We start from the raw sequence: 111,374 nt of genomic DNA, 5'->3' as shown, positions 1-111,374 counted from the left end.
ATGATAATTTTATTGGGCAGTTGTACGGGATATTGGGGATATAAGCCCTTAGCTGAATTTACGAAAAATCATCGCTCAACTCTGATAAAACTCTTTAACCTCCCACCAGATATTCGTTTTCCATGCGACTCAACTTTTAGAAACATCATTATCTCATTAGATTTTGAGGTAATTGCCGTCCTTTTTAATATATGGGCAGGGCAGACATTACCGAGCACGCCAGGAGAATTGATGGTAATTGATGGTAAAAGTATCAAAAGTACAAGTTTTGGGGGTAATAGTTCTTACCAAAATTTTGTGAGCCTGGTTTCTGTGTACAGTCACAATCGCGGCTGGGTAGTCCGACATAAAGTCATGGAAAATCAGCAGCAAAGTGAAATCGAAGTTGTCGAAGAACTCGTGCAAGAACTTGCGGGTTCTCAAGTAGTAATTACTGCCGATGCACTGCACACTCAAAAAAAAACTATTCAGTTAATTATTGATGGAGGTAATGACTACATAATTACCATCAAAAAAAATCAATCTAGTTTGTTTAAAGTGGCTCAAAAATTAGTCGCATCTGTGGGCGCGATCGATTCAGCTCAAACCTCAGAACGCTTGCATGGCCGCACCACAACTCGCTCTACGACAATTTATCCCGTATCTACTCAGTTATTACCAGCGTGGGCGGGTGTCAAACATATAATTGCTATCAAAAGAACTGGCAGTAGGTGGTCAGGCAAAAAAAGTCGTCGTCGGTTAGTTGATTTCCATGAAACGCATTATTATTTAAGTAGTAAGGATTGGTCGGCAAGCCAATTTGCGTCGGCAATTCGAGGACATTGGTTAATAGAGAATCGGCTGCATTGGGTTAAAGATGTGACGTTAAATGAGGATAACTGCATCCATCGAGGTGACAATGCACCTGCGAACTGGGCAATGGTCAGACAATTTTTACTATCTCTAGCTTGGATGCTCGGTACAAATACACTTCCTGAAGCTTTAAGATTTATGGCCAATCAACTTGAATATGTTAGCGAATTACTTTTCGGTTTATCTCATCAAGACAAACCAATTAAATCTGGCGCGTGCTCGTCAGCAAATAGCCTAACCCCACTGGTTTACTCTTTTGACAATTAATCCACCCTGCTAAATCCCCCTGATTGTTGGGGAGTAGGGGTTGACTTTGAGAAGATTCTTGTCCCCCCCTTAAGAAGGGGGGCTAGGGGGGATCGAGCCCTAATCGTCAGACAGTTTACCCGTACTACGTTTGACGTTAAGTTGACACCAAGAAGGGCACGGGGCGGTGTCCCTAATTACGCAAAGCCTATGTGTCATGCTGAGTGAAACGAAGCATCAAGCCAGATGCTTCGCCCAAATGCCTAAGTCCTATTTTTCATAACGAACTAGAAGATGCCAGAGAAAGATATCCGGGTCGTCATGAGCTATCATCTCTTTAAACATGGAAACAAAAGGCTCATAGTCCAAAAACTGCATCTCCAAACTGAGTTGTTTTAATCCCGCTTCTTTAAAGATGCGATTTAACCGCAAGGGAGTGTAATAAATCTGAGCCTCTTGCCACTCAGCATCCCAAACTTTATTGCCGTAGACATCGATAAATCCCTCTGTAACACAGTGAGCGTGTTTGCGACTAAAATAGGCAATTTCTAAGAAGCATAAGGTGGTTGGAAAATATCCGTATATCTTGCCACCGGGCTTGAGAACTTTCCCAAATTCCCGAATCATCTCGCGGTTGGTTTTATCCTCACTGGAAACCACGGAATTTGCGAGTAGGACGTAATCAAATTTCTCGTTCCACTCCGGTTTTTGTTCGGTGATTCGCGTGGAGTCAACTTCCTCAAACACGATTTGCCGATCGTTGAGTCGGGAATCTCCATCTGCTGTTTTCCAGTTTCCTTGTGCTTTTTCAATCGCTGTTTTGGAAAAATCGGTACAGTAGATTTGTCCAATTTGGGGGCAAAATTCTAGTAAAGTTTTCTGAAGATAAATTTCCGAGCCGCAACCGGGAATTAGGACTTTGATGTCAGGCGAGTTGGAAATATCATAGCCGGGAGAACGCTCTGGACGGATTAAGTTTTTGCAGATTTTGGGGTCTTGGGTGATGCTGAAAGAGGTGTTGGTATAATCTTCGTGACTTTTATCCCATAAAGCTTTCTCTTCTTCAAGAGATTTCGAGCCTAGGTTAGCAGAAGAGGGAATTAGCCATTTGTAATCATTTGTGCCGGTCATAATTTTTAACTCCAAAATGTTCAGTACAGGTCAAATCTGTGTGTCATACCAATTTAATGTGAAGTTGCATATATCTCGATCCCCCTAAATCCCCCTTAAGAAGGGGAGTAGGGGTTGACTTTGAGTGAGCGGAATCTTGTCCCCCCCTTATTAAGGGGGGCTAGGGGGGATCGGATTCTATGCAGCCTCATAAAAAATTGGTGTCAACCGCTAACAACCAAGCTGCCGTTTTCCAGCACGTACATGACATCCGCACGCAAGGCATGGGCCATGCGGTGGGTGATGAAAATCACTGTGCGTTCTTTGGTGATGCGCTCGATAGTGGCGAGGATTTCGGCTTCTGTGGCGGGGTCAAGGGCGGATGTGGCTTCATCCAGAATCAGAATTGCTGGATTTCTTACCAAGGCTCTAGCTAAGGCAATTCTTTGCCGTTGTCCCCCTGATAACTGTCCGCCCCTGTCACCAACTGGTGTGTCGTAGCCTTGGGGTAAGGACAAAATAAATTGGTGAATCTCGGCGGCTTTGGCTGCGGCTTCGACTTGTTCGTCAGAGGCTTGTAGATAGCCCATGCGGATGTTTTCCCGCACCGAGCAATTAAAGAGAATTACATCCTGAGAAACCAGTCCAATTTGAGAACGAAGGGAGCGTATTGTTGCATGACGCAAATCAATTCCATCAAACAGAATGCGTCCTTTATCAGGGTCATAAAATCGCGTCAGCAAGTTGACAATTGTACTTTTGCCGGCTCCACTTTCACCGACAAATACCGCGAAGTCTCCTTGGCGAATTTTCAGGGATAGATTTTTAACTCCTCCTCTATCTTGGGAGTAGCTAAAGGTAACATTGTCAAAGTTAATATCACTGAAAAAGTGAGGTAAATCAATCGCACCCGGTGCATCCTGAATCGCCGGAGTTTCTGATAAAATATCGCTGATGCGTTGCAGCCCTGCTACTCCATCGATAAATGCAGGCAGTGACGAAGTTAAACCGAGAATATTGAGATTCAATCCTAGCATTAAAACTTGAAAGGAGGTAAGAGTTCCTACAGAAATTGTGTTCCTGTAGGTCATCACTGCACCAATACTTAAAACGATAAGCTGCGTCATGACAAAACCAATCATGGGAGCTTTCTGCACTAAGTAGGAGAGAAAGGTTGCGCGGACATAAACCTGTTTTAAGTCATTCAAATCCCTGGAAAAATCCTCAGTCATTTGGTTCTCCAGCCCGAATATCTTGACAACGGTTTGCGAGAGGATATTCTCTTCGACGACGCTGGCAATCTGTCCTTCTTTTTGCAGCAACTTATAGCCGACTTCGGTGGCAAGGCTGGCTATTTTTGCTGGGGCAATGGTGCAGAGGGTTAAACCGATTAAACTGAGCAGGGCTAATTGCCAGTTGAGGAAGAAGAGGAAAACCAGAGAAAATAGGAAGTTAGACAGTTCTAACACAACAACTGTCAGCCCCATTGTAATTACACCGTTTTCCACCTTTTGGACATCGGCAATCAGACAATTGACAATATCCCCGGCTGAACGTCGCCCAAAAAACTCCATTGAAAGGCTTTGGAGATGCTCGAATAGAGAGTGTCGGATATTGTTGGTGATTAAAATGCCCAAACGCGCTCCGAGGAAAATTCCTAGCAAACCGATGCAGGCATATAGAATTGCTCCGACGACTAGCAATGACAGGATTAGAACCAGAAGACTATAGTTTTGGGGAACGATGGCGGCATCGATGATAAATTTTAAGCTGGCTCGGAAGACTGAATCGAATGCTGCGTCGAATATCAGGCAGATAAAGAGTAAAATGAATTGCCATTTGTAGGAGGCAATGTATTTGTTGAGGGTTTTAAAGAACCAAATAAGTTCCATGAGTTAGGGGAGTTTGTCTACAGGCACGATTTATACTTTTACTTTGGCAGTTTTAATTTGGATAGCATTCTTATTAAGCAGGGGCTGTTTTAAAGAGCAGAGGTTCGGCAAGTAGGGGAAGGTGGTTAAGGGAGCATCTCATATTTGTAAAAACACTTCTTCTGGCTCCTTCCTTCTGCCTCTTGCCTCCTGCCTCCTGCCTCACAACTTAGATTTCTAGCTGGGCTGCCAAAGTGAGATGCTGCCGGTGGTTAAAGCAGCAATGCTAATCCAACTTGATAAACTGTTGAATTGCCTCTACAACTGGAACCTTTTGGTTCTTATAGTAAACTTCTCCACAATCGAGATAGCATTCAGCGGCATCTTTCAGTTCTTCACAATTGTCAGGATTGTCGATCTCTTCGCTGATTTCTTTAGACTGATTCTTCTGTGTTTTAATGTATTCGTTGTAGGGCTTTTCTCGCTTGGTCAGCGTGCGTCGCAGACGACCGGGCTGTTGTTCTCCTTGGAAGCGCTGGTTTAGATCGAAATCCAAACGCAGATAATCCCCCCCTGTACTTTCCATGATTTGGTAACAGATAGCTTCAGAATTTTGAGCAGCAGGATTCATGAACATATCCGGTAGGCGCCGAGCCCAGCCCAACTGTCCCCACTCATTGATCTCTTCATAGCTGTAGGGACAAGTTGTATTGCCAGTGCCAATGGAGAGGACAGCAATATCGCTCAATTGTAATTTGTTTTGTTTTTCAATCAACAAAGCGTGGGCGATCGCCACTAACGCCGGGTTATTGGCTGAGACACCGCCATCGATATGGGGAAGACTTTGCTCCTCGTTATAGGGGAGGTTGTAAGGGGGGAAAAACGTGGGTGCTGATGCTGAGGCAGTGCAGATTTTCCAGAGTTCAATGTTGTCGTACCACGTTTTTGCATCGGCCGGGTTATTCGTAAACCACGTTGTGTTTCGGGAATAAACGTCATAAGCAGGTATCAGAATATAGGGTCGATCGATCTCGCTCATTTTCGGAGAGCCCAACTCCGGGTGAATCAATTTTTTCTGCAATATTTTAGCTAAACCCTGCTCTCCCTGTTCGTGGGGGTATAACAAATTACTGCCGAGAGCTTGACTTACTTTTCTCCATTTTCGAGCCTCACGAACCGACGGTAGGAATATATTTTTTCCCTCTTCTAAGTAGAAATCAATCATTTGCTGAACATTCATCTGACAGGTAATCGCCGCCGCCAGAATTGAGCCAGTGGATGTGCCAGAAATCAAGTCAAAATATTCATGCAATTTCTGACCAGTCTTTTCTTGTATGGTTGTCTCTACCTGCTTGAGAATTGTAGCAGATAATACTCCCCGGATGCCGCCGCCATCTAAGCTGAGAATTTTGAATGTCATGGTATCCTCCCCGATCGGTTAATTTTTAAGTGAACAGTGCCTAACCTTTAGTTAGGATTGGAATTGAGAACGAAATCTTAGCTGTCATTTTTCATTGTTACATTTTTAGACGATCGCCCTGGTGAATATCTGAATTTTTAGAGCTCCGAGAATGGGTTGAGATTACACAGGTGTGTAATATTGCCAGAACCAATATCCTAACCCCAAAAAAGTCAGCCCAACTAACAGAGCGATCGCTATCTTGGTAAAATCAATAGATTTTTCGGGCAAAGTATCTGTTACTTCGATCAAACTTCCTGGCTGGTTGAATTTATCGAGTAACTCGTTAACATCGGCTTGGTTTGTCATGACCAGATCGAACCCTCGCCAAATATATTGGCTATTATAAATATTTGGCTGTTTCTTGACTCCACCTAACTTGGCAAATAACGCATCATCAAAATACGTGGTGTCGGTTACGGCCTGGTTGTGAAAGGCAATTAAGGGAGGATTCGACTCCTTATTAGACAGCGAAAAGTAAATTTTCTTCGTGTGACTAGCGATGCAATCAAAATTAGATGTTTTTTGCCCAAATGCGCGGTCAATCCAAAAACCAGGCTTCACAATTTTGTCATCTGCTCCATGCAAAATTCCAATGGGTAGAATTAACCTACTGCCGATTTGACGGATGTTTATTGGTTTGGCAGTAAACGGAGAATTGAAGATTTTTAAAATCCAGATGGCTATCTGAGGAATGCCCATGTCCGTACTTGGGGCTGGAGCGGCAGTAAGAATCTGTTTGGGTAAAAACTTTTGTTGATTTTCCTCGATATAGAGAGGCCAACTCATGGCTAATAATCCTCCCAAAGAATGACCGAACACATAAAAATCAAACTCCGATTGAGCAAGACTGGGATTATCTTGACCTAATTTTTTCCAAGCTGCATCAGTTAGACCGATAGCTTGTTGAATCCATTCCACTGGGCTGTGCAAAAGACTGAGGTCAACAGTGTAAATAAGCTGCTTCAGATTCTTTCCATAGCGGTTTTTGAACAATTTGATTACTAAAAATAGTACGACCAAGGCTAAGGAAAGGCGAAGGTACTTGAACAGGGTAGGTTTGAGGAGCTTGCGGACAACCGGGCCAATCTTCTTTCGCCGATATTGCAGTAAAGTATCCTCTATCTTGAATTTATCCCATTTTGAAACTACTTTACTCAAAATGTTCAACCAAAAAGATAAGGGTTCTTTTTCTTCACTGGCTTTGTTTGTTGTTATATCGTCGGGATAGCGGCTGTTTTGAAAATCAGGAAAAACTACATAATAGCCTTGCTTAGCCAATTCTTCTAAATGAGATTCATAGAATTTTGGCAGACACAAAGCAAAGCCGTGCAAGTAAGTAATTAACCTCAGTTTTCCTTCCCCATCCCGGTAAGGAGCATCAGGAGCGAAAACTTGGATAAAATTTCCTTTAATGTGACTCCCTGACTGATATATTTTGTAGCCATCTTTGGGGATAATATGCTCCCAGTCAAACGCGGCTTCTGGATTTTTATTGACCATAAATATATTCTCTTGTTGTTGTTGGTTTCTAGCTAGTTTTTTGCCGATTATCTGTACTTTATCCTCTGTTAACAGCAAACTTAGAGCCATTACTAATTCAGATGCGCTACCAGGGAGTGTACCTACTGTAGATGAAGGCATAGCATTACCAAGTAGGGCAATAAATGTTCCTACAAATAACCACGACCATTTCAGCCTGACCCAGATACCGATACCAATCAGTAGCATGAACAAATTAACTACAATGGTAATAATTGGTGGGCCAGTTAAGTTAGCAGGGCTATAACGCAAAATTTCCGCAAAAAACCTTGGCTCCAACTCCAATCCTATGTAGTTGGTGGTAATATCTATCCCCGCGAGTCCGAATGCAACTACCCAAGATAAAACTCGCACTATTGTAGTCGCCCAAGCTGCTCCAGCACGGTGAGCAAGTTCAACACCAATTACAATGAACAGCGGCACAATTAAGTCGTGCAAGAGAAAGCGAACCCTACTGAGAATTTCTAAAAGCTCTCCTTCACCAATTAAATTTCCTACGGACAGAATGAAATTGTCATAGCTAAGGCTGGCTAGCAATAAAGGTAAAACAATCATCGCTAAGCTGGGTGATAGCCGCCACAGCAGAATCCCCCAACCTAGTAATACCCATTCAATCAGAGCTATACCGAGATGTCCAAGGGGATAAATCATGAACAAAATGTTGTTAATCGGCAAGGAATCAGCTATTGATATAACCATATTTGCTAATTTTCTATTGCTAATTTTTCTTGATTTGCGTGACTGAATTCAGCAATGCCTTTGCTGTAAACTAACCAAGTGAAGATAGCAACTCCTGCTTCTGTTCCACCTAAGTCATGAAGAATATGAAATAAAGCATTTAAAGCGACTTGGGGGTTGGTATAGGGATCGCCTCCATATTTGTCTAGAAGAAATACAAAAGTTAAGTTGACTCCTACTGAAAAAATTGGGACTAGAATAATCTTCCAATCTTTGAGAAGCTGATAACCTCGGTAGGTCAAGACTCCAAAAACTATAGTAAGTGCAATATAAATTGGCACTTTAAAGGTAGGGTTGTCAGCTTTATAACCTAAAGGGTATAAAATTGATATAACCAACAAACTGATGGCGAACAAAATGTTAACTAATCTCGTGAGGGCAGTTGTCTTGATAACCAGGCCATCTGACCACAATACAAATGCTGAAATCAAGAAAAAGTAGAACATAAAATTCAGCATGGTGAAATCGTTTTGATAATACCAGCATTGGGTAACGTGCCAGCCAATTTCAGCGGCGATCGCTACCATAATAAAAGCTAGACCTAGTTGGGAAGCAAAAATCACTTTGAACCCCAATCCCAAATTTTTTAAACCGTCGTAAAAAATTCTCATTGCTAGCGGAATCAGCGCAAAAGTGAGAATGTGCGTGACAATTAAGCCAAATTTCCAACCGCCAGTAATACAGATTCTATTTGGATTGACTAACTGAGATTGTGCGATTTCTGGCAATATTGTCAGAGTATAACCCAATCCAAATAAAGCTATGAAGAAACAGAATGCGATAAAAGCTAAGTCAGAATTGAATATTTTGCCCCTAGGGCTTTTTTGAATGTTTATCATGGATTAAATGAGTTATTTTCAGTAGTTATATTGCGGCTTTTATGGTTAACTTTATTAGCTGATACCAATTTAATAGGTCGTTGCATATATTTCGATCCCCCTCGCATCCCCCGCGGGAGGGGGACTTTGAGCACCCTCTTGTCCCCCCCTTATTAAGGGGGGTTAGGGGGGATCGGATTCTATGCAGCCTCATAAAAAATTGGTATGAGCAAAAATCGCATAAAATTTAAACACAAATAGTTATATATTGAATAATATTTAGCTATGTGTGTTTGAAAGGACAGCTAGATAAACTCTTTTATCCCAACTAATGAGTGTTATCTTTTTGATTACCCTTAGTTAGATTTGAAGTTAATGCTTAAGATCGCGGGTTCTGTTCCAAAACCACTTCCTTGTGCCTGATATCTGACATCTCCAGCTTCTAAAATCGCTGGTCCACCGCATAATTCAATTAGGTTAGTACCTTGCTGCACTTTGCTAGGCATACAACCAAACTCACGTTTTCCCCCAGGACCAGTAATTTCAATCTTGTCAATTATTCCAGTTGCAGTAGAAGGCTCTAAGGAAACTACAGCAGTGTCAATTCTTTTTGATTCTTTCAGGCATCTTATATTTGTATCAACATTGAAACTTCCGTTATCAATTTTAATCTGTCTCAATGGCTGCGGAATTACAGGATTTTCAGGAGAAGAGCAAGTATCTGCCATTGCTGCTGTAGGAAAACAGAAGATCAAAACTGACAGAGCAAATGCCAAAATCTTGGCCAATCGCATAGTTTTTTTCATTGAATTCATGATGGTGTTACTTGTCGATTTTCTGATTTGAGGCGAGACGAAGTTGTATTTTTGTCTCTACATCTATAAGACGAATCCAGAGGTCACTTTCTGAATTTTTCGAGTTAGGGGCTGTTTTTTCCTAGATCAACGTACCCTCAGCACAAGAATTTTAATTTCCACCCATTGCACCAGGTTTTGTCCTTAACTTAAGGTCAGCAACAAAATATCTAGGGTAGGCGCTGACGGCAGTGCCTACCCTACTACATCAATTTTTAATCACAGATGTTCAATTACTGATAAATATTCCACTATCAGAATTGATTTTTGATGTTAGAATCTCCAGCGTCGCATTATTTTTCTCCTTTTTGCTAGTTTTAGTTGTTGTTTCTGATTGAGGTTTTATCCTCAATTTTGTTCGAGATTAGTCGAGACGAAATTTGATTTTTGTCTCTACACCTATAAGACGAATCCAGAGGTCAATTTCTGAATTTTTCGAGTTAGAGGCTGTTTTTTCCTAACTCAATGCACTCTGAGAGGTTCAGCTCCCCGACTTCTCTAAGAAGTCAAGGATCTACGCTTTAGCCCGATCGCCCTTTCGCCTCTTACCTTTCAGCCGTTTCACAGCCTCCTCAACCTCCCCGCGAAAAGGGTAGAGCAACCGCCGACTCAGCGCACTTCGATAAGCCTCCACAGCCTCCGTCACATCCCCCAACCCCAACAACGCTCTTCCTTGCCAGTAACCAGCCATAGCCGGGTCAAACTCCATCAATTCCCGGAACTGACAAGCCTTTTCCAACCATTTCCGACTCGCCACCTCATCCCCCAACACTCCATAACTCTCCCCCAGCCACACCGCAGCAGACACAGATTGCAGATAACCCCCCTCTTCTGGTAGCAACTGCCATCCTTGCGCCAAAGCATCCACCGCTTCCCGGTGTTTCCCCGCCAGTGCCAACACCCGCCCGTGACCAAACCAAGCATCAGGTAACTGCGGCTCAAGTTGCGTCCCCTTCGCAGAGACACCACACCCTCGCTCAATCTCCTGAAAACTTTCCACCAACACCCGCCCCGCCGTCGTCCAAACACTCCAGCGTTGGGGAAAACGATCGAGCATCTCTTCTACTATTGATGCAAGGGTTACTTCAGGGTTCGATCCCCCTAAATCCCCCTTAAAAAGGGGGACTTCCAGAGGAGTTCCCCCCGTGCAGTTAGAAGGCTTTGCCTCCTCTAGCTCCCCCCGTGAAGGAGAAGACTTTGCCTCCTCTGGCTCCCCCCTTTTTAAGGGGGATTTAGGGGGATCGAGAGGAGCTGGGGGAGAGGTTAAAGGCAAAATCTCGCACAACGCCCGATAAATTTCACAATCCTGGGGATACAGACGATAAGCTTTCAGCATCGCCTCAGCCGCCCTCTGATATTCCCCGGTATGGAACAAGCACCGCCCATAGGAATACCAACCCCTCGGATGATTCGGGTGTTCCTCAGTAAACCGTTCCAACACCGCAACCCCGTTAGCCGACTCCCCTCGGAAAAGGTGATAATATGCCACCAACTCGCGGGCATCCGCCGCATCAGGAGCCTGTTGCAGCAAAGAACTAATTATTTTTTTAGTCTGTTTGCCTTCCTCACCCGATACCAATCTCATCCGGCAACGAGTATCCGCCAGTCGTTTGAGCGCTCGGAAATCACCCGGAGCCACCTCTAGCACTTTGCTCAACCGCCGCTGCGCTTGGCGCACATTCCCCACCGCATGACTCGCGTCATAGCTGTCAATCAGCGCTACAACATCATCTGGCTGAAGGGACAAAACCGTATCAAAGGCTCGCAAAGCTGCAACCGCATCCCCTCTCCCCCTTTGCACCTGCCCCAAGGCCAGCCAGTGAGCCGCATTATCTGGTTCAAGGGTTGCCGCCGACTCAAAAGCGAGTATCGCGGCTTGAGTGTCATTTCTACAGAGTGCGATCGATCCGCTGATATGCTGCCGAGTCGCCTCATTGCGTGCATTGGCCGAGGCACTTTCATAAACCGCTACTGCCTCAACCTCTCGTCCCATAAGCTGCAAGAGTTTCCCCAATTGCAACCGCACGCCAATCAATGGTTGCTGCCGATCGATTACTTGGCGATACTCCTCAACCGCCTGCTCAATACGACCCATTGCATACAGCAGATTCGCCAATTCCAACCGTTTCTTCCATCCCGAAGGATACTGCTGCACGTACTCACTTAATGTTTTCAGCTTCTGGTCAATTCGGGCTGGCTTTTCGTCTAAAACTAGGTAAGCATTCAACTCCACCCCAGAGGACTGAGTGAGGGATACCACCCGGAGTGCAGTGTTTCTAGACATATTGCTGTTACCTGATAATTAATTGTCTCGCCAATGTTCTGAGGGATGGGGGCGATCGAGTCGGATGCGATCGTTTCATCGGATTGTAGGGGCAATTCCCCTGCGTCAAGCGAAGCTATCCCGTAGGGAATCGCCCCACCATCTTGACGCGGTAGGCACGGGGGCACTACCCCTACAGCAAAATCATCCCCGATCGAGGCAACGTCCCCCTTTTGAGACGACTCGGAGGAATCTAACAAACCATCATCCAACCCTGACAAATACCTGCTCAAACGCTTTTGCAGAATTTCTCGTGCCTGTTGAATGCGCTTGTAAACGTTATTGAGCGAGAGAGCAAGTTTTTGGGCAATATCTTGATAGGCAATCTGGTGGCAGTAACGCAGAATAAACGGATTGCGTAATCGAGAAGGAAGAGTATCAATAGCGCGGCGAATGTACTGTCCCAACTCATGATGTAGAAGTGCTTCTTCAGGAGAGTTCAAACCAGAAATAAATGCTGAGCTTCCTGTAGCAGCTACTTCTTCAATATCCTCCATTTGCATTGCTTTCCGGCGACGTTCTCGGTGTATATCTATACAGAGATTATGGGTTAAGCAAAGTAGCCAAGCTCGGAGGTTGGTGATTTTTTCGGCATAGTCTGGTAACTTATCCCAAGCTTTGAGCATGGCGCGACTGAGCACCTCTTCGGCATCAGTAGGATTCCCTCCCATCCACTTGACACAGCAACGGTAAAGATAATCTCGATTCTGCTGCCATAGCTGCCAAAATGCTTTCTCTATATCTTCAGGACAATACCGAATGTCTGTTGCAATAAGTGATTGAGAATTTGACATGATTTTAAAGGTGGTGAAAGATAGATGTGAAGGAACATTTTTCTGTTACTTTTTTCGTTGCACCCCAATCCCGCAAACATCTAGCTGAGTCTAGTCTGAGTATTTATCCGGCTAAAGATTGGATTCAGTGTCCTTAGCCAATATTCAAGGTTTATTGTTGTCAGGGTGATTCATGAATCACCCCGATTCAAGCCAATCAAGCAAAAGGAACCGAGAACAAGACACCGCCCTCGGTATAAGGCGCTTGCAAAGGGCTAACAGGAATACCCGGGAAGTTGCGAGCGGTCATTTCGCTATAGTTCCCCACTGCGGAAATCGCATTCAAAGCAAAATTATTCGACAAACCCAGACTTTCACCCACATTTCCTTCCACTCCCAAAAAGCGGCGAACAACTGGATCTGAGCTATTGATTTCCTGGCGCACATTTTCTGAAGTTAAACCCAGTTCTAACGCTTCATAAAGAGAATAAGTAACGCCAGAAACCACATCCTTCCACTGGGATTGATTCTCGTCCACCACCATTGCTAAAGGCTCCTCTCCCAAGACTTCTGGAAAGGGCTGATGCTGGTCTCGCTGCTCTGGGGGTAAGGTGAGAAGACGAGAGATAATCAGACCTCCATCGCCGGTGAGCGCATCCAATTCGCCCTTGATATAACTATCAAATAGGGTCTGGAAGCTATCTAAGGCTACGATTTCCGCATTAATACCCGAAGCACTCAGTTTTTCTCGCAGAGTTGCCTCAGAAGTGGTATTTGCACTCACGCCAATTCGGCGACCTGCAAGCTGTTCAAAAGAGGTAATTCCGCTGGCGGTTGGTGTTACTACAAATTGAGCATCGTAAGTATTAATGGGGGCAAAATCTACCCCCAGCAAAGCATCCCGCTTGAGGTTGTGGGTGGCATTGCGGCTAGTTACATCAACGATGCCATTGGCGACATCGCTGAAGCGCTGAGCCCCCGTTTTCTGAATTACGAATTCCACTGCGTTGGGGTCGCCAAATAGGGAAGCTGCTAGTCCCCGACCCAAATCCACATCAAATCCGGTTAAATTGCCGTTGGGGTCAGCAAAACCCAGTCCAGGTGCATCATTTCTCACCCCAACGCGCACGAAACCCCGGTCTAAAACTTCCTCTAAAACGTTGCGGTTGTCGTTATTTACTAAGGGTACACTTAATTCGTCAGTCCCCGAAAAGGGTGGATAATAGAGCAGTCCCCCAGGCTCGACAAACATTAGTTCATTGAGCTGGCGCGGCAGCACTTCGGGATTGAAATTGCGATTGTAAATCTCTTCGTAATTACCAATTTGTTGGATAACTTTCAAGGCAAAATCATTTTTGAGTCCCAAAGATTCTCCTAAATTCCCTTCCACGCCTAAAAAGCGCTTACTGGCGGAATTTCCATCAAGAAATTCATTCACATTCTGGGAGTTAATGCCAAAGAATTCGGCTTGGATGGGAGCGTTGACCGCCCACCGCACCACATCAGCCCATTCAGACTGATTTTCCGGCACGATGAGTGCTAAAGGCTCTTTGGAAATGGCTTCATCCAGGATGACTTGATTTCCCGGATTGGATAAGGTGGGAATGCGATTGCTCAGCACCCCGCGATTAATCGAAACTGCACCGATTTGTCCCGCATCGTAAGCGCCAAACAGAGCATCTTGTGAGGGGAAAGTTTGGATGTTGAGGGCGATTCCGGCACGTTGAGCGGCATCTATTAAATTTTGCCCAGAGCGCGTTCCTGCTAATACGCCGATGGTTGTTCCTGATAACTGGTTAACAGAACTAATTCCACTATTACCACGCACCAATACCGCTTGAGTGTCGAAGAAAACGGTAGGCGAATAATCTACTCCTAAACTGGCATCGCGGAGCACAGATTGAGTGGGCAAAGTGGCGGCGATATCCACTGCGCCACTGGCAACACTATTAAAGTCTTCACCGGCTTTGACGACTGCGAATTCTACTGCATTCGGGTTCCCAAACAAAGCAGTGGCAATGGCGCGACTAAAATCAATGCCAATCCCACTAAAAGAACCGTCGGCTTCCCGGTTGCTAAATCCGATCGCATCCTCGTTAACTGCAACCCGCACAAACCCGCGCTTTAAGATTTCTTGAAGTTGAGATCCTGTGGGTGTGGTACTGGCAACGGGCGATCGACCTTCAGCCGCTCCAAACCGCGCATAATGTTCAAATCCGCTTGAGAAACTACCGTTGGCCACTGCTGCTGCTACCTGGGGGTTAGCATCTAGATAAAATTGCTCGTTGAAGGAAATTTGTGGGTTTCTTTTTTCAATAAAACCAAACTTTACCCAATGCTCGAAGCCGTTGGGAATAATGCCTGAAGCTACGGCTTGTGCCACGTCGGGATTTTCTTGCAGGTAGGTAGTTTCGTTGTAGTTAAGGATGGTCATAATCCTGGTAATTAGATAATTTGTGTGTTCAATTAACAGGGGTTCCGATCAATTCTTATTTCTGCTCCAACCGCAGCCTATTTCGGCACGTTGCTATTGTTGGATGGTTTTGTTAAGCAATAGGTGAATTATGCTATTGCTGTTGTGTTAACCGAGCGATCGCTTTGACTTGGAAAACAGCTAAGTGCACCCACTTTCTTCCATATCTTTCAGCATTTTTCAAAAAGAGCGTTGCATATTTGCGGGATGGTTTTGAATTTTATCAAAGCTGAAAACCCTTATTTTTCCGGCGGGATCTTCGATCGACCCTACAAAATTCATCCCAAAATGATGCAATGCTTTTTCTTGAGGCTGTATCCTTTCCATATCTCTATCATCGCTCCCCTCCCCTGCCCCTGTCAGTCGGAAAAGTCGGATCGTAAAGTCGGAAAAGTCGGACGCCCTGGTTTTACTATCTATCTTTAGATGGAGCAGATCGACAGCATGACTGGCACTGTTATCTGTCTTTTGGTAGATGCTATTAATAGTATGTTGGGAATATAGGCATAAAGCAAGTCGGAAAAGTCGGATCATAAAGTCGGAAAAGTCGGATCTTTGCCTAATGGGCATATTTCTGAGTGAGGTTTACACTATCACGCGCTAAAATACATCAGTGATAATACTGAAAATTAATGGAATTGTCGGCGCTAATCGGCGGATGTTTTTATCTGACCATATAAAAACTAATCAAGGCTTGTCTTTTGGATAAATACAAGCCTTGGTAGTGAGTTATACGGTTCTCCGCTAGGTAGCGAACTCAGATTTATGAAAAATGAACCCGTTTTTCAGATTTGTTAACAGCTTTATATATTTCAAAGAGTCGATGTCGTAGGCGTCGAGGGGGTGGCAAGCAACTTAAAAGCCTTGTAGTGACAAGGGTTTAAGCCGATCGCCATCACAAAGAATTAGGGGGGCGCGATCGCTACTTTTGCTTCGACAAGGTAAAATGAGGATCGGGGGCGATCGTCCAGGAGCGTAAGTGTCAATAAGTCTGTCATAATCACTATTAGGAATTTCTCCACCGACTTACTACGGTGTATAACTCAAAGCTAGGGTGCAAAACTGAAAAACCTTACCCGATGAGATTGATTTGTATATGACTTTTGAAGAAGCCCTAGAATTTCTAGAATCAGCCTTAGAGTCCAAAACCAGTAAACCGTTAAATTTTCTTGAGCAGGAAATCTTAAAAGCTGCTTGGAAAAACGCAACTTATAGTGCTGTTGCTGACAGCTTGTACCTCAGCATAGGACATATCAAAGATTTAGCAGCCATCCTGTGGCACCGGCTTTCAGACGTAATGGGAGAAAAAGTTACGAAGAATAACTTTCGCTCTCTGCTAGAGAAGCAAAACACCACAAGTGAGTTCGCCGATGCCAAAGGCGAAGGCAAACTTATGGCGATGGCTGCGGCTGAAACAAGTGACATCAATCAATTAGAAACTCCCAAAGGTAACATCTTAATTGTTGATGACCTCCCAGAAAATCTGCGTTTTCTAACAGAAATTCTCACTAAAAATGGGTATAAAGTTCGCTGCGTAACCAATGGTGCGATGGCCTTGAGAACAGTTCGCAATCATCCCCCCGATGCTATATTGCTGGATATTAAAATGCCAGATATAGACGGCTATCAAGTCTGCGAAGCCCTCAAATCCGATGAAAAAACCTCAGAAATTCCGATTATTTTCTTAAGCGCACTTGACCAAGTATTTGATAAAGTCAAAGCTTTTAAGGTAGGAGGAGTTGACTATATCTCTAAACCTTTTGAGCCGGAAGAAGTGCTAGTTCGCCTCGATACTCAGGTCACTATCCAGCAGCAAAAACGCCAGCTTAAAGAAGCAATCGAGCGACACCAGCAAACCGCAGAAATTGCCTACCAATCTCGCAGCCTGCTGGCAAATTTGCTAAATTCATCTCTGGATGGAATAGCCGCAGTGCAGGCGGTGAGGGGAGATATCGCTGGAGAAATTGAAGATTTTCGCTGCTTGGTAGTTAACCCTGTCTTTGCCAGACTCTTAGGGAAAAAACGAACAGAACTCGCGGGGGAACCCGTGCTCAAAAAACTGTTTAATCAATTAAGTCCCGGAGTCTTTGATTTATTAGTAGAAGTTGTTGAGACTGGAGAATCGCTTGAAGGAGAGGTTCATCTAGAAAGTGATTACCTGGGCAAATGCTATTATTTCACTGCTGTTAAATTGGGAGACGGTTGCTCAATTACCATCCGCGACCTTACAGACTTAAAACTGTCGGCATTAAAGTCAATGATGGAACAGAACCAACCCCGTGCTATCAAATAGCATAAACGGGGCTTACGCAATCTTACCCAGAAACCGGGTTTTTTAGCGAATCAACGGGCTGCAACGCATCTTTTCGTCAGGATTTACGCACTCCGACGCCTAGAAACCGGGTTTTTTAGCGAATCTAGGGACTTTAACCAAGTATTATCGTAAAAAAACCCGGTTTCTGACCACCCGTGTGTAATTCCTAAAAATATCATCATTCACCAACCAAGGATTCAGTTAAATCGAGAATCTTCTCAAACTGAAACCTCGTCACCCAATTTCTGAGAGTTTGAAGCTCGAAAGCGTGAGATTCAGGAATCTCCTCAAGGAGTTGACAAACTAATTCCGCATCAGCGTCCATAGCTGCTTCATATAATTTTACTATCCATTCTTTTGACATCGCTGCTAATAAATCCGTGAAATTTAACGATTCTCCAGTCACATTAGAAGGGGGAGATGGTAGCTCTTGCTCCTGATAAATATAAAGGACGCCCAAATGTTTAGTCATGATGTCAAAGATGGCCTCTGTGTGGAACGGTTTTCGCACAAAATCATCACAACCAGCCGATAAAATAACTGCCTTTTCTTCTTCCCACACGCTAGCAGTAATAGCAATAACAGCAGTAGCTTGACCTTTAATGGTGCCTTTAATACGTTTCGTGGCTTCATAACCATCCATAACGGGCATTCTCATGTCCATCCAGATCAGATGAGGTGAGTAGGAATCCCAAATTGCAAGCGCTTCAATACCGTTACTCGCTTCTTGCACTTCAAAACCAACAGGTTTGAGGAGTTTAACTAACAGTTGCCGATTGTAATCTCGATCGTCCACCACGAGGATGCGATATTGGGGTTGGTTAGGCGCTAGCGCAACGACGCGACGACTTTGGGGTTGATTTTGAATTGTGCTGGCATCAGCGATGCCCACAGGAATGTCAAATTTAAATGTTGTACCCGTTGTGTCTTTAAAAAATTCCTTGAGAGGAATTCCAGGGGTAAAAACTTTACCGTGACTAATGACTGTTATTTCACCTCCCATCAAGCGGACAAATTGACGGCTAATCGTCAGTCCTAATCCGGTTCCTTGCTGCACTTTTTGACCGGATGCTGTTTGCACGAAGGGTTTGAATAGATTCTCCATTTCCTCTACTGCAATGCCAATTCCCGTATCTTTTACTTCAAAGGTAATGGTTGTTGATTGTGGGTTGTTGGTTGTTTTAGTTTCGGCTTCTATTGGGGTTTTTACCTGTTTGTTTTTTACTTTTAAATACACGCTTCCCGAAGCGGTAAACTTAACGGCATTACTGATTAAATTAATCAGCACTTGCCGCAACTTAATTTCATCAGCGTAGATATATTTAGGAACATCGGCAGCACATTCAAATCGTAAGTCTAAGCTTTGAGCGATGGCTTTTAAGGCAAACATATCCTCAATTTCAGCTAAAAAATGATGAAGGTTCAAATTATTTTTAGATACCGTCATGCGTCCAGCTTCAACTTTAGAAAGGTCAAGCACCTGATTAATTAGAGATAATAAATGCTCTCCACTGCGCTGAATGATGTTAAGGTTCTCTTTTTGTTCAGTTAACAGATTGGTATCCTGATTCATCAGTTGCGAAAAACCCAGAATGGCATTCATGGGAGTTCGCAATTCGTGGCTCATGTTGGCAAGGAAAATGCTTTTGGCGAGGTTGGCGGCAACGGCTGCTTCTTTGGCTCGTTCGAGTTCTGCTTCAACTTTTTTGCGCTCACTAATTTCCTGTTCTAAGCGGACATTTTCGATCAGCGTTTTTTGTGCCTGCTTGCGATCGCTAATATCTTGAAAAGCTGCGATCGCGTACTCTACATTACCCGTCTCATTGAAAATTGGCGTACTCGTTGCTTCTACAAAAATGCTCCCGTCGCTGTGGTGGAGTTCCAAGTCATCCGCCTGAGCTTTTTCACCGCCAAGCGATCGCACCAGGGGCAACTGTTCGACTGGATATATCTCCCCTGTCCCTGCCCGATAAATGTGATAGGTTTTTGAGAGTTGCTCGATTTCGGCTTTTGGTAAATCTTGAATATTCAGTAACTGCTGTGAAACTGGATTGGCGTAAACCAGTTGTCCTTTGGCGTCGTGAACGGAGATGCCTAGAGGTATAGCATTGAGGAATTTATTCAGGCGATTTTGGGTAGATTGTACCTGAGTATAGAGTCTAGCGTTGGTAAGGGCGATCGCCGCTTGACTTGACAGCAGTTTAATTAGTTCTAGGCGATCGGGTGTAAAAACCCCATCTGCTAAATTATTTTCCAAGTAAACAATTCCAATTAATTGCCCTTGATTGATCAGAGGGGCGCACAGGATAGACTTGGGCTGCTGTGTTTTGATATAAGCATCTTGGGTAAATCTGCCTTCACGGGAAACATTGGTTTCAATCAATCCTTCCTGAGTCCTTTCAACATAGTGAATAATCGACAAAGGCAAACAGGTTTCTATAGGAGTCGATTGCAAAACCATCACCCGATCTGAGTTAGCCTCACCTGAAGCTTCGACTCGCAGTTGTCCTTGAGACTCTAAAATTAGATAGCCAGTTTGTGCACCGCAGCTTTCCAGCAGGATTTTCATCAAAGTGGTGAGGAGTTTATCTAGCTCAATTTCACTGGCAATTGCCCCAGATGCTTTCATCAATGCTGCCAAATCCAGCGTTTCACCTGAAATGCTGTTAGATGTATCAGACAGGATGTTGCGAGATTTATCCGAAAAATTGGCTTTCGTAAAACGCTTTAAAAGTTCTGGATACTGTTGTTTCAAATCAGTCATTTTAGCTGTTGCACCCCAACGTAAATAACAGTAGTAAGCATTTGTCATATAGGCTCGGGCAACTTGCTCTTTTCCCCAAGCGAGGTAGAATTTGGCAGCCAGTTCATTAGCCAAAGCCTCTTCGTTGAGGTACTCATGTTCTTTCGCTAAGGCAATGGCGCGATCGTAGTAGTCGATCGCCCTAGCATTTTCCCCCAAAACTCGATATCGCTCTGCCTCCACTAGATAGAATTTATGGAGGTGAGTCATCGGAGCAAACTTCGCCCATTTCTTGATGTTTTTCTGATTGACTTCCACCTTCTGGAGGATGAGTTTTTGCTCGGATTTTGGTGCGTCAGAATAGATAGCCAGATAAACTAAAGAATTGTAGAAATGGTAGAGAGGAATAGTACCTACAGCGCTATCGCTATATTTTTCTGCTGATTTAGCATTTTCTATAGCTTGCTGATAGTCTTGAAAAAGATAGCAGAGAAATAGCTTGTAAAAATAGACCGAGCGACAAAGATTTTGAGCATTCGCCTCTCGATGCAGGGGTAACATTTTTGTTTCGTCATAGCTTTCACCGATTAAACGGCATTTATCTTCAGCCTGTCCCATCAAATTCAATAAAACCTGTCGATTTAGTTGGTTATAGTAATATGATGTTTCTTGCTTCAGTTGGCTGAGGGTATTACTGTACATTGCCATCTCTGCCTCGACTGTTGCCAATTCCTTCCCCAATACATAGGAATGATAGCAGTATACACAAACTGAATAAGCTGCATATTCTAAGTCTCCAGTCTCTAGGGCGATCGAGTAAGCATTCTGCAAAGGGTTTAAAGTTTCCCTAAGATGCTCTTTCCAATGTTTGACAAAGTAATTAACAATAAATATGGTGCGGGCTGTAAGTTCTTTAGTATTAAACTTATCGAGGAGCAAGATAGCAAGTTTCCCAAATTGATAACCAGTCTCAATGTCTCCTACGGTTTCCCCAGACAGAATTAGTCCGTAAGTAGCATAGGCACAAGAAGACACAGAAGTATTTCCGTATTTGATTGATAAATTGACCTGTTTAAACGCAATTAACGGTAGCAATTCAGGTCGGGCTAAATGGGCCGCCGAAAGTATACTTGATAGGATACGCATTGCTGCCAGTTTATCAGGATTAGTCATCACTGGTAGGTCGATTAATTTTTCAACTGGCTTCCCTACTAAACTTAACTTTGTCTTCATCAGTTCAAATAAAATATTTAATTTTGTTGGTTTTTTGGGAAAACGGATACCCAACAACTTTAATACTGAAAGTGCCGTATCTATCGCTTCTAACGGTTTGTTTTGTGCTGTATAGGCTTGAATCTTGACTTCATAGACTTTCACTTTGTCCAGCAATGAAGTAGCTTGTTGAAGCACTAGGTCAGCCAATTTTTCCATGTCCTGAACGTGGCCACTCAAGATAGCAGCTTCTACTGTTTCCACATACAGTGCCAGAGTTAGGTCATACTGACAAAGCCAACTATCTGCACTCAAGCAATTTATACCAATTATTAAGTAATTCCAGGCGGGTTTCCAAGCTGCTGATGCCTTCGCTTTTTTGCCAGCAATCAGATTTAATTGAGCAAGTTTATCTTTTTCTAACTCGATGTCAATTGCTTCAATACCGAAGTTGAGTTGATTGACAATATCAAAAATCTTTTGTTGGAGTACCTGTGGTGGGGTATTTTCTAACAACAGTTGCCCGACTTTCCAGTGAACCGCTTGCTTGTCGTCAGGGGGAATTAGGGAATAGGTGGCTTGCTGAATGCGATCGTGAGCAAATTTATAAATAATTTTTAAGTCATTCGCCTCTCTGTTTGTTTTCAGAAATTTGTAATCATCCCCAACGGGTAAAATCAATCCTGCTTGAATGGCATTCCATAATTCATCAGCCGTTTGTTTTGGAGAAGTTTCATTAATTATTGAAAGAGTTAGTAAATCAAATTGGTTGCCAATGCAAGCGGCTAATCGTAAAATTTTTTGTGCAGATTCTGATAAGGTTTGAATTTGCTCTGCCATGAACTCAACAACGTTATCAGTAATATTCCTAGTTATAATTTGCTCTAAATCCCAATGCCAAGCCCCAGCATTCAAATCAAAAGTCAGCAATTGCTCTGTATAAAGTGACTTGAAAAACTCTTTAATAAAAAAAGGATTACCTTGTGTTTTTTGCCAAACCAACTCGGCTAATCTTTGCGTAGGAACCCACTCGGTTTTCAGCGTATCCGCAATGAATTCATTAACCTGGTTTAAATTTAAGGGTGAAAGGGAGAGATGATTAATTACTACTCCCTGCTTTTTCATTTCAGATAAAGTCAGCATTGCAGGATGAGTTGCAGTGACTTCGTTATCTCGATAAGCTCCGATTACAAACAGATATTGAGTAGTAAAATCTGTCATTATCAACTGGATCAATTGCAACGTAGCGCTGTCTGTCCACTGAAGATCGTCTAGAAATAGGACGAGAGGATGTTCTTTTTGGCAAAAAACTTGAATAAATTTTTGAAAAGCTAAATTAAACCGATTTCGTGCTTCTGTTGCGGGTAATTCGGGGACGGGATTCTGTTTGCCAATAATCAGTTCAACTTCGGGAATGACATCAATAATAATTTGTCCATTGCTTCCTAATGCCCGTCGAATCTTTTCTCGCCACTGTTGTAATTGCCCTTGAGTTTCTGTGAGTAGTTGTCGCACCAATTCTTGGAAGGCAGCAACTAAAGCTTGATAGGGAATATCGCGCTGCAACTGGTCAAATTTACCTGCAATAAAGTAGCCGCTTTTTTGAGTGATGAGCTTATACAATTGCTGAACTAAAGCTGATTTCCCAATACCAGAGTATCCAGAAATTAGCATGAGTTCAGTTTGTCCTTGTACGGAGAGATTTTGTGACTGAGTTGTCGTTGGGTTACTCAGATTATTTGCTAAACCAGCCCCTACTTGTTTTTCTTGTCCCGACGCTACACGATCAAATGCACTCAATAATGACTCAATCTGTGATTCTCTTCCGTACAGTTTTTGAGGGAGTTGCAATTTAGGAGAAATATCTTGGTATCCCAATAAAAAAGATTGAAATTTACCATTTATCAATTGAGCCAGACAAGTTTTTAAATCGGCCTTAATTCCCCAAGCACTCTGATATCTATATTCTGCGTTTTTTGCCATTAATTTCATGACAATTTCTGATAAACTCAAGGGGATGCTTGGATTTATTTTATGAGGTGAATTCGGTTGTTGGGCAATATGGCAATGGACTAATTCAAGTGCATCGACGGATTCAAAAGGCAACTGGTTGGTTAGCAGTTCATAGAAAGTAACGCCGAGAGAATAAAAGTCGGTGCGGTAGTCTAGTGAGCGGTTCATCCTGCCTGTTTGTTCAGGAGATATATAAGCCAATGTCCCTTCTAGAAGATTAGGACTTGTGAGGCTGGGATTCTCTTGGCATAGGATGGTAGATAAGCCAAAGTCAATGATTTTTATTTGTCCTGTTTGAGGATTCAAGACAATGTTAGATGGATTGATATCTTTGTGAATGACCTTTTTTTGATGAACTTTGCCTAACGCATCTGTGATTTGGATGGCTAGGTGGAGAAACTCTGGTAATCCCAAGGGACGGCTATCCAGCAGGATTTTTAAGGACTCTCCTCCAAAATCTTCCAACAACATGAGTTGTGTGTTATCGTATTTTCGCAGTTCGTAGGCTTTAATCGTTTCCTCTAGGTTGAGAAGGCGAGTGATTTCGTATTCCTGCTGATAGCGGTAGAGTTCGGCTGGTGTGGGATAATCCTCTTTGAGGAGTTTCAAAATCAAAGGTTGCTGATTTGATTTGAGGATGCCTCGGTATACGAGGGAATTCGCACTTTCGTAGATTTGGCTGACTATTGTGATATCTGGCAGTGAAATCATGTTGGGAATTATTGCTGCCTAAAAAAAATAAGTATACCAATAAATATAACATGGCTAGGAGCGGGTGAGAGCAGCAGTAAACTCGCTGCGAATATAAATCCTTGCCTTACACCCCTTATAACTTCCGATCTTTTATTATTGCTTTTTTGCTCTGGACTTACTTACGCTATATAGCAATCCTAAATCATTTGCATAATTATTGTAGGGGCAATCCGACCCCTACTCCCCGTGGTTGCCCGATAGATAGGGGGTAGGCACGGGGGGTAGGGGTAGCACTACCCCTACAAATTTATCTGAATCATTTAGGATTGCTATATTATATGTAGCGTACAAGTGTACTGGCACTTGAAGCGTCTAGGTACTGTGCGATCGCCCCAACTGAAAAATTTCGGAACGGATAATAATTAATGATAAAATAGCTTAAGGATTCAGCTCCCCAATTGTGGTAATCTGACAACCATTCACTTTCCTTCTCGATCGAGTGCGTGCAGCTATGCGAATCGGTAAAAATTTACCAAAGTTTCGGCTTTTCACTATGGCGTTATTTTTCGCAGTATCGCTGTTAATCAAAGTTACTAAATTTCACAATTATTTCGGCATCAACCGCGCCGATCCCGAAGTGAAAGTTGTTGCCCTCACCTACGAGGACGGGCCATATCCTCCCTATACAAATCAGCTTTTAGATATCTTAGACCGCTATCAAGTTAAAGCAACTTTTTTTGAAATCGGCCGCAATATTGAGAAACATCCAGAAATCGTGAAAATGATTGTCGCGAGGGGAGATGAGTTGGCAAACCATTCTTACTCTCACAAATCGCATTTGCCATGCGGATCGCGCCGCAATATCATCTAATTCAGGCATCAAAGTCGGAACTAAAGCTGCCCGAAACTGCATCGGTACAGTAGAGTTACTAGCAATTTCTTTAACCAGTTCCAGGAGCAAAACGAGGTTGTTAGTGGCTTCCAGGAGGCGAGAACCGGGGAGAAGGGCGATCGTCCGAACTGCGGGAATTAACTGCAAATCTTTGCCCGTAGAATTGAGGTTGTCCATGACAGGATTGCCGACAAACTGAGCTTTCTTTAAACCCTGTCGGTTTAAGTCAGCAGCAGTCAAAGCATCTCTAGTAAAAACGGCCAGACATTTCTCTGAGCAAAGCAACTGCCACAAGATTAAACCCAAATCGACTCGCCCCTCGTAATAACTAGAATGAGCCGACAGAAAAATTATATAGGGGCAGTTGCTGGCATGGGCGATCGCCCCGGCGACAATATCCCCAGTGGCCACGTGGCCACCACCAAATCGCAGCGGCGCGAATGCGTCCAAACAGCTTGCAATTGCTGCCAAGTCAAAGCAATCAGCCCCGCCCCAATATCTTTGAGGAAAAACAGGGGATTCATGTAAAAAACTCCCCCAGACGGCATTTGACTGGTGGGCCCAATAATTGGCACGGTCGATCGGCTGTAAGCAGCCCCGTCAATCGATTTTAGATTTTAGATTTTAGATTTTAGATTGACTTGCGCGAGATAAATGCGGGGGCTTGAGGATTTTCGATTTTGGATTGATTCCACGGATAAATCACGTGGCGGGTACCACATGAAGAAATTCGTGGTCACCGACAACCGGCATCGCCGAAACATCAACATCCGCGCCAGATGCTCTCAAAGCTTTGAGAATTTGACAGTTAATCGCGTCTTCCCCGTGCCCGTTGCTGAGGAAAAGTATCCCCTTCGATTTCATATAATCAGAATACAATCAGAATCAGTGCCGAGCTTTTTTAAAGACAGCCGTGCGATAGCTAAACTCGGGCGGGCTAACTTTTTGTTAGTCTAATTTAAATACATTGTGGAAGTGAAACAGCGTGAATATTGAAATTGGGCGGGGCAAAAGCGCTCGCCGAGCTTACGGCATAGATGAAATTGCGCTTGTACCCGGACAGCGCACCCTCGATCCGAGTTTGGCAGATACCAAGTGGCAGATTGGCGGGATCGATCGAGAAATCCCGATCATCGCCAGCGCCATGGATGGAGTAGTCGATGTCCGCATGGCGATTTTGCTGTCGGAATTGGGAGCAATGGGCGTGCTCAACCTAGAAGGAATTCAAACCCGCTATGCCGACCCCCAGCCAATATTAGAGCGCATCGCCAGTGTGGGGAACCACGAATTTGTTTCCCTGATGCAGCAACTCTATGCCGAACCCATCAAGCCAGAATTAATTGACCTGAGAATTAAAGAAATTAAAGCTGGAGGAGGGATTGCCGCCGTCAGCGGTACACCGGCTGCTGCGAGCAAATACGGCCGGGCGGTTGCTGAATCGGGAGCCGATATATTTTTTGTGCAAGCAACAGTAGTCTCGACAGCTTTCCTTTCCCCTGAAGCGATCGCACCTCTAGACTTAACTAAATTCTGTCAAGAGATGCCGATCCCAGTAATTTTGGGCAACTGCGTCACCTACGAAGTCGCCCTGAATTTAATGAAAACTGGCGCTGCGGGCATTCTCGTGGGCATTGGGCCGGGGGCTGCTTGCACATCTAGGGGCGTATTGGGTGTCGGCGTTCCCCAAGCCACAGCGGTAGCAGACTGCGCCGCCGCGCGGGACGACTACTATCGCGAAACTGGCAAATACGTGTCGGTGATTGCTGACGGCGGTTTAATTACCGGCGGCGATATCTGCAAGTGCATTGCCTGCGGTGCCGATGCAGTGATGATTGGTTCGCCCTTTGCCAGGGCCGCCGAAGCTCCTGGCCGCGGCTTTCACTGGGGGATGGCGACTCCCAGCCCGGTTTTGCCGCGGGGCACTCGGATTCGCGTGGGGACTACGGGTACTGTGGAGCAAATTTTGCGCGGGCCTGCGGTACTAGATGACGGTACGCACAACTTGCTCGGAGCTCTGAAAACTAGCATGGGCACCTTGGGCGCTAAGGATCTTAAGGAGATGCAGCAGGTGGAAGTGGTAATTGCTCCTTCTCTGCTGACTGAGGGTAAAGTCTATCAAAAAGCTCAGCAGTTGGGCATGGGTAAGTAGATTTACCGATCGAATACCAGCATACCTTGACAAAATTTGTTCCACAGTCTCGAAATTTACAGAATATTGTGGAATTATCGAGAAGGAGATGTCACAATAGAAGAAGCGGAGACGCATGTTTCCGTTCACTCCTCACACCACACTCCGCCCGGACTACTGTTCGGGCGGTTCCTTTTTTGCCGGAAATCTTGGCTCTTGCTTACTAGATACACAACTGAGGCTTTTACCTCCGGAGAGGGGGAGAGGGGGAGAGTCTGGGGGTGGGAGAATTTTTTTTCTACATAAGTGCATTCTGCCTTGGGAAACATCAGTGCCTTGTTCCTTAAGGAATGAGAATTAAATAACTTCCAGTCTTGAAAGTGGGATGGGCTCTTATAGCCCGTCCAAAAAAGACGGGCTATAAGAGCCCATCCCACAATAACAATTAAAATTGTAAGTTATTTAATTCGCGATCCTCAGAAACCTTGTGCCTTCTTCCTTCTACCGTCTTCCCTCTTCCTTCTTCGTTCAGAAGCCTTCTCTTGAAATCGTTGACCGAAAGCAGACTCAGGACTGGTGAAATAAAAAACCTGTATCCGAGGAAACTTGCCGAACGTATTTATCCGTGGGGTCAATTCTAAAATCTAAAATCTAAAATCTAAAATCTAAAATCTAAAATCTAAAATCGATTGACGCAAGTGGTTACACTTTTTGCTAGACTTGTTATCCGAGAAATAGTATTTACAAGGATGGCTAGGGATGTCAGCAGCCGCGCAAGTAACCGACTCTACCTTTAAGCAGGAAGTGCTCGATAGCGAAGTTCCAGTTCTAGTGGATTTTTGGGCTCCCTGGTGCGGGCCCTGTCGGATGGTGGCGCCCGTCGTAGACGAAATTGCCCAGCAATATGAAGGGCAGGTCAAGGTAGTAAAAGTTAATACCGACGAGAATCCTAACGTCGCCAGCCAATACGGTATCCGCAGCATTCCGACGCTGATGATATTTAAGGGCGGTCAACGTGTGGATATGGTAGTTGGGGCAGTTCCGAAAACTACTCTGGCCAACACTCTGGAAAAGTACATTTAACTGAACTGCGAGGGGTTTCGCGCTGTTCTTTGTGGGCCGCGAAAGCTAACTCGCTTCAGAACCGGGGCTAAGCTACGGGAAAAGTTATTAGTACCCAGCAGAGCAATTTGCTGGTGGCTATTGGCTTCTAACTTTGGCTTGCCCCTTAATTTTTAGTCGCGACAATTTGTTACCGTTTCGGAAAAATTCATGATTCCTTCTGGGTATGGTCAAGGTTTTGAGTCTCTCCAAGCTGAAGTGATGGAGTTGCTCGATCGCTTGCCAAAGTTGAAGCACTCTGAGTGGATCGAACGATCGCTCTCTACTATAGTGCAAATGGCCGGAGAGGATCTCGATCGGCTAGACTGGAAAATTATTGCGGCGTCGCTCCGAGATATGGAGAACGCTTTTGAGATGTTTTATCCTTACCGCCACGTTCGCAAAATTGTGATTTTTGGTTCGGCGAGGGTGTCACCGCAATCTGTGGAATATTTGATGGCCAGAGACTTTGCGCGGGCGATGGCCCAGCAGGGTTTTATGGTGATTACTGGCGGCGGCGGGGGAATTATGCAGGCGGGGAACGAGGGGGCGACTGCTGAAGGTTCTTTTGGGCTGAACATTCAGTTACCTTTTGAGCAGAGTTCTAATCCTTTCATTGCCGGCGATCCCAAATTGCTCAATTTTAAATATTTTTTCACTCGTAAGTTATTTTTTCTCCGGGAGAGCGATGCTTTGGCTCTGTTTCCGGGCGGTTTTGGCACTCTGGACGAGGCTTTTGAGTGTCTGACTTTGACTCAAACTGGCAAGTTCGGGCCGGCTCCTTTGGTATTGATCGATCGACCCGGAGGAGATTATTGGCACGATTGGAATTATTTTGTGCAAAAACAATTGCGGGGCCGGGGCTTGATTTCAGTCAACGATCGCAGCCTGTATACGATTACTGACGATGTAAATGTCGCTTGCGAGGCGATCGGTAGTTTTTATCTGGTTTATCACTCCTGCCGCTACGTGCGCGAAAAACTGGTAATTCGTTTGAAAACAGAGCTTTCTGAGGAGAATGTCGATCGGCTAAATACTGATTTTAGCGATATTGTCGTCACCGGAAAAATTGAAAAAACTCAAGCTTTGGAACCGGAAATAGGAGATGCAACTTTCGATCTGCCGCGCCTAGTTTTGCATTTCAACCAGCGGGATTTAGGGCGGCTTTATCAGCTAATTGCTACCATCAATCAAATGGGTGCAGCTTCGCCGGCTGCGGCGCATCCAGAAAAAAAGTAGTTATTAGTCAACAGTCATTAGTCATTAGTCAACAGTCATTAGTCAACAGTCATTAGTCATTAGTCATTAGTCTGTTGGGGCGGGTTTCACGAGAAATATTTCTAACTTACTCAGGGGATAAATAAACCCGCCCCTCTGATGGAGATAAATTTGACCACGAATTTCAAAGGTTGTACAAACCCCCGCATTTATCCGTGGAATCAATCCAAAATCGAAAATCGAAAATCCTCAAGAAAGAGCATTTATCTCGCGCAAGTCAATTCTTTAATCTAAAATCTAAAATCTAAAATCGATTGACTACTAACTCAAAATGCTAGACCTGCTGCTAATTGCAATTTTGGGATTTCTCGGCAGTTTCGGTCACTGCGCGGGGATGTGCGGCCCGCTGACAATGGCGTTTTCTCTTTCTAATTCCCGCAACGATAAATTAGCTGCTTTCCGCTTTCATTTGCTGCTAAATTTGGGGAGAATTGCTGCTTACGCTTTGGTGGGTGCAGCAATTGGCGGAGTGGGTTCGGTGTTAATTGCTGGCGGACTTTTGGCAGGTACGGGCAGCGAATTTCGGCGGGCGATCGCACTTCTCACGGGCACGATGCTGATTTGGTTCGGAGTAGTGCAAATTAAACCGAACTTGCTGCCGAGATTGCCGCTGCTGCACCCAATGTCGCACGATCGAGTCGGACAAGCAATGAGCAAGCTTTCGGCACAAAAAAAATGGTGGGTGCCAATTGCTTTGGGTTTGCTTTGGGGTTTGATTCCCTGCGGTTTCCTATACGCGGCGCAGATTAAGGCGGCGGAAACGGGAAATTCGGTTTTGGGTGCGGCGACGATGCTGGCTTTTGGACTCGGCACCTTGCCAACTATGCTGGGAGTGAGTTTTTTTGCTGGCAGATTGAGCGCGGACAAGCGCAGTCAACTGTTTCGTGCGGGTGGGTGGGTGACGGTGGCGATCGGGATTCTTACCTTGCTGCGAACCGATGAAATGGTTGATTTTACGGGCCACGCAGCGCTGCTGTGCTTGATGCTAGCACTGTTGGCGCGTCCGGTTAGCAAGTTTTTGCCGCAACTGTTGCGCTACCGCCGCGCCTTGGGTGTGGGCGCGTTTGTCCTCGCAGTCGCCCACACGTTTCATATGCTGGATCATACGCTGAAATGGAATTTTGATGCTGTGTCCTTCATGTTGCCGCAGCATCAGTTGGGAATGGCGGCGGGGATGACGGCGCTACTGTTGATGTTGCCGGCCGCGGTTACAAGTGTCGATCGTATTCAAAACTATTTAGGCCAACTGTGGCGAATCCTTCACCTGTTAAGCGTTCCAGCTTTCTTGTTGTGCGCTGTACACGCGGCACTCATCGGTTCCCACTATCTCGGCGGTTTTGAATGGAAGTTGCACAATCAACTGCTGACAGCCGTGTTAGCGGTGGTTGCGGTGTTAGTTACGTTTGTGCGATCGCGCTTGTTTTGGTCAGTTTTATCACTAGAAAATTTCTATGTTTCACCTGTCAAACAAAAGTAAAACTTTAGGATTGTTAGTATTTTTGGGATTGCTAATTGAAGCAGAAATTCCCAGTGCTCAGCAGTTAAACTCAATTTCAGTTTTAGCGCACGAAGTCGAAGTATCGGGAGATGTAGCAGCTACCTTTCACCTAGAACCCAACCACAATCCCCGCGCCGGACAGCCTGCGAAAGTGTGGTTTGCCCTAACTCGCAGGGGCGGTCAAATTATCCCACTAGAGCAGTGTAATTGCAAATTAGCAGTTTATCCGAAAGAGCGCAAAGAAGGAGATAAACCCCTGATGCAGCCGCCTTTAAAAGCCATCTCTGCGGAAAAATATCAAGGAATACCGGGAGCAGATATCGTGTTTCCCAAGGCGGGGATTTACGAACTTGAATTGAGCGGAACAGCCAAAAACAAAGCTAATTTTAAACCCTTTAAACTGAGTTATACGGTCACGGTTCGCTAAGATAATCTTTCCCTCACCGAACATCAATCTTGTAGGGGCGGGTAAACCTGCCAATAAATGCCTAAAACCCACAATCTCATAAACCCGCCCCCACCCAACTAAGATAATCTTTCCCTCACCGAACATAAATTTTGTAGGGGCGGGTTCACCGAAAATAAATGCCTAAAACCCACAATCTCATAAACCCGCCCCCACCCAACTAAGATAATATTTCCATCACCGAACATAAATCTTGTAGGGGCGGGTTCACCGAAAATAAATGCCTAAAACCCACAATCTCATAAACCCGCCCCCACCCAACGACAAAGCAGAATCTACCTATCTTAACATACAAAAAAAATACAACCGAAATCTGTATAAAACCTTAAAAGTTGCCAACTCTACAAAATGTCATAAATTTTTACACTACATTATAACCAGTGTCCATTATGTAATTTGTGCAAGCTAACCTCTTTTGAACTGAGCAAAGGATATAACGATGGATATCTTATCTAACACCGTGGCGCTATCACGGATGCAATTTGCGCTAACCGCCATATTCCATATGCTGTGGCCAGTTCTGACTACGGGAATGGGAATTTATCTGGTAATTGTTGAAGGAATGTGGCTGAAAACTCGCAATCCTGACTACTACCATCACGCTCGTTTTTGGTCTAAACTCTACGTCCTCAACTTCGGTATTGGAGTAGCTTCAGGCATTCCGATGGAATTTCAGTTTGGCACGAATTGGGCACCATTTTCCGAAGCAGTTGGTGACTTTTTTGGCAGCATTTTAGGCTTTGAAGCTTCAATGGCATTTATGTTAGAAGCCGGCTTTTTAGGCATTATGCTGTTTGGTTGGGAGCGCGTTCACCCGATCGTCCATTATTTCGCTACAATCATGGTAGCCTTCGGCGCTAACCTATCCACAGTATGGATTTTAGTCGCTAACTCTTGGCTGCAAACTCCAGCAGGCGGAGAAATGGTCAATGGCAAGTTTATTGTCAGCGATTATTTTCAAGCAATTCTGAACCCGTTCGCATTAAACAGCATTCTCCATATGTTTTTTGCGACGTTAGAAACTTCGCTGTTTGTCATTGGGGGAATTAGCGCTTGGTACATTCTCAATCAGCGCAACCAAGCCTTTTTTTCCAAATCTTTAAAAATTGCCATAGCCACCGCCATCGCCGTTGCACCTTTGCAGATATACATCGGACATTTGAGCGCCGAACAAGTTTATCACTACCAACCAACTAAATTAGCAGCAATCGAAGCTAAGTGGGAAACTTCACCAGCGGGAGAGTCAGCCGATTGGACTTTGCTAGCTTTACCTAATGAAAAAGCCCAAAAAAATGACTGGGAAATTAGCGTACCCAACGGCTTAGGATACGTTCTGGAATTCAAACAAAAACTCTCCGAACCCGTACTCGGATTGAAGGAATGGAAGCCAGAAGATAGACCCCGGATGGTGGGTTTAATCTACTATTGTTTCCGCATCATGTCCGGGATTGGATTCTTCTTTTTAGGACTGATGCTGTTCAGTATAATTCAGTGGATGCGAGGCAAACTTTCTGCTGAAAATATCGCCAGTCAACCTTGGCTGATGCGCGCTTGGGTATTAGCTGCTCCCCTGGGATATATTGCTGTAGAATCGGGTTGGATTGTGCGCTGTGTCGGCCGACAACCTTGGGCTTTATACGGGCAAATTCGCACTGCTGATGCGGTGTCAAACATCCCCGCCAGCAATGTTTTAACTTCTCTTAGTTTCTTTGCCGTTGTTTACAGCTTTTTGTTTGTTTGTGCCTTGTATTTTGGCAGCCGAATTATCCGCCAAGGGCCTAATTTAACTCTGCCGGTACCGGGATTAGACAATGAACCTGCCATCGAAACTCAACCCGCAGAACACATTCCCGATCAACGTCCCTTAGAAGCACAACAATAGGAGATTTTATGCAAGCTTTGGAGCATTTTCTCCCGCAAGTTTGGTTTGTAGTTTTGGCTTTGTTTCTCCTGCTATATGTCATGCTAGACGGTTTTGACTTAGGAGTAGGAATCCTGTCTCTGACTGCTTCCGACGAGGAACGCCGGGGCATTTTAATGACGAGTTTGGGCAACGTTTGGGATGCGAACGAAACTTGGCTGGTGTTGATGGGAGGCGCTCTGTTTGGCGCATTTCCCCTCGCTTACGGCACGATTTTAACAGCGCTGTACATACCGATTTGCATGATGCTTTTTGGTTTGATATTTCGGGCTGTGGCCTTTGAATTTCGCGAGCATTCTAATCGCAAATTATTCTGGAATTATGCCTTTGGTGCGGGCAGTTTTTTAGCAGCTTTAGCTCAAGGATTTGCCTTGGGTGCTGTGCTCGAAGGCATTGCGGTTGATGAAGCCGGTCATTTTGTGGGTTCTACTTGGGATTGGCTGGATTGGCGATCGATCTTGGTTGCTTTGACGCTGATTCAAGGCTATGTTTTGATCGGTTCAACCTATCTAATTATGAAAACGGAGGGCGAACTGCAAACAAATCACTATCGCACGGCTAAAATTGCGGCGGTGACAACTTTAATCGGAGCGATTTTAATTACGATCGCCACTCCGATTTTTTACGAAAGTGCTAGATCCAGGTTGTTTGAGAAACCGCTAGTTTATGTTTTTGCCACAATTCCTTTGCTGGGAGTGCTGTTGGTAGGACTGTTGCTGAAAAGTCTCGCCAGCAAAGAAGAACGCACGCCGTTTATCTGGACCATTCTAATTTTTTTGCTCACTTTCATCGGCTTAGGATTGATTGTTTTTCCCTACATTATTCCCTCGAAAATCACGATTTACCAAGCCGCTGCTTCGCCCAGCGCCCTGGTATTTATGATTGTGTTCATCGGCTTTCTGATCCCGATTATGATTTTTTACAACATCTACAATTATGTTGTTTTTCGGGGTAAGGTTGTCGGCGGTCACTACGGGGAATAAAGCATAATACAACCGCAAATGTAGGCAAATATACGCAGATAGTATCAAGTTTATATCCGGGTTTATCTGCGTATATTTGTGGTTAAAAAATACAAATTATTGTTTTCTGATACCATCAGAACTTAGGAGCGCGAATTAAATAACTTACAATTTTAATTGTTATTGTGGGATGGGCTCTTATAGCCCGTCCAAAAAGGACGGGCTATAAGAGCCCATCCCACTTTCAAGAGTGGTAGTTATTTAATTCTCATTCCTTATGTGGTGTTAATCGGTAGGGTGCGGATCTGCTTCATATTTGATAAAGATTGTAGATTGACGGGTGTATCTGCACCTTACTCGCGTCTCTCTTCTTGTGTGTACTACATATACATGGAATATGCTGTATTTCTTTGATCTGCTATTCCTTGATTGAGAGAAGGATAAATTTCCGAGAAGTAGGCGCGAAATAAACACAGTAAAACCGGGAGCATCTCAATGAAAGCAGCTAAGCTAGAAATTGGAGTTTTGAGGCTCTCTTGCTGCGGAGCAGGAGGCAGGAGGAAAGAGTCAGAAGGAAGCAGCCAGAAGAAGTGTTTTTACAAATATGAGATGCTCCCGTAAAACCACGACTGGAAACTCTCAGTTACAAGGTTGTTAAATATTGCTATCCAAGGAACTTTTGCCCAAGAATCTTTCCCGGCTGAAGCTTTTACGCTATATATTTCGGGTAATTCCAATTAAGCACTTATTGATTTCGCCAGTACATTTATGACATATAGCCTTTCTCAGAAAGATGGAGTACGCCAAAACCCTGTGTTATCAAGCTTTTTTAGTGGAATTGTGTACCTCATTTACCCCAGAACCGCTATAATTAGCAAAGTAATGTCCGTTGAAGTTGTCATTACTGAGCAATGGATATTTTCCAGGGATTTTTTCCATGGGATATGTAAGCGCCCGAATCAATAATTAAGGTTGGATATTCAATTTAATTATCCTGCCTCACGAACAGGTTTCAAATATTAACTCTGTTGATAAGCCTTTATGATACCGCAACGGCAGTATAACATTTTATACTATTTGTTATGCAGCAAACAACCACAAGATTAGCCGATCGCCCGATCGCCCCTCCTGTATATCGCAGTAAATACAGTGCCGCCCCCAACCCGCAAATCTCCCTTGCAGAAAGTACCACAAATGTGATACGGTTGAAGCTTGTGTCCAAATAACACCAGTCCATGCCAAAACTCAAAACTCGCAAAGCAGCCGCAAAGCGCTTTAGAGCGACCGGCAGCGGTAAAATTGTGCGCCGCAAAGCTTACAAAAGCCACTTGCTACAGCACAAAAGTTCAGCTCGCAAAAGCCGTCTCTCTAAGCTGGTCGTCATCGACGAGACCAACGACGCTAACGTGCGGTTAATGCTTCCATACTTGTAAAGTTTAACGGAAATTAAAGATGACACGGGTAAAACGCGGTAATGTCGCCAGAGCGCGCCGCAAAAAAATTCTCAAATTAGCCAAGGGTTTCCGAGGCGCACAGTCGAAACAGTTCCGCACAGCTAACCAACGGGTGATGCAGGCCCTGCGTAACGGTTATCGCGATCGCAAAAAACGCAAACGCGATTTCCGCCGCCTGTGGATTGCTCGGATCAATGCTGCATCGCGCCAGCACGGCACGAGCTACAGCAGACTGATCGGCAACATGAAAAAAGCCAACATCGAAATCAACCGCAAAATGCTGGCACAAATGGCGATCGTTGACCCGGCAACATTCGGTAAAGTCGTGGAAATGGCTAATCGAGCCGGAGGCTGAAAGTTAGCTTGATTTTCAGAAGGCAGAAAGCAGAAGTAAGAAAGATTTAACGGTCTGCCAGAGAAGGAAAACTCCTGATAAATTTAGGAGGTTGAGACAAACTTTCCTTCTTTGTTCTTACTTCTGGACTCTTGCTTTTTCAGAAATCGCGATCGGGCCAGTCGATCGCTATTTCGTTGTTTTTTATACAGTTGCAGAAGCAGATATCAGAGATTTCTACTGCCTTAAAATAAATAAAACCTTCCACAGACCTACCTAATTTTAAGAAAAACATGGATAGTAATTTGCTCATTATTTACTTGTCAGTCCTGCTCGCTATACTCGGCAGCACTTCCTGGTTTGTGGTGCGCCAGATTCTCAAAACTCGGAAGCTGGAAATGTCTCTGGAACGCTTAGAAAATAAGCTGACCGTAGAAAAAGGAACAGCGCAGGAATACTACGAATTAGGAAGTATCTATCTAGATAAGAAGCTTTACTCCCAGGCGATCGTACTGTTTCAAAAAGCCCTGAAAGCCAAAGACTTAGAAGGCGAAGAAAATCAAGCTGTTATCTACAACGCCCTCGGTTTTGCACACTTTGGCCAAGAACAGTACGACATCGCCATCCGCCACTACAAAGAAGCCCTGAAGTTGCAGCCAGAATACGTTACATCTCTCAATAATCTGGGTCACGCCTACGAGCGCAAAAAATTAACAGCTCAAGCCTTGGAAATCTACGAACAAGCTCTCGCCTGCGAGCCAGACAATACCACGGCTAAACAGCGAGTAGAGTCCCTCCGGAAGCGTTTGGTAATCTATAATTGAGCGCCCATGTTAGGAGCAATAGAGATCCCGCAAACCTGGTTTCATTCAGAAACCGGGTTTTTTCTTCACATAGTCCAAGATACTAAACTATCCAATACATTAATGCGTTAGTTTTTAAGAACAGGAATTGCAAGTGAAGCTCGATCGCACACCGTCTCAGCACTTTAAATTACTGTCAAGATAAAAGCAGTACCTGCAACGCCGGTCAGTCCTAAACAATAGAAGGAGGAGAACGTAGTGACATCAATTCTCGTTGTCGAAGATTCGTGGTTGACTCGCAGGGTAATCTGCAAAATCCTGCGAGCAGAAGGATACGAGACTTGGGAAGCATCCAGCGGCCCAGAAGCTCTAGAACTGCTCGGCACTAAAACCCCAAACTGTATGCTCTTGGATTTGCTGATGCCGGAAATGGAAGGTAGGGAAGTCCTGCAAGCCATGCGCGATCGAGGATATAAAATTCCAGTGATCGTCATTACCGCAGACATCCAAGCCAGCACACGCTCCGAGTGCATGGAACTCGGAGCCCTAGCAGTCATTCACAAAATGCCCAACTCAGACGAACTAATCGGGTGGATCAAAAAAGCTCTCAGTGTCAGCGAGGAGAACACCCAATGAAATTAAGCACTCGACAGCTCGATGCTTTGCAGGAACTCGTCAACATCGGGATCGGTCAAGCCGCAGGGGTTTTGAACGACATGATCGACTCCCCGATTCGCTTGCAAATTCCCTACCTTCAGATTCTGACTCCCATCGACGTGGCAGAAGAGTTAGAGCAACACCTCAACGGCGAGCAAATCGCCGCTGTCCAGCTCAAATTCACAGGCTCCTTTGGAGGCATTGCCCAGCTAGTCTTTCCCACAAACAGCGCTGCCCTGCTGGTGACAATGCTGACAGGGGAAGAAGCTGGAACTCAGGATCTCGATTCAGTCAAAATTGGTACGCTGAGTGAAGTGGGAAATATTGTAATTAATGGGGTCATGGGTGCAATCAGCAACGTACTTCAGCAGCGCCTGAACTATTCAATTCCCACTTATAGCGAAGGGACGATTGCTAGTTTGCTGATATCTGGCGGTTTAGCTACTGATACAGTTGTTTTATTAGCCCAGACCAGTTTCATGATTGAAAGGCTTCACATTGAAGGAGATATCATTCTTATTTTCAATGTTAATTCCTTTGACACCTTGTTGACTGCTATCAATCAACTTGCCGGGGGTCTATGATTGAGGAGAGCAAAAGTATTAAGGAAAAGTTTGGGGTTCTCGACAGCGTACCAGTCGGCGCCTGCTTGCTGCAAGAGGATTTTGTGGTGCTGTTTTGGAACACTTGTCTCGAAGAGTGGACTAAAATTTCCCGCAGCCAAATATTGGGAACAAAGATCACAACCCATTTTCCTCACCTGAGTCAGTTAAAGTACGCCACTCGCTTCAAGCAAATCTTTGCAGGAGGCCCGCCAACAATTTTTTCTTCTCAAATTCACAAACACCTGATTCCGGCAACTTGGCAAGACGGCCAGCAGCGAATTCAGCAAACTACTGTGACTGCTGTGCCGGCCGTAGAGGCTGGCATTGAAGAACAGGAGATTAGAGACTGGGTTCTCCATACTCTTGAGTTGGAATCAGACGGTACTGTCGGCTCCCGATCGTCAAGAAGTGCTTTTGTGTCTAGGGAATCTCCACCCTCAGTTTCGTCATCAATATGGCCGGGGGTCAATGCCCCATCGTTCTACGCGCTGCTGGTGATTCAAGACGTGACCGACCTCACCCATCGCATCCAAGCTTACCGCACAATGCGGGATCAAGCTGTGGAAGAAGTGCAAGTGCGTCAGCGGGTGGAGGAAGAATTGCGATCGAGCCAGCATTTCATCCAGCAAATTGCTGACGCGGCGCCTTATTTGCTCTACATCTACGATTTGACCCAACAGCGCAACGTCTACGTCAACGGTCAAGCTTCTAAATTGCTGGGCTACACTCCCCAAGAAATTTTACAGATGCAAACTGCTTTGTACTCCAGTTTGGTGTACCCAGAAGATTTGCCGAGGCTCAAAGCCCACCAGAAAAAATTTCCCTCGACTCAAGACGGGCATATTTTGGAGTTGGAATATCGGCTCAAACATCGATCGGGCCAATGGCGCTGGTTTCGCTGCCGCGACCAAGTTTTCGCCCGCACAGCCGACGGCTGTCCCAAACAAATTTTCGGCACCGCTCAAGATATCACTGAGTACAAGCGGGCAGAAGAGACGCTGCGGCAGCAGAACGAACGAGAACTGCTGATGGCGACGATTACTCAGCACATCCGCCAGTCTCTGGATTTGGGCGAAGTGCTCCGCACAACAGTGACAGAAGTGCGTCAGTTCCTTCAGGCCGATCGAGTGATGATCGTCCGCTTTAACACCTGTACCGGCAGTTTCGGCGCCGGCCCGGCGACGGGGGCGGTGACAGTGGAATCTGTAGCTGCCAACTGCCAGCCGATGTTGGGGGAAACCCTGGAAAATTTCTGTTTTGACCAGTTTTATCTCGAAGCGTACCAACATCGAGCGATCCGACCGATCGCCGATATCTTGGCTGCAGATTTGCCACAATATCAAATTGACTTGCTCGCACAATTCGCGGTGAGAGCTTATTTGGTTGTGCCTTTAGTGCAAGGAGACGAGTTGTGGGGGCTGCTGATGGCCCACCAGTGCAGTCCCCGGCAGTGGATGCAGTTGGAAGTAGAGTTGCTGTCTTCTCTGGCCACCCAGTTGGCGATCGCCATCAAGCAAGCAGAACTCTACCAGCAGTTGCAAGCGGCCAACCTCAAGTTAGAGCGCTTGGCAACTTTAGACGAACTCACGCAGCTAGCCAACCGCCGCCGTTTCGATCAGTATTTAGAAATGGAGTGGCACAGACAAGCCAGGGAACAAACGCCTCTGTCCCTGATTCTCTGCGATATTGATTCTTTTAAAAGCTACAACGATACCTACGGGCATCAAGGCGGAGACGAATGTTTGCGACAAGTCGCCGCGGCGATCGCCGATGCAGTCAATCGGCCAGCAGATTTAGTAGCTCGCTACGGAGGCGAAGAATTTGCCGTTATTTTGCCCAATACCGCGATTCAAGGCGCGGTGTTGGTAGCCGAACACATACAGCTCAAAATCGCAGCTTTGGAGCTGCCTCACGCTGGTTCTCAGGTGAGCCCCTACGTCACTCTCAGCCTGGGCGTAGCGAGTATTGTTCCTGGATCTGAATCGGGAGCCGAAATTCTGATTGCTGCAGCCGACCAAGCGCTGTATCAAGCTAAACGACTTGGGCGCGATCGTATCCAACTTTACCAGCCCGATCCTGCTGGCAAGCCGAATGGCACAGGCACTTCGATACTGCCTGTAGATTTTTCTCTACCTAACACTAATTTACCCTCTCCCACTAGCGCTTGACGAATTGCCATATTTGTGGATTCCGAGTAGTTATGCCACTCCGCAAAAAAAATGCCACTGTAAGCCCGCGATCCAAACCCTGATCTCCCTCTGCTGTAACTTATCACCACAACTCCAGCACAACCAACTTTCTTTCTGAGCTCCGTTACATCAGAAGAAAGCGAATCCGTTGCCGAACTTCCTTCTTCAACATCTGCTATATCCTTGAGGGTTGCAGGTTCGGGATGCTAAAGAAAGGTTTTGCACAAGTTGCCAAGTATCTCGATCTTCAAATAACAGCCATTCTGCACCTTCGCAGTATAATTTGGCTAAATCGACGCTACCACCAATTCGCTCGATCGCCCTACGAAATTATATCCTTGGTATTTCGCCGCTTTCGCTAACTGTCGATCGGGTTTTTGCCGAAACTTCCCGAATGTCGAGGACTACTTTACCATCTCGACATCCTACTGCTTCCATAAAATATGTAAATTTTGCGATTTGAGATTGATGTTTGAGATAATTTTCTAGGTATGGAGTAGCTTCGTAGGCGTGAATTACGGCTTGGGGAAATCTGTTCCTCGCAGCAATCGGAAATAAGCCGACATTGGCTCCAATATCAATAATTGTCGTCAGCAATTCAGATAATTTCTCGACTCCGTAGCAGTCGTCTAAAAGCACTTCTATAAATTCTCCGTCCATGCCTTTCTCTAAAGGCACGTTTACTTGATGCAGTTTTCCTTGCACAATTAATTGTTCGGGTAATTGAAAGTTAGCAACTCTGTTAAATTTAATCCCTAAATTTTTTGCTCTAATTTGGCCCTGCACGAGTTGCTGAAGTTTATGGACAAGCATAGGGAGAGATGGAGATTTGTTTTCATTTTTTTAACATAACGTTCGATGATGGAAAAGCCTCTAAGGATCGCGAATTAAATAACTTACAATTTTAATTGTTATTGTGGGATGGGCGTCCCGCCCGTCCACTCATGACGGGCGGGACGCCCATCCCACAAACTTGTGGAAGTTATTTAATTCTCATTCCTAAGAGTGCCGGAATTGCCGTAATCTCGTTGGAATGATCCTCAACTTTAACTTGCCCTAAAACTAAACGCTGTTCACTTGCCCAAGCCGTGACCAAATGCAAAGCTTTTACGCCTTGATTACGGTTGACGCACCCTACTGGCCTCGTTAGTGGTTTAAATACTCCACAGCTTACCATTGGGTAATTCGAGAAATTCCTCTAACCATTACTGTTTAGCGATGCCATAATTTTCCATGTCTTCCCAACCTTCGGCACCGCCAATGACTGCTAAAATAGAGATTACTAAAATATCTTTTAATGAGTGTTTTTGGGTTCTTTGAACTCTGGGGTCCGGGATTTCTGCTACATAATTCAATAAATTGGCTTGGATGTCGCCCAGATGTGTTAAATGTCGTTTTTCTGCTCTTTTGGCTTGAGATTTTACAGCGAGTTTCAATATAGGTGCAAAACCCTTTGTCATTGTCTTTGACTCCGTTTCAACTTGATTGACTTTGTTAAGATTCAAACTTGATTATAGGTTTGAGTTCGGTGCACAGATATAGCTCCTATTGGCGGCTTTTTGTCAAGTACAATTTATACCAAATTAGATGAGCTTACCCTGCTTTTATCGATAATTGAGAGACTCTCTTCTGACGCACGCTAGGGCCCTACGACTGACATACCCTACGACTAATTTCTAATTGCTAGTTTTAATTTTTTTCAGGGGATAGCTATCTGCAGGCGAAGCCGACCATTCCCACATTGAACCTGCATAATTCTTAGCATTAAACCCCACATTTGTCAAGACACAAGTCAACCATGCGGAGCGAATTCCCCCGGAGCAATAACTCACAATTTGAGTTGATTGCGAAACTCCTTTTTGCTGCAAAATAGCGACAATTTCCCCACGATCCAGCAGTTTTCCTTGTCGATCCATTAACTGTTTGTAATAGAGGTGAACCGCACCGGGAATGTGGCCGCCCCGCTTTTCTCCGTAAGGCGTTTTACCTGCATATTCTCGCGGCTCTCTGGCGTCAATAATGACTAAATTCTCATCTCCTAAAATAGCTTTCAATTCATCCCGCTGAATTTCCCAATTCGAGAGGCGAGATATTACCAAATCTCCTGTTTTTGGTGGATTGTTTGCTGCTTTTAATCGATTAATTCCAGCTTTGATTAAAGCTCGATATCCTCCATCGACAAAAACTGCTTTTTCGTGTCCCAAACTCCGCAACATCCAAACAATTCGCCCGTCTTCGCCCCACCCTTTCACCGCATCGGCAACGACTATGACAGGTTTGTCTTGACAAATACCAATTGCTTGCAGTTTTTGAGTTAAAACTGTGTTATTTTCGATAATTTTTCCCTTGTGGGGAAAGTCCGATCGCGAAAATTCCTGCCAAGTTACGGGAATAGCTGGTGGGAGACGGCAAAACCACTTTAAAATAGGTGCGCGAGCATCTAGTAAAGTAGCTTCTTGTTCCAGTAATTGCTTAGCTAAAGCTGCATTTACTATCCAGTTATTTGGTAAATTACCCAGTAAATTAGACATAATTTATTGAGTAACTTTGGCTGTATTAGCACCGCAGGCTAAAACCCCTTTGGTATTAGTTGGATTAGCTGGTTTAGTCTTGCCAGGAGCAGCATTTATACACAAGATTGTTTGGGTCTTGTTTGCCACCAAAAACACTCCCCCCACAACACTTTTGAGATTAGCTTGCTTCGATACTCCGTAGTTAAATACAGCACCTTTTTTCACCATGCCGATCGAGTAGGTGTAATTGGCTGAGTTAGGTTTAAATTGGAGACCGAGATAAACCAATAGATTGGAAACTGAACTGGTAAAGCCTGCTTTTTCTGCATAGTAAACTTGCTGGGCTTTATTCATCGAACCCACAAAGTTTTTCGCTTGTAATTCCTTAGCTTTAAGCGTTTGTGAAACTTGAGCTTCGGAGACTGGACTGAAAACAACTGGCAGAGTTAGAGCTGCGATCGCAACTTTGAGCTGCCAGTTGCGGCTGCTATAAATCCTGCTTAATTTCACAGATACCCGGTGGAATGAGCAGTTGAGAAACATATAATTAAACTAATTGTTTTGCCTGAAACTGTTTCAACGCCCCAGGAGCAACCGTACCGTGTTCTGTGATTATTCCCGATATTAACTCCGCCGGAGTTACGTCAAAAGCGGGATTGTAAAATTCAACTCCCACAGGACAAATTCGCGTAGTTCCAACTTGATACATTTCAACTGGATCGCGTTCTTCAATGGGGATTTGGCTGCCGTCGGAAAGTTCAAAATCAATTGTGGACAGAGGCGCGGCAACAAAGAAAGGAACGTTGTGAGCTTTGGCAACAATTGCTAAACTGTAAGTGCCAATTTTATTGGCGGCGTCGCCGTTAGCAGCAATTCTGTCTGCACCGACAACTACTGCGTGAATCATTCCGAGTTTCATGCAGTGGGCGGCCATATTGTCAGCTATTAATGTGACAGGAATTCCTTCTTGCACGCATTCCCAAGTGGTCAGTTTTGCACCTTGGAGACGGGGCCGAGTTTCGTCTGCAAAAACTCTTCCAAGTCTTCCTTCTCGCCAAGCAGAACGAAATACACCTAAAGCAGTTCCGTAGCCGGCTGTTGCTAATGCACCTGCATTGCAGTGAGTTAGTAAGTTCAATTTTTCGGGTGTAGCTGGCAGAACTTCTAAACCTTTGTCGCCGATATCTTTACAAGTTTGCAAGTCTTCTGCTTGAATGGTTTTGGCCATTTCTAACAAACTTTTTTGGATTTGTTCGACGGAACCGCTAGTTTGATTTGCTGTTTTGAGCATTCGCGATATTGCCCAAAACAAATTAACTGCTGTGGGACGAGTGGAACCCAATAACTCCCCAACTTGTTCTAGTTTAGTTAAAAACTCGGTACGATCGCCCGTTTCGATTTCTCGCGCCCCCAAATACATCCCGTAGGCTGCTGCAACCCCGATCGCCGGAGCACCTCGGACTATCATAGTTTTAATCGCCTCAGCCATATCTTCGTAGCGGCTAATTTCGACTACACCGTATTCTTTCGGGAGTCGGTTTTGGTCAATTAGCAGAACTCGGTCTTCCATCCAAGTGACGGGGGAAACAGGGGAGTTTTGAGGGGTCATCTATTTCAATTATGTGAGGGACAAGTTTCTATGATGCCATGAAGGCGACTATTCCCGCCACTTCGATCGACAAAACCCGCCTAATTAAGCGGGTTTTGTAGTTTTCCTAAATAGTTTCACTCTTGGGCAACGATCAAACAATCACTCTCCACTTTAGACAGCATATCTGGAAACGCTGAGGTGTAATTGCCATCTTTGTCTACAACCCTGCGAAGTATATATCCATTGTCAGCAGGTCTGCCGAAAAACGAGTTTGTGCGATGCCAGATATCTCCATTCGGAGTGTTTGGATCTCGATCGATCAAAAAATCTACAAGCCACTGCGGCACAGAGAATCCAAACACTATCGGCGTAATGTGCCCGTGCTGCAAAGTTGCATCCGAGAATCGGAACAAGTAGCTGAAGCGAGAAAATTTGACTAAATAAATTAACATCCGTCCCGCCATTGATGAATGAAATGTCCAGATAACAGGGTCAATCGATTTTAGATTTTAGATTTTAGATTTTAGATTGAGCCCACGGATAAATGCGAGGGCTTGAGGATTTTTGATTTTCGATTTTGGATTGATTCCACGGATAAATCACGTGGCGGGTACCACATGAAGAAATTCCTGGTCAAAAACGCGCAGCAATAACGTCCGTTCGTCAGCATTCCAGTCTGAACTGTACATCGTCAAACAATCGTCTGGTAAAACATTCCCGTCCATAAAAAAGATACCTTGCAGCACTTCAGGTAACTCCGCTGGATGTTCTACTTTCATCCAATTCGCGATGTCTTTTAGTTGCTTGTGTTTGATTAACATGGTATTATTTATCCTCAAATTAGTTGTGTTTTGGTTTCCTATTGGATACCCCCTTGATTTCTGAGTTTATCGCTCGATAGTTTATGTGGCGTGCGGTTTCAACTCACATCTTGCACCATTCTCAATAAGGCTTTTATGTGCGGGCAGGATGCCCACCCCACAAGCAATTAATTCTTTGTGGAACAGGCCGGAAAGCCTGTTCTTGACAATGGTGCAATATCTCAGTCTCAACCGCTGTCTGATGCGAGCTTTTGGATTAATTACCGCCGCAAATTCGGCTCTGAGGCTCGTCGCACTTTGCCTACCGTACTCACGACATCCACCAGCATCTTGAGTGCGATGTCTTTACCGGGGCAAATCCGTCCCGCACTCCGATCGCCCACGGAATGAAAACCCATATGAAAAGGGCACAGATTCTCCCGCTTAGCGTTGAATTCGTATACCGTAGAGCCCCAGAAACCCTCGTCTAGCAGCCCCAAACTGAGCGGTATCAGTACCTTGGTTCCGGCGGGGAAGGTGCGCTCTTTGCCCGCTACCGTTGCGGTGAAGGGCTCTGTCGCGACTCGGTGCGTGGCGCTGACGGGAGCCCAGAGGCGGGCGCATTCGAGGAGGAAAAGCTCGATCGACTGGCGATCGTCCAAATCGAGCTGATCCCAAAAATCAGTCGGGTTAATTTTGGCCGTCTGCTGTCCTTTATAGGCGGGGAGAGGGCGGTATCCCATTGCCGTGTAGCCTAGGTGCAGGGGGCCTTGCAGTCCCGCTATGCCCATAATTGATGTCATCAGCTTTGCTAATTCCCGCTTAGTCATGCCGTTGTTTTCCGAGCTCTCCTCGAAGTTGGCTAAAGCTGGCGAATTTTCATAGATAGTCGCTGCACGCTCGATTAGAGTGGACAAATCCCCGTGTCCAAACAGGTTCAGGCTTTGCAGCAGGTTCCCGATGACGGCGAAGTAGTGCAGCGGGCTTTGGCGGGTGTAATGCAATTCGGTGAGAAGTTCGATCGACTCTGAATCGTCTGGATTAATCCCAAAGATGACGTAGTGCAGGTATCGGACTAAAAATCCCATCCAACCGCGCTTGACATGGGTAAAAAACGCTCCCCCCGCACCGTGCGACATCTCGGCATAATCTGCGGCTAGCCGATCGAGTAACCGTCGGGCGATTTCGTCTCCTTGGCGATCCGTTGTAGCACTGTTGAAGAGATATTTCTGCATACAGCTTCGGAATGCTGCGTGGTTGCTGCTAGCATCAGTTTCACGATCGGACAAAGACAGCAGGAAAAGGTTTCTGCCGCCGACATCTTGGTTGGGGGCGCTATCGGGATCGAGTACAGAAGTACCCAGCCGCCATCCGCGCGCCTGGGGCGATGTGAGTGCTTTTTCCAGCGTTGCAAACTCTCCCATCACGACTTGCCCCGCGCAGCAAAAGTTGGCTCCGAAAGCCAGCCGTTTTAGTGGCAAATAGGTGGGTTCGTTGGCAATCAAACCCTCAATCAGGGCGATCGGCGGTAGCATCGTTTTGCTGAGACTTTCTTCCGGGTTTTGCAAAGCCCAAACCTGAAACTCGTTCAGGGCCGGGTTCATCAGCGATGAGAAAATAGTATCTAAATTTAGGTTCATCATAATTCCTCCGAGAATCCTTCGCCCTAACGCGCTTTGCAGTTAGCAGCAAGAGGGTATTGAGCGACAATTGAGCGGGATTCAATACCCCCAAAATTACCAAAATCAGTACGTATAGCTCTAGCCATGTTTATTTGCGAACGCAGTGGCAATATAGATATAGTTGTACTGAATATATCTGCGCCCAAGTCTAGCCTTGTCCCGGAGATTGAGTGGAATTTTTAACAATTTCTGGTAAGTATATCTACTTTCTGCCTCTCAAGCTTCTCAAGTATTAGCCCCAATCTCTGAGAGTCGCACCTAACCGTAGATATTTACAAGAACTCGCCCCTACAAAATACTATGGTTTTGTTTGTGCTGATATATTTAGATATAGCGATTCTAAATGAATTGTGTAATTTTTGTAGGGGCAAACCCCCCGTGGTTGCCCCGATCCGTGGGGGGTAGGCACGGGGAGTAGGGGTAGCACTACCCCTACATATTTGTACAACTGATGCGAGGATTGCTATCTAATATTTTAGACTGCTGTATGCTTCTGAATTTAATTGAATAAAATCAGAGAATTAATTACTGAGTATTATTAAATACTAGAGCTAAAAATCCCCAATCCCCAATCCCCAATCCTTGAATTATTCAATTTTTCAATCAATTGAAGTTCCCAATCCCCAATCCCCAATTCTTCAATTCTTTAATCTAAAATCCCAAATCTAAAATCTAAAATCTAAAATCTAAAATCTAAAATCTAAAATCAATTGACGCCCGCTAAAGTTTCCCAGCAGTACAAAAGCACTGTACAGGAAACCCGCAGGCGTCAAAATCAAGCAAACTTAAATCTTAGAAAAGACCCAGTGTGAAAGATTTGTCGATCGGGAAAATAGCACCAATACCCAACCACAGAGTTACCGCAGTTCCCAACAGGAAAACAGTAGTAGCAACAGGGCGGCGGAACGGATTTTGGAACTTGTTAACATTCTCGATGAACGGAATCAAAATCAAGCCCACGGGAACACCGGCCATGCAAGCAATACCCAACAATTTGTTAGGCAAAACGCGCAGGAGTTGGAACACAGGCCACAAATACCATTCCGGCAGAATTTCCAGCGGAGTAGCAAAAGGATTAGCAGCTTCCCCAACCAAAGCCGGGTCTAGTACAGCCAAACCCACGCACAGAGAAATCGTTCCCATGATGACTATAGGGAAAACGTAGAGCAAGTCATTAGGCCAAGCTGGTTCGCCGTAATAGTTGTGACCCATGCCCTTAGCGAGCTTAGCGCGGAGGGCGGGATCGCTCAAATCTGGTTTTTTGATAATAGACATAGTGAGAGTGTTCTCCTTTTAGTTTTACCCGGGCCTGGGATTCCGCTGTATTCGTTAGTCTGAATCAGCGGCGCGATCGCAGGAAGTATTGACCGTAAATAAATATGATGAGTGATGAATTCTGAATTTTCAACTCAAAATGCAGCGGGGGGCAAAAAAAGTACCGCCCCCACAACTCAAAACTTACAACGGGCCAGAGATACCTTGCTTGCGAATCATCAAGAAGTGAGCCAGCATGAACACTACAATCAGCCAAGGCAACACAAAAGTGTGCAAGCTGTAGTAGCGAGTCAAAGTGCCTTGACCGACGCTGACACCGCCGCGCAGCAGTTCAACCATCAAAGAACCGACAAACGGGATAGCTTCGGGGACGCCGGAAACGATTTTAACTGCCCAGTAACCGATTTGATCCCAAGGCAGTGAATAGCCGGTTACGCCGAAAGAAACAGTGATGACTGCCAAGATTACTCCTGTCACCCAGGTTAATTCGCGGGGCTTTTTGAAGCCGCCTGTCAGATAAACCCGGAAGATGTGCAAAATCATCATCAGCACCATCATGCTGGCAGACCAGCGGTGGATGGAGCGGATCAGCCAGCCGAAGTTGACTTCAGTCATCAGGTATTGCACTGAAGAAAAAGCTTCTGCTACCGTGGGACGGTAATAGAAAGTCATGGCGAAGCCGGTGGCAAACTGGATCAGAAAGCAAACTAAAGTAATTCCGCCCAAGCAGTAGAAAATATTGACGTGCGGGGGTACATACTTTGTAGTGATGTCATCGGCGAGCGCCTGAATTTCCAGGCGTTCCTCAAACCACTGGTAGGTTTTAGAGTCGGTGATTTGTTTAGAAAACATGGAGCCAGAATTCCTAAAAGAATATTGCTGTGGTTGAGGTTCAGGGCAGCAGCCACAAGGTTTTTTGTCGCCCCGCGCCGAGCAGCTTGCTTTTACTAGCAAATGCCTGAGGCTATTTTTTAAATTTGGAGCTGACGAAAGGAAATCTCTTGTGCGATCGCCTGCAAGCCCTGGGAAACTAAGCGGTGGCTTGTCCCTACTCGCTGGCGTTGCCCGATCGAATTCCAGACTGTGATAAAAAATGTAACATAATTGCCGTGCAATTTTCACGCGGGCGATCGCTTTTTGGACACTTAAAAGGCTTTTTTCGGAATCTCAACATCCGCCCAAGCTGCTATGGGGGGAAGGCTGAGCTACAGAAAGCAGTCCGAGCCGGAAATCGGTTTGCCGGGAGAGCCCAAATTTCATCTCGATCGCAAAACTTTACCTTTTGGCCCCAAACGCCCTCACGGTCGATCGAGTAGCCCGATCCGGTTCGATCGTACAATCGAATCTTGTTTTGCAGTCAGGACTGCAGTCCTTTCTAACAAAATCTGCTGGCTGCAACCTGCGTATTTCCGTAAAAAAAGTCGGTGATTGGCCCCATCCGCAAAGTTTGATCACAATTGAAAAGAAAGCAAACTTTCCAGAAAAACTGGCAGTATTGGCGAGAAAGGAGTGGGAAGTGGCGGTATCGGAAAGGGAATTTCCGGCAGAGACGGGAAGGATGGAAAGTCTCGCGATGGCGGTGTAAAACCTGTCGAAACGATCGCGCAATCGGATAGACTCACATCTGTAACATTTTTAACGTCGGCGATTAAATCCGATCCGACCAATATCCGAGTTCCCCGTGTGATACCGTCATCATAAGATTCAAATCGGTAAGAGAAGAAGCGAGGGCCGTCACGATCTTGTACGAAGCCAACAACTTGAATTTTGTCACCTTCGACCCGGTTAAAATCCTCAATAACGGCATAGGCATTATCACCGCTATAGAAAAGGTAAGGACGGGCATTTGACGAACCGAGAACAAAGATGTCAGCATCACTTTGCCCGATCAAATAATCGATTTGTGCTACTGTTGAGGAAAAGCCGTAACCCGATATGATGTCATTACCCGGCCCGCCAATCAGGGTATCGCTGCCTTGATTTCCCTCAAGCAAATCGTCTCCTGTATTGGCGTTAATGTAGTCATTATCTAAGTCACCTATTACAGTGTCGTTCCCACTTTCTCCAAACAGGCGATCGTTACCTTTGCCGCCCGTTAAAAAGTCGTTGTTGCTGCCACCAAACAAGCGATCGTCTCCATCTCCTCCGATCGCCGCATCATTGCCTTGACCGCCGTTAAGACAGTCATTGCCAGCCCCTCCCAAGATACTGTCGTTATTGTCTTCCCCTCTGATTAAATCCGCGCCTTCGCCACCCTCAAGAAGATCGTTCCCGGCACCTCCTTCAAGTTTGTCATTGCCTTCGCCACCGCTGAGACTGTCGTTACCAGAGTAGGCCAAAAGGCGATCGTTACCGACTCCACCTGCGAGACTATCATTTCCTACTCCGCCATCTAAAGTGTCATTACCACCCAAACCAAATAGAGTATCATTGCCTCCCAGCCCGCACAGCGAATCATCGCCAATTCCACCGGATAGCAAATTATCGAAATTGTCACCGCATATAACTACCATAAAATTGTCCTCCTGAAAACTATTTCACAATTACAGTCACTCAATTTTAGATTTTGGATTTTAGATTTTGGATTGTTCCCCTCCCTGCAATTTTAAATTTTAAATTTTGAATTTGGTAATGACTTTAGTCCTGATATCAAATCTGTTAGCATCGGATTTATTCCTATCTCTCTTTTATTCATCTGCGTTAATCAGCGTCAATCCCTTGTCCGGGGCGGTTAATACATTCTCTTTTTTTAACCGCAGATTAGGGCAGATAAACACAGATTAACGCAGATGAATTAGAGCGATTCAGGTTGCATCATCCGTGATTGTTGAACAAATATTAGGGACACACAATTTGCCTGTTCCTAATATTTTAACTGAAATCATTGATGCTAATTTGGTTAGCTGTCACGCCATTGAGCGCAGCTAAAATTTCCCCGGTTGCTGTCAAGCTGATTAAGGTTGCACTGTTGCTGGGAATAATAGAAAGTTGCGAGACGGTTAAATTTTCGGCAAGTACGAAGAAGTCGATGCCTGGTTCAAAATCAAAAATGATATCGCTGCCAGAATTGGCTGAAATTAAGAAGCGATCGCTCCCATTTCCTCCTATCAAACTGTCATCGCCGTTTTCACCGCTGAGAAAATCAGATCCGTTACCGCCCAGCAGAATATCGCTAGCTTGACCGCCGTAAAGACTGTCATTGCCTTCCCCTCCACTCAAGCTATCTTGACCGCGATTTCCAAATAGGATATCTTCCCCATTATTGCCGAACAAATTATCGCTTTCTTTGCCGCCGTAAACAGTGTCATTGCCGTCGCCACCGTCGAGGGAATCGTTGCCTTGATTGCCGTGTATCCAGTCGTTGCCGCCAACACCGCTGAGAGTATCATTGCCGCGTTTGCCGGCGATTGTATCGCTGCCGCTGTCGCCGGAGAGGTTATCGTCGCCGTCAGTTCCGGTGAGATTGGAGTTAGCTGCGATCGCATCTATTTCTCCTTCAATCACCGCAACGGCAGGTGTATCGGGCAATGTGGTTTGTTGAATTTTGGTATCTAAGGCAGTACCAGTATTTTCGGCAATAACTTGGGCGATCGATTTCGTACCTGTACCGACTGCTTTTAAGTCTTTAGAGGTTTCACCTAGGGCTACTTTTTGCACGCGGGCAACTTCTCGGTTAACTGAAGCTGTTGCAGTGTTGGATACAACTTGGTCAACGCGCTGATTTGCTGCGGCCATTACCTTAGCTGCATCCGGGGCAATTTGCAACAATTGCTGAGTGTTTAAATCCGAGTCAAATTGTTGGGCTGCTGTGGCGGCGCGATCGACAATTGTTGCTAACTGGTTGGGATCGCTGAGATTGAGAGTTGTCCCCGATTGAATTTGTTGAACGATCGCACTTACAACTGCTTTTACGCTGTCGGTATTGTCCAGAATCGACCCACCGTCTATTAAAGCAGCAGTTTGGGTAATGACGTTTTGTACCTTGACCATTGCAGTCAAAGTTTCTACCCCACCCGCGATCGCGTTTTCGGTAGCTGCGATCGGATCTAAACCCGTTATGTCAACATTAGCGGGAATCGAAAGAGAAGATTTGACGAGAGATTCGGCGCGATCGCTGTCAATTCCTTTGTCAATTAAATCCGCTACTAAACTGGTTAACAAGGTGACAACAGTAGCGTAAGGCGGGGCCGTGACAGGGGTTTCCAAAGGCAAACCAGTTGCCGTATCAATGCCACCGAAAGCAACAATATTGCCTTCCTCTGGATCGAGTTCGCCATTTTGATTTTTGTCGAAAATGGTGGAGTCGAGATCGAGATCGAATTCGCCGTTATCGCCAGTAGTAGCAGAAGGTTCGCTAGCATCGAGGACACCGTTTTTGTTGGCATCGAAAAAGACCGTAGCACCAGCAATATAACCGTCAATCACAAAACCGCCGAGGCCACCACTCTTGAACCGAATTACCTCGCTAACACTCGCGCCAGATTCATCAGTTCCAGTTAATTTCAGCCAATAATTGAACGTTCTTGGGCGAGTCGGGCCTAAATTAATCGTGCGAGTTGCCGAATTAAAAGTTAGCCAGGAAGGCAAAGGAATTTCCGGGAAAGTTGAACCGGCAATTGGTTGGCGGTAGGAACCGCCATTGCGATCGGTTCTCCAGGTAAATGCAGATGAACTTAAAGCGCTAGAATTTGCCAGGGCGATCGAATAATTAATGCTGTCGCCCGGATCGGGGTCAGTATAGGTATTGGCCGCTAAATTAAAAGCATTACCGCTTTGAGAAAAACCTAGCGCTGCACTTTGCGAAAACAGAGAACGATTGACAACTGGCGGGTTGTTGCCGACAATACCTTGAGCCAAAGCCAGCATATCAACGCGCTTGAAGTTTAAGCCAGTATTGATCACGTTATCGTCTTCGTCGTCGCCGTCATTAATCGTGACGCCGCTTGACAGCAAGAAATTCACAAACTCAGTTGGGGTTAGTCGGCGGCCCAAATCTCGCTGCGCTAACTGTTGCGCTAGCACTGCTATTCCAGCAACATGAGGTGCAGCTTGACTGGTACCGGAATAGCTAGTCAAAGGGGTGTTAGGGCCAGCACCCGTAATCAAAGTACCGGGAGCAAAAACGGTTGTTAAAGTGGAGTGGCGCTGAGAATATGGTGTAATGCGATCGGCATCGGTGGTATAGGCGATCGCGCCACCGCCGTGTGTCCGATAACCCCGGTTCGCATCGTACACCGCACCAATTGAGAGTGAGTTAGCATCGGCTGCGGGGTAGGCAACGCCCTGAACGCTGTTATAGCCCAATGGCCCGAAAGCATTACCTGATGCGGAAACAACAATTACATTCCGTGCTGCTAACTCTGCTAGTTCATCGCTAATGCCCCTCGTTTGGGGGGTGTTGTAATTGCCGTTATCACCGAGTGACATATTCACACTGGCGATATTGTACGCCGCTGCATTTTCTACCACCCACTGCAAAGCTTGTTCTATATTCGCGAAAGTGCCGCTGCCCGTATCATCCAAAACTTTGAGATGAATGATGTTAGCACGGGGTGCCATCCCTGTGTGGACTCCATTTTGGGAAGTAGCAATACTAGAGACGTTTGAACCGTGTCCGTCAACGTCGTCAGCTTCGTCATCGCCATAGGCGTAATCGTAATTGTAGACAATGCGATCGGCAATGCCGTCTGAATCACTATCAGAACCAAAGAATGGGTCGTCTAGATCGATGCCAGTATCCAAAATTACTGTTGCAAAACCATTGCCGTCTATTCCGGCAAAACGCGGTGCTGCGCGGAAATCATCGATGTTAATCAGCGGGGCAGATATGTCAGTGGCGGGGGCGAATGTTCCGTCTATAACTGATATCAACTCTCCAGCTTTGTAAACTCGGTCATCTGAACCTGTAGTGGTGATGCCTGGAAGACGGGGTTTAGCAGAGAGATCGAGATTGTAAGGAGTTTCTCCACCGTTGGCTAAGGAGACTCGGACGTAATAAGTACCGTGTTCTAAAGTGCGGTTAATTGACTCGGATGCGGTGCCCAAATTGTTGGAAGTGGCGATCGTATTTCCGCCACTGTCGAGCAACTCAACTTTAGCATCTGCATTCAGTCCGCCCAGCGACAAGTTGAAGTCATTCCTAGCACCTAAACTGAATTTGTAGTAATCATCAATCTTGCTGCTGCTGATAGCATCCTTATAGCTTCCGGTACTGGAACCTACAGTGATTTTTCTGACTAAATTATCAGCAGGTATCGCCGGCGGCATGATGATTTGCACTGGTGTTGGTGTCGGCGGCAAAACTGTAAGCGTTGGTGTTGGTGTCGGCGGAAAAACTGTAGGCGTTGGTGTTGGTGTCGGTGTAATTGGCGATGTTGGTGTTGGTGTTGGTGTCGGTGTAATTGGCGATGTTGGTGTTGGTGTAATTGGTGGTGTTGGCGTCGGTGTTGGCGTCGGTGTAATTGTTGGCGTTGGTGTTGGCGTCGGTGTTGGTGTTGGCGAGGTTGGCGTCGGTGTTGGTGTTGGCGAGGTTGGCGTCGGTGTTGGTGTTGGCGAGGTTGGCGTCGGTGTTGGTGTTGGCGTCGGTGTAATTGACGGTGTTGGTGTCGGTGTAATTGAAGGTGTTGGTGTTGGTGTGGGCGTTGGTGTTGGCGTCGGTGTAATTGACGGTGTTGGTGTTGGTGTTGGCGATGTTGGTGTGGGCGTTGGTGTTGGCGTGTCATTATCGGTAATGGCGACAGTGACAGGCCCGATCGCAATTCCGCTATATTTAACGTCGGTACTTGTTGCGGCGTGATTGATTGTGCCAGTGTGAGTACCTTCTACAACTGTGTCATCCGTCGCAATCACAGTTATAGTTTGGGCAATATTCCAATTAGTAGCGTCGAAGCTAATAGGGGCGATCGCACTTATTTGATTCCCCCCGTCAAAGCTGACTGTTACGGGCGCGGTTGGCTGCGAATTTAGCTGAAGTGTATAACTTCCCGTTGCACCGCCTTCTGCTGCTGTGGTACTGGCGGGATTAACGGTAACACCGACTGTATCGCTGTCGATGTTAGTAACGCTGACATCGGAGAGATTGAAATTGTTGTAATTGCTGTCTGTACTAACAGCCAAAGCAGTGACAATATTGTAAGCAATATCGCCGTCAGCGATATTGTCGCCAACACCTGTCACCGTTACCGTCTGCGCCTGATTCCAGTTATTAGGAGTGAAACTTAAGCTATTAGTAGAAACTGTTCCTTCTGCAGGATTGGAACTACTTAAAGCTATGGTAACAGGTGCCGTAGGTTGACTGTTGAGGACAACACTGAAATTAGCCGTACCTCCCGCTTCTGTTGTAGTTAATCCGGCTGTGGGATTAACGGTAATGCCGGGAGTTTCGTTGTCGCTATTCGTAACGCTGACATCTACAGGATTGAAATTGCTGTAACTGCTGTCTGTACTAACAGCCAAAGCAGTGACAATATTGTAAGTTTGATTGCCGTCAGCAATATTGTCGTCAACGCCAGTAATAGTTACAGTTTGCGGCGCACTCCAATTGGCGGGAGTGAATGTCAGCGAGGGTGTAGAAACTATTCCCTCGGTAACATTGGAACTGCTTAAGCCAACAGTCACGTTAGCAGTTGGTTGAGAGTTGAGTTGGACAGTAAATGTTGCTGTTCCTCCTGCTTCTGTTGTCGTTAATCCGCTATTGGGATTAACTAAAATTCCAGCAGTGTCGTCATTAGTAATAGTAGTTGTAGCAGTAGCAGTTGTAATTGTTGGAGTCGGGCCTGGTGCGATCGGATTTGATAAGGTGACAGTAATAGTTTCATCCGGTTCGATCGCACTGTCGCCCAAAACGTCCAAAGTAATCGTTTTCGATGTCTCGCCCGCAGCAAAATTAACCGTACCATTAACGTTAGTTGCCCCGGAAGTGCCGCCGATATTGTTGTAATCGCTGACGTTTGTAGCAGTTCCGGCGATCGCATAATTGACGCTGCTGGCTGCACCGATACCGCCACTGCGAGTAACGGTAAAAGTAACGGATACAGTTCCCGTATTGCCTTCAGCTACCGCAGCCACAGCGGCGGCAATAGCATAAGAAATAGTGCCGTTACTGGGAATAGTTAGGGTCGCTTGATTTGTCGTACCTGCAATGCCACCTGCGATCGTACCCAAGTTGAGAATGACTGTTTCTGCATTCTCAGCGATATTGTCAGGTTTAATAGTGACTGCAATATTTTGTTCTGTACTTGTTCCGCCTGCGGGGAATGTAATTGAGGTAGGGGAAATGGTGTAGTCTGAATTTTGGGTAGCGGTGCTGTTGGGGTCGATGATAATTGGTACAATGACATCAGCAAAAGGAGTGCCGCCGCTGATAGTAACGGGGATATTAACGACTGTATCTGCATCCCCTTCAGTCCCGCTGAAAGTAGCTGCACCAAAATTGATTGTGTTCTGTGAATTTAAGAGAACTGAAACATTATTAGAACCTCTGTTAGCAACTGCGAGATCGAGTCTGTCGTCCGCATTAAAATTTGCGATCGCAATAGAACTCGGATTTGTTCCAACGCTAAAGTTGGTCGCACTGCTAAAACCGCCAGTTCCATTTCCCGCCAAAATTGAAACGTTATTAGAACCGCTGTTGCTAACCGCTAAATCTCGTCTGTTGTCGCCATTAAAATCGCCAATCTTAATCGCACTTGGGTTTAAACCAACATTAATGTTAGTCGGAATTGCAAAACTGCCATTTCCTGTTCCAAATAAAATTGAGATGCTGTTAGAACCGCTGTTGGCGACTGCGATATCGAGAAAATTGTCGCCGTTCAAATCTCCAACTGCGATCGCACTCGGACTTTGACCGACATTAATATTAGTCGGATTGCCAAAACTACCTTGACCATTTGCCGATAATATGGTAATATTATTAGAATTTTGGTTGGCGACGGCGAGATCGAGAAAATTGTCGCCGTTCAAATCTCCCGCAGCGATCGCGCTGGGACTTTGCCCAACATTCACAGTAACAGGAGTGGAAAAACCGCCTTGTCCCGTTCCCAAATAAATGCCAACATTGCCTTCAGGTACAAAAGCATTGCCGCTGGATTGAGTAATGGCAATATCGAGTAAATCATCAGCATTAAAATTGCCGACAGCGATCGCGCTAGGATTTTCGAGGGCATCCAAAAAGCCCGGACTGTTAAAGTTGCCATTACCCGATCCTAAAAAGATATAAATGCTGTTAAATTCCGCACCTTGGGCGGAAGTTATCGCTAAGTCGGAAAAGTTATCGCCGTTAAAATTGCCAACTGCGATCGCGGTAGGCCGCAATACCGAAGTCAAATCAGTTCCAGCGTTAAATCCTCCTTGACCGTTTCCCAGTAAAATAGAAACCCTATTCGTGGTGGGGTTAGCAACAGCTAAATCTAAGATGCCATCGTTATTGAAATTGCCAGTCGCAACAAAGGATGGACTGGTTCCCGCATTAAAGTTACCACCAGAACTAAACGTATTGAGAACGTGGCCGTAAGCTGCGATCGCTTCTGGCACAAATGCAATGGCAGCTTTAATTGTCCCCGCTGTTACTGTTAATTTCCAATCGCCACCTTTTGCCGCACAACCTGTTAAATTATTAGAAGCGGCAACATTTGCTCCTGTTAGTTGACTCAGATTTTTGACAAATTCTTTACCTATATTTCCTTTGGCAACATTGCACCCGTAGAGCAAAATTTCGGCATTTTGTGTCAGCCCGCCCGCCCATTTCTTAACTATTTTAAAAAAAATGTCGGCGCTATCTCTCAAATTTTGCCAACTCAATTCCACGTTCCCCAGTTGCAAACAACCGGGATTTCCGTGGGCAATAATGTGAATTACTGAAAATTTTCTTCCCTGCAAAGCTTCGGCAATTTGTTCTAGGCCGTTGCGGTTAGTTTCTAATTTAATTACTTCGGTTTCAGGGATAATGCCGTCGATTAATGTTTGACAGTCGGGGACGGCAGAATCGATAAATGCGATCGCTTTTGAGGAAGGTTGAGTCATTGACTTTAGGGAAACAGTCGTTGGGGCGATCCCTAAGTCTGGGATGTTTAAGTCTGGAATGTTATCGTTATTACAGTTTTCGGCAGTGAAGGATTGGGGACTTGTGCCGGCCGGAAAGTTGGTACCGGTACTGAAAGTAGACATGATTAATTTACCTAGCTGATACTTCTGGTTTATCTGATGCCAGCAAGTCTACAAAAGCACCACCTCTGCTGTATTGTAAATACTTGCGGAAAACTTGCGAAAAATATAATTTTCTTGCGGAATTTATCCCTATTTGATGAAGAATTGTAACAGCGCCGACGGGCTAGGATTTTTATACGACAAAACTTACGCCTAAATACCAAAGAAACCGGGTTTTGTACCAAAATACACAGGTTTCCCGATCGGGAAAACAACCCGGTTTCTGAATCCCCGCAAGCCCTAGGCAAAAATACTTGGCAACTACAAACTGCTTTTAATGTGACTGAGGCTTGAGTTTTGTTAAAGCCGATCGCGATATTTCTTAGGAGTCACACCGACAATTTTGCAGAATGTCTTGCTAAAGTGACTTTGGTCGTGAAATCCCACTTGCTGGGAGATATATTTTATTGATAACTTCGGCTTTTTCAACAACTGTTTTGCTTTTTCAATTCGGCAGTGGGTCACGTACTGATGGGGGGTGAATCCAGTCGATTGTTTAAACATACGGCTGAAATGATAAGAACTAATGTTCACTAAATTAGCAAGTTCACTTAAGTGCAAATCTCGGTTTATGAATTCATTAATGTAGTGAATAACTAGCTGCAATTGGCCGGGATCAAGACCGCCTCCAACCTCTCGCCGGTTAGGTTTTTTCGCGCCATATCGGTGCAGTATGTGCAGTGAAAGCGCGTTTTTCAGTGCATCGACATAAAGAGTACCGTTTAATCCGCCTGATTCTAGTTCGGTTTTGAGAGCCCAGGCAATTCCGTGAACCAACGGATCGCGGGTTTGCCATTGCGGTATAATTTCAATGGAATTTGAATTGATCGATTCGCCAACTGTATTGTCGAAGTCGGTAGGTTCAAGAGCGATCGCCATAAATTCATAGTCTCCGGTTGCAACTGACTGGAAATAAGTACCAGCAGCAGCGATGAACATCTGCCCGCTTTGCCACGATTCGCTACCGCAGTTTTTCCCGTTCACTGTTCCTTTTAGTGTGGCTGAATTGAGCATCAAGCCAACCGTGTGCTGTTCGAGACAGTGTTCGGGACATTCGTTTGGTGGCTGACAGTGATATTCGACATGAATTCCTTGCCACTTTGCGCCGTGACTCGACAGGATTGCGGGGCGCGGGAGAATCACTTTCATCGCGTCTGTCTTGGCAAAATCAAGAATTAATGGTTTCTGTGGGGACATAGCTGGCACCGACTGGACGAGTTGCTATTTTGTAGTTGACAACTCCTCGCCGTTCTACGGCGAGGATTCTTCTAAACATCCGAGTGCCTTCGGGACTGACCGTCGGGAAACAAATCTGAGTTAAATCTGCAACAGCGTTCCCAGCGTACAAACCTAAAATACTTGACACTCCCCGCGCTTGCATCCACGGTGATTCTTAAGGCATTTCGGCCCTAATATCCTTGTTGCCAAGGTTCCCAAACTCACCACGTTTGCTCTTTGAGCGTGATGATATTTTTTGGGCGTTTAGGTGACAAACACCAAGTTTCGCGGAGTCCCCACGTACTATTTCCAAGGCTCGATCTCTGATGGTTTTTGCTGCACCAATATCAGCGTGTTCGTGATACCCACATTCAACACAGATGAATTTTTCACCCTCTCTATTGGATTTGTCAATGTGTCCACAACTTCTGCATTCAGTGCTGGAGTATTTGGGGCTAACTTTAATTACGACCTTGCCTTGCTTTGCAGCTAAATACTCGATCTTCAGAATCAAATTACCCCAACCCGCATCAGATATAGCACGGTTCAATCCTTTCTTTCTTGATTGTCCATTTTTAAGAAACCTCCCTGTTTTTTCATCAGTTTTTACTTTACATCGACGCATCATTCCAGTAATATTCAAATCTTCTAAAGCGATTGCGTCAATATTGCGAGACACAATTTTATTCGCAACTTTCCATTGGTGTGCTTGACGTTTGTTACTAATTATTTTATGAAAACGCCCTACTTTTTTAATTGCCTTGTGGCGGTTTTTACTTCCCTTAGCTTTGCGGCTAACCCGTCTCTGTCTGATTTTCAGAGTCCGCTTAGTTTTTTTAGCTGTGGAAAATTTAGGGTTTTCAATCTGATACCCGTCAGACAAATGAACCAATTTAGTAATTCCTAAATCGCATCCTATTATCTTGGTCACTTGTTCGAGAGGTCTAGCCCTGTATTCAGGAACGGATTTATCTTCTATCCTGAGAGAAATATGCCAACCATCTTGACGCTTTCTAACGGTGCAAGCCTTAATGCTAAACCCCTTGGGAATTGGACGCGAGTTATAAAATCGCATCCAACCTAATTTAGGAAGATAGATTTTATTTTCTTGTATTTTTACACCCATTACGCAGGTAAAAGATGTAAAATTACTTCGGTTTTTGAATTTAGGAAAGCCCCTACCTTCAAAGAAATTCTTGTAAGCAGTGTCTAGGCGTTTAACATTCTGCTGTAGAACTGTTGAGTCTACTCCACTGTACCAAGGTCTAGCATTTTTCAGTTGTGGTAGCGCTGTAATCTGAATGTCCGTCGCACTTCGACGGGGATTTTTAGTGTGGCCATCCTTATCAAATCTAGAATCTTTCCAAGGATTCCCAGTTGCACCGTTCTTGCTGACAAAACAAGTTAGCGGTGAAGCTTCGCCACGAGTTGTAATGTTGCAGTAACTACCTTGGATGAATTGTTGATTATATTGGACAATTCTGTCATTCAGACACCAGTTGTAGTGGCTTCTAAGCATATCTACCCAAGCTGACATTTTTGAGGCTTGGCTTTGATTGGGACGCAGCTTGTAAGCAAAGTTGGTCAACAATTGCAGTTCACCTCTTGTCTTTGTCTTGCGTTTAATCTACAGTAGGCGTAAACAAAAGTCAATGAATATGGCTAAATTTTCTCCTGATGAGTACAGACATGAGAGCAACGCCGTCTCTCTACTAAACTATCACTTGGTTTTCATTCCCAAAAAACGAAAAAAGTGTTGACTGGTTCAATTGCTGAGCGACTGCAACAGATTATTTGCGATGTCTGCAATGAAAACCGATGGTGCATCATCACGATGAAGATTAGGCCGGATCACGTTCATCTGTTTATCAATGCTAAGCCAATAGATGACCGGGCTACAATTATCAGGAAGATTAAGGGAAGAGCGTCAATCGATTTTAGATTTTAGATTTTAGATTTTAGAGGCGACCCCACGGATAAATACGTTCGGCAAGTTTCATCTGATACAGGTTTTTTATTTCTGGACGGATGAATCACGTGGCGGGTATCCTGGATGCGGGAATTGTCACATCATTTGAGAAAGGAGTTTCCTGAACTCCTTAAATTGCCTACTTTGTGGACACCTACCTATTTTGTTTCGACTGCTGGGAATATTGGCACGGAAACCGTTAAACCCTACATTGAGGCACAAAGAGATTAGGCAGGATAAATCCTGCAAAACCCTTTCATCCCTGGACTAAAGTCACAGGGTTTTCAGGGTATGTTTTATAAAATGTAATACTTACTGGTATTTTACAGAAAAATCATGCACAGACGAGTTTCCCAGATTGCTATTGTACTTTGCCTCCAAGTCGTCCTAGTTCTAGGTGGGTGGGCGCAGCCTGCGGCGGCGCTGACTCCAGAACAGCAGCTATTGAGCGAAGCTTGGCGAATTGTCAATCGCTCTTATGTGGACGACAGCTTTAACTCTCAAAACTGGTGGTCGATTCGCCAAAAAGCTGTCAAGCAACCGCTTAACGACAGACAGCAGACTTACACGGCGATTCAGGGGATGCTGGCGAATCTCGATGACCCGTTCACTCGACTGCTGAAACCCGAACAGTACCGCAGCTTGCAGGTCAACACTTCGGGAGAATTGACCGGTGTGGGGCTGCAAATTGCGATCGACCCCCAGACAAATACCCTGACAGTGGTGGCTCCTTTGGCCGGCTCACCGGCGGATAAAGCTGGTATCCAACCCCTCGATCGCATTCTGAAAATTGATGGCACTCCCACCTCAGAATTGAGCCTAGACGAGGCTGCAACTCGAATGCGCGGCCGCATCGGCACTCCCGTTACCCTCACCTTGGGGCGCGAGGGAAGGGACGCTGCTGAGGACATTGAGCTAGTGCGCGATCGCATTGCTCTGAATCCGGTTTACGCGGAATTGCAGTCGGGGTCGGAAAATTTGCCGGTGGGCTACATTCGCTTGAGTCAATTTAGCGCTAACGCTACTGAGGAAGTCGCTCATGCGATCGACCGCTTGGAAAAACAAGGAGCCGCCGCCTACATTCTCGATCTGCGGAACAATCCGGGCGGACTGTTGCAAGCAGGGATTGAAATTGCCCGCTTGTGGCTCGATTCCGGGACGATCGTCTACACGGTGAACAGACAAGGCATTCTCGGCAGTTTTGAAGCGTCTGGAGAAGCCCTAACTAACGATCCGCTGATTGTTTTGGTGAACAAGGGAACTGCCAGTGCTAGCGAAATTTTGGCGGGTGCGCTGCAAGATAACGGCAGAGCTCAACTGGTAGGAGAAAAGACTTTTGGCAAAGGGCTGATTCAGTCGCTGTTTGATTTGTCTGACGGTTCCGGGTTGGCTGTGACTGTTGCTAAGTACGAGACGCCTAACCATAAAGATATTAACAAGCTGGGGATTTCGCCCGATCGCGTAGTACCTTTGGAACCCATCGCGCGCGATCAGATTGGCACCGCAGCAGACTTGCAATATCAAGCTGCACTGCAACTACTGAAAGAAAAAACCGTGCTGGCCAAGTCAGTATAAGCCGGAGTTTGCAGTTTTGAGCTTGCAGCAGGTGACAATACGCAGGTCTGTCTGTCTCTGCGTTTGCTTCGCCACGACAGACAAGAATGATCTAAAAAATTTTTTACTTAGGAATGAGAATTAAATAACTTCCACTCTTGAAAGTGGGATGGGCTCTTATAGCCCGTCATGAGTGGACGGGCGGGACGCCCATCCCACAATAACAATTAAAATTGTAAGTTATTTAATTCGCGATCCTTAAAAGTGATATCACGTCCGACATATTCATCTGTAATTGTTCGCTGTGCGAACCAATGACATACAAGAATGATGCACATCGGACGTGATATCAAAACCCAAAACAGCCGTTCCCTTAAGGTTGGGGGGTTGATTCCTCGGCTTCGGGTACATTGGGTTCTTGCAAAATCACCGGACGCTGCTGCGGGTCAGCTTGGTTGCTTTGCTCTTGCATCACAGTTTTAGCAAGACTAGGGTCAAAGTAGCGGTTAAAATCCGATCGCGAGCGATCGACTCGCCCTTGGGTAAGATTGACTTCAGCTTGGATTTCGTGCAATTTTTCTTGCACCGCCCGGTAGTGAGGCCAAAGCTGAAGCAAAGCAGAAGTGGCACAGACTGAAAGTACCATGTTGACTGCCAACTTGACCCCTGTTTCGGCCGCGAGGGTTTGGTGAGGGTAGGAACGCTGGCGGCTGCTGCGACGAGGAGTAACCCGAGGGGATTTTTTTACGGGACGCAGTGGGGTAACGGGGGGTTGAATCGCTTGCATAATTTTTTTTCAAATACCTGAGACTGACGTTTTAGAGTTCAACAGAGCAAATTCTGAGCTTAACGCACACTCGCCGCTGTTTGTCAGGGTGCTGACAGCCAAAATTGTTGAGACAAAGGTGACGCCTGAAGACGGAATTTCCCCATAAAAATGCCTGCCCTTGCAGTCTCGTCTTGCTGAACACAAACAATCTACTGCACTGGGGCAGCAATTGTCTGTATCTGTAATGCGAGAGATTTAACTGCTCAGGCAGGCGTTTTGCGGTTCGCAACTGTTGTCTGGAAACTATTTGTACAGTTCAGTTGACAGCCGGAAAGCCAAGATTCCGGGAATCAAAGCAATTACGAGCGCTACGTAGACTTGGGTATCTGTTAAAGACATATTCGCAAAACTCCTTTTCGCGGGGACGAGCTTTCACCAATTTGAGACAAATTGGCGCTTTTGGGAATCATTTGTTACAACTTGCAACACAAATGGTGCGTCCGGGGAGGAGTGGGGCAGTAGCGCAGTGGCGCAGTGGCGGAGTTTTTGAGTGTCGGAGGGGGAGAATTTTGGTGTTGGATAATTGCGGGATGATTTTGATTGTTTTGTGGGATGGGCCCATGAGCCCGAAGGCGTGTATTTTCGCAGCAGGCGGAACGCCTAACCCACAAGAAGCCTCCTCAAGTTGTGCAACGCCAGAATTTTTCCTTGTTTCCTGGGACTGCTTCCTTCGGAGGTTGTTGGGACGATCGCCTCCCACAGAATTACCGCGTTAGGTTAAGATTTAAGTGAAGGTGAAACTAATGTTAGACAGAGCGGGTAATTTGCGCTGCGCTCGACCCTTGCCAATCTTAGGTGCACAAAATAGTTAATGATAGATCAATTTCTCGACGCTACACCCAATTTTGGAGTTGACGGCTTTTTCTTATTGTTGGTTTTGGTGGCTTTGGAGGCTGTACTTTCGGCTGACAACGCGATCGCCCTGGCCTCTATTTCTAAAGGTTTAGAAGATGCCAAGGATCAGCAAAAAGCTCTCAACTTGGGTTTGATAATTGCTTTTGTACTGCGGATCGCCCTAATTTTAACTGCTACTTGGGTGATCCAATACTGGCAGTTTGAACTGCTTGGTGCTCTCTACCTGCTGTGGCTTGTTTTCCAACATTTTACTTCAGAGACAGACTCCGAAGGAGAACATCACGGGCCCAGATTTGCGACTGTGTGGCAAGCAATTCCCATGATTGCTTTTACGGATTTAGCGTTTTCTTTGGATAGCGTGACTACTGCGATCGCTGTTTCTGACGACACTTTTATCGTCGTAACAGGCGCTACTATTGGAATTATTGCCCTGCGATTCATGGCAGGGTTGTTCATCCGCTGGCTGGATGAGTTCGTTCACCTAGAAAGTGCTGGTTACATTACAGTTGGGTTCGTGGGAATGCGATTGTTGGTGAAAGTAATTAATCCCGATTTAGTTCCGCCGCAATGGCTGCTAGTTTCCAGTATCGTCTTGATGTTTGTCTGGGGATTTTCTAAGCGTACTCCTGAGCCAGTCGAGATTGCAAAATCTCTAGAAATGGCTCTGAATCAGCCGGATTCAGAAGTTGCTGTGCCAGAATCGCAAGGACAGAAGTCCGAAATTTAACATACTTTCATTTGAATAAAATTAGCTTAAATCTGTCAAACCAACCAGATTGAAGGCTGGTCAAAACGTGCAAAAGCCTTTCATCCCCAGACTAAAGTCACCGGGATGAAAGGCTTTTATGTTGTAATATCGTTTCCTTCAGTAGCCGATCGAACTTATGGGAGTAAAATGGGGCCTATGGGAAGGCAGTTATCAAAATCAGACTCAGCAATGGTTAGAGTGGTGGGATAGCTAGGGGAATTCGTTGCTGACGGGGTTGGTGGCATATTGGCGATCGATCCGGATCTGATTTGATCCTTGGTGGTGGCTGTATTTTTTTAGGATAGGAAAAGAGGGCGATCGGTGGGAAGGAGTTGCGGGCGATCGCATTTCACCTGTCGGGAAAAAATGTAACCTTCCTGTTGAGTGGCTGCCAGAAAAATTCGCGATGCACCAGAAATCTGAGTCAATCCACTCCCACAGGGATGTGATACGTCAGTCACCTACAAGTTCATTAGGAATCAATACAGGATTACGGCTCTTCCGAATTCTCTCCGAGCCGCCAAGACTAAGATTTTGTTCCGCTTTAATAACCCTAAGCTGCGCCATTTTATGATGATATCGTCGAAACTTATCCTTTAACTCTTGATCAATCATAGTTGTTTGAAACTGGGCATCCTGGGACATTAACAACATTTCAGGTTTTATTTCAATATCATTAGCGCCAATAAAAGTGTTCACAAGAACCTGAAATGTCAAGGGCTTTTTATGGTCAAGATGGCTCTCATAAATAGCTACTTTATCACCAGTAATATCGCATTCAACTCTTCCATCCTGATCGGCAAACTTTTCAAAGAATATTTTTTTAGTTAGCCGAAGATCATCTTGAACAGCAGCACGGCAGGCTTCTAAAAAATCTTGATCAATAGACTTTACTTTAGCAGAAATCGCTGTGCGATAAGAAAAATCCGTTCGAGAGCCATCTGTTCTTTCTATCCAAAAGCAACTTGTCGGCATATCTGTTCTATCTTTGTACAAACGTTTTACACCACATCCAATCTTTTTATCTGCTTCAGGATGGCGCTCCAGAAGAGCTAGTAACATATCGCGATCATCACCTGCTATGCTTTGACCATTTCGATAGCGCTCCAACATATTTCTGAAGTGTTCAATAGCATCTTTCTGGAATTTGAACTCTATTCCATTGAGAACAATTGGTTGCCTTGCCATTTAAACTCCCTACCAGTTTTATATGACGTATAACTTAAATTGTATCGCAGATGTGTTACCCTATATCATAATAAGCGATATCTGCAAGACATAGGAGTTCAAAAAGTCCCTGCTTATCTTTCCTAACCTCAATTCTCGAATGTCGAATGTCTAGACGCGATAATTTACACTTCTCTCTACGTCGCACCCTCGAAAAAGACGGGTGGACAATTACGGACGATCCTTTAGTCTTAGTGTTAGAACAGACACTTTTGAAAGCCGACTTAGGAGCAGAAAAGTTTTTTACTGCGGAAAAAGAAGGGCAGAAAATCGCTGTTGAAATCAAAGACTTCGATTCAGCCTCAGTCATCAGCGAACTGGAAAAAACGATGGGACAGCTTCAGCTTTACCAATGGGCATTGGAAGGCCAAGAACCGGAGCGTCAGTTGTTTTTAGCTGTGAGCCAAGCCATCTACATTAAACACTTTCAAAAACCGATTTTTCAGTTAGCCGTCCAGCGAAATAAAATCAACTTATTAGTTTACGAACCAAGTCAAGAGGTGATTCTCCAATGGATAACTCACTAAGCTATGCAGACATCCTCAAAAAAACCCTGCAAGAAGCAACTCGCACCCAACCCCGTTTACAAGCGATCCAGCTTTACCCCGTCTGTGATGTCGATTCGGGTCAGTTTCTGATTCTGGCTACAGGCTGGGATAAACAGCGCTGGATTGACACGATTCTGTTTCATGCTCGTTTAGTCGATAATCAAGTTGTAATTGAAGAGGATAACTTCGAGGAAGGTCTAAGCCAAGCGCTGATTGCAGCGGGTATAAAAGCAGAGGATATCGTGACTAGCCCCTTCCCTGACAACAGCGATAGACAGAAAACCTATCAGGCAGTATAAGGAAGAAGGAAGAGGGGGAAACTCCGAGATGGGAAGAGGGAGAGGATTTTTCCCCTACTAGCAATTAGCCATTAGCTATGGCTTAGGCTTACCGACAAAGAAAGCTAAGGGAGAATTATCACCACAAGATAACCGAACTTTAGAACCAATGGGAAAAACATTCCCTGTGGTTGTGAGTGCATATAACTTTTCGCCAGAAGGTGTTTTTAAACAATAACGATTTTCTCTGCCTAAAAACTGACGATCGCAAACCACAACAGGCGAATCTTCATCTAAGTATAAACTCCAGTCTTCCTGCCGGATCATCAATTCTCCTTGAGTAGAAACATCACAGGGAACTTGTGAACATGAATCTCGTTTAACAGCAAAACAACCTACTTCTGTTTCCCAAAAATCCTGCTTCAGCGATGCAGACACAAAATTAGCTTGCGTCACAAACTCAGCCACAAATCTAGATGCTGGTTCTTGATAAACTTCCTCTGGAGTGCCAAACTGTTCTAATTGGCCTTGACGCATCACCGCTACCCAATCTGAAATCGAAAGTGCTTCTTCGCGATCGTGGGTGACAAATACACCAGAGGTTCCCGTTGCTTTGAGAATCTCGCGGACTTCCTGACGCAATCTTAACCGTACTTGTACATCTAAATTACTCAACGGTTCATCTAGTAAAATAATCGCAGGTCTAGGGGCTAAAGCACGGGCCAGGGCCACTCGCTGTTGCTGACCCCCCGATAATTCATGGGGATAACGATTTTCCAATCCTTCTAATCCCACCAGCGCTAATGCTTCGGTGACACCTTTCTGAATATTATGCTTTGACTCTTTTCCTTGATGTGTCAAGCCAAAAGCTACATTTTTCGCGACTGTCAAATGGGGGAAGAGTGCATAGTCTTGAAACACCATACCAATGTCTCGCTGTTCCGGCGCGACTGACATATTAACACTGGCTACAGTTTTCCCTGCTAGGGCGATCGTCCCTGCTTGTAGCTGTTCAAAACCCGCAATTAACCGCAGCAACGTTGTTTTCCCACAACCCGATGGCCCCAACAACCCCAGTATATCTCCCTGATGTAAGGTCAGGGTGACAGATGCCACCGCAGGTGATGCAGCTTGGGCATACTGTTTTGTTACACCATCCAAATGCAGAATTATCGGTCGAGCCATTATTGCTATAAATAATCAACAACTTACTATTCTACAATATACCAGTTTAGTGAGATTAATTATCATAAAGGCTTGACAAATGTTTACAACTACTGATAAACTAGCAGGCTAGACTTTTTACTAGCGATGAAAAATTCCCAAAAATCACTACAGCAAACAGGAATCAGGACAATCCAATGGCGATCGACCTTACGCGGTTTATCGGCGAGTGGGTGGACAGTTGCAATTATCGCTTTAGCATTGCCGATCGCCATACCAGTGATCAGTGTCTTATCCAGTATCTTTTTTGAAGCTAAAGATACATGGCAACATTTAACCGATACAGTTTTAACCCGTTATATCATCAACTCTTTTTGGTTAATGATCGGTGTAGGCTTGGGTGTTGTCGTGATTGGCGTAGGATGTGCGTGGCTAGTAACAATGTGTCGCTTTCGGGCCAGTCGCGTATTTGAATGGGCATTACTGTTACCCTTAGCTGCCCCAGCTTATGTCCTAGCTTATATTTATACAGACTTTTTAGAATTTTCCGGCCCAGTTCAAACTGCTTTGCGTTCTATTTTTGGCTGGAGTTATGGAGACTATTGGTTTCCTAACGTGCGATCGCTCCCTGGAGCAATCTTAATGCTAATCTTAGTTTTATATCCCTACGTCTACCTATTAACAAGAGTTGCCTTTTTGGAGCAATCAACTTGTACCCTAGAAGCTAGTAGAATACTTGGCTGTAGCCCTTGGCGGAGTTTTATGACAGTTGCCTTACCAATGGCAAGACCCGCAATTGTAGCAGGTTTAGCACTGGCTTTGATGGAAACTCTCAACGATTATGGTACTGTTCAGTATTTTGGAGTGGATACATTCACCACAGGTATTTATCGGACTTGGTTTGGCATGGGAGAACGAATTGCAGCCAATCAATTAGCGGCGATGCTATTATTATTTGTTCTGGGTTTAATATTACTAGAACGCTGGTCGCGGAGTCGGACTAAATATTATCAAGCTAGCAGCCGCTATCGCCAACTACAAACTTATCAACTTAAAGGAATTAGGGAAATCTTAGCGGTAACTGCTTGTTTGATGCCGCTGTTTTTGGGTTTTTTATTGCCAGGATGTCTTTTAGTAAAGTTGACCTTAGCTAATTGGCAACTCACCTTAGATGAACGCTTTTGGATATTTGCCCGTCATAGTTTAATTTTGGCAACACTGACAGCAATTTTAGCCGTAGTTATTGCCTTGATTATGGCTTATGGGTTACGGTTATATCCTAATTTAGGAGTGCAGTTAGGCACTAGAGTTGCGGCAATGGGCTATGCTGTACCTGGATCTGTGATTGCAGTTGGGATTATGGTTCCCATTGGAAAAATTGACAATCTATTTGATAGTTGGATGCGTGAAAACTTTGGAATTTCTACAGGCTTGTTGTTAAGTGGTACGATCGCAGCTTTGGTATTTGCTTATATAGTTCGCTTCCTTGCTGTTTCTTTAAATGCGGTGGAGTCAAGTTTGGGCAAAATCAAGCCTAATTTAGATGATGCGGCGAGAAGTTTGGGTTATAGCCCGATGCAAACTTTAGTTACAGTTCATACACCAATGATGACGGGAGGTTTACTAACTGCCATGATGTTAGTATTCGTTGATGTAATGAAAGAGTTACCTGCTACTATAATTATTAGACCTTTTAACTTTGATACCTTGGCTGTGCGAACTTATCAACTTGCCTCAGATGAGCGATTGGCTGAAGCTTCTGGCCCAGCATTGGCAATTGTTTTAGTGGGGATGTTACCGGTTATTTTATTAAGTTGGAAAATTGCGCGATCGCGCAAGTCTTCAACACAATAACCGCCAAATCTCTTCCCTGCTTGCACAGGTGATTGATTCTTTTAAAGCTATAGTCCGACAGGGGTTGAAACCCCAGTCTCATAGCTAAAGTCCGACAGGGGTTGAAACCCCTGTCTCATAGCGAAAGTCGTCTGAAGACGACTATACAGCTAGGATTTCAGTCGGTTTCAACCGACTTTAGCTATAAGAGGGGGAATTTATTCCCTGGCCGGTTTCAGGAGAATGTATCAACCCTTCTTCCATCTTCTTTTTACCTTTACAAATCAAGATGATTAATAAAAACTTAGCAATGTTTCACCGCACTACTGGCACAATCTCCTTCTTACTACTTACTGTTTTTGTCACCTTTGGATGTCAAAAACAGGCGGCGGGTCCCCTCGAAACATTACAAAAAACTAAGCAATGTCCAGGATGTGACCTGACTGATACCAAATTAAGTGACATTGATTTAACAAGCGCTAATCTCAATGGTGCTAAGTTGGAAGGTGCTATGCTAGAAAATGTCAAACTTAATGAAGCCTTACTCGATAGCGTCAATCTCAAAGGTGCAAATTTAAAAGGTGCTTCTCTGGAAAAAGCAGGTTTATTTTCTGCCGATCTCACAAATGCTGATTTGAGTAATGCAAATCTCAAGGGGGCTTTTTTGCGAGGTGCAAAACTAAATAATGCCAATCTTAGTAATGCCGATTTAAGTGAAACTGACTTAAATAGTGCTGATTTGACTGGGGCTAACCTCAAAGGGGCAAACCTGAAAGGCGCTATCATGCCGGATGGTAAAATTAAAAATTAAAGTTGATGGGATTCGGCGGTTGAAACCGCCGAATCACAAAGAGTAGCTTCTTGTTCAAAAAGCCTCTATTTCCATCCGGCGCGATCGGCAACCTTTAAAGCTTCGGGGTTATTTTTCCCAAACACATCAGGGTTGAGAGGGTCAGATTTGAATGTACCAAAACTTGCCACTACAGGATCGATCGCCACACCTGAAATCACAGGGTATTCGTTATTACTCCTAGCAAAAAGCTGTTGTGCTTCGCGGCTGGCTAGGTGTTCCAAGAATTTGATCGCGCCTGCTTTGTTACGGGAGGTTTTGACTACACCGCCACCACTAATGTTGACGTGGGTACCGCGATCGCGTTGGTTGGGGAAAAATACACCTACTTTCGCCGCGATCGCTTTTTCTGCTGGATCTTTCGATTTCATTAAGCGAGCTACATAATAGGTATTAACAATGGCAAGATCGCCTACCCCATCAGCAACAGCCTTGATTTGTGCCGTATCATTTCCCTCTGGAGGACGCGCAAAATTAGCCACCAATCCTCGCGCCCAAGCTTCTGTTTTTTGAGCTCCATGAGCTGCTAACATAGCGCCAACCAGAGACTGATTATAGATATTAGTGGACGATCGCACTAAAACTTTGCCTTTCCACCGAGGTTCTGTCAGCGCCTCATAGGTTGACAATTGGGCAGGGTTCACCTTGCTTTTGTTGTAAACAATCACCCGTGCCCGGCGCGATAGACCAAACCAGAAACCTTGAGGATCTCGCAAACTTGCTGGAATTGCCGATGTCAGGACTGTTGAAGAAACAGGTTGCAGAATACCTGCTTGTTTTGCCCGCCACAAACGCCCACCATCCACCGTGATGAAAACATCAGCGGGGCTATTTGCGCCTTCACTTCTGATCCGTTCAATTAGTTGGTCAGCATCCGCCTCAACGAGGTTAACCTTGATCCCAGTTTTTTTGGTGAAGCTTTGGTACAACTCATTATCAGTATCGTAGTGACGTGCTGAATAAAGGTTGAGAGTGCCGGTTTGGGCTGCGACAGGGGCTTTTTTGGTTAGTTCCCCCACGGCCACGACAGCCATTGCTGTACCGCTGGCAAGAAAAATACGCCGAGAAATGCTCATTGTTCTATAATGATAGATTTTTTCATCTGGTAATTGACACGATGGTCTATCTACAGCCATCTATAGTCATTGCTTTACTATATTAATGCAAGTAATTCTTATTTGATGATCGAGAGCGTAACTATTTTATGGCTGACGCACTGCTGGTCAATCGATTTTAGATTTTAGATTTTAGATTTTAGAGGCGACCCCACGGATAAATGCTCTTTCTTGAGGATTTTCGATTTGAGATTGGGGATTGATTCCACGGATAAATCACGTGGCGGGTACCACATGAAGAAATTCGTGGTCAGAAATCCGGTCTCGACTTCGCTCAACCGGCAGTTTTTTTCCGAAAAGACTTGGTTATAAGCTGTCGGGCATCTTGCGTTGTATTTTTCGGGCGGGCGGGACGCTAGGGCCCCTACTCCCCACAACAATTTCATCTGAGATGTTGCACCATTCTCAATAAGCCTTTTATGAACAGGCTGGACGGCCTGTGAAGCGAGAAAACTCATTCTTTGTGGAACGGGCCCCAGAGCCCGTTCTTGACAATGGTGCAGCATCTGAGATCCTAAGCTGTCAGGCATTTAAATTGCATATTCAGGGCGGGCTAGACGGCCCACCCCACAAGACTTAGATTGTTTGTTGACATTCTATTTAAATGCTGAACAGCTTACGGATTATTTGTGTCTAATTAGCTCGTAAATTTCCACATAGTCTTTAGCTGGATATTTCCACGAATTGTCACAATTCATGCCTTGAAGCATGAGTTTTTCAAATTCATCATGATAGTCATACCACAATCCGATCGCCCGATCGAGCGCCGACTCCAAAGCGTAGTAGTCAGTTTGGTAAAATACGTAACCGTTGCGTTCTTCCGGTAGGTGGCGGGTGTCGTAATCTCGATCGAACACAGTATTCACCAAACCGCCAACTCCCCGCACCACAGGAACAGTGCCGTACCTCAACCCAATCATCTGAGTCAGCCCGCAGGGTTCGTAATTACTGGGAACCACAATCATATCCCCACCCGCGTAAATTAAGTGCGACAGTTCCTCATTAAAACCTAGTTCTAAATGGCAGTCTGGATTATCATTTAAAAACTGTCTTTCGTGCTGGAAATGATCGTTAATTCCCGCTTCCGTCGCGGAACCCAAAAGCACGAATTGCGCCCCCTTACTCAGAGAGTAATAAATTGCATGGTGGACGAGATGGACACCTTTTTGGTCGTCCAAACGACCGATAAAGGTAATAATAGGCTTGTCAGCATCGCGCAATAACAGCCGATCGCGCAAAGCTTTTTTAGTTTTGGCTTTTCCTGCCAAATCCTCCTGATTGTAGTGGTGCGGAATATAGCGATCGGTCTCAGGATTCCACACATCGTAATCAATGCCGTTGAGCACCCCGCGAAACTTCTCTTGATATAAATGCAATGTGTGCCCCAAACCGTAGCCACACTCGCCCATATGAGCTTCCCAAGCATGGTGGGGCGAAACCGTGGTGACAAAGTTCGAGTAAACAATGCCGCCTTTCATAAAGTTGATAGCAAAAGGGTTAAAGTTATCTCGGAGGCGATCGTAATCAAAATAATAATCCGGTCTGTGCAAACCCGTTGCTTCCAAAATATCGCCACCTCCCATGCCTTGATGTTTGAAATTGTGAATGGTATAGCAGACTCGCTGATATTCCATCCAATTGTATTTGTAAATTTCAAACAGCAAGACTGGAACCAAACCAGTTTGCCAATCGTGACAGTGAATCACATCGGGACGCTTGTTGCTTCTGAGCAAAAATTCCAACGCGGCTTTGCTGAAAAATGCAAACCGCATATTGTCGTCATTGCACCCGTAATAACAGCCGCGATTAAAAAAGTTATCTTGAGAGCGAGGTTCGATGAAAAAACACAACTGCCCGTGCACCCAGCCGCACAAGACATCACAGAGGATTTCGCCGCCGTACCAGGGCACAGCCAAATCCCGGTAGGCCTCGTGAAGTCCCCAAATGTGGTCGTACCTCATGCAGTCGTACTTCGGTAGAATAATCTCGACGCAGTGGCCGGAATTCTGCAACTCCCGACTCAAGCCGTAAACTACGTCGCCCAAACCCCCTGCTTTGATGACGGGGGCGCACTCCGAGGCAATTTGTACAATGTACATTTTTTTTCTCGCTCCTGGATGAATCAAAAAAATATTTTCTTAACATGACAAAGTATATGGTTTCTCGCCAAATAAGCAAGTAGGCCATTGGGAATACAGGGCGATCGGGCTCCCAGAAGCCGAATTTGCGGCGGTTGCGATCGGCGATATCGTTTCGGCATGGCTGCAACTCGATCGCAAATTCCGCAAAACATAACTCATCTTCTCGCATTTGTCAACTCAATCTTTTGAGTCAAATCGCCATTTGTCTCGTCTAGTTCCGAATAGCGATCGAATAACTCACTCAAAGCTTCTTCTCCAACAATTTCTCCATTACTGACAAACTTCTCTACCTCCACCGAACCATCACTCAAAAATTCTATTTCCCACCGTTCCCCAGGTACAGCTACAATTACCATCAGAGCTTCATCGCGATGATGCGCTAAACTGTAATCGATAGCCTGTTTTTGCAATTTTTGCAAAAATAATATTACTTGGTCAAATCCATTATTTTTCATCTATCAAATCTCCGATCGCTCAACAATTTGCGAACCATCTTAAAGCCTGGGATATTTTCTTCAGCACCTCTTTCTATTTGCTCCCATATCATTTCGCTAAATTCTTCCCAACTTGGCGAATTTGCCGGAAGCTGTGCTTGTTTTATACTACCTTTTTTACCTTTGAGAATCTCAGACACTTTCATGCCTGCAAATTTGTGTGCGATGTTTCTTCCTCCTTATCTTAGGATCGCGAATTAAATAACTTACAATTTTAATTGTTATTGTGGGATGGGCCTGAAAGCCCGTCCACTCATGACGGGCTTTCAGGCCCATCCCACTTTCAACAGTGGAAGTTATTTAATTCTCATTCCTTACATAAATTCCACTCATAATTCTCATACCGCTCGACAAAAATGCAACAACTTATCCCAAACCCATAGCATCATTTTCACATATTAATAATTTACCTTTCCCCTGATAATACCAAACATAACCCTCTCCACCGCCTTTGCCAAAATGACCTAATTTTCGATAATCTTCTTCAATCCCCTTGGTAAATCCTTTAACCAAATCGCAATCAGCTATCAAAGTTTCACCTTGTTTGAGTTCGACAACCTTAGCCGGTGAAGTTGTAGCGGCTATAACAGTAGCTTTTTGCTCGCGCAAAGCTGTAACAGCAATTCTCCACCTACCGTCATTAGAAGCAGCCACTTGTCGGAATTTCAATTTTTTAGCACCGATAACTACATTGTCCGAACAAAACTGAAATATACCATCATCAAACTCCCACTGCTCCGCATCCGAAAGCTCGATCGGCGTATAATGCAGGAAATGCCCTTTTTGTCTCGGTTCCAGTTTCACCGTACCAGTTCCTTGATATACGGGAGCGTTGTAGTCCATTTCCGTAGTCAACGATACCCACATATCTTTTAAACGGTTATCGGTTTTATAAACACCGGAAGTCAATTTTCCCATACACCAATGCAGCGCACCTTTTTGAATAATCGCTCCCGAATTGTTCAAGTGAATTTCCGCTTGCTGAACGAGGGGAATATTCTTAGTGGGATGATAAAACTTGTTCGTTTCTGGATTGATATTATTTTGGATGTACCACAAATCCGTCGGTTCCAAAACCTTGATTTCGTATTTCATAATTTACCTCGCCTATTTACCTGAAATGTGTTAAACATTTTACCCAAGATAATGAGCTTCCGCGCTCCCGGACTTATCTTGTGAAATTTATCTTTTGCAGGCATATTCTGCTACTCTTAAATCTTACAGCTATCTTAGCAATAGCAGACAGCGCCCCTCCCCAATTGTTGAGAAAAATTTATGCCTGCGATCGCACAATCTCCCAATTTACCCATTTTACAAGAAATCAACTCAGGATTACCCAACATTTGCGGCTCCGAAGCGGAAATCAGTGCCGCAGCCAATAGCAACGAACCAATCTTTCTACCTACCACAAATCTGCGCCTGGAAAATATTCAAGCCGGATTCGCCTGCGCGCTACATATGCACCAACCGACAATTCCAGCAGGTGCAAACGGCGAACTGATCTGCAATCTCCAGCATATGTTTGAACATCCCAACCAAGGAGATAACCACAACGCCGGAGTCTTTGCTTGGTGCTATTCTCGCATGGGAGAATTCATTCCCCAACTAATTGCTGAAGGTTGCAACCCGCGAATTATGCTCGACTATTCGGGCAACTTATTGTGGGGATTGCGCCAAATGGGACGCGACGATATCTTTGATAATCTCAAGCGGATTACCTGCGATCCTCAATATCAACCTCACGTAGAATGGCTGGGGACAATGTGGAGTCACGCCGTCATTCCCTCAACTCCAATCCCCGATATCAAGCTCCAAATTCAAGCATGGCAACATCATTTTGCGGCAATTTTTGGCATTGATGCTCTGAAGCGCGTCAAAGGTTTTTCGCCCCCAGAAATGCACTTTCCAAATCACCCTGATACACTTTACGAATACATCAAAGCTTTGAAAGAATGCGGCTATCGCTGGCTGATGGTGCAAGAACATTCTGTAGAAAATCCAGACGGTTCGGGATTGTCGCAAGACCAAAAATATATTCCCAACCGTTTGGTTGCCCGCAATTCTCGCGGCGAAACAATCAGCATCACTGCTTTGATTAAAACTCAAGGTTCGGATACGAAATTGGTCGGTCAAATGCAGCCTTATTACGAAGCCAAAGGACGGAATAAGCAACAAATTGGTAGCGTCACAGTTCCTTCTTTAGTCACTCAGATTGCCGACGGCGAAAATGGCGGCGTGATGATGAATGAATTTCCCAGCGCCTTTGTCAAAGCTTGGCACGAAAACCGCGAACAAGGCGGCGGAAAATCCGGTGTTGTCGGTTTAAACGGCACTGAATATTTGGAGATAATTGAAGCGGCGGGTGTTAATCCTGATGATTATCCGATTTGTCAAGGGGTTAACCAGCACAAAATCTGGCACCTAGTCGATGCTGATAGTGCAACGCCGGAAAAAGTGGAAAGTGCGATCGCCCAACTCAAGCAAACCGACCATAATTTTCACATGGATGGTGCTTCTTGGACAAACGATTTGAGTTGGGTGAAAGGCTACGAAAATGTCTTGGAACCGATGAATCTACTCAGCGCTGCATTTCACAAAAAATACGATCCGCTGGTGCAGCAAGATGCCACCGTTACTAAGCAGTTTGAATACCAGCAAGCTTTGCTTTACAATTTGTTGGTGCAAACAAGCTGTTTCCGCTATTGGGGACAGGGAACTTGGACTGATTACGCCCGCGAACTTTACAACCGCGGCGCTGCTTTAATGAAGTAGGAGAATTTATTGTAAGGTGCGTCAGAAACAAATTGTTCGATCGGTATCAAATATCGGCGCTGACGCACCCTACGCCTGTTGGCAAAGTCCGAAAAATTACCAATTAGTAATTACCAATTACCAACTCCTACATTTCCTGCATCAGCCGCAAGTAATTCTGCCGCATCTGCGTCATATTTTCCATCATTCTATTAGCCATATCTTTCTCAACATCGCTCATTTGCTGCCAAAATAAGGCAGATCGCCTCGCCATAATTGCTTCTTCCCATAGCATCTCCAAAAGTTGCGCCGCCATTGGGTTTTCAGCATCGATAATCCCACACAATTGCTGGAATGCCCGGTTGGCTTCACTGTGACTACCAACATCCTGAGCCAGCGTCAGGCATTTTTTGAGTTGGACGATCGGGTTTTCAGAAGAGTAAGCCATAATTTCACGAAGATAAGCTACAAAATTTACGCTGATACCTTTGACATTACTAGAGTTGTGACACAGCCGTACAGTTCCCTACATACCAGCGCCAAGGCAAATCCATGCCTTGAGAAATCCCGATCCGCGTAGTTTGGACAAAATTTATTGTACCCTCCTCCACAGCTTGCTGAAATTGCTCGCTCCGGTGTTCCAATCGCAGCGGTTGGCCTGCACCCAAGGGAAAACCGCTTAAAGTTCGATCGATCAGCAGTACCTTACACAGTTTCCCAGGCCCGGCGGCGAGGCGCGATCGCTTCTTCTCAGGAATTGCAGCGAATTCTTGGGGAACCACATCTACCTGCAAAGCTCGAATCAGCACACCACTAGCAACTCCCTCTGCATCCGTCACCACGTTAAAACAGTGATACATCCCGTAAATTAGGTAAATGTAGCTCATACCCGGAGGCCCGAACATCACCTCATTGCGAGGAGTGCGTTGTCGGTAAGCGTGACAAGCGGGATCTCCGGGCCCGTAAGCTTCGGTTTCGACAATCATTCCCCGAATCGTCTCGCCGTCAGGAAACTGCCGCACCAGCGAGCATCCCAGTAAATCTGGCGCTACGCTGGTAGATGGCCGCGCCAGCCAAAAAGATTCTACAATCTGAGTATTTGCACTCACTCAACAACAGCAGGTAAATTATGGACGTTAAGTTAGTTTTAGCAGTCTTGACAGCAGTTTTCACCGTTTGTTGTCTGTTCTTTGGCACAAAAAACGGATTCTACGATACTGACAAGTATCACGGTAACGGTTCTGCTCACTAATTTTAGGCGATTGTTAGTTGCTTAAAAAAACCGCCGCCTGTCAGTCAGTCGGCGGTTTTTTTTATGAACCACAGAGGCCACAGAGGACACAGAGAAAGAGAAACAGAGAGCGGAAAGAATGAAAAGAAGTTGACAAGTAATGACACACCAGATTGTTTTATGGGCTGCCATTAAGGGTGAATTTTGCCATCTGGCATTTGATTTTCTTGCAAGCTAGGATTCTCGAATTCGGCCCATCCCGGCAAATTTAAGCGAACTGTCGCTCGCCGCACTGTTTGGTTTGCAGCAATTCCTTGAGTTGCTTTTGTTGGTTATAAAAAATTAGATTTTTTGCCACAATAAATACAACTGCGATCGACAATCCAGCAGTAAATAAATTATTTATTTTCCTAAATATCCGAAAAGCTTCGCGGGCTTTGTCTCGCTGTTAAGAGATTTCTACAATAGTGCGATCGACCTCTCCACAATTCCCACAAAAAAATACAGGCATCTCCCACAAGCAGTCTGGCGAAATTAAACACCGCCTAACTTATAAATCCCGCCTCCTTTCCCTCGCTAGTGCTGCTTTGAGCTTGGCACTCGCCCCCCTCCGTCTGCTTCACTTTGCTTTGAGCAGTCCATAAACGGAATTTATTTTTACCCGAAGGCGCGCATTTGCATATACCTCCAGACTGAAATAAAAGAAACTTTATTTATATCCCTGGAATGAGTAAATCATCAAGAGATTTGAGGATGATTAATCTAGAAACGCAATACCGTACCTGCGCTGTTGATAAATTCTCAGCAACTACTTTTTTGGTCAAAATTGCTTTGAGAAATTAATTTACTCTAAAAACAGTTGGCAGCAGCTCAGGTTCCTTAACCTCGCCAGAACACACCCTACCTATAATCCCGACAATTCGGAGCGGCAATGAACACAATCAAACCCGAACCCAAAAGATCGCGCTTCATGGCTCTGCTGCTGACAACGCTGCTGACCTTTCCCTTTGTGAGTGCTTGCGGTTCTGACGAGCGAACTTACGCTCCCCCGCCTCCTGTTGACAACACTCGCGCTGGAGGAGTGCAAACTAATCGCGCCCCCACTCCTTCCCCACAAGCGAAAAAAGGACTGAGCAATGCTCAAAAAGTAGGGATTACTTTAGCAGGAGCCGCCGCCCTTTACTACATCTACAATCAGTACAAAAATAAACAAGAAAAGGGGCCGCAGGGAAAACATTACCTTTCCAAAAACGGTCGCGTTTACTACCGCGATGCCCAGAATCGCGCGGTCTGGGTAACGCCCCCGCCGGGAGGAATTACAGTTCCGGAGTCCGAGGCAGTGCGTTACCGCGAATTCCAGGGGTACAACAACCAAAATACTGGTCGAGACCTTACTAGCTTGCCTGAAGCTACAAGTCCTGTTCCGGCACAGTAGTCTAAGCATTTTAGATTTTAGATTGCAGGTTCCCTGACTTTCAATTAAATGTGGGATTCCCAATCTAAAACAGTCGTTTTTCAACACCTAAAAAAAGAGGAACTTTATCATGGTAGACGGATTTTTGCGGAAGTTAAAAGATGCGATCGTTGGGCCAGACAGCGAGCAATTCGATCCTGACGGCAATTACCAAGATGCCTCAAATCCCGGACAGTACGGCAACGTGACTCCAGCTAGCCAAGACCCCTACGGCGACCCCGCAGACTACGGACAGTACGGCAACCTGACTCCAGCCAGCCAAGACCCCTACGGCGACCCCGCAGACTACGCCGGTACCGACTACGGACAGTTCGGCAACCTGACTCCGGCCAGCGAAGACCCCTACGGCGACCCCGCAGACTACGTAGCGGATGCTGGAATGTTCGGCAACCTGACTCCGGCCAGCGAAGACCCCTACGGCGACCCGGCGGATGAGGAAGGGTTTAGTTAACTACCAGCCGGGAAGTCTTGGGCGTATATTTAGAGGGGATTAATCAGAGCGCGGAACCCCGTACCCCGTTGGGAATTACTCCTTGGGATGAAAGGCTCGTCGGGTTTCGGTACCGAAACCGACAATTATTCTTTTATACCCCAAGATGCTCGGGAAATACTCTGATACTATATTAGCGAGTGGGGGTGGAACTACCTCACTATAAAAAGCCTTTGAAAAAAAGGAAAAAGAAGCCTGCGGTCTAACTGTACTCAGTTGACCGTCAGGTTTGTTCACTTGATTAGAGTCGATGCCTCAATTGCTTGAGGACACATCTCCTTCAATTAGGGTCGATGCCTGTGTTACCACACGACACCTCTGGTTCAGAACGCGGACGTGCAGCTTTCACTGCATCCGGCTCCTAGTCTGACACCTAGTAAGTCGGGTTTAACCCGCTGTTCGGACTCTCACCTGACCATGAACGGTCTGATGCTGGTGACATTCACGATGTAGAACTTCCAAATTTATAGGTTTCCAATTGTTATGGTTGCCGTCGATATGGTGTAGTTCTGCAATATCACCTGACATGAACGATATATTACATTCTGTACATTTGTGATTCTGTTTCTTGAGAAGTCGTGCCGTTATCCCATCGTAGTGAGCATTCTCTCGTTTTGACCAATAAACAAAATCGCCATCATAGGGTGATTTATCTCCCTTGACAATGACAAACTTGCAGGCTGACCAACTAACCGCAGGAAGTGCTCTTTTTATAACCTTATTGGTTTGATAACGGTTGTATCTTCCTTGTTTCCGAATGAATTTCCATAACCAATAGCGCAGTGACCACAGGTTGTGTTGACTCATATCGCAGAATCTATGGTAATTTCTCCACCCTCTTAGCACCGAACCACAGTTGTTGATTCGATGTTCGAGAGTGAAACGACTATCTTTTATCACTTTTTTAACTTTTGCCTTAATGCTAATTGTAGCTTTTTGACTTGGTGTTGAAATGAATTTACCCGACAGGTTTAACTGAGAAGTTCCACCCAAGGAAGTCGCAACCATCTGTACTATGTACATTTGTGACAAATTAAGAAAAAGTGCAAATTGTCAAGGGGGTAGACCAACAAAGGTAAAATGGGATGAAACCTTTACCGGGCAAGCAGTTGAGCGATAATTGAACCAGTTATGAGTCGCAAAAAACGAATCAACCGAGATCATGAAAAGAAAAAAAACGTCCCCAAGTAGAAAATGAAGTAATCGCGAATCACCTGGAAGATTTATTAATTCCGGCAATGGCGGCCCAAAAAAGTTTTTATCGGCAACTAAATCTAAGAGATAGAATTCTGACACTACCATTAATGATGGCAGCAATATTAAGTTTATTATGGCGACCCGTAGCAGGAGTAACAGAATTAACCAGATTATTAAATAGAGAGGGATTTTTATGGTGTGAGCCACAAAAGATTAGTCAACAAGCATTATCGCTCAGATTTTTAACTTTGACCGCATTTTTATTTGAAAAAATATTTAAACAATTACTACCTCATTTTCGACAAAAATGGTTAACAAGAAAATCAAGACCATTACCAGATAGCGTACAATTTGCCTGAAAAAACTTTTAAAATATCTGGATAGCTGACGGCTCAACATTAGAAGCATTGTTTCGTAAACTCGAAATTTTATCAGATGTGCCAATTGGTCAATTAGCCGGAAAATGGGAGTAATCATAGACCTAGTAACTCATATTCCCGAAGAAATTTGGTTTGGGAAAAATCCCAAACAAGCAGATACTAATTGGGAGGAAGATTTACTAAAAACAGTTAAGCCTAAAACCTTACTATTATTGGATCGAGGCTTCTATCACTTCGCTTTTTGGTCACAAATAATCGAGCAAGAAATTGGATTGCTCACTCGAATTAAGAAAGGTGCATTTTATTAAATCGAGCGGGTATTAACCAATACTTATGATGTCAAATACCAGATAATTAAAATAGGTGCAGGCACAAAACAGACACCATATCTGACTATAATTTTAGTACAAATTAGCTCCAAGACTTCCTGGCGATTTTATCTAAAAACTGTCCGAAAACCCGAAGTATTGCCCCCTATGTAGTAGCAGATTTATATCAAAAACGCTGGCGAATAGAAAACGCATTTTGTACAGTAAATAGACTCCTAAATTTAAGTTATTTATGGACAGGTTTGTCCAACGGAATCCCGATCGAGATTTGGGATACTTGGCTATTTTATGCGGTTTTGGTAGACTTAGGAGATGCCGTTGCGGATGAATTAGGAGTGTCAATGGAACGTGTTTCATTAGAAATGATTTATCGGGGAAGGTCTCATTTTTCTGTGGCATATCAAAAAGGATTAGCTTCTGACCTAGTTAAGTATTTTGCCTACGCTAAAAATCAAGATGTAGGGATTGTTAAGCTAGGCATGAAAACCTCATGTCAGGCTAATTATTTCTCCTTTCCATGGAACTCAAAGAAGTCCCTAACAATTTTTTTTCAACAATAAAGGAACAAATGGAGTCATATTTTAATTGGGTCAACAGGTAAAATATGAGTAAGATTACTCATTGACAATAGTGCTTTTAGCTTAACTTGTGAGTAATGCTCAATTATCGATAAAAGAAACCTAGCTGACGCACCCTACTGAAGCCAATTAGTCCTAGGGTGCGTCAGAAGAGAGTCTCTTAATTATCGATAAAAGAACCCTAGCTGACGCACCCTACTGAAGCCAAAACCCCAATGATTCTAATGGGAATTTAACCTTGACAAACGGGCGGGTTTCAGGTTGAGATTCTCAACCGACTTGTTCGATATACTGAGCGAGATCGTCACGCAGGCGGCTGAGTTCGGCTTCGGTGGTGACGCGCACGCGATCGTCCCTAACCGTAATCAGCACTTTCGCAGCAAAAGGAGTTGGCCAGATATTCGGGTTGCAGAAAACCTCCAAAAAGACATCTCCTGCATACCGATATTCCATCGGTTTTTGGGGAGAAGCTTTAGCGCCAGCGGTTTTGGCTGCTACAGCTTTCAAGCTTTCCATCAAAGCTGCAATTTCGCTTTGCAAATCCCGCGCGGCTTGCGGGGAAAAGCTAAAGGAGACAGAACCTTCGACTAAATTCAGTGTCAGCGGAGAAAGAGACATGGGCAATGAAATTTAACATACTATTGTTAATGATAAAATATACAATAACCTAAAAGAAGTACCAGCCAACTAAATTGGGCGGCGAAACTGCTATTAATTAAAATTTGTCTCAAGAAGCTAGGCTAAATTAATGAATATAAATCTAGTCGCAAGCTAGATTCAGCAAGAGTTTTAACCTGTTATGACTTGATAAGCTTTAAACTAGAAACCAGAAAACTTGACGGCCGAGCGAGGAGATTTTATGGTTGCCGATAACCGTTCCGAAGTCCGCAAGGTTTTAATAATTACTTTATTGCTAAATTTGCTGGTGATGGCAATTAAAGCAGCCGTGGGATGGCTGACTGGTTCGCTCAGTTTGCTGGCAGATGCTTTGCACAGCGTCACGGACAGCGCTAATAATATTTTAGGATTGGTAACTAATCATTATGCCAATCCGCAGCCCGATCGCGATCATCCCTACGGACACCAAAAATTTGATGCTCTCGGAGCTCTGGGAATAGCTGCGTTTCTGGGAATTGCCTGTTTTGAAATTCTCAGCGGTGCTGTTGAAAGGCTGATTAACGGGGGTAAAGTTGTCAAAATATCCCCAAATGAACTGTGGATTTTGTTGATTGTACTGGGAATTAATATTTTTGTCACTTTTTACGAGCGCAGGGTTGGCCAACGTCTCGGTAGCGCGATTTTAGTGGCTGACGCTCAGCACACGATGAGCGATGTTTGGGTGACAATTATGGTCATCGGCGGGTTGATTGGTGTTTGGCAAGGGCAGGTTTGGAATATACCTCAATTACAATTCCTGGATGTGTTTTTGTCTTTTCCTGTGGCTATTTTGGTGTTTAGCAGCGGTTGGAAGGTTTTAAGGGAAAATCTGCCTTGGTTGGTGGATGAAATGGCGATCGCACCGGAAGTTATTCACGCGATCGCGATCGATGTACCGGGGGTTGTCAACTGTCACTCGATCGCCTCCCGTGGTGTGGTAGGGCGTCAAGTATTTATTGAGATGCACATGATTGTGGATGCTGTCGATGTAGAAACAGCTCACCGGATTACAGAAGAAGTAGAAGCCAGTTTGGAAGAACGTTTCAGCCCTGTACGCATCTTAATTCACGTTGAGCCGCCGGCTTACAAGTCCGACCAAATTAGCTACGATTCTGAAAAATGAAGGCACAACCAGTGATTTTGACACGGATACACGGATTAATTGAAGAATCGGGAAAGTATTTTTACTTACCGCAATTCCTCCAATTTTTTAAATCCTATCAATCGGGTGAGAGCGATCGCACTTAATTTAGTAGCAGTTTTCCACAGGAAAAGGGGGGTTTTCCACAGAAATCGGCAAGTTTTCCACAATAACTTTGATAATTATCGAGCAAAAGACTATTGGTACAAGTTCCGAGTTTTTTGGATTTCTACGGCCATTTTCTGTCGCAAGTCCCAAGGTAGCAGAATTTCGACTTCTGAACCTAAAGCGCGCAACCACCTCAGCGGGTAGTAGTCTGTTTCTCGGTAAGTGACTTGGTAGTAAGCATCGTCGGTTGGGCGAGACTGGAGGATTTGTAAAAGTGCCGATCGATGTTCTGGGTTGGGAGTATATTGTGTGATTAATGTGGCGGCGCGATCGGGGAATGACGAAAGGTTATGTTCGCTGTCTTTATATAAATTTATGTTGTGTTTTCTAAACTACCAAGTATCCGAGCGGGGAATTTCCTATAGGATTTAGTAATTGGGACAACTAAATGTAAAGAGTAAATCAAGTTGCTTTCTTGGTGGGAGGGGGCGATCGCCCCCTCCCACTCAAATGAATTGCAACAGTATATTCAAGTTAGGAATAATTTATGACCAGTAATAACCCATTAGATTGGGAATACCATCAAGTCGATCATCTGTTTTTGCTGATTGGTGAAAATCCGTTGCCGAATTATGTAGCTGCTAAGACGTTACTCAGAGAGGGTGGTAAGCCTTACCTTGTTTACACTGAGTATACTTGTAAGGCTTACAAGCGTCTTAAAGAAGTTTTATGTCCGAATGACGAAGAAAAAATTGAGTTTGAAAACCAAAAAGTTGAATTATGGAACTACGAATCGAATGCTTTTGAAATTCAAAAAGCTATTAAAGATAAAGTCAAAGAACTTCAAAAGCGGTATCCAGATAAAAAGCGATTTGGACTGAACTACACGGGAGGAACCAAGGCAATGGCAGTTCATGCTTATCAAGCCTTGCTCGATCTAAAGCTTTCCCCTGAACCTATTTTCAGCTACCTTGACTCTCGTAGCTTACAAATGATTTTCGATCGAACAAATGCTCTTCCCATTCCTCTAGAAGTCCCTCACGAGAAATTGGAAATAACAGGAGAAACTCTTTTTAGCTTGCACGGTTTGTATTGGAAACAAGGTAAAAAACCTATAAATAAACCTAAGCTTGTAGAAGCTGCAACAAAAATCGTAAATCTTTATATGAATGATAACCAACGCAACAGCTTTGACAATGCTTGGTTAGATTGGTGTAACAATGTGCTGACTCCGACTACTCAAAAACAAAATAAGTATGGTAAGTATATAGATTGGAAAGAGGAGGAACATTTAGAAAAAAATATTGAACTTGACTTAACAGCAGCACCCGAAGTTATTAAAAAAGTTTTGAAAGATTCTTTAGGCGCATCATCAGATAAGCTATCGCTACAAACGGCTAAACAGAGTGGACAATTTGACAAGTTTTATCATGTCTGTGAGTGGTTAAACTGTGGATGGCTAGAACATTATGTACTAGATCAGATTCAAAAAATATCCGTCAATCCACCGATCGATGCAAGTGCAATGTCATTCAACATCATCGACCAGCCTGATGACAACTGGGAGAAGTTTCAGTTTGACGTTGCTTTTAGGAGAAGTTACCAACTTTTTGCTATATCTTGTACGACTTCTCGTGCGACCGATCGGTGTAAAGAAAAACTTTTTGAGGCATATATTAGAGCCAAACAACTAGGTGGTTCTGAAGCCAGAGTAGCTCTTGTTTGCTTTCATAATAAGCCAGGAAATATCATCAAAACCTTTAACTCTCTCATCGAAGATCCCAAAATTGCTGTTTTTGGGAATAAGCATCTAAAAAAAATATCCGCCGCTATTACTAATTGGATTGAAGGAAAGTCCTATTAAATCAGGAGTTAAGATGAGTAACTACATCGCCACTGTAATTGACACGACAGGTATTCAAAAGTATGTTTTCGGTAGCAACCGATTGAAGGAAAATATTGGGGCTTCGCATTTGGTGAAGTTAGCAACGGTTCAATGGGTTAAAGATTGTCTGATATGTCTTGATAACAACGTTCATATTCCTGATGAAGACAAAGAGGAAGTAGAACCCTGCATCAATACCGATGAAAGTATAGTTGCTGAATTGGTTTATGCAGGTGGTGGAAATACCGTATTGTTATTTAGGAGTATGGAATTTGCCAGAAAATTCACCCAAAATATCACCAGAAAAATATTAGAGGATGCGCCCGGACTCAATATAGTTATTGCTCACCATCCTTTTAACTGGGATACACAATTATTACAGCAAGTTATTGAAAATGACCTGATTAAAGGTAAGTTAGATGCCCAAAAAAGACAGCCAATACCTTCCGTACCTCTGATGGGTTTAAGCGTAACGGCAACTTGTCGATCGACTGGATTGGTAGCTGTTGAAGATACTAATGGTAAATATGGAATTCCTGACGGTGAAGGCTATCTGGCTTCTAGAGAAATTATTGCCAAGCTGAAAGCAGCAGATGAAGCTAATACACAGTTTAAGGAGATGCTATTTAAAGGCAAACCTAGTAAGTATAAAGTAGCCCGCGATGTTGATGATATGGGTCGAACTGAACAAGAAAGTAGCTATATTGCCTTGGTTCATGCAGATGGCAACCAGATGGGTAATCGATTTGATAACTATGGAAAATCACAGCGATTGAATCGAGATTTTATTGTGAAGATGCGTAGACTTTCTTGGGGAGTGAGTAAAGCCGCAAGCAGCGCAATTGAAGAAGTCGGAAAGCTGGTAATTGATGCAATTGAAACAGGCAAGATTAGCATCAAAGAAAATTACTTACCATTTCGTCCTATTGTTTATGGAGGTGACGATGTTACTTTTGTCTGTGATGGTCGCATAGGATTGCCGCTAGCAGTTAAGTTTTTGAAAGAGTTTGAAGCACGAACTCAAAATTTACCTGATGGGAAGGGTAAAGCTACAGCCTGTGCTGGAATTGCCATCGTTAAGACTCACTATCCATTTGCGAGAACTTACGAATTATGTGAAGCATTGTGCAGCAGGACCAAAAAGTTTGTTCGTCAAGAGACGGATAACTATTCAAAGAGAAAACTAATATTTTCGGCTTTAGATTGGCACATTGCAGCCAGTGGTTTATCAGGTTCAATTGGTGAAATTCGAGAACGAGAATATCAAGGAGGAAAACTAATAACACGACCGATGCGATCGCACGAATATGGCGATGACTGGTTAACTTGGACTGATTTTGCTGAAGTTGTCAGAATCTTTAATGAAGAAGAACCCTGGAAAGGCAAGCGTAACAAAGTCATTACTTTACGGGAAGTGTTACGGGAGGGGCAAACTGCAACCAAGCAGTTTCTTAATACTTATGGGATAGATGAGTTACCAGCTTTCCCTAAAGCTAAAGATAATTCTATCTTAAGAAAACAAGGTTGGGATAGAGGGCGTTGTCGCTACTTCGACGCCATTGAAGCAATGGAGTTTTACATCCCGTTAGGAGAGTAATCTATGTATACCATCAGAATTAAACTACTGAGCGATACAACGTTTGGACGAGGCGATGGAGTTGCAGGTTTAGTTGACTCAGAAGTAGAACACGATCGCTATGGTTTCCCCTACTTAAGAGGTCGTACTCTGAAAGGGCTGTTAAGTGAAGAGTGCGATAACTTAGTGATTTTATTACCGAATTATAAGCAAGAATATTGGCTAAAAATCAGAAATGATTTATTCGGTCAGCCAGGTAGTATTAACGACACAATAGCAAAAATGCACGTTGGCGATGCTTGCTTACCCGCAGGCTTACGAAAAGCTGTCGCACAACAGCAGCAGCAAGATAATTTTCCGACTCGTGAAGATGTTATCAATTCCTTGACAGCGATTCGCAAACAAACTGCGATCGCTTCAGAAACTGGCGCACCTGTCGAACATAGCTTGCGATCGATGCGGGTTGTCGTGCGCGATCGCCCCGACTCTCAACCCAGTTATGAAGCACCCCTATTTTTTGATATAGACCCTACACCCGAAAGGCTGGCGCTTTTAGGAGTTGGAACACTGGCACTTCGGCGGATGGGTAGCGGACGCAACCGAGGTAGAGGTCACGTACAATGCACTCTATATTACCGTGACGAAAATATTACCAAAAAATACATTGACCATTTTGGGGAAATTCAATGAAAGCCATTACTTTTTTATTACATACTCAACAACCGATTCTCGCCACCTCATTACAAGGCGACCCGAACAGTGATGTATCTCATTCTTATATTCCTGGCAGTATGATTCGGGGAATGTTGATTAACCGCTATCTGCGGCCACCGCACATCCAGGAGTTAGATATACTCGATCAAAAAATCAGAAAGCTGTTCTTTGACGGTCAAACCCGCTACTTAAATGCGTATCTGTGCGATCGCGAGAAAGAACAACGGACTTTACCAGTACCGCTGTGCCTGTATAAGAAAAAGGGAGAAGACCCAACTACAGAAATCTACAATTTCATTCCATTAGCATCAGAGCATAGACCTGATTCTCTTAAACGCTTAGATGATAAATTTTGCATTATAGACGAGTACGGTGATATATCACTCTACAAAGAAAGCAGAAGAATTAATATTCACAATCAGCGAAGCCGTAAAAAAGGGAGAGGTACTGATAGCAGTGGTGCCGTGTTCCGTTACGATGCAATTGATGCAGGACAGGTTTTTCAAGCTGTCATCTTATGTGACGATAAGGAAGATTTTGATGCCATCAAGTTATTACTAACACCCACAAATCATGAAGAAATAATTAATGCTTGGCTAGGTGGTTCTCAAAGTGCGGGTTACGGTCATGTCACAGTTGACTTATTACCTGATGACGATGACTGGACGGAGGTAAAAATTGATTGGGAAGAAAGAAGCCAACATCAAAATAATCTAACCGTTACTCTTCTCAGTGATACCATCATTCGGGATGAGTGCGGTCAATCAACCACCAACCCAAAACAGTTTGCCCAATTAATTTCAGAAGCATTAGGTACAGAACTTAAACATATAGATACCTACGCTAGCAGCCTAAATGTAGGAGGATTTAATCGTAAATGGGGTTTACCACTACCTCAAGTTCCAGCTTTAGCGGCAGGAAGTGTTTTTGTCTTTGAGCGACGCCAAAATCTCGATTCACAGCAAGTTACAGACTTAGAAGCACAGGGAATTGGAGAAAGACGAGTAGACGGTTTTGGTCGAGTTATCTTGAACTGGTTAAAAGAAGAAGGTGAAATAACTGCTAATTCAGTCAATACCGAACCTGACACAAGCCAAATTCTTTCCAGTACCAAAGCTAATGAAATCGCTGCACAAATGGCAGAAAGACTTCTAAGACAAAAGCTAGATGAATTGCTACTACAACAAGTGGAACCTAATACGCCTGAAAGTTCAAGAGAAATTAAGAATAGTCAACTATCCCGGTTAATGAATATAACTAGGAAAGCTCTGACTGAAGGTAAACCCGATCCCCTTTATGAATTGCTTGGCAGAGATGAAGGTACAGATAACTTGACCAAGACTGCTCGTACTCAGTTTCAACAAACTAAAATGAGAAATGGTAAAAAATTAGATGAGAAAATTAGAGAATGGTTAAACAATCCTGATAGTTGGATTCTTTCCAGTTGGGGTTCCCGACCTAAAGTTGATAATTTACCGGGAATTAAAGTCGCTACTCAACAAAAGACTCTCGATGCTCAGCTTTCACTAGAATACACTCTGCGCCTGATTATGGCAGTTGCCAAGAAAATGATGAAGGATAAAAACAATGACTGAACTTTATAGAACAGATCATCGCCATATTATTAAACGCATCATTGTACGCGGTCTGCTGGTGCTTGATACCCCAACTTGTTTAGGTCAAGGCGATGCAGATAGTCCTACTGACTTGCCATTGCTACGGGATAGTCTCCATGAGAATCATGCTTTGCTGACAGGTTCATCTATTACAGGTGCTTTGCGGAACTATTTACGAGAACATAGTAAGGGATATGGAGAAAGTGACAGTCGTCAAGATCTAGCAGCAAAATTGTTTGGCGATCTATTTGCTTATAGAGATGAAAAAGATGAAAAAAATAAAAATGAAGCCAATAAAATTAAATTAATAGAACAAGATACTCAAAGTTCTATAATTATCGATGATGCGATCGGCACTAAACCAATCAAAGCTGAACTCAGAGATGGAGTAAAAATCAATGGGGCTACAGGCACCGCAGAAGATAAAGCTAAGTATGACTTAGAGTTGCTGCAAGCTGGGACAGAATTTCCTCTAAGTTTTGAACTCTTGGTCGAGAGAGAAGCTAATGAAGCTGATTTACTAAAAGGACTAGCGATCGCACTCTCCGGCTTACAAAATCATGAAATCAGCCTCGGCATGAAAAAGCGGCGCGGTTTTGGTCGGTGTCATGTCAAAGAATGGCAGGTTTGGAACTTTAATTTGGAAGATGAGAACGATCGCATGGCCTGGTTAACCCTTGACCATTCTTGGTTAACTGACCCACCCTGTAGTAAACCACCTGCTGTTGATGCTTCAATTGTCGAAGCAATGAAAAAGGCAGGTCTTGGTGTAGCAGAAGATTGGAAAGATAAGCGCGATCGCTTCCTCATCGACGCAACATTCAAATTATTTGGTTCCCTCCTAATTCGTTCCGGTCAAGATTCAACTGGACGCGCTCCCGATGTTGTACATTTGAAATCTCATCGACCCGGTAAAATAGATGCAGAACCCGTTTTATCTGGTACGAGTTTAGCAGGAGTATTACGGCATCGCGCTGAGAGGATTATTAATACCCTTGAGAAGCCAACAAGCATCATTGATGAAGTATTTGGTACTGACTTTAGCAAGGATAAAAGCAAACAGGCAAAAGCAAGCCGTTTAGTTGTCCATGAAAAAGTTATCAAAGATGCAAATGAATTAGTACAAAATCGGATTGCGATCGATCGTTTTACAGGAGGTGCTTATCACGGCGCATTATTCGACGAACAACCTATATTTGGTGATAAAGATACCTGGGTCACCATTGAACTTGAGTTACGGAAGCCAGACAACCATGAAATTGGATTGCTGTTACTTTTGCTGAAAGATTTATGGACAAGTGATTTACCTGTTGGAGGTGAAAGTAGTATCGGGCGGGGAAGGTTACAGGGAAAAAACGCAACCTTGACCCAGTATATCTGGGATAGGGAAAAAAAGTTACAGCATAAAGAGGTATGGACGATCAATCAAACAGGTGAAAAAGAACCCCTTGTAGTGAGCGATTCTGGTAGATTAGAAAAATTTGTTCAAAAATTAGTCAATTATCCAACTGAGGTATTGAATGCTAATGAATAAACCCGATTGCAAAACCCTTGAAGATACTCAGGATATTATGGATACGCCTTCTTTGTACAACTGGTTACAAGCTAAGGCAAAGCAGTATCAATTTCAAAACTTATTAGCTCATGGTGACGATAGAGTAATTTGGTTATTAGCTCATGCTGATGATGGAGTAATTTGGGGTAAATTTAGAGGCGATGACTACAAGTTGGTGACATCAGGAGATGAGGATGTATTTCCCCAATTGGCTAAATTGCGATCGCCTACTCTCCAACAATGTCGAATCTTTGGTGAAAATGCTGAAGTTATGCTTTGGAAAGTCGGAAAAAACTGGACAGCACGTCTAGTTCAAGATGACAATAAACCAGAATGTCTACCAGATGAAGATCAAATCCTTTGGGGAACTCAAGTTGAGAAAGAATCAAATGGATTTAGTTTAGTTTCCGATGGTTCTCAAGGATTAAAACACGCTGTACCTTTAACTGGGATTACTTTCAAAGGTAAAGATTCTCGCCCCTTACGTTTGAAAGTACGTCATTATATTGATTATGATGAGAGCGGTGTAGCCAGAATTTATCTGAGTCGCCTGGTAGATTTATATTCTCATCCAAAAAAGTAGATTGTAGTAACCAGTTATGTAATTTCAAAAACACTTGTTAAAATAGGAATACATTGCATCAAGGAGCGAATTATGATCGCCAATCGTGAACAAGATCAAAAAATGACGGCGGCAGAATACCTAGAATGGGAAGCCAAGCAGGAACTTCGCCATGAATACATTGACGGCGAAATTGTAGCTATGACAGGAGGCTCTCTACCTCATAATGACATTGCTCTTAACTTATACAGGGCTTTGTACCCTCATTTGCGTGATAGGGGCTGTCGAGTTAATGTGTCAGATGCGAAAGTTCAGGCTCGTAAAAATAGTCGCTATTTCTATCCCGATTTAGTTGTCAGTTGCGATCCTGATGACTTGAAATCACGAGAATTTATTCAAAAACCGAAAGTTATTGTTGAGGTTCTTTCTCCGGGTACAGCCAATTACGATCGCACCAAAAAACTCAAATATTATCGCCAGATTCCGAGTTTGCAAGAATATGTCTTAGTTGATTCAGAAGAAATAGTAGTTGAGGTTTATCGTCGAGGAGAAGGTAAAATGTGGCTTTATTATGAGTATGAAGCTGGGGAGACGATCGCTCTAGAAAGTATTGAGTTTGAATGTGCGATCGAGCTTTTGTATGAAGGGGTTAGTTTTGAGCAAGAGTTAGAGAATCCATAGAGATTAAGTGAAATTACTGAACTATAAGGAGATTGAATTATGAATCCTAAGCATATTGATGAAGTTCCCGCTCACAGAAGAGCGATCGCACCCTACAACTTTGTCGAACTTCCCGATACAGTTGTTGCAGCAGAAGATTTACCAAGTGGCGATCGCTATCATTTAGAACGAAACACTGGAAGAATTGAATGCACTTTAACAACTAAATCTCAACTATACACCCGTTGTGGTTGGAGTCCAGATGATTTTGCTAAATACTCAGAACCTCCCACACATACAACACAACAAGAAAAAGATAGATGGGAAAAAGAAGAAAAAGCAAAGTGGGAAAAGGAAAGACGAGAAATTCTTGCTCATTTCTTTAGTTATCCTGGCAGCAGTATTGCTGCAATACCAGGTAGTAGCATACGGGGGATGCTGCGAACGTTGGTAGAAATTGTAAGTTTTAGTAAAATGGATCGCGTAACGGACAACAAACTATTTTATCGCTCTCTTGGCGATCCGGCATTGAAACGTATTTATCAAGCTAACTTTGTTGACAACCTTGGTGATGTGCAGCATTCACCACATCGTAAAGCTAAGTGCTATCGCTCTAAAGTTCATGCAGGTTTTTTATTCAAGCGTGGCAATTCTTATGTTATTAAACAATGTGGTTATGGACGCATTAATTTCGATCTTAACAATCCACCTACAACTTCGGTTATTTCTAACCTTTCCCATCACCAGTTATATCAGATTAAGAAAAAAGTAAAGACTCCAAATTGGCAATATCAGCAGAAGATTATCTATGTTGACATTGACCCATCTGAACAAGATGAGTTTTTTGGTCGGCAAATGAATAAAAATGGCGGACAGCGCCATCCCGATCTTTATTTGCGATTTCGTAAAGTTCACTCGGCCAGTTTTACTCCTGCACGAGAATTACAGAAAGGAACGCTTGTAATAACGGGAGATATGCAGCACAAGCATCTGGAGTTTGTTTTTTTAGACGAAAATTTAAAAGAGTATCCAGTGACAGAGGAAATGGTCAGGCGTTTTCAAGATGATGACCAAATAACCAAGTGGCAGAAAGATGCCTATCCTAAAGATAAGCCGTCTAATGGTTGCCGTCAGCAGAATGGATATATTCGAGATGGCGAACCTGTGTTTTTCTTGCTCAATAATGATGGAGAGACTGTTCGCTTTTTTGGACGAGCACAGATGTTTCGTTTACCCTACGAGCATTCTCCGTTAGATTTTGTCCCTCCCAAATTGAGAGATGCTTCACGTACAGATATTGCTGAAGCTATTTTTGGCTATGTAAATGGTAAAAAACCGAGAGAACAAACTTGCGCTGGTCGAGTATTCATCAGTGATGGCACACTTAAGCCCAATCAGGAGGAAAAAGTAAAACCAAGTTTGGATAAAACACCTGAATCAATTCTCCTTTATAGCCCCAAACCTACCACATTTCAGCATTATCTAGTTCAGCAGGATGTAACTCAGGATAATCTCAAACACTACGCTAATAAGCCACCAACTGATACAGAAGCAGGAGAAACTGTTATTCGAGGACATAAGCTGTACTGGCATAAACCCTGTAAAATAGAAGTTCCCGCAGATTCAGATACTCAAACCAGCTTAGTTAAACCTATTGATCCAGAAATTGACTTTACTTTCAAAGTTTATTTTGAAAACCTCAGTAATGTTGAACTGGGTGCATTGTTATGGGTACTCTATCGCGCTGATAAGCCAGAATACTGCTTATCTTTGGGTATGGGTAAGCCGTTAGGGATGGGTGCTGTCAAGGTGAATCTTGATGAGCTTTGGTTGGGCAATCGGGGCAATCGTACTTCTCGCTACTCCTCATTGTTCAGCAATAATAATCAATGGGAATTAGGAGAAACGGATAATACAGATTCTCAACGACAAGATTGTATTAAGGATTTTGAACAGTATATTTTGAGCCACATTGACAATATAGATCGTGCGGATGCAACTATCTTAGATGACGTGCGACGAATCAAGATGTTACTGGAAATGCTGCGGTGCGATCGAACTTCTGAAACCAATCAGCATGAATATATGAAACTCAATGACTTCAAAAATCGTAAAGTGTTACCAACTCCTTTGCCGCCACAACCGAAAAAAAAAGTAGAACCACCCAAAAAAAAGCCTCCTCAAACCCAGTTAAAAAGTGGAGAAACTAATAATTTAGCTATGACAAGACCGAAAAGACCAAAATCCTAATGTTGAGCCGATCGCCCTTCCCACTCCCCCATCCCCTCAAGCCCCTGAAGCGTAGCTATCCCGTAGGGAATTGCCCTTTTATCCAAAATCACAATAAGCAGACAGACGAAAAAATCTGTCCGCCTACTTAATAACTAACTACAAATCACTCCCACGCGTTCGTTCCCGGCGGCTTAGAAGTAATATCGCATTTTTTGCTCTGATCTACTGAATACGTTGTACCACATATAGATGGAATATGCTGGATGATTAAAAATACCGATCGCAACTAGGACAACCGTACAACATGGGTGGGAGTTGTGCGGACAAGCTTTACTTTCTAAAATGTTAGAGAAGAAGGCAGGCACGACACGGATTGACACGGATACACGGATTAAGTATTGAGCGTGATTTACTTTAAGTAGCGTGCGTCAGTTAGCATGATTTTTCCTACAAACCAACAATTTCATAACTAACGCATTTTGCAACAAATAGTGCGTCAGAATCACACTTTCTATGCTGACTAAGAATCTCCAACCTGACGCACCCTACCCATCTTATCTATCTTTAGAGTGGTGACATAATTGTGAAGTTTCGCATAATTTGTTGGCGCGGGGATTTTTTAGGACAATGCTCGATATGAAACTTTTAAAATTAAAATCAATGCTGGCGGCGACGATCGCGATCGCCTTTTGTTTAATTGCGATCGCCAGCTACGCCCAAGCCAACAAGACATTAACACTGGCGACTTCCCCAGACTACCCGCCCTATGAATTTAAAGATACGGCTGTTAGCGGCAACGAAATCATCGGTTTTGACATCGATATTGCCAAATATATTACTAAAGAATTGGGCTACGAACTGAAAGTAATTGGCATGGATTTTAACGGCTTAATTCCCGCTTTGCAGGCGGGAAGAGCCGATTTTGTGATGGCTGGAATGACTCCCACCGCAGAAAGGAAAAAAAATGTGGATTTTTCTGACCTTTACTACGAAGCTCAAAATACAATTGTCGCCAATAAAGGCAGCAATTTGACCAAAGCTGAAGATTTAGCCGGGAAAAAAGTAGGCGTTCAACTCGGAAGCATTCAGCAGGAAGCTGTGAAAAAAATGCCCGGTGTGCAACTGGCTGCTCTCAATAGAATTCCTGATATCATTCAAGAAATTAAATCGAACCGCATCGCCGCAGGAGTGATCGAGGATACTGTCGCTACGGGTTATGCCGCAGCGAACCCGGACTTGGAATTTAACACAATTCCGAATACTGAAGAAAGCGGTTCGGCGATCGCCTTTCCGAAAAATTCGAGATTAGTTCCAGAATTCAACCGAGTTCTCCAGCAAATGAAAGCCAGCGGTCAAATTAAGGAACTAGCTACTAAGTGGTTTTCTCGACCAATTCCGCAAGAACCTGCTCAAGCAAATCAGCCTGCGGTAGCCTCTAAGTTCGGGTTAGATTTTGGCAAAATCTTGCCGAGTTTGCCTTATATTTTGTCCGGGCTTTGGGTAACGCTAACTTTTACCTTGCTGTCGGCATTTCTCGGATTTATCTGGGGAATCGTGCTGTCTCTGTTTAAGATTTCTAGCATTAAACCGCTGGCTTGGTTCGGTACTGCTTATACTTCTATTTTTCGAGGAACACCGCTAATTTTGCAGTTGACTTTAGTTTATTTTGCCACGCCGCAGCTTACGGGCTATAATATATCGGCGCTGCAAGCTGGTGTGATTACTTTTTTCCTGAATTCTGGGGCTTATATTTCCGAAACAATCCGCGCCGGAATTCAAGCCGTAGATAAAGGTCAAAAAGAAGCCGCAGAATCCCTTGGTGTTCCCTACAAACTGATGATGGGCGATATTATCTTGCCCCAAGCGTTGAAAAATATTTTGCCTGCATTGGTGAATGAAAGTATTGCTTTGCTGAAGGATTCAGCTTTAGTTTCAGTAATTGGCGTAGAAGACTTGCTGCGCCGCGCTACAATTGTGGGAGCCGAAAAGTATATTTACTTTGAACCTTTGATATTTGTCGGCGCAATTTATTATTTGATGGTGCTTAGTTTAACTTGGGGGGCCAATGTACTCGAACGCAGACTCCAAACTAGCAGTTAAGGTCGATCGCCTGTATAAATCTTTTGGCAATCTGAAGGTTTTGCGCGAGATAACTACTGAAATTCATCAAGGAGAAGTGATTGCCATTATCGGCCCTTCGGGGTGCGGCAAGTCTACTTTTTTGCGGTGTTTGAATTTACTGGAAATTCCGACTTCGGGGCACATATACATTGACGGGGTGGATATTACTCTGCCGAAGGTAGATATTCTGAAAATCCGCCAGAAAGTGGGGATGGTTTTTCAGCATTTCCACTTGTTCCCGCACATGACTGTGCTGCAAAATGTGATGTATGCGCCTGTAAAGGTGAAGCAGGTGGCTAAGGATGAGGCGCGTCTGAAGGGGTTAGAATTGCTGGAAAAAGTGGGTTTGTCAGATAAGGCGGAGGTTTATCCTTCTAAGCTTTCGGGGGGACAAAAACAGCGGGTGGCGATCGCCCGCTGTTTGGCTATGGAACCGGAAATTTTGTTGATGGACGAACCGACTTCTGCACTCGATCCTGAAATGGTTAAAGAAGTCTTAGATGTGATGAAAGCTTTGACAAAAACTGGAATTACAATGGCGATTGTAACTCACGAAATGGGTTTTGCGCGGGAAGTCGCGCACCGGATATTGTTTCTGGATGGCGGAAAGGTGGCGGAAGATGTGCCGCCCCAGGAGTTTTTTAGTAACCCGAAGTGCGATCGCGCCAAGCAATTTCTGGAAAAAATGCTTTAATCTGATATCGCATCCGCAATTAAATAGGTTTGTTGTTCGATCGCACATAATCTCACCTTCTCAGCCCCGCACCCTACAATCACGAGAATATTTAGTTTTAAATTCACCTTTTTTTACTGTGCCGATCGCGCTGGCGATCGAGTTTAGCTAAAAATGCACCCGAAACATCCGCCAGAATGCTAATTATCCGATACAAAGCCACGGCACCCAGAATTATACCCGTAGAAAAGCGATCGGAAAGCAGGGCGATCGCCGTTGCTTCAAATACTCCCATTCCCCCCGGTGCTCCCGGTACGACTAAACCGACAACAAACGCAAAACAAAAAGCACCAAACAAGTTGGGAATATTGCTAAATTCCACCGGAGTTAAAGCCATTACCGTTAGCAAAAAACCGCAGCCCCGCAATCCGATAAAACATATTTGTCCGATTAACGGCACTAAAGGATAGCGTTTAATTGGCAAATTAATTTTGCGGTTTGACTTGACACTCGATGTTTTTTTAGTTAAAGTGGAGGTAGACTCTAAACGCAAAGTTTGTCGCTCGCCCCGATCCTCCCCAACTTCTGAATTTTCCCCATTGTTCTTGGATAACTTCAACCGCTCTACAAATAGGACGATCGGATTTAAAATTCGGGGATGAATCGCCGTTAAAATAGCAGCACAACCGACAATTCGCAAAAACCAATTGAATTTGTCAAAACAAATCAACCCAATCAAAACGCCAGCAGAAGCCATCAGCAGCGGTTCCAGCAACACGCTGAGAGTAGCAGCTTTAGGGAAAATGCCTGCCTTTTTGGCGTCCAATATTCTACCCCAAAAATGCCAAATATTCCCCGGCAAATACTTGGCAATATTAGTTTTGAGAAAAACTTGAATCGCCCAGGCAGCAGTTACAGGTTGGCGGAATTCCCGCAAAATCAACATCCACACCCAGCCGACAAAAATTAGAGAAAGTAAAGTGACGCCAAGGGCGATCGCCAGCAACGGAAAACTTTCGGCTCGAATTTGGATATTCGCGACTTCTCGCCAGTGAGTTAAAAAAGCTTTGGCAATAAATAAAAACGTCCCGCCTAAAATCAAATAGCGCAAATAAGGCTTTAAATGCGACTTCGCGATGTTGAAAAAATTCTGAATTCGATGCAAGTGTTGTTTTCCCATTTTCTGATCCCGATTTTGAATTTGGGATTAAGTTATACTGTTTGAGATTTTATATTTTAGAGCGGCTAAGGCGGAATTGTGGTTGATTTACACGGCATGATATGACGGAATAAATCTGTTTAACCTGAGATGTTGCACCCTTGTCAAGAATGGGCTCTCCGGCCCGTTCCACAATAACTCAACATTTTTGTGGCACAGGCCGAAAAGCCTGTTCCTAAACGGGCTCTCCGGCCCGTTCCACAATAACTCAACATTTTTGTGGAACAGGCCGAAAAGCCTGTTCCTAAACAAGTAATTGAGAAGGGTGGAACATCTTAGTTTAACCTAACCTATGCACACCTCTACAGACTGTGCGTAATGCCCGCCTTACAGAGTATTTAGGGCACTTTTAACCACAAACTTAAATTTAAAATCTAAAATTTAGATCGATATACCTCGCTAGGAGTACATTTCTATGCCCGGCCCGAGCCCTGACGGTTTTTCCTATCTTTTAGATGATAGCCCCAATAGTTTCGCCTTGACTCCGGGCTTTTTGACTCCTTATCCTAACGGACTTTTTGCCCTCGGCGGCAACGATTTTATTGTCGGTTCGTCGGATGCCGAAATAATTAGCGGTGATAATGGTAACGATCGCATTCTCGGCGGTGGCAATTCCGATACCCTCTTCGGTGGTGCGGGCAACGATTTGCTTAACGGTGGTGCCGGCGCAGACTTCCTGTTTGGCGATGCTGGCAGCGATACCTTGCAGGGAGGTAAGGGAGATGACGTGCTCAACGGCGGCGACGGCAGCGACGTTTTAGTGGGCGATGGGGGCAAAGATACGCTGACAGGGGGTTTGGGCCCAGATACCTTTGTCCTCCGCAGCGACTCCGCAGTCTCCGATCCGGCTGCAGCAGACGTGATTACTGACTTTAACAGTTTTGTGGATTCGATCGGACTGACTGACAATCTTACCGAAGCTGACTTGATTCTCGAAGAAATATCGATCGCCCCCGGTATTTCCAATACATTAATTAAAATTCGCCAATCCAATGCTATTTTAGGCTTGGTAGCCAACGCATCTCCACAAGACCTCGCCAATACATTCATCTCTGCAACTACCGTATTAGGCAACCAACTGGATCAAGCTCGCGATTTAGGCGTTTTGGGCGGCACTCAAACGATCGCAGACTCGCTTAGCAATGCCCGGCCAGACGGCCTTTACCGCTTTACTTTGCCTGCAAATAGCGACTTTAAATTAACTGTCAGCGGTTTGACTGCGGATGTTGATGTTGCTCTAATTAAAGATATTAACGGCGACAATTCTATTGACTTCACCGATATTATTGCTTCTTCTCAACAACCGAATTTATCGCCGGAAGCGATCGACATCAACGGTTTAGCCGCAGGAACTTACTTTGTCCGAGTTTATCAATACCAAGGCAGTACAAATTTCTCCCTCAATCTGTCTGCAACTCCTGCAACTGTTTCTCCTAACAATCCGAGCAACTTGCAAGGTTTTGACTCTCGTTTTGGGTTCGGTTTGGTGAATGCAGCGGCGGCAGTTGCTAAAGCTCAAGGTACTGCAACTTTTCCTGACGTTCCCGACTTGGGTGGCGACGAGTGGGGCAGAGATTTAATTAAAGCTCCAGAGGTTTGGGCCCAGGGCTTGACTGGAGACGGAATTGTGGTGGCAGTTATTGACAGCGGAGTTGACTACAATCACCCGGATTTGACGGGGAATATTTGGAGTAATGTCGGGGAAACTGGCGTTGATGCGATCGGTCGCAATAAAGCTAGCAACGGGGTTGATGATGATGGCAATGGCTTTGTTGACGATTTCCGAGGATGGGATTTTGTCAATAACGATAATGACCCTATGGATGATAACAATCACGGCACTCATATATCGGGTTTAGTTGCTGCGAAAAAAGATGGGGTTGGGATTACTGGAACGGCTCCGACTGCGAAGATTATGCCTTTGAAAATACTTAATGGAGCAGGGGTGGGTAAAATTCGGGATGAAATTAATGCGATTAATTATGCGGTGGCAAATGGAGCGAAGATCATAAATGTGAGTTTGGGCGGCCTACAGTTGAATGCTCAAGAATTGGATGCGATTCGAGCGGCTGAAGCTCAAGGCGCGATCGTGATTTCGGCTGCGGGAAATGATGCTCGTCCACAAGTAGATTATCCGGCTCGGTTTGCCAATGAGGTAGGAATTGCTGTCGGTGGTGTTACCCGAAATGGCTTGTTTGGGGAGTATTCTAACCGGGCGGGTTCGCAAGCAATTAATTATTTTGTTGCTCCGGGTGGCGACGGTGGTAGGGCGGATTCTGGTGATGTTTATTCAACTGTGGCGCTTTCTCAACCGGGGATTCCCTATCGATATTTTTCCGGTACTTCAATGGGAGTGCCACAAGTATCCGGCGTGGTAGCTTTGATGTTGCAAGCTAATCCGAATCTGACTCCTGCTGATATTAAGAGGATTCTTGCGGAAACTGCGAATCGAGCTGTTTGAATTAATTGATAATTGGTAATTGGTAATTGGGAATCGGTAATGGGATTGACATACTGTTAGCAGATTTCGTAGGGGCGGGTTTCACCAACAATATCAAATTTCTACTAACAATTTACATAAACCCGCCCCCACACAACTAACAATCTACATCAACATTGATTTGTATTGAATGCGAAAAATGTACAAGGGGTTTACCGTGGGATAGGGGCGGGTTTTATAGATTGTTAATTAACCTAAATATTGTTGGTGAAACCCGTCCCTACAAGCCAAATTAAAAATTGGCGGCGTAAGTTAAGTCAAATTGGCGACACAGGGTGATGCAGCAGTAGGTTGGTCGATCGAATACTAACTCGTAATTCATCTGGCCGTCTATTTTGGTGATCGGCTGCTTTAAGGGGATGCCCTGAATGTCGTATTGGCGGCGTTCTAAGGCACTCCAGTCGATAATTTTGAAGTCGATTTGGTTCTGTAACTCACTTGCGATCAGATATAGGTGCATCTTGTCTTGAACTTTCCCAGTCAGGGGAACTTTTATTAACACTGACTGGGTGACGAGGGGTTTTTGGTCGTTGGGATGCTTCTGGGTGTGGCAGCTTTTGAATTCTATATCGTAAGGTTCTACCTTGAATTTCTCTCCACTGGCGATCGCAGATGAGTGCAAATCTTTCAGGCACTTTTCTAGGTGAGGAATCAGCCCTAAGTCTGGATCGCACAGCAGTTTACGAATGTTGGAGGTTTCAGTGACTGTCATTGGAGATTTTTGATGTTATTTTTTTATTCTTAACTTTTAGCTTACCACTAAAAGCAAACCTATCGAACTCTCCTTGCGACATACTTTCAAAAATGCCGTTTATGGCCAGTATGTCGCAGTGAATAAGACATTTTTGGGCCACAAACCCGTGTTTTTTGCCTTAATGTTTGAGATTATTTCTTGGTAATTTTCCACAGATTAAGCTCGACATTAGTGTCAGCCGGATCTATTTGATAGTTTTGTTGCTGAATTGCCGATCGCAAAGTAGAGGACGGTCTGTATAAAAACAACTCATTGAAACCGCCGGGAATTTGCGGGGGTTGGGGTTTTTTCTTTGCCAATTCTCGATTTTTGTAGCAAGAAGTGTAACAGCGGGGTTCTATTAGCAGTTTTACTTTGGGTTCTAGGTAATAACTTAAAGGCATGATATATGCAATATTGGCATCGCTGATAAATAGGGGATTGCTGGCTTGATTGACAGTCGCGGCTACTTCCAAGGCACGCAACCAACCGCTGCCTTTATTCCACCAAATATCTGCTTGAGAACTAACTCCACCGGATATAATACCTGCGGAAAAAACTCCCACTATAACTATTTTCCACAGTTTTTGCTGTTTTAATTTCTCCAAATTGCTACTGATTTTCGCAGACAGCAGGTAAGCCACTGCTATCTGAATTCCCACATAACAAGGAACTAAATATCGCGGATTTGCCGATCGCCTTCCACCCTTGATTATATCAGGCACTGCTAAAAACAAAGCAGTTGTTGCAATTAATAACAATACAATCAACCACACTCGCTTTGGTGTTTGTCGGCATAGATAATAAAGGGCATAGCCGACTAAAGCTAGAATCATGATCCCAACTGGAATTAGCAAGGCAAGTTGTGTGGCGTTGGCAGTTCCATCAATGCCAATATCAAAAAATGCTATGGTGATGGAACCAACCCATCTGCTGACTAATCTTAAGAAATTTGTTTGTTCTGCCCATATTGTTGTGCTTCTAACTTGATTGAAATTTTCTACAGTATTTACCAGGGAAGGCATGAAGCATATCAAAGCGATTAAAGATGCTACATAATAGGAAATAAATGTTTTCACATCGCGCCAGTTGGCAATAACTGCGACGTAGATTGCGTGGGCGGCAGCGACGCAGACAAATAACAAGTGGGTGTACAATCCCAGTGTTGCTGTGGCTGCATAAAGCGCCCAGGAAAGAACAAGGGCGACAGGATTTTGATTTTCGTCAGGGCGTGTTGCTCGCAGCAAGGCGGCAGTGGATAAAATAGTAGTTACTGTCCACAAACTGTACTGTCTTGCTTCTTGGGCAAAGAGGATGTGGTAGGGAGAAATTGCGAAAATTGCGATCGCCATCCATGCTACTGCTGAAGATTCAAATAACTCCCAAGCCAGCCAATAAATTGCGGGAAATACTAGCAGGCTAATCACGGCTGCCAAACTTCTCATTGCTGCAACGGAAGTGCCGAACCATTGCGCCCAATATCGCGCTAATACGTAATACAGCGGCGGGTGGTGGGGGTCTTCTGTTGCTAAAGAATTCAGGGTATCCCTTAAGGTTTTTTCGGAATTTATCTGCTGATATTTTTGTAAATCCGCAGGCGAGGTTATTTTCTGGTAGGAAATTTCTTTGATTATTTCGGCTTCGGTGTAGCCAGAAACTCTTAAAGAAGTATATGTTTCGTCGATCCAGTAAAATTTGCGATCGAGATTGGCGAACCGAAATAAAATACCTATGACTAATACGGCTATAATTAAAAATTGCAGCCAATTTCGGGGAACATTAAAACGCATTTTTCCAACCCTACTTCATTTTTTTAGCAATTTTCTCAAAATTATATGTTGATTTTGTAGAGTGTAAAGAGTTGGTATTTCATAACGAGTATTTTTTTCTATTTCTGTTTTGAATTCTCTGGAAATACCATACAAAAAAATCTCGTTAAAATTTGGTGGGATTTTCACAATTTTAGGTGGCAATACTAAAAACTTAGCAGGGGAATTGATTAAGTAACTCAAACTGAGTAAGTTGCCGATCGTATCTACACTATACACCCACAAGTCTGTTATGAGTAATGGCCGAGAAGCTGAGTTTACCGTGCGGGCGATCGGGATGTTAATATAAGAGCGGTCTTTATTCCACCAAGAGTCTGCTGGCAAATAGATGCAGCAGGATATAATTCCAATAGAGAGCAAAGCAGCCAGAGCCAGTCTCCACAGCTTTAGCAACTGCATTGTAACTTGAGGAGATGTCATTTTTACCGCCAAAAAATAGGAAACAGCTATCTGCATTCCTAAATAACAGGGAATCATGTAGCGGGTGTTGATCGATCGCATTCCGCCCCAGATTAAATCCGCTGGCAGGAAAATGGCTAATGTCACGCACGTTAATGTCATAACAAACAACCAAACACGTCTTTCTGTCTGACTCAGCAGCAAATAAAAAGAATATCCGACAATTATTAAAATCATTAAAATAATTGGGATAGTTAATATGAAATATAATCGTGGCAAATCAGAGTATAATCCTACATCAAAAAATTGCCTAATAATGTTTAAAACGAAATTTAAAACTAATTTTGAAATTGGAATTCTTAAGGACTGCCATGCTATTTTGTCACTGACATTTTGCGAATTTATTAAATAAACTACAGTCCAAGGAAATAAGGCAATAAATCCTGCGCTTGCTGCTATAAAATACCCAATTACCGTCTTGTTAAACCGCATATTTTCCGAGAGGGCTACATAAATTCCATGCCCTAGCACCACCAGTGCAAATAATAGGTGAGAATAAAATCCCAGTGCTACTGTTACCGCATAAATTGCCCAACTGCTGTTAGTTTTTAGCCGCATTGCCCGCAGCAAAGCAGCGCTAGACAGCAAAATTATTAATACAAACAAGCTGTAAGGTCGAGCTTCTTGAGCGTAAACTATTTGAAAAGGCGATACAGCTAGTAATGAAACTGCCAACCAAGCTGTCAGCGAGGAATCAAATAATTCTAAGCACAGCCAATACATACAAGGCAATGCGAGCAAACTAAAAACAGCCGACATACTTCTAGTTACAGCCACTGAATCGCCGAACAGTTGCACCCAAAATCTCGTCGCTACAAAATACAGCGGAGCGAGTTGGGGTTCTTCTAAAGCTAATCCTTTTACGGTATCTACGACGGTTTTTTCTGAATTTATCCGTTGATATTTTTGTAAAAATTTAATGTCCCGACTTTCACCGTCAACTACTTGCTGAATAAACTCAGATTCTGTATATCCAGATAACCGCAGGGATGTGTAACTTTCATCTATCCAGTAAACTTTCTTTCCTAGGTTGGCGAAGCGAAAGAATATGCCGAGGACTAATACAACTATAATTAAAAATCGCAGCCACTTGTCAAGTGAAGGGTTGTGAGAATTTAGTCGATCGCGATCTTTGGTAGATTCCATTTTATAACTAGCTAATCTCCCACAATTTTTTTCTGTCACCCCACCTGTAAGGTGCGCTGGGCGCACCCTACCAACTTAACAGCCAGAGAGAGGACTTCAGTCCTCTCTACAAACAAAGGAATGATTAATCATCCACTCCTTCAATCGGCGCAAAACCTTGGCGCTGAATATTTTCGGTTATGGTGCGCGGTTCGAGGAATTGTAGCAAATAATCCGGGCCGCCAGCTTTAGAACCAACTCCCGAAAGTTTGAATCCTCCGAAAGGTTGGCGCGATACCACAGCCCCGGTAATTCCGCGATTGATGTACAGGTTTCCGACTTCAAAATCGGATGCGGCTCGATCGATATGCGAAGGCGTGCGAGAATACAATCCGCCGGTTAAAGCAAAATTAGTACCGTTAGCAATCGCAATCGCTTCGCTGAAATTACGAGCCCGAATCACCGACAAAACCGGGCCGAAAATTTCTTCTTGGGCGAGAGTTGCTGTGGGCGATACTTCGGTAACAATGACTGGGCCGACAAAATAACCGGTTTCTGGTGCCGGCATTTCTAAAGCTATTTTAGCTTCGGCGCGACCTTTTTCGATGTATTCGCGGATGCGCGAATGGGCATTTGCATCGATCACAGGGCCGACTTGAGTGCCGGGATTTTCTGCGGGGCCGACATTGAGCGATCGCGTCGCTTCTACCAATCTTGCCACAAAATTATCGTACACCGATTCGACCACAATTACTCGCGAACAAGCGGAACATTTTTGGCCGCTGTATCCAAATGCCGAATAAACTACGCCTGCAACTGCTTGGTCTAAATCCGCACTTTCATCGACAATAATTGCATTCTTGCCGCCCATTTCCGCAATTACTCGTTTCAGGTGTTTTTGTCCAGGCTGCAAAATCGCAGCATCGGCATAAATCTGACAGCCCACTTCCTGAGAACCCGTGAAAGTAATCATGTGAACATCGGGATGTTTCACCATGTAAGCGCCGACGGTGGAACCTTTGCAAGGCACGTATTGAAATACGCCTTTGGGGATTCCGGCTTCTACCAATATTTCAGCTATTTTTGCTGCAATTACTGAGGAAACTTCCGCAGGTTTGAGCAAAGTACAATTACCAGCAACCAGGGATGCAACTGTCATGCCGACGGGAATTGCGAGGGGGAAATTCCAAGGTGAAATGATTAAAGAAATGCCACGTGGCTGATAGCTGTAGCGGTTAGTTTCTCCGGGAATGTCGTAATTTTTCCCTTGTTCTAACCGTTCCATTTCGTCGGCGTAGTAGCGGCAAAAATCAATAGCTTCGGAAACTTCGGCATCGCATTCTCTGACGGGTTTGCCGACTTCAAACACCATCCAAGCTGATAGTTCGTGCCGCCGCTGTTCCATCAATTCTGCGGCTTTGCGGAGGACGCCTGCCCGCTGGCGGACGGGGGTTTTTCGCCAACCGGTGAAGGCTGCTTTTGCTGCTTCAAGGGCTTGTTTGGCCTGTTCTTCGGAAATCAATCCGATTGTGCCAACTACTTCTGTGGGATTGGAAGGGTTGAGTGAGTTAACTGTGGCTTCAGTATTTTGGTACTCGCCATTGATTAGCGGTAAATAGGTTTTACCTAGGTTGGCGCGCACTGATTTGATGGCTGTTTCTGCTTGTTGCCGCAATTTGGTATTGGCGTAGTCGGTATCGGCAACGTTGGGAAATACTTTGCTGTAAACTAGCTGGTCATTTCCGTTAGCAACTGGTGCGGCTAACAATTGTTCGATCGGCATTTCTTCGGAACTTTGCCGGATGAAAGAACTGTTGGCGGTATTTTCCAGCAAACGGCGGATCAAATAAGCCATTCCCGGCAGCAAATCGCCGTAGGGACAGTAGACTCGCACGCGATAACCCCGATCGACCAAAAGCTTAGCCAATTTGTCGCCCATGCCATACAGCACTTGCATTTCAAAGCGGCGGCGCGGTATATTGAGAGTTTCGGCAATGGCGATCGCCCTCGCTTGCGATCGGACATTATGACTGCCAATAGCTGCATACAAATATTCGTGATTTTCTAGCAGCAACTGCGTCATCTGCTCGAAATTGGCATCGGTAGCAACTTTGTCATTGTAGACAGGCTGCGGCCAATCTTTCTGCATCGCTTTGATAGTTTCCTGATCCCAGTAAGCGCCTTTTACCAGCCGCACTGTTACCGGATTTTCGCGTTTTTTTGCCCAGGAAATCAGGTTTCGCAAATCTTGGGCGCTGTCGCGCAAATAAGCTTGCAATGTAATTCCAATATCCGTGCGGCTGCGAAACTCTTCCTCTAACAATAAGTCTTTGAGAATGCTCAGAGTTAAACTTTTGTAAGCATACTGTTCCATATCGAAATGAACCGCCGCGCCCAATTCCTTCGCGCGACGCAGTAAAATGCGAATTCTCTCGCTTACTTTCTCCTCACTACCTTTAGCATCCAAAGGGTCAAACTGAGAATAAAAAGCCGTTAACTTTACCGATACTTGCACTCGCGGCAAAGTTTCGCCGTCAGCTTTGTCAATTGCATCTACCTGCGGCCAATTCTTCGCTGCATTGGCGAGTTCCTCCATCAATTCCAAATAGCGGTTAAGATAAATTTCCGCCTCAGTTTCAGTGATGACAGCTTCCCCCAAAAGGTCAACTGTAAAACCCATTTTATCTTTGCGAAGCCGCTCTAAAGTTTTAACTACCTGCTTGATATTTTCCCCAGAAATATACTTGTGCGCCAAAGTTTCCACTGCAGGCGCAACCGTCGTCGCAGCCAATTGTCCAGGAATCGAATCAGCGTTAGTAAAATTGAGTAATTTTTTCAAAGCTTCGGGCAATTCTACCTCTTGGGCGGTCAGGTATTCTTGCAGGTGGCGGGCAATTTCCGGCTTGCTGCGGAGTGCCGGCAAACAGTCGATGAATCGAAACAATTGCACCCGCAGTCCGGGGTTAGCCATCGCCCAATCCATTAGTTTGTCGTCCCAGCGCATTTGGTCTTGCAGTTGACCGAAAAAAGAGCGCTTTTTGTCTTGAGTTGCCTTCAGGATTTCTTTGGCAATTTCCTGGGTTTTTGCTTCGTAGATGCTTGGAGATATTTGTGCAACCATTGGTAATTAGTAATGGGTAATTTGTAATTTGCAACCAGGGCGGGTTTATGTATTGTGTAACTACCCCCTGAGACAATTATACTTGCTATTTGACTTCAATCTTAACTTGGTAGTTTGCTTGGCGATCGCCTGAAATTTCAATAGTATAATCGCCGCTACTGGCTAGTTGACCTTGCCACTGACCTGTGCTATCAGTAGTACCTAAATTTTCACCGTTAGGAGCAATAATTGCGGCGCTAACTTGACCTTCTTGAACATTAATTGTCATGCTTTGGCCGCTATTGCACTCCAGTAAGTAGCGCCTGGATATGTTGGCTCGCAAACTATTGCTCAGAGTCGTTCCCGTAGCACCGGCTTGAAAGTAAACTCGCTCGGTTACAGGGGTTTCAACCGCAGCGGGAGTTGGAGTTGGAGAAGGCAACGGCAAAGGAGAAGGCAACGGCGAAGCAAGTTGCGGAACACCAGACAGAGAGGGGATTTGAGTGGGACGGGGCGACGGAGGGAATGTGGGGGGCCGTCCATTTCCAGGGGCTGGGGGAAGTCCGGGCCTGCGGTTGGCGGGCGCTGCTGCGACAGGCGGAGGGCTTTCGGGGAGGGGTACGTCAGCGGGTAGTTTGATTTGAAGGTTGGCTCTTTCCTGATACATTTTCCACGCTAGCAAACTGCCGAGACTAAGGACGGAACCGACTAAGATTCCGCTGAGAAAAACTGCTAAGATTTGCCACGAGCGAGCTGGTTTTGGTTCGGGGTTGGCAGTTGGAATTGTTGGAGGCGGATAACTTGTAATTTGAGTTGTTTCCGGCGTGCTATCGGCGACAACTGGAATTGTTTCGGCTGCGTCGATGGGCGCTGAAATATCTTCGGGCGTGGCAATTTCTGCGGGAGTTTCTGCTGATGCGGAAGTTGAATCAGCCCTGGCAATTTCACTGCGATCGAACTCATCGCTGGTAGTGGAAATTATTTCCGGGTGCTGAGTCAAAATTTGTTTTTTTTCCTGTTCGTCGCTCATGGGGCTAAAATTATTTTACAAAGACCGCTTTTAGACATTTTACGTTACTGGTGCGATCGCCTGCACTGAAATTATCTAGCAGAATGAAGAAGGCACAACCAGTGATTTTGACACGGATACACGCATCTTGCCTGTTCATAAAAATGGTACTTGTGTGGAACAGGCATCTTGCCTGTTCATAAAAATGGTACTTGTGTGGAACAGGCATCTTGCCTGTTCATAAAAATGGTACTTGTGTGG

90 protein-coding genes and 3 pseudogenes are annotated in these 111,374 nt (G+C 44.6%); 44 read left to right on the top strand and 49 right to left on the bottom strand.

The window, feature by feature from the left end; all coding sequences use genetic code 11:
- Positions 1–1,119 (top strand): ISAs1 family transposase (locus QUB39_RS12405; RefSeq protein ID WP_333485069.1); only part of this gene is annotated, 1,119 nt, incomplete at its 5' end.
- A 249-nt stretch (positions 1,120–1,368) separates the two neighbouring features.
- On the opposite strand, the gene QUB39_RS12400 is transcribed toward QUB39_RS12405, so the two are convergent.
- The 9 genes from QUB39_RS12400 to QUB39_RS12360 all read right to left on the bottom strand — a co-directional run bounded on the left by QUB39_RS12400 (position 1,369) and on the right by QUB39_RS12360 (position 15,020).
- Positions 1,369–2,229 carry a class I SAM-dependent methyltransferase gene (locus QUB39_RS12400; protein ID WP_333207852.1) on the bottom strand — a complete coding sequence of 287 codons (861 nt, stop codon included), beginning with the start codon at positions 2,227–2,229 and terminating at the stop codon, positions 1,369–1,371.
- Between the two features lie 203 nt (positions 2,230–2,432).
- Complete coding sequence (locus QUB39_RS12395; RefSeq protein WP_333057350.1) at positions 2,433–4,100, bottom strand: ABC transporter ATP-binding protein; 1,668 nt, start codon at positions 4,098–4,100, stop codon at positions 2,433–2,435.
- Positions 4,101–4,365: 265 nt separating this feature from the next.
- Entirely contained in the window at positions 4,366–5,499 is a 1,134-nt protein-coding gene (locus QUB39_RS12390) for a patatin-like phospholipase family protein (RefSeq protein ID WP_333057349.1), read from the bottom strand.
- A 162-nt stretch (positions 5,500–5,661) separates the two neighbouring features.
- Positions 5,662–7,731 carry a hypothetical protein gene (locus QUB39_RS12385; RefSeq protein WP_333271863.1) on the bottom strand — a complete coding sequence of 690 codons (2,070 nt, stop codon included), beginning with the start codon at positions 7,729–7,731 and terminating at the stop codon, positions 5,662–5,664.
- Between the two features lie 53 nt (positions 7,732–7,784).
- A complete protein-coding gene (locus QUB39_RS12380) occupies positions 7,785–8,657 on the bottom strand; it encodes a hypothetical protein (RefSeq protein ID WP_333207848.1) in 873 nt (290 codons plus the stop codon).
- 335 nt (positions 8,658–8,992) lie between these two features.
- Positions 8,993–9,442 (bottom strand): hypothetical protein, encoded by a 450-nt coding sequence (locus tag QUB39_RS12375; protein ID WP_333207846.1) that lies wholly within the window; start codon positions 9,440–9,442, stop codon positions 8,993–8,995.
- Positions 9,443–10,004: 562 nt separating this feature from the next.
- Positions 10,005–11,774: a tetratricopeptide repeat protein gene (locus QUB39_RS12370; RefSeq protein WP_333207844.1), complete on the bottom strand. Its 1,770-nt coding sequence runs from the start codon at positions 11,772–11,774 to the stop codon at positions 10,005–10,007.
- Positions 11,714–12,607 (bottom strand): RNA polymerase sigma factor, encoded by an 894-nt coding sequence (locus QUB39_RS12365; RefSeq protein WP_333207843.1) that lies wholly within the window; start codon positions 12,605–12,607, stop codon positions 11,714–11,716. Before QUB39_RS12365 ends, QUB39_RS12370 begins: the two co-directional genes overlap by 61 nt.
- Positions 12,608–12,803: 196 nt before the next feature.
- The gene (locus QUB39_RS12360; protein ID WP_333207842.1) at positions 12,804–15,020 is read right to left on the bottom strand and encodes a transporter substrate-binding domain-containing protein; all 2,217 of its coding nucleotides are present in this window, start codon (positions 15,018–15,020) and stop codon (positions 12,804–12,806) included.
- Positions 15,021–16,155: 1,135 nt separating this feature from the next.
- Between QUB39_RS12360 and QUB39_RS12355 the strand changes: the two genes are divergently transcribed.
- Positions 16,156–17,352: a response regulator gene (locus tag QUB39_RS12355; protein ID WP_333057340.1), complete on the top strand. Its 1,197-nt coding sequence runs from the start codon at positions 16,156–16,158 to the stop codon at positions 17,350–17,352.
- Between the two features lie 199 nt (positions 17,353–17,551).
- On the opposite strand, the gene QUB39_RS12350 is transcribed toward QUB39_RS12355, so the two are convergent.
- A complete protein-coding gene (locus QUB39_RS12350) occupies positions 17,552–24,052 on the bottom strand; it encodes an AAA family ATPase (RefSeq protein ID WP_333207841.1) in 6,501 nt (2,166 codons plus the stop codon).
- A 493-nt stretch (positions 24,053–24,545) separates the two neighbouring features.
- On the opposite strand from QUB39_RS12350, the gene QUB39_RS12345 reads away from it, so the two are divergent.
- On the top strand, positions 24,546–24,905 hold the full coding sequence (locus tag QUB39_RS12345) for a polysaccharide deacetylase family protein (RefSeq protein ID WP_333057338.1): 360 nt from the start codon (positions 24,546–24,548) through the stop codon (positions 24,903–24,905).
- Positions 24,906–25,276: 371 nt separating this feature from the next.
- Here QUB39_RS12345 and QUB39_RS12340 read toward each other — a convergent pair whose 3' ends face one another.
- Positions 25,277–25,450 (bottom strand): hypothetical protein, encoded by a 174-nt coding sequence (locus QUB39_RS12340; protein WP_333271875.1) that lies wholly within the window; start codon positions 25,448–25,450, stop codon positions 25,277–25,279.
- Positions 25,451–25,628: 178 nt separating this feature from the next.
- Complete coding sequence (locus QUB39_RS12335; protein WP_333057336.1) at positions 25,629–25,790, bottom strand: hypothetical protein; 162 nt, start codon at positions 25,788–25,790, stop codon at positions 25,629–25,631.
- A gap of 121 nt (positions 25,791–25,911) precedes the next feature.
- Between QUB39_RS12335 and QUB39_RS12330 the strand changes: the two genes are divergently transcribed.
- The 7 genes from QUB39_RS12330 to cydB all read left to right on the top strand — a co-directional run bounded on the left by QUB39_RS12330 (position 25,912) and on the right by cydB (position 34,301).
- Positions 25,912–27,075: a GuaB3 family IMP dehydrogenase-related protein gene (locus QUB39_RS12330; protein WP_333057335.1), complete on the top strand. Its 1,164-nt coding sequence runs from the start codon at positions 25,912–25,914 to the stop codon at positions 27,073–27,075.
- A gap of 738 nt (positions 27,076–27,813) precedes the next feature.
- Positions 27,814–28,137: a thioredoxin gene (trxA, locus tag QUB39_RS12325; protein WP_006631199.1), complete on the top strand. Its 324-nt coding sequence runs from the start codon at positions 27,814–27,816 to the stop codon at positions 28,135–28,137.
- 189 nt (positions 28,138–28,326) lie between these two features.
- Positions 28,327–29,394 (top strand): LOG family protein, encoded by a 1,068-nt coding sequence (locus tag QUB39_RS12320; protein ID WP_333057334.1) that lies wholly within the window; start codon positions 28,327–28,329, stop codon positions 29,392–29,394.
- 310 nt (positions 29,395–29,704) lie between these two features.
- On the top strand, positions 29,705–30,910 hold the full coding sequence (locus tag QUB39_RS12315; RefSeq protein ID WP_333057333.1) for an urease accessory protein UreH domain-containing protein: 1,206 nt from the start codon (positions 29,705–29,707) through the stop codon (positions 30,908–30,910).
- A complete protein-coding gene (locus tag QUB39_RS12310; RefSeq protein WP_333207839.1) occupies positions 30,885–31,358 on the top strand; it encodes a hypothetical protein in 474 nt (157 codons plus the stop codon). Before QUB39_RS12315 ends, QUB39_RS12310 begins: the two co-directional genes overlap by 26 nt.
- A 478-nt stretch (positions 31,359–31,836) precedes the next feature.
- Positions 31,837–33,279, top strand: coding sequence for a cytochrome ubiquinol oxidase subunit I (locus QUB39_RS12305; RefSeq protein WP_333056365.1), 1,443 nt, complete (start codon positions 31,837–31,839; stop codon positions 33,277–33,279).
- A gap of 8 nt (positions 33,280–33,287) precedes the next feature.
- On the top strand, positions 33,288–34,301 hold the full coding sequence (gene cydB / locus QUB39_RS12300; RefSeq protein WP_333056367.1) for a cytochrome d ubiquinol oxidase subunit II: 1,014 nt from the start codon (positions 33,288–33,290) through the stop codon (positions 34,299–34,301).
- Between the two features lie 575 nt (positions 34,302–34,876).
- Here the strand turns inward: cydB and QUB39_RS30595 are convergent.
- Positions 34,877–35,017 carry an MrcB family domain-containing protein gene (locus QUB39_RS30595; RefSeq protein WP_445243015.1) on the bottom strand — a complete coding sequence of 47 codons (141 nt, stop codon included), beginning with the start codon at positions 35,015–35,017 and terminating at the stop codon, positions 34,877–34,879.
- Between the two features lie 345 nt (positions 35,018–35,362).
- Here QUB39_RS30595 and QUB39_RS12295 point away from each other — a divergent pair, with 345 nt between their 5' ends.
- The 7 genes from QUB39_RS12295 to QUB39_RS12265 all read left to right on the top strand — a co-directional run bounded on the left by QUB39_RS12295 (position 35,363) and on the right by QUB39_RS12265 (position 40,301).
- Positions 35,363–35,506, top strand: a complete 144-nt coding sequence (locus tag QUB39_RS12295) for a hypothetical protein (RefSeq protein ID WP_333272014.1) — start codon at positions 35,363–35,365, stop codon at positions 35,504–35,506.
- Between the two features lie 9 nt (positions 35,507–35,515).
- On the top strand, positions 35,516–35,713 hold the full coding sequence (gene rpmI, locus QUB39_RS12290; protein ID WP_006634164.1) for a 50S ribosomal protein L35: 198 nt from the start codon (positions 35,516–35,518) through the stop codon (positions 35,711–35,713).
- A 19-nt stretch (positions 35,714–35,732) separates the two neighbouring features.
- On the top strand, positions 35,733–36,089 hold the full coding sequence (rplT, locus tag QUB39_RS12285) for a 50S ribosomal protein L20 (protein ID WP_333053713.1): 357 nt from the start codon (positions 35,733–35,735) through the stop codon (positions 36,087–36,089).
- A gap of 272 nt (positions 36,090–36,361) precedes the next feature.
- Positions 36,362–36,892, top strand: a complete 531-nt coding sequence (locus QUB39_RS12280) for a tetratricopeptide repeat protein (RefSeq protein ID WP_333053714.1) — start codon at positions 36,362–36,364, stop codon at positions 36,890–36,892.
- Between the two features lie 237 nt (positions 36,893–37,129).
- Positions 37,130–37,507, top strand: coding sequence for a response regulator (locus QUB39_RS12275; RefSeq protein ID WP_333053715.1), 378 nt, complete (start codon positions 37,130–37,132; stop codon positions 37,505–37,507).
- Positions 37,504–38,112, top strand: a complete 609-nt coding sequence (locus QUB39_RS12270) for a chemotaxis protein CheC (RefSeq protein ID WP_333053716.1) — start codon at positions 37,504–37,506, stop codon at positions 38,110–38,112. The genes QUB39_RS12275 and QUB39_RS12270 overlap by 4 nt, the downstream gene beginning before the upstream one ends.
- Complete coding sequence (locus QUB39_RS12265) at positions 38,109–40,301, top strand: diguanylate cyclase domain-containing protein (RefSeq protein WP_333053717.1); 2,193 nt, start codon at positions 38,109–38,111, stop codon at positions 40,299–40,301. Before QUB39_RS12270 ends, QUB39_RS12265 begins: the two co-directional genes overlap by 4 nt.
- A gap of 351 nt (positions 40,302–40,652) precedes the next feature.
- Here the strand turns inward: QUB39_RS12265 and QUB39_RS12260 are convergent, their stop codons facing one another.
- The 11 genes and pseudogenes from QUB39_RS12260 to petB all read right to left on the bottom strand — a co-directional run bounded on the left by QUB39_RS12260 (position 40,653) and on the right by petB (position 49,035).
- Positions 40,653–41,135, bottom strand: a complete 483-nt coding sequence (locus QUB39_RS12260) for a hypothetical protein (protein ID WP_333314026.1) — start codon at positions 41,133–41,135, stop codon at positions 40,653–40,655.
- A gap of 187 nt (positions 41,136–41,322) precedes the next feature.
- Positions 41,323–41,451 (bottom strand): annotated as a pseudogene (locus QUB39_RS30590) (ISAs1 family transposase); the annotation flags it as partial.
- Positions 41,452–41,530: 79 nt separating this feature from the next.
- Positions 41,531–41,701, bottom strand: a pseudogene (locus tag QUB39_RS30585) (transposase family protein); the annotation flags it as partial.
- 297 nt (positions 41,702–41,998) lie between these two features.
- Positions 41,999–42,853: a rhodanese-like domain-containing protein gene (locus QUB39_RS12250; protein ID WP_333051814.1), complete on the bottom strand. Its 855-nt coding sequence runs from the start codon at positions 42,851–42,853 to the stop codon at positions 41,999–42,001.
- Positions 42,854–42,856: 3 nt separating this feature from the next.
- Positions 42,857–43,345 carry a type IV pilin-like G/H family protein gene (locus QUB39_RS12245; protein WP_333051811.1) on the bottom strand — a complete coding sequence of 163 codons (489 nt, stop codon included), beginning with the start codon at positions 43,343–43,345 and terminating at the stop codon, positions 42,857–42,859.
- 37 nt (positions 43,346–43,382) lie between these two features.
- Entirely contained in the window at positions 43,383–44,444 is a 1,062-nt protein-coding gene (mtnA, locus tag QUB39_RS12240; protein WP_333051808.1) for an S-methyl-5-thioribose-1-phosphate isomerase, read from the bottom strand.
- 116 nt (positions 44,445–44,560) lie between these two features.
- Positions 44,561–44,878 carry a hypothetical protein gene (locus tag QUB39_RS12235; RefSeq protein ID WP_333051805.1) on the bottom strand — a complete coding sequence of 106 codons (318 nt, stop codon included), beginning with the start codon at positions 44,876–44,878 and terminating at the stop codon, positions 44,561–44,563.
- A gap of 147 nt (positions 44,879–45,025) precedes the next feature.
- Complete coding sequence (locus QUB39_RS12230) at positions 45,026–45,247, bottom strand: hypothetical protein (protein WP_333051803.1); 222 nt, start codon at positions 45,245–45,247, stop codon at positions 45,026–45,028.
- 260 nt (positions 45,248–45,507) lie between these two features.
- The gene (locus QUB39_RS12225) at positions 45,508–46,869 is read right to left on the bottom strand and encodes a cytochrome 450 (protein ID WP_333051800.1); all 1,362 of its coding nucleotides are present in this window, start codon (positions 46,867–46,869) and stop codon (positions 45,508–45,510) included.
- Between the two features lie 831 nt (positions 46,870–47,700).
- Positions 47,701–48,183 carry a cytochrome b6-f complex subunit IV gene (gene petD, locus QUB39_RS12220; RefSeq protein WP_333051797.1) on the bottom strand — a complete coding sequence of 161 codons (483 nt, stop codon included), beginning with the start codon at positions 48,181–48,183 and terminating at the stop codon, positions 47,701–47,703.
- 183 nt (positions 48,184–48,366) lie between these two features.
- Positions 48,367–49,035 (bottom strand): cytochrome b6, encoded by a 669-nt coding sequence (gene petB, locus QUB39_RS12215; RefSeq protein ID WP_015174799.1) that lies wholly within the window; start codon positions 49,033–49,035, stop codon positions 48,367–48,369.
- A gap of 336 nt (positions 49,036–49,371) precedes the next feature.
- Between petB and QUB39_RS12210 the strand changes: the two genes are divergently transcribed.
- A complete protein-coding gene (locus QUB39_RS12210; RefSeq protein WP_333209843.1) occupies positions 49,372–49,611 on the top strand; it encodes a hypothetical protein in 240 nt (79 codons plus the stop codon).
- Positions 49,612–49,634: 23 nt separating this feature from the next.
- Here the strand turns inward: QUB39_RS12210 and QUB39_RS12205 are convergent, their stop codons facing one another.
- The 5 genes from QUB39_RS12205 to QUB39_RS12185 all read right to left on the bottom strand — a co-directional run bounded on the left by QUB39_RS12205 (position 49,635) and on the right by QUB39_RS12185 (position 61,195).
- A complete protein-coding gene (locus QUB39_RS12205) occupies positions 49,635–50,696 on the bottom strand; it encodes a calcium-binding protein (protein ID WP_333209845.1) in 1,062 nt (353 codons plus the stop codon).
- A 358-nt stretch (positions 50,697–51,054) separates the two neighbouring features.
- Positions 51,055–58,347, bottom strand: a complete 7,293-nt coding sequence (locus QUB39_RS12200) for a DUF4347 domain-containing protein (protein ID WP_333485068.1) — start codon at positions 58,345–58,347, stop codon at positions 51,055–51,057.
- 339 nt (positions 58,348–58,686) lie between these two features.
- Positions 58,687–59,583 (bottom strand): AraC family transcriptional regulator, encoded by an 897-nt coding sequence (locus QUB39_RS12195; RefSeq protein ID WP_333051788.1) that lies wholly within the window; start codon positions 59,581–59,583, stop codon positions 58,687–58,689.
- Positions 59,555–59,767: a hypothetical protein gene (locus tag QUB39_RS12190; protein WP_333051786.1), complete on the bottom strand. Its 213-nt coding sequence runs from the start codon at positions 59,765–59,767 to the stop codon at positions 59,555–59,557. Before QUB39_RS12190 ends, QUB39_RS12195 begins: the two co-directional genes overlap by 29 nt.
- 12 nt (positions 59,768–59,779) lie before the next feature.
- Positions 59,780–61,195, bottom strand: coding sequence for a transposase (locus tag QUB39_RS12185; RefSeq protein ID WP_333231243.1), 1,416 nt, complete (start codon positions 61,193–61,195; stop codon positions 59,780–59,782).
- A gap of 150 nt (positions 61,196–61,345) precedes the next feature.
- On the opposite strand from QUB39_RS12185, the pseudogene QUB39_RS30580 reads away from it, so the two are divergent.
- Positions 61,346–61,804, top strand: a pseudogene (locus QUB39_RS30580) (transposase); the annotation flags it as partial.
- Positions 61,805–61,909: 105 nt separating this feature from the next.
- Positions 61,910–63,148, top strand: coding sequence for a carboxyl-terminal processing protease CtpA (gene ctpA, locus QUB39_RS12175; RefSeq protein ID WP_333209850.1), 1,239 nt, complete (start codon positions 61,910–61,912; stop codon positions 63,146–63,148).
- A gap of 352 nt (positions 63,149–63,500) precedes the next feature.
- On the opposite strand, the gene QUB39_RS12170 is transcribed toward ctpA, so the two are convergent.
- Both QUB39_RS12170 and psaM read right to left on the bottom strand, forming a co-directional pair.
- On the bottom strand, positions 63,501–63,914 hold the full coding sequence (locus QUB39_RS12170) for a slr1601 family putative cell division protein (RefSeq protein ID WP_333051777.1): 414 nt from the start codon (positions 63,912–63,914) through the stop codon (positions 63,501–63,503).
- A gap of 285 nt (positions 63,915–64,199) precedes the next feature.
- Positions 64,200–64,295: a photosystem I reaction center subunit XII gene (gene psaM, locus QUB39_RS12165; protein ID WP_015174804.1), complete on the bottom strand. Its 96-nt coding sequence runs from the start codon at positions 64,293–64,295 to the stop codon at positions 64,200–64,202.
- Between the two features lie 472 nt (positions 64,296–64,767).
- On the opposite strand from psaM, the gene QUB39_RS12160 reads away from it, so the two are divergent.
- On the top strand, positions 64,768–65,538 hold the full coding sequence (locus QUB39_RS12160; RefSeq protein WP_333209852.1) for a DUF475 domain-containing protein: 771 nt from the start codon (positions 64,768–64,770) through the stop codon (positions 65,536–65,538).
- A gap of 317 nt (positions 65,539–65,855) precedes the next feature.
- On the opposite strand, the gene QUB39_RS12150 is transcribed toward QUB39_RS12160, so the two are convergent.
- Positions 65,856–65,987 carry a hypothetical protein gene (locus QUB39_RS12150; RefSeq protein ID WP_333270215.1) on the bottom strand — a complete coding sequence of 44 codons (132 nt, stop codon included), beginning with the start codon at positions 65,985–65,987 and terminating at the stop codon, positions 65,856–65,858.
- Positions 65,988–66,012: 25 nt separating this feature from the next.
- The gene (locus QUB39_RS12145) at positions 66,013–66,747 is read right to left on the bottom strand and encodes a DCL family protein (RefSeq protein WP_333209854.1); all 735 of its coding nucleotides are present in this window, start codon (positions 66,745–66,747) and stop codon (positions 66,013–66,015) included.
- A 146-nt stretch (positions 66,748–66,893) separates the two neighbouring features.
- On the opposite strand from QUB39_RS12145, the gene QUB39_RS12140 reads away from it, so the two are divergent.
- Positions 66,894–67,313, top strand: coding sequence for a XisH family protein (locus tag QUB39_RS12140; RefSeq protein ID WP_333051766.1), 420 nt, complete (start codon positions 66,894–66,896; stop codon positions 67,311–67,313).
- Positions 67,298–67,633, top strand: coding sequence for an element excision factor XisI family protein (locus QUB39_RS12135; protein ID WP_333051764.1), 336 nt, complete (start codon positions 67,298–67,300; stop codon positions 67,631–67,633). The genes QUB39_RS12140 and QUB39_RS12135 overlap by 16 nt, the downstream gene beginning before the upstream one ends.
- A gap of 75 nt (positions 67,634–67,708) precedes the next feature.
- Here the strand turns inward: QUB39_RS12135 and QUB39_RS12130 are convergent, their stop codons facing one another.
- A complete protein-coding gene (locus tag QUB39_RS12130) occupies positions 67,709–68,797 on the bottom strand; it encodes an ABC transporter ATP-binding protein (RefSeq protein ID WP_333051761.1) in 1,089 nt (362 codons plus the stop codon).
- A gap of 126 nt (positions 68,798–68,923) precedes the next feature.
- Here QUB39_RS12130 and QUB39_RS12125 point away from each other — a divergent pair, with 126 nt between their 5' ends.
- Both QUB39_RS12125 and QUB39_RS12120 read left to right on the top strand, forming a co-directional pair.
- Positions 68,924–70,630, top strand: coding sequence for an iron ABC transporter permease (locus QUB39_RS12125; protein WP_333051757.1), 1,707 nt, complete (start codon positions 68,924–68,926; stop codon positions 70,628–70,630).
- A gap of 268 nt (positions 70,631–70,898) precedes the next feature.
- The gene (locus QUB39_RS12120; protein ID WP_333209856.1) at positions 70,899–71,420 is read left to right on the top strand and encodes a pentapeptide repeat-containing protein; all 522 of its coding nucleotides are present in this window, start codon (positions 70,899–70,901) and stop codon (positions 71,418–71,420) included.
- Between the two features lie 65 nt (positions 71,421–71,485).
- On the opposite strand, the gene QUB39_RS12115 is transcribed toward QUB39_RS12120, so the two are convergent.
- The 5 genes from QUB39_RS12115 to QUB39_RS12095 all read right to left on the bottom strand — a co-directional run bounded on the left by QUB39_RS12115 (position 71,486) and on the right by QUB39_RS12095 (position 76,304).
- Entirely contained in the window at positions 71,486–72,535 is a 1,050-nt protein-coding gene (locus QUB39_RS12115) for a Fe(3+) ABC transporter substrate-binding protein (protein ID WP_333051751.1), read from the bottom strand.
- A 662-nt stretch (positions 72,536–73,197) separates the two neighbouring features.
- Entirely contained in the window at positions 73,198–74,673 is a 1,476-nt protein-coding gene (gene glgA, locus QUB39_RS12110) for a glycogen synthase GlgA (RefSeq protein WP_333051749.1), read from the bottom strand.
- Positions 74,674–74,870: 197 nt separating this feature from the next.
- Positions 74,871–75,170, bottom strand: a complete 300-nt coding sequence (locus QUB39_RS12105) for a hypothetical protein (RefSeq protein WP_333051746.1) — start codon at positions 75,168–75,170, stop codon at positions 74,871–74,873.
- Positions 75,167–75,355, bottom strand: coding sequence for a hypothetical protein (locus QUB39_RS12100; protein WP_333209858.1), 189 nt, complete (start codon positions 75,353–75,355; stop codon positions 75,167–75,169). The genes QUB39_RS12105 and QUB39_RS12100 overlap by 4 nt, the downstream gene beginning before the upstream one ends.
- Positions 75,356–75,575: 220 nt before the next feature.
- Positions 75,576–76,304 carry an AIM24 family protein gene (locus QUB39_RS12095; protein WP_333209859.1) on the bottom strand — a complete coding sequence of 243 codons (729 nt, stop codon included), beginning with the start codon at positions 76,302–76,304 and terminating at the stop codon, positions 75,576–75,578.
- A gap of 180 nt (positions 76,305–76,484) precedes the next feature.
- On the opposite strand from QUB39_RS12095, the gene QUB39_RS12090 reads away from it, so the two are divergent.
- A complete protein-coding gene (locus QUB39_RS12090) occupies positions 76,485–77,981 on the top strand; it encodes a glycosyl hydrolase family 57 (protein WP_333209861.1) in 1,497 nt (498 codons plus the stop codon).
- 127 nt (positions 77,982–78,108) lie between these two features.
- Here QUB39_RS12090 and QUB39_RS12085 read toward each other — a convergent pair whose 3' ends face one another.
- Both QUB39_RS12085 and QUB39_RS12080 read right to left on the bottom strand, forming a co-directional pair.
- A complete protein-coding gene (locus QUB39_RS12085; protein WP_333051735.1) occupies positions 78,109–78,408 on the bottom strand; it encodes a hypothetical protein in 300 nt (99 codons plus the stop codon).
- A gap of 49 nt (positions 78,409–78,457) precedes the next feature.
- Positions 78,458–79,069 (bottom strand): DNA-3-methyladenine glycosylase, encoded by a 612-nt coding sequence (locus QUB39_RS12080; protein WP_333209862.1) that lies wholly within the window; start codon positions 79,067–79,069, stop codon positions 78,458–78,460.
- Between the two features lie 20 nt (positions 79,070–79,089).
- Here QUB39_RS12080 and QUB39_RS12075 point away from each other — a divergent pair, with 20 nt between their 5' ends.
- From QUB39_RS12075 to QUB39_RS12065, 3 genes are all read left to right on the top strand, one after another.
- A complete protein-coding gene (locus tag QUB39_RS12075) occupies positions 79,090–79,212 on the top strand; it encodes a hypothetical protein (protein WP_006633228.1) in 123 nt (40 codons plus the stop codon).
- 910 nt (positions 79,213–80,122) lie between these two features.
- The gene (locus tag QUB39_RS12070) at positions 80,123–80,626 is read left to right on the top strand and encodes a hypothetical protein (RefSeq protein WP_333051730.1); all 504 of its coding nucleotides are present in this window, start codon (positions 80,123–80,125) and stop codon (positions 80,624–80,626) included.
- Between the two features lie 109 nt (positions 80,627–80,735).
- A complete protein-coding gene (locus tag QUB39_RS12065; RefSeq protein WP_333261237.1) occupies positions 80,736–81,116 on the top strand; it encodes a translation initiation factor in 381 nt (126 codons plus the stop codon).
- 426 nt (positions 81,117–81,542) lie between these two features.
- Here QUB39_RS12065 and QUB39_RS12060 read toward each other — a convergent pair whose 3' ends face one another.
- Positions 81,543–82,163 (bottom strand): group II intron maturase-specific domain-containing protein, encoded by a 621-nt coding sequence (locus tag QUB39_RS12060; protein ID WP_333051724.1) that lies wholly within the window; start codon positions 82,161–82,163, stop codon positions 81,543–81,545.
- 296 nt (positions 82,164–82,459) lie between these two features.
- Here QUB39_RS12060 and QUB39_RS30575 point away from each other — a divergent pair, with 296 nt between their 5' ends.
- The 3 genes from QUB39_RS30575 (at position 82,460) to QUB39_RS30565 (ending at position 83,621) form a co-directional block, all read left to right on the top strand.
- Entirely contained in the window at positions 82,460–82,711 is a 252-nt protein-coding gene (locus QUB39_RS30575) for a hypothetical protein (RefSeq protein WP_445299485.1), read from the top strand.
- A 104-nt stretch (positions 82,712–82,815) separates the two neighbouring features.
- Positions 82,816–83,040 (top strand): hypothetical protein, encoded by a 225-nt coding sequence (locus tag QUB39_RS30570; RefSeq protein WP_445243038.1) that lies wholly within the window; start codon positions 82,816–82,818, stop codon positions 83,038–83,040.
- Between the two features lie 263 nt (positions 83,041–83,303).
- Complete coding sequence (locus QUB39_RS30565) at positions 83,304–83,621, top strand: hypothetical protein (RefSeq protein ID WP_445243039.1); 318 nt, start codon at positions 83,304–83,306, stop codon at positions 83,619–83,621.
- A gap of 288 nt (positions 83,622–83,909) precedes the next feature.
- On the opposite strand, the gene QUB39_RS12050 is transcribed toward QUB39_RS30565, so the two are convergent.
- Positions 83,910–84,257 (bottom strand): hypothetical protein, encoded by a 348-nt coding sequence (locus tag QUB39_RS12050; RefSeq protein ID WP_015174783.1) that lies wholly within the window; start codon positions 84,255–84,257, stop codon positions 83,910–83,912.
- A gap of 241 nt (positions 84,258–84,498) precedes the next feature.
- On the opposite strand from QUB39_RS12050, the gene QUB39_RS12045 reads away from it, so the two are divergent.
- The 11 genes from QUB39_RS12045 to QUB39_RS11995 all read left to right on the top strand — a co-directional run bounded on the left by QUB39_RS12045 (position 84,499) and on the right by QUB39_RS11995 (position 99,160).
- The gene (locus QUB39_RS12045; RefSeq protein ID WP_333051721.1) at positions 84,499–85,419 is read left to right on the top strand and encodes a cation diffusion facilitator family transporter; all 921 of its coding nucleotides are present in this window, start codon (positions 84,499–84,501) and stop codon (positions 85,417–85,419) included.
- Between the two features lie 673 nt (positions 85,420–86,092).
- The gene (locus QUB39_RS12040) at positions 86,093–87,409 is read left to right on the top strand and encodes a Card1-like endonuclease domain-containing protein (protein ID WP_333209866.1); all 1,317 of its coding nucleotides are present in this window, start codon (positions 86,093–86,095) and stop codon (positions 87,407–87,409) included.
- 13 nt (positions 87,410–87,422) lie between these two features.
- Positions 87,423–89,027 (top strand): Cas10/Cmr2 second palm domain-containing protein, encoded by a 1,605-nt coding sequence (locus tag QUB39_RS12035; protein ID WP_333209867.1) that lies wholly within the window; start codon positions 87,423–87,425, stop codon positions 89,025–89,027.
- A 3-nt stretch (positions 89,028–89,030) separates the two neighbouring features.
- A complete protein-coding gene (locus QUB39_RS12030) occupies positions 89,031–89,696 on the top strand; it encodes an RAMP superfamily CRISPR-associated protein (RefSeq protein ID WP_333209869.1) in 666 nt (221 codons plus the stop codon).
- Positions 89,693–91,315 (top strand): type III-B CRISPR module-associated Cmr3 family protein, encoded by a 1,623-nt coding sequence (locus QUB39_RS12025; RefSeq protein WP_333209870.1) that lies wholly within the window; start codon positions 89,693–89,695, stop codon positions 91,313–91,315. The genes QUB39_RS12030 and QUB39_RS12025 overlap by 4 nt, the downstream gene beginning before the upstream one ends.
- A complete protein-coding gene (locus tag QUB39_RS12020; protein WP_333209872.1) occupies positions 91,308–92,870 on the top strand; it encodes an RAMP superfamily CRISPR-associated protein in 1,563 nt (520 codons plus the stop codon). The genes QUB39_RS12025 and QUB39_RS12020 overlap by 8 nt, the downstream gene beginning before the upstream one ends.
- Entirely contained in the window at positions 92,863–93,474 is a 612-nt protein-coding gene (gene csx19, locus QUB39_RS12015; RefSeq protein WP_333209874.1) for a type III-D CRISPR-associated protein Csx19, read from the top strand. The genes QUB39_RS12020 and csx19 overlap by 8 nt, the downstream gene beginning before the upstream one ends.
- A gap of 72 nt (positions 93,475–93,546) precedes the next feature.
- Entirely contained in the window at positions 93,547–94,134 is a 588-nt protein-coding gene (locus QUB39_RS12010; protein WP_333209876.1) for a Uma2 family endonuclease, read from the top strand.
- A 39-nt stretch (positions 94,135–94,173) separates the two neighbouring features.
- Positions 94,174–96,363, top strand: a complete 2,190-nt coding sequence (locus QUB39_RS12005) for a TIGR03986 family type III CRISPR-associated RAMP protein (RefSeq protein WP_333209878.1) — start codon at positions 94,174–94,176, stop codon at positions 96,361–96,363.
- A 618-nt stretch (positions 96,364–96,981) separates the two neighbouring features.
- Positions 96,982–98,445: an ABC transporter substrate-binding protein/permease gene (locus QUB39_RS12000; RefSeq protein ID WP_333209880.1), complete on the top strand. Its 1,464-nt coding sequence runs from the start codon at positions 96,982–96,984 to the stop codon at positions 98,443–98,445.
- Positions 98,411–99,160, top strand: coding sequence for an amino acid ABC transporter ATP-binding protein (locus tag QUB39_RS11995; RefSeq protein WP_333209882.1), 750 nt, complete (start codon positions 98,411–98,413; stop codon positions 99,158–99,160). Before QUB39_RS12000 ends, QUB39_RS11995 begins: the two co-directional genes overlap by 35 nt.
- Positions 99,161–99,263: 103 nt before the next feature.
- Here QUB39_RS11995 and QUB39_RS11990 read toward each other — a convergent pair whose 3' ends face one another.
- On the bottom strand, positions 99,264–100,319 hold the full coding sequence (locus QUB39_RS11990; protein ID WP_333209884.1) for a UPF0104 family protein: 1,056 nt from the start codon (positions 100,317–100,319) through the stop codon (positions 99,264–99,266).
- A gap of 454 nt (positions 100,320–100,773) precedes the next feature.
- Between QUB39_RS11990 and QUB39_RS11985 the strand changes: the two genes are divergently transcribed.
- Positions 100,774–102,819 carry a S8 family serine peptidase gene (locus QUB39_RS11985; RefSeq protein ID WP_333051688.1) on the top strand — a complete coding sequence of 682 codons (2,046 nt, stop codon included), beginning with the start codon at positions 100,774–100,776 and terminating at the stop codon, positions 102,817–102,819.
- A 271-nt stretch (positions 102,820–103,090) separates the two neighbouring features.
- Here QUB39_RS11985 and QUB39_RS11980 read toward each other — a convergent pair whose 3' ends face one another.
- From QUB39_RS11980 to QUB39_RS11960, 5 genes are all read right to left on the bottom strand, one after another.
- Positions 103,091–103,570, bottom strand: a complete 480-nt coding sequence (locus QUB39_RS11980) for a hypothetical protein (RefSeq protein WP_333209886.1) — start codon at positions 103,568–103,570, stop codon at positions 103,091–103,093.
- Between the two features lie 173 nt (positions 103,571–103,743).
- Positions 103,744–105,381, bottom strand: a complete 1,638-nt coding sequence (locus QUB39_RS11975) for a glycosyltransferase family 39 protein (RefSeq protein WP_333209887.1) — start codon at positions 105,379–105,381, stop codon at positions 103,744–103,746.
- Positions 105,382–105,396: 15 nt separating this feature from the next.
- Complete coding sequence (locus QUB39_RS11970; protein WP_333209889.1) at positions 105,397–107,025, bottom strand: glycosyltransferase family 39 protein; 1,629 nt, start codon at positions 107,023–107,025, stop codon at positions 105,397–105,399.
- Between the two features lie 124 nt (positions 107,026–107,149).
- Positions 107,150–110,125 (bottom strand): L-glutamate gamma-semialdehyde dehydrogenase, encoded by a 2,976-nt coding sequence (pruA, locus tag QUB39_RS11965; protein WP_333209890.1) that lies wholly within the window; start codon positions 110,123–110,125, stop codon positions 107,150–107,152.
- 85 nt (positions 110,126–110,210) lie between these two features.
- Positions 110,211–111,134 carry a hypothetical protein gene (locus QUB39_RS11960; protein WP_333051674.1) on the bottom strand — a complete coding sequence of 308 codons (924 nt, stop codon included), beginning with the start codon at positions 111,132–111,134 and terminating at the stop codon, positions 110,211–110,213.
- Between the last annotated feature and the right edge of the window lie 240 nt (positions 111,135–111,374).

The organism is Microcoleus sp. AT8-B5, assembly GCF_036705565.1.
GTDB lineage: Bacteria > Cyanobacteriota > Cyanobacteriia > Cyanobacteriales > Microcoleaceae > Microcoleus.
The sequence above is the reverse complement of the archived record's forward strand: the minus strand, read 5'-3'. Positions and strand labels throughout refer to the sequence as shown.

Coding starts and splice junctions, on each gene's coding strand:
- QUB39_RS12400 (WP_333207852.1), bottom strand. CDS start 2,229: ATGACCGGCACAAATGATTACAAATGGCTAATTCCCTCTTCTGCTAAC.
- QUB39_RS12395 (WP_333057350.1), bottom strand. CDS start 4,100: ATGGAACTTATTTGGTTCTTTAAAACCCTCAACAAATACATTGCCTCC.
- QUB39_RS12390 (WP_333057349.1), bottom strand. CDS start 5,499: ATGACATTCAAAATTCTCAGCTTAGATGGCGGCGGCATCCGGGGAGTA.
- QUB39_RS12385 (WP_333271863.1), bottom strand. CDS start 7,731: ATGATTTATCCCCTTGGACATCTCGGTATAGCTCTGATTGAATGGGTA.
- QUB39_RS12380 (WP_333207848.1), bottom strand. CDS start 8,657: ATGATAAACATTCAAAAAAGCCCTAGGGGCAAAATATTCAATTCTGAC.
- QUB39_RS12375 (WP_333207846.1), bottom strand. CDS start 9,442: ATGAAAAAAACTATGCGATTGGCCAAGATTTTGGCATTTGCTCTGTCA.
- QUB39_RS12370 (WP_333207844.1), bottom strand. CDS start 11,774: ATGTCTAGAAACACTGCACTCCGGGTGGTATCCCTCACTCAGTCCTCT.
- QUB39_RS12365 (WP_333207843.1), bottom strand. CDS start 12,607: ATGTCAAATTCTCAATCACTTATTGCAACAGACATTCGGTATTGTCCT.
- QUB39_RS12360 (WP_333207842.1), bottom strand. CDS start 15,020: ATGACCATCCTTAACTACAACGAAACTACCTACCTGCAAGAAAATCCC.
- QUB39_RS12355 (WP_333057340.1), top strand. CDS start 16,156: ATGACTTTTGAAGAAGCCCTAGAATTTCTAGAATCAGCCTTAGAGTCC.
- QUB39_RS12350 (WP_333207841.1), bottom strand. CDS start 24,052: ATGATTTCACTGCCAGATATCACAATAGTCAGCCAAATCTACGAAAGT.
- QUB39_RS12345 (WP_333057338.1), top strand. CDS start 24,546: ATGCGAATCGGTAAAAATTTACCAAAGTTTCGGCTTTTCACTATGGCG.
- QUB39_RS12340 (WP_333271875.1), bottom strand. CDS start 25,450: ATGAATCCCCTGTTTTTCCTCAAAGATATTGGGGCGGGGCTGATTGCT.
- QUB39_RS12335 (WP_333057336.1), bottom strand. CDS start 25,790: ATGAAATCGAAGGGGATACTTTTCCTCAGCAACGGGCACGGGGAAGAC.
- trxA (WP_006631199.1), top strand. CDS start 27,814: ATGTCAGCAGCCGCGCAAGTAACCGACTCTACCTTTAAGCAGGAAGTG.
- QUB39_RS12320 (WP_333057334.1), top strand. CDS start 28,327: ATGATTCCTTCTGGGTATGGTCAAGGTTTTGAGTCTCTCCAAGCTGAA.
- QUB39_RS12315 (WP_333057333.1), top strand. CDS start 29,705: ATGCTAGACCTGCTGCTAATTGCAATTTTGGGATTTCTCGGCAGTTTC.
- QUB39_RS12310 (WP_333207839.1), top strand. CDS start 30,885: ATGTTTCACCTGTCAAACAAAAGTAAAACTTTAGGATTGTTAGTATTT.
- QUB39_RS12305 (WP_333056365.1), top strand. CDS start 31,837: ATGGATATCTTATCTAACACCGTGGCGCTATCACGGATGCAATTTGCG.
- cydB (WP_333056367.1), top strand. CDS start 33,288: ATGCAAGCTTTGGAGCATTTTCTCCCGCAAGTTTGGTTTGTAGTTTTG.
- QUB39_RS12295 (WP_333272014.1), top strand. CDS start 35,363: ATGCAGCAAACAACCACAAGATTAGCCGATCGCCCGATCGCCCCTCCT.
- rpmI (WP_006634164.1), top strand. CDS start 35,516: ATGCCAAAACTCAAAACTCGCAAAGCAGCCGCAAAGCGCTTTAGAGCG.
- rplT (WP_333053713.1), top strand. CDS start 35,733: ATGACACGGGTAAAACGCGGTAATGTCGCCAGAGCGCGCCGCAAAAAA.
- QUB39_RS12280 (WP_333053714.1), top strand. CDS start 36,362: ATGGATAGTAATTTGCTCATTATTTACTTGTCAGTCCTGCTCGCTATA.
- QUB39_RS12270 (WP_333053716.1), top strand. CDS start 37,504: ATGAAATTAAGCACTCGACAGCTCGATGCTTTGCAGGAACTCGTCAAC.
- QUB39_RS12265 (WP_333053717.1), top strand. CDS start 38,109: ATGATTGAGGAGAGCAAAAGTATTAAGGAAAAGTTTGGGGTTCTCGAC.
- QUB39_RS12260 (WP_333314026.1), bottom strand. CDS start 41,135: ATGCTTGTCCATAAACTTCAGCAACTCGTGCAGGGCCAAATTAGAGCA.
- QUB39_RS12250 (WP_333051814.1), bottom strand. CDS start 42,853: ATGTCTAATTTACTGGGTAATTTACCAAATAACTGGATAGTAAATGCA.
- mtnA (WP_333051808.1), bottom strand. CDS start 44,444: ATGACCCCTCAAAACTCCCCTGTTTCCCCCGTCACTTGGATGGAAGAC.
- QUB39_RS12235 (WP_333051805.1), bottom strand. CDS start 44,878: ATGTTAATTTATTTAGTCAAATTTTCTCGCTTCAGCTACTTGTTCCGA.
- QUB39_RS12230 (WP_333051803.1), bottom strand. CDS start 45,247: ATGTTAATCAAACACAAGCAACTAAAAGACATCGCGAATTGGATGAAA.
- QUB39_RS12225 (WP_333051800.1), bottom strand. CDS start 46,869: ATGATGAACCTAAATTTAGATACTATTTTCTCATCGCTGATGAACCCG.
- petD (WP_333051797.1), bottom strand. CDS start 48,183: ATGTCTATTATCAAAAAACCAGATTTGAGCGATCCCGCCCTCCGCGCT.
- petB (WP_015174799.1), bottom strand. CDS start 49,035: ATGTTTTCTAAACAAATCACCGACTCTAAAACCTACCAGTGGTTTGAG.
- QUB39_RS12210 (WP_333209843.1), top strand. CDS start 49,372: ATGGGGGGAAGGCTGAGCTACAGAAAGCAGTCCGAGCCGGAAATCGGT.
- QUB39_RS12205 (WP_333209845.1), bottom strand. CDS start 50,696: ATGGTAGTTATATGCGGTGACAATTTCGATAATTTGCTATCCGGTGGA.
- QUB39_RS12200 (WP_333485068.1), bottom strand. CDS start 58,347: ATGTCTACTTTCAGTACCGGTACCAACTTTCCGGCCGGCACAAGTCCC.
- QUB39_RS12195 (WP_333051788.1), bottom strand. CDS start 59,583: ATGTCCCCACAGAAACCATTAATTCTTGATTTTGCCAAGACAGACGCG.
- QUB39_RS12190 (WP_333051786.1), bottom strand. CDS start 59,767: ATGCAAGCGCGGGGAGTGTCAAGTATTTTAGGTTTGTACGCTGGGAAC.
- ctpA (WP_333209850.1), top strand. CDS start 61,910: ATGCACAGACGAGTTTCCCAGATTGCTATTGTACTTTGCCTCCAAGTC.
- QUB39_RS12170 (WP_333051777.1), bottom strand. CDS start 63,914: ATGCAAGCGATTCAACCCCCCGTTACCCCACTGCGTCCCGTAAAAAAA.
- psaM (WP_015174804.1), bottom strand. CDS start 64,295: ATGTCTTTAACAGATACCCAAGTCTACGTAGCGCTCGTAATTGCTTTG.
- QUB39_RS12160 (WP_333209852.1), top strand. CDS start 64,768: ATGATAGATCAATTTCTCGACGCTACACCCAATTTTGGAGTTGACGGC.
- QUB39_RS12145 (WP_333209854.1), bottom strand. CDS start 66,747: ATGGCAAGGCAACCAATTGTTCTCAATGGAATAGAGTTCAAATTCCAG.
- QUB39_RS12140 (WP_333051766.1), top strand. CDS start 66,894: ATGTCTAGACGCGATAATTTACACTTCTCTCTACGTCGCACCCTCGAA.
- QUB39_RS12135 (WP_333051764.1), top strand. CDS start 67,298: ATGGATAACTCACTAAGCTATGCAGACATCCTCAAAAAAACCCTGCAA.
- QUB39_RS12130 (WP_333051761.1), bottom strand. CDS start 68,797: ATGGCTCGACCGATAATTCTGCATTTGGATGGTGTAACAAAACAGTAT.
- QUB39_RS12125 (WP_333051757.1), top strand. CDS start 68,924: ATGAAAAATTCCCAAAAATCACTACAGCAAACAGGAATCAGGACAATC.
- QUB39_RS12120 (WP_333209856.1), top strand. CDS start 70,899: ATGATTAATAAAAACTTAGCAATGTTTCACCGCACTACTGGCACAATC.
- QUB39_RS12115 (WP_333051751.1), bottom strand. CDS start 72,535: ATGAGCATTTCTCGGCGTATTTTTCTTGCCAGCGGTACAGCAATGGCT.
- glgA (WP_333051749.1), bottom strand. CDS start 74,673: ATGTACATTGTACAAATTGCCTCGGAGTGCGCCCCCGTCATCAAAGCA.
- QUB39_RS12105 (WP_333051746.1), bottom strand. CDS start 75,170: ATGAAAAATAATGGATTTGACCAAGTAATATTATTTTTGCAAAAATTG.
- QUB39_RS12100 (WP_333209858.1), bottom strand. CDS start 75,355: ATGAAAGTGTCTGAGATTCTCAAAGGTAAAAAAGGTAGTATAAAACAA.
- QUB39_RS12095 (WP_333209859.1), bottom strand. CDS start 76,304: ATGAAATACGAAATCAAGGTTTTGGAACCGACGGATTTGTGGTACATC.
- QUB39_RS12090 (WP_333209861.1), top strand. CDS start 76,485: ATGCCTGCGATCGCACAATCTCCCAATTTACCCATTTTACAAGAAATC.
- QUB39_RS12085 (WP_333051735.1), bottom strand. CDS start 78,408: ATGGCTTACTCTTCTGAAAACCCGATCGTCCAACTCAAAAAATGCCTG.
- QUB39_RS12075 (WP_006633228.1), top strand. CDS start 79,090: ATGGACGTTAAGTTAGTTTTAGCAGTCTTGACAGCAGTTTTCACCGTT.
- QUB39_RS12070 (WP_333051730.1), top strand. CDS start 80,123: ATGAACACAATCAAACCCGAACCCAAAAGATCGCGCTTCATGGCTCTG.
- QUB39_RS12065 (WP_333261237.1), top strand. CDS start 80,736: ATGGTAGACGGATTTTTGCGGAAGTTAAAAGATGCGATCGTTGGGCCA.
- QUB39_RS12060 (WP_333051724.1), bottom strand. CDS start 82,163: ATGGTTGCGACTTCCTTGGGTGGAACTTCTCAGTTAAACCTGTCGGGT.
- QUB39_RS30575 (WP_445299485.1), top strand. CDS start 82,460: ATGATGGCAGCAATATTAAGTTTATTATGGCGACCCGTAGCAGGAGTA.
- QUB39_RS30570 (WP_445243038.1), top strand. CDS start 82,816: ATGGGAGTAATCATAGACCTAGTAACTCATATTCCCGAAGAAATTTGG.
- QUB39_RS12050 (WP_015174783.1), bottom strand. CDS start 84,257: ATGTCTCTTTCTCCGCTGACACTGAATTTAGTCGAAGGTTCTGTCTCC.
- QUB39_RS12045 (WP_333051721.1), top strand. CDS start 84,499: ATGGTTGCCGATAACCGTTCCGAAGTCCGCAAGGTTTTAATAATTACT.
- QUB39_RS12040 (WP_333209866.1), top strand. CDS start 86,093: ATGACCAGTAATAACCCATTAGATTGGGAATACCATCAAGTCGATCAT.
- QUB39_RS12035 (WP_333209867.1), top strand. CDS start 87,423: ATGAGTAACTACATCGCCACTGTAATTGACACGACAGGTATTCAAAAG.
- QUB39_RS12030 (WP_333209869.1), top strand. CDS start 89,031: ATGTATACCATCAGAATTAAACTACTGAGCGATACAACGTTTGGACGA.
- QUB39_RS12025 (WP_333209870.1), top strand. CDS start 89,693: ATGAAAGCCATTACTTTTTTATTACATACTCAACAACCGATTCTCGCC.
- QUB39_RS12020 (WP_333209872.1), top strand. CDS start 91,308: ATGACTGAACTTTATAGAACAGATCATCGCCATATTATTAAACGCATC.
- csx19 (WP_333209874.1), top strand. CDS start 92,863: ATGAATAAACCCGATTGCAAAACCCTTGAAGATACTCAGGATATTATG.
- QUB39_RS12010 (WP_333209876.1), top strand. CDS start 93,547: ATGATCGCCAATCGTGAACAAGATCAAAAAATGACGGCGGCAGAATAC.
- QUB39_RS12005 (WP_333209878.1), top strand. CDS start 94,174: ATGAATCCTAAGCATATTGATGAAGTTCCCGCTCACAGAAGAGCGATC.
- QUB39_RS12000 (WP_333209880.1), top strand. CDS start 96,982: ATGAAACTTTTAAAATTAAAATCAATGCTGGCGGCGACGATCGCGATC.
- QUB39_RS11995 (WP_333209882.1), top strand. CDS start 98,411: ATGTACTCGAACGCAGACTCCAAACTAGCAGTTAAGGTCGATCGCCTG.
- QUB39_RS11990 (WP_333209884.1), bottom strand. CDS start 100,319: ATGGGAAAACAACACTTGCATCGAATTCAGAATTTTTTCAACATCGCG.
- QUB39_RS11985 (WP_333051688.1), top strand. CDS start 100,774: ATGCCCGGCCCGAGCCCTGACGGTTTTTCCTATCTTTTAGATGATAGC.
- QUB39_RS11980 (WP_333209886.1), bottom strand. CDS start 103,570: ATGACAGTCACTGAAACCTCCAACATTCGTAAACTGCTGTGCGATCCA.
- QUB39_RS11975 (WP_333209887.1), bottom strand. CDS start 105,381: ATGCGTTTTAATGTTCCCCGAAATTGGCTGCAATTTTTAATTATAGCC.
- QUB39_RS11970 (WP_333209889.1), bottom strand. CDS start 107,025: ATGGAATCTACCAAAGATCGCGATCGACTAAATTCTCACAACCCTTCA.
- pruA (WP_333209890.1), bottom strand. CDS start 110,125: ATGGTTGCACAAATATCTCCAAGCATCTACGAAGCAAAAACCCAGGAA.
- QUB39_RS11960 (WP_333051674.1), bottom strand. CDS start 111,134: ATGAGCGACGAACAGGAAAAAAAACAAATTTTGACTCAGCACCCGGAA.